99 protein-coding genes and 1 tRNA gene (1 of these 100 running past the window's edge) are annotated in these 115343 nt (G+C 59.7%); 63 read left to right on the top strand and 37 right to left on the bottom strand.

Translation table 11 applies throughout. The features are described 5' to 3' along the window. The 3 genes from Q4D83_RS04780 to Q4D83_RS04770 form a co-directional block, all read left to right on the top strand. On the top strand, positions 1 to 153 hold the final stretch of the coding sequence (locus tag Q4D83_RS04780; RefSeq protein ID WP_303173443.1) for a long-chain fatty-acid--CoA ligase. 1563 nt of this gene lie to the left of the window's left edge; only the last 153 of its 1716 coding nucleotides appear in the window; its start codon lies off the left edge, out of view; its stop codon occupies positions 151 to 153. An 80-nt stretch (positions 154 to 233) separates the two neighbouring features. Beyond that, positions 234 to 1286, top strand: a complete 1053-nt coding sequence (gene moaA, locus Q4D83_RS04775; RefSeq protein ID WP_303173600.1) for a GTP 3',8-cyclase MoaA — start codon at positions 234 to 236, stop codon at positions 1284 to 1286. Between the two features lie 5 nt (positions 1287 to 1291). Beyond that, positions 1292 to 1537, top strand: a complete 246-nt coding sequence (locus Q4D83_RS04770; protein ID WP_303173442.1) for a MoaD/ThiS family protein — start codon at positions 1292 to 1294, stop codon at positions 1535 to 1537. A gap of 13 nt (positions 1538 to 1550) precedes the next feature. Here the strand turns inward: Q4D83_RS04770 and Q4D83_RS04765 are convergent, their stop codons facing one another. Further along, positions 1551 to 1964 (bottom strand): molybdenum cofactor biosynthesis protein MoaE, encoded by a 414-nt coding sequence (locus Q4D83_RS04765; protein WP_303173441.1) that lies wholly within the window; start codon positions 1962 to 1964, stop codon positions 1551 to 1553. A gap of 46 nt (positions 1965 to 2010) precedes the next feature. Here Q4D83_RS04765 and glp point away from each other — a divergent pair, with 46 nt between their 5' ends. The 3 genes from glp to Q4D83_RS04750 are packed head-to-tail and all read left to right on the top strand — an operon-like array spanning position 2011 to position 4274. Beyond that, on the top strand, positions 2011 to 3207 hold the full coding sequence (gene glp / locus Q4D83_RS04760; RefSeq protein ID WP_303173440.1) for a gephyrin-like molybdotransferase Glp: 1197 nt from the start codon (positions 2011 to 2013) through the stop codon (positions 3205 to 3207). Positions 3208 to 3216: 9 nt separating this feature from the next. After that, positions 3217 to 3693, top strand: a complete 477-nt coding sequence (moaC, locus tag Q4D83_RS04755; RefSeq protein WP_303173438.1) for a cyclic pyranopterin monophosphate synthase MoaC — start codon at positions 3217 to 3219, stop codon at positions 3691 to 3693. Continuing rightward, on the top strand, positions 3690 to 4274 hold the full coding sequence (locus Q4D83_RS04750; RefSeq protein ID WP_303173437.1) for a molybdenum cofactor guanylyltransferase: 585 nt from the start codon (positions 3690 to 3692) through the stop codon (positions 4272 to 4274). The genes moaC and Q4D83_RS04750 overlap by 4 nt, the downstream gene beginning before the upstream one ends. Before the next feature lie 421 nt (positions 4275 to 4695). Here the strand turns inward: Q4D83_RS04750 and Q4D83_RS04745 are convergent, their stop codons facing one another. Beyond that, the gene (locus Q4D83_RS04745; protein ID WP_303173435.1) at positions 4696 to 5244 is read right to left on the bottom strand and encodes a MogA/MoaB family molybdenum cofactor biosynthesis protein; all 549 of its coding nucleotides are present in this window, start codon (positions 5242 to 5244) and stop codon (positions 4696 to 4698) included. Positions 5245 to 5442: 198 nt separating this feature from the next. On the opposite strand from Q4D83_RS04745, the gene Q4D83_RS04740 reads away from it, so the two are divergent. Genes Q4D83_RS04740 through Q4D83_RS04710 form a run of 7 tightly spaced genes read left to right on the top strand, consistent with a single transcriptional unit; the run spans position 5443 to position 16285 of the window. Next, entirely contained in the window at positions 5443 to 6774 is a 1332-nt protein-coding gene (locus Q4D83_RS04740) for a NarK/NasA family nitrate transporter (protein ID WP_303173432.1), read from the top strand. Between the two features lie 33 nt (positions 6775 to 6807). Continuing rightward, positions 6808 to 10539, top strand: coding sequence for a nitrate reductase subunit alpha (locus tag Q4D83_RS04735; RefSeq protein WP_303173430.1), 3732 nt, complete (start codon positions 6808 to 6810; stop codon positions 10537 to 10539). Further along, positions 10539 to 12137: a nitrate reductase subunit beta gene (gene narH, locus Q4D83_RS04730; protein WP_303173428.1), complete on the top strand. Its 1599-nt coding sequence runs from the start codon at positions 10539 to 10541 to the stop codon at positions 12135 to 12137. The genes Q4D83_RS04735 and narH overlap by 1 nt, the downstream gene beginning before the upstream one ends. Next, the gene (narJ, locus tag Q4D83_RS04725) at positions 12134 to 12799 is read left to right on the top strand and encodes a nitrate reductase molybdenum cofactor assembly chaperone (protein ID WP_303173426.1); all 666 of its coding nucleotides are present in this window, start codon (positions 12134 to 12136) and stop codon (positions 12797 to 12799) included. The genes narH and narJ overlap by 4 nt, the downstream gene beginning before the upstream one ends. A gap of 2 nt (positions 12800 to 12801) precedes the next feature. Next, on the top strand, positions 12802 to 13575 hold the full coding sequence (narI, locus tag Q4D83_RS04720; protein ID WP_303173424.1) for a respiratory nitrate reductase subunit gamma: 774 nt from the start codon (positions 12802 to 12804) through the stop codon (positions 13573 to 13575). Positions 13576 to 13594: 19 nt separating this feature from the next. Continuing rightward, entirely contained in the window at positions 13595 to 14356 is a 762-nt protein-coding gene (gene modA, locus Q4D83_RS04715) for a molybdate ABC transporter substrate-binding protein (RefSeq protein ID WP_303173422.1), read from the top strand. A gap of 45 nt (positions 14357 to 14401) precedes the next feature. After that, on the top strand, positions 14402 to 16285 hold the full coding sequence (locus Q4D83_RS04710) for an ATP-binding cassette domain-containing protein (protein WP_303173420.1): 1884 nt from the start codon (positions 14402 to 14404) through the stop codon (positions 16283 to 16285). Between the two features lie 8 nt (positions 16286 to 16293). Here Q4D83_RS04710 and Q4D83_RS04705 read toward each other — a convergent pair whose 3' ends face one another. Beyond that, on the bottom strand, positions 16294 to 16677 hold the full coding sequence (locus tag Q4D83_RS04705) for a helix-turn-helix domain-containing protein (protein WP_303173418.1): 384 nt from the start codon (positions 16675 to 16677) through the stop codon (positions 16294 to 16296). 92 nt (positions 16678 to 16769) lie between these two features. Here Q4D83_RS04705 and Q4D83_RS04700 point away from each other — a divergent pair, with 92 nt between their 5' ends. Next, entirely contained in the window at positions 16770 to 17363 is a 594-nt protein-coding gene (locus Q4D83_RS04700) for an NAD(P)-dependent oxidoreductase (RefSeq protein WP_303173416.1), read from the top strand. A 44-nt stretch (positions 17364 to 17407) separates the two neighbouring features. Then, positions 17408 to 18124, top strand: coding sequence for a metalloregulator ArsR/SmtB family transcription factor (locus tag Q4D83_RS04695; protein ID WP_303173414.1), 717 nt, complete (start codon positions 17408 to 17410; stop codon positions 18122 to 18124). Between the two features lie 11 nt (positions 18125 to 18135). Here Q4D83_RS04695 and thrB read toward each other — a convergent pair whose 3' ends face one another. Next, positions 18136 to 19062, bottom strand: coding sequence for a homoserine kinase (gene thrB / locus Q4D83_RS04690; RefSeq protein ID WP_303173412.1), 927 nt, complete (start codon positions 19060 to 19062; stop codon positions 18136 to 18138). A gap of 29 nt (positions 19063 to 19091) precedes the next feature. After that, entirely contained in the window at positions 19092 to 20420 is a 1329-nt protein-coding gene (locus Q4D83_RS04685) for a homoserine dehydrogenase (RefSeq protein ID WP_303173410.1), read from the bottom strand. A 248-nt stretch (positions 20421 to 20668) separates the two neighbouring features. Between Q4D83_RS04685 and Q4D83_RS04680 the strand changes: the two genes are divergently transcribed. Both Q4D83_RS04680 and Q4D83_RS04675 read left to right on the top strand, forming a co-directional pair. Beyond that, positions 20669 to 22960, top strand: coding sequence for an MMPL family transporter (locus tag Q4D83_RS04680; protein WP_303173408.1), 2292 nt, complete (start codon positions 20669 to 20671; stop codon positions 22958 to 22960). Further along, complete coding sequence (locus tag Q4D83_RS04675) at positions 22960 to 23535, top strand: TetR/AcrR family transcriptional regulator (protein ID WP_303173406.1); 576 nt, start codon at positions 22960 to 22962, stop codon at positions 23533 to 23535. The genes Q4D83_RS04680 and Q4D83_RS04675 overlap by 1 nt, the downstream gene beginning before the upstream one ends. Here Q4D83_RS04675 and Q4D83_RS04670 read toward each other — a convergent pair. Genes Q4D83_RS04670 through argS form a run of 3 tightly spaced genes read right to left on the bottom strand, consistent with a single transcriptional unit; the run spans position 23532 to position 27569 of the window. Beyond that, positions 23532 to 24494, bottom strand: a complete 963-nt coding sequence (locus Q4D83_RS04670; RefSeq protein WP_303173404.1) for an alpha/beta hydrolase — start codon at positions 24492 to 24494, stop codon at positions 23532 to 23534. The genes Q4D83_RS04675 and Q4D83_RS04670 overlap by 4 nt on opposite strands. A gap of 46 nt (positions 24495 to 24540) precedes the next feature. Beyond that, a complete protein-coding gene (gene lysA, locus Q4D83_RS04665) occupies positions 24541 to 25899 on the bottom strand; it encodes a diaminopimelate decarboxylase (protein WP_303173402.1) in 1359 nt (452 codons plus the stop codon). Positions 25900 to 25916: 17 nt separating this feature from the next. Continuing rightward, positions 25917 to 27569: an arginine--tRNA ligase gene (argS, locus tag Q4D83_RS04660; RefSeq protein WP_303173400.1), complete on the bottom strand. Its 1653-nt coding sequence runs from the start codon at positions 27567 to 27569 to the stop codon at positions 25917 to 25919. A gap of 430 nt (positions 27570 to 27999) precedes the next feature. Here argS and Q4D83_RS04655 point away from each other — a divergent pair, with 430 nt between their 5' ends. The 4 genes from Q4D83_RS04655 (at position 28000) to Q4D83_RS04640 (ending at position 31136) form a co-directional block, all read left to right on the top strand. Further along, positions 28000 to 28785 (top strand): (Fe-S)-binding protein, encoded by a 786-nt coding sequence (locus Q4D83_RS04655; RefSeq protein WP_303173398.1) that lies wholly within the window; start codon positions 28000 to 28002, stop codon positions 28783 to 28785. Beyond that, complete coding sequence (locus tag Q4D83_RS04650; protein WP_303173396.1) at positions 28782 to 30317, top strand: lactate utilization protein B; 1536 nt, start codon at positions 28782 to 28784, stop codon at positions 30315 to 30317. The genes Q4D83_RS04655 and Q4D83_RS04650 overlap by 4 nt, the downstream gene beginning before the upstream one ends. Continuing rightward, the gene (locus Q4D83_RS04645) at positions 30318 to 30983 is read left to right on the top strand and encodes an LUD domain-containing protein (protein ID WP_303173394.1); all 666 of its coding nucleotides are present in this window, start codon (positions 30318 to 30320) and stop codon (positions 30981 to 30983) included. A 77-nt stretch (positions 30984 to 31060) separates the two neighbouring features. After that, positions 31061 to 31136, top strand: a tRNA-Arg gene (locus tag Q4D83_RS04640). A 76-nt stretch (positions 31137 to 31212) separates the two neighbouring features. Here Q4D83_RS04640 and Q4D83_RS04635 read toward each other — a convergent pair. Beyond that, positions 31213 to 31428, bottom strand: coding sequence for a PspC domain-containing protein (locus Q4D83_RS04635; RefSeq protein ID WP_303173392.1), 216 nt, complete (start codon positions 31426 to 31428; stop codon positions 31213 to 31215). A gap of 81 nt (positions 31429 to 31509) precedes the next feature. Beyond that, positions 31510 to 31965, bottom strand: a complete 456-nt coding sequence (locus tag Q4D83_RS04630) for a MarR family winged helix-turn-helix transcriptional regulator (RefSeq protein ID WP_303173390.1) — start codon at positions 31963 to 31965, stop codon at positions 31510 to 31512. A 245-nt stretch (positions 31966 to 32210) separates the two neighbouring features. Here Q4D83_RS04630 and Q4D83_RS04625 point away from each other — a divergent pair, with 245 nt between their 5' ends. Beyond that, the gene (locus tag Q4D83_RS04625) at positions 32211 to 32969 is read left to right on the top strand and encodes a YceI family protein (RefSeq protein ID WP_303173388.1); all 759 of its coding nucleotides are present in this window, start codon (positions 32211 to 32213) and stop codon (positions 32967 to 32969) included. On the opposite strand, the gene Q4D83_RS04620 is transcribed toward Q4D83_RS04625, so the two are convergent. The 4 genes from Q4D83_RS04620 to Q4D83_RS04605 form a co-directional block, all read right to left on the bottom strand. Further along, positions 32966 to 35560, bottom strand: a complete 2595-nt coding sequence (locus Q4D83_RS04620) for an AAA family ATPase (RefSeq protein WP_303173386.1) — start codon at positions 35558 to 35560, stop codon at positions 32966 to 32968. The genes Q4D83_RS04625 and Q4D83_RS04620 overlap by 4 nt on opposite strands. Continuing rightward, complete coding sequence (locus tag Q4D83_RS04615) at positions 35557 to 36690, bottom strand: DNA repair exonuclease (RefSeq protein ID WP_303173383.1); 1134 nt, start codon at positions 36688 to 36690, stop codon at positions 35557 to 35559. Before Q4D83_RS04615 ends, Q4D83_RS04620 begins: the two co-directional genes overlap by 4 nt. A gap of 61 nt (positions 36691 to 36751) precedes the next feature. Continuing rightward, complete coding sequence (locus tag Q4D83_RS04610; RefSeq protein ID WP_303173381.1) at positions 36752 to 37555, bottom strand: hypothetical protein; 804 nt, start codon at positions 37553 to 37555, stop codon at positions 36752 to 36754. Continuing rightward, entirely contained in the window at positions 37552 to 40695 is a 3144-nt protein-coding gene (locus Q4D83_RS04605; RefSeq protein WP_303173378.1) for a DEAD/DEAH box helicase, read from the bottom strand. The genes Q4D83_RS04610 and Q4D83_RS04605 overlap by 4 nt, the downstream gene beginning before the upstream one ends. 142 nt (positions 40696 to 40837) lie before the next feature. Here Q4D83_RS04605 and putP point away from each other — a divergent pair, with 142 nt between their 5' ends. From putP to Q4D83_RS04590, 3 genes are read left to right on the top strand one after another with little or no spacing between them, the layout of a single operon-like run. Further along, positions 40838 to 42343 carry a sodium/proline symporter PutP gene (gene putP, locus Q4D83_RS04600; RefSeq protein ID WP_303173376.1) on the top strand — a complete coding sequence of 502 codons (1506 nt, stop codon included), beginning with the start codon at positions 40838 to 40840 and terminating at the stop codon, positions 42341 to 42343. Positions 42344 to 42399: 56 nt separating this feature from the next. Continuing rightward, positions 42400 to 43176 (top strand): HNH endonuclease family protein, encoded by a 777-nt coding sequence (locus tag Q4D83_RS04595; RefSeq protein ID WP_303173374.1) that lies wholly within the window; start codon positions 42400 to 42402, stop codon positions 43174 to 43176. Beyond that, positions 43079 to 43549 (top strand): DUF2269 domain-containing protein, encoded by a 471-nt coding sequence (locus tag Q4D83_RS04590; protein ID WP_303173371.1) that lies wholly within the window; start codon positions 43079 to 43081, stop codon positions 43547 to 43549. The genes Q4D83_RS04595 and Q4D83_RS04590 overlap by 98 nt, the downstream gene beginning before the upstream one ends. 15 nt (positions 43550 to 43564) lie before the next feature. Here the strand turns inward: Q4D83_RS04590 and Q4D83_RS04585 are convergent, their stop codons facing one another. Together Q4D83_RS04585 and Q4D83_RS04580 are read right to left on the bottom strand one after the other, a co-directional pair. Then, positions 43565 to 45202: a heparan-alpha-glucosaminide N-acetyltransferase domain-containing protein gene (locus tag Q4D83_RS04585; protein ID WP_303173369.1), complete on the bottom strand. Its 1638-nt coding sequence runs from the start codon at positions 45200 to 45202 to the stop codon at positions 43565 to 43567. 69 nt (positions 45203 to 45271) lie between these two features. Beyond that, positions 45272 to 49270, bottom strand: coding sequence for a Pls/PosA family non-ribosomal peptide synthetase (locus Q4D83_RS04580; RefSeq protein WP_303173368.1), 3999 nt, complete (start codon positions 49268 to 49270; stop codon positions 45272 to 45274). Positions 49271 to 49405: 135 nt separating this feature from the next. On the opposite strand from Q4D83_RS04580, the gene Q4D83_RS04575 reads away from it, so the two are divergent. After that, on the top strand, positions 49406 to 50500 hold the full coding sequence (locus Q4D83_RS04575) for a hypothetical protein (protein ID WP_303173367.1): 1095 nt from the start codon (positions 49406 to 49408) through the stop codon (positions 50498 to 50500). 284 nt (positions 50501 to 50784) lie between these two features. Beyond that, the gene (locus Q4D83_RS04570) at positions 50785 to 52080 is read left to right on the top strand and encodes a hypothetical protein (RefSeq protein WP_303173365.1); all 1296 of its coding nucleotides are present in this window, start codon (positions 50785 to 50787) and stop codon (positions 52078 to 52080) included. Positions 52081 to 52413: 333 nt separating this feature from the next. Here Q4D83_RS04570 and Q4D83_RS04565 read toward each other — a convergent pair whose 3' ends face one another. Next, a complete protein-coding gene (locus Q4D83_RS04565; RefSeq protein WP_303173363.1) occupies positions 52414 to 54468 on the bottom strand; it encodes a DEAD/DEAH box helicase in 2055 nt (684 codons plus the stop codon). A 291-nt stretch (positions 54469 to 54759) separates the two neighbouring features. On the opposite strand from Q4D83_RS04565, the gene Q4D83_RS04560 reads away from it, so the two are divergent. From Q4D83_RS04560 to Q4D83_RS04535, 6 genes are all read left to right on the top strand, one after another. Then, complete coding sequence (locus Q4D83_RS04560; RefSeq protein WP_303173362.1) at positions 54760 to 57522, top strand: Z1 domain-containing protein; 2763 nt, start codon at positions 54760 to 54762, stop codon at positions 57520 to 57522. Then, entirely contained in the window at positions 57509 to 58483 is a 975-nt protein-coding gene (locus Q4D83_RS04555; protein ID WP_303173360.1) for a PD-(D/E)XK motif protein, read from the top strand. Before Q4D83_RS04560 ends, Q4D83_RS04555 begins: the two co-directional genes overlap by 14 nt. Positions 58484 to 58489: 6 nt before the next feature. Further along, positions 58490 to 60496, top strand: a complete 2007-nt coding sequence (locus Q4D83_RS04550) for a hypothetical protein (RefSeq protein WP_303173359.1) — start codon at positions 58490 to 58492, stop codon at positions 60494 to 60496. After that, positions 60496 to 61425 carry a hypothetical protein gene (locus tag Q4D83_RS04545; RefSeq protein ID WP_303173357.1) on the top strand — a complete coding sequence of 310 codons (930 nt, stop codon included), beginning with the start codon at positions 60496 to 60498 and terminating at the stop codon, positions 61423 to 61425. The genes Q4D83_RS04550 and Q4D83_RS04545 overlap by 1 nt, the downstream gene beginning before the upstream one ends. Further along, positions 61422 to 62195 (top strand): hypothetical protein, encoded by a 774-nt coding sequence (locus Q4D83_RS04540; protein WP_303173355.1) that lies wholly within the window; start codon positions 61422 to 61424, stop codon positions 62193 to 62195. The genes Q4D83_RS04545 and Q4D83_RS04540 overlap by 4 nt, the downstream gene beginning before the upstream one ends. A 238-nt stretch (positions 62196 to 62433) precedes the next feature. Further along, positions 62434 to 63555, top strand: coding sequence for a ParA family protein (locus Q4D83_RS04535; protein WP_368502186.1), 1122 nt, complete (start codon positions 62434 to 62436; stop codon positions 63553 to 63555). 73 nt (positions 63556 to 63628) lie between these two features. Here the strand turns inward: Q4D83_RS04535 and Q4D83_RS04530 are convergent, their stop codons facing one another. Together Q4D83_RS04530 and Q4D83_RS04525 are read right to left on the bottom strand one after the other, a co-directional pair. Next, positions 63629 to 64033 carry a (deoxy)nucleoside triphosphate pyrophosphohydrolase gene (locus Q4D83_RS04530; RefSeq protein WP_303173352.1) on the bottom strand — a complete coding sequence of 135 codons (405 nt, stop codon included), beginning with the start codon at positions 64031 to 64033 and terminating at the stop codon, positions 63629 to 63631. Between the two features lie 109 nt (positions 64034 to 64142). Continuing rightward, on the bottom strand, positions 64143 to 65588 hold the full coding sequence (locus tag Q4D83_RS04525; protein WP_303173350.1) for a GntP family permease: 1446 nt from the start codon (positions 65586 to 65588) through the stop codon (positions 64143 to 64145). 42 nt (positions 65589 to 65630) lie between these two features. Here Q4D83_RS04525 and Q4D83_RS04520 point away from each other — a divergent pair, with 42 nt between their 5' ends. Next, positions 65631 to 66206: a TetR/AcrR family transcriptional regulator gene (locus Q4D83_RS04520; protein WP_303173349.1), complete on the top strand. Its 576-nt coding sequence runs from the start codon at positions 65631 to 65633 to the stop codon at positions 66204 to 66206. Here Q4D83_RS04520 and mmsB read toward each other — a convergent pair. The 4 genes from mmsB to Q4D83_RS04500 form a co-directional block, all read right to left on the bottom strand. Next, complete coding sequence (mmsB, locus tag Q4D83_RS04515; protein ID WP_303173348.1) at positions 66175 to 67071, bottom strand: 3-hydroxyisobutyrate dehydrogenase; 897 nt, start codon at positions 67069 to 67071, stop codon at positions 66175 to 66177. The two genes, Q4D83_RS04520 and mmsB, sit on opposite strands and share 32 nt — an antisense overlap. Before the next feature lie 17 nt (positions 67072 to 67088). Beyond that, the gene (locus Q4D83_RS04510) at positions 67089 to 68609 is read right to left on the bottom strand and encodes a CoA-acylating methylmalonate-semialdehyde dehydrogenase (protein ID WP_303173346.1); all 1521 of its coding nucleotides are present in this window, start codon (positions 68607 to 68609) and stop codon (positions 67089 to 67091) included. A gap of 244 nt (positions 68610 to 68853) precedes the next feature. Further along, positions 68854 to 69603, bottom strand: coding sequence for a hypothetical protein (locus tag Q4D83_RS04505; protein WP_303173344.1), 750 nt, complete (start codon positions 69601 to 69603; stop codon positions 68854 to 68856). A gap of 204 nt (positions 69604 to 69807) precedes the next feature. Further along, positions 69808 to 71013, bottom strand: coding sequence for an MFS transporter (locus tag Q4D83_RS04500; protein WP_303173342.1), 1206 nt, complete (start codon positions 71011 to 71013; stop codon positions 69808 to 69810). Between the two features lie 128 nt (positions 71014 to 71141). Between Q4D83_RS04500 and Q4D83_RS04495 the strand changes: the two genes are divergently transcribed. After that, positions 71142 to 71675, top strand: coding sequence for a hypothetical protein (locus tag Q4D83_RS04495; protein ID WP_303173340.1), 534 nt, complete (start codon positions 71142 to 71144; stop codon positions 71673 to 71675). Here Q4D83_RS04495 and Q4D83_RS04490 read toward each other — a convergent pair. Next, positions 71591 to 72406 (bottom strand): hypothetical protein, encoded by an 816-nt coding sequence (locus tag Q4D83_RS04490; protein ID WP_303173339.1) that lies wholly within the window; start codon positions 72404 to 72406, stop codon positions 71591 to 71593. The genes Q4D83_RS04495 and Q4D83_RS04490 overlap by 85 nt on opposite strands. A gap of 126 nt (positions 72407 to 72532) precedes the next feature. Beyond that, positions 72533 to 73345, bottom strand: coding sequence for a (2Fe-2S)-binding protein (locus tag Q4D83_RS04485; protein ID WP_303173338.1), 813 nt, complete (start codon positions 73343 to 73345; stop codon positions 72533 to 72535). Positions 73346 to 73453: 108 nt separating this feature from the next. On the opposite strand from Q4D83_RS04485, the gene Q4D83_RS04480 reads away from it, so the two are divergent. The 5 genes from Q4D83_RS04480 to Q4D83_RS04460 all read left to right on the top strand — a co-directional run bounded on the left by Q4D83_RS04480 (position 73454) and on the right by Q4D83_RS04460 (position 83621). Beyond that, positions 73454 to 74488, top strand: a complete 1035-nt coding sequence (locus tag Q4D83_RS04480) for an alpha/beta hydrolase fold domain-containing protein (RefSeq protein WP_303173336.1) — start codon at positions 73454 to 73456, stop codon at positions 74486 to 74488. 51 nt (positions 74489 to 74539) lie between these two features. Next, positions 74540 to 75349 carry a shikimate 5-dehydrogenase gene (locus tag Q4D83_RS04475; RefSeq protein ID WP_303173333.1) on the top strand — a complete coding sequence of 270 codons (810 nt, stop codon included), beginning with the start codon at positions 74540 to 74542 and terminating at the stop codon, positions 75347 to 75349. A 43-nt stretch (positions 75350 to 75392) separates the two neighbouring features. Beyond that, on the top strand, positions 75393 to 76202 hold the full coding sequence (locus Q4D83_RS04470; protein WP_303173331.1) for a hypothetical protein: 810 nt from the start codon (positions 75393 to 75395) through the stop codon (positions 76200 to 76202). Positions 76203 to 76221: 19 nt separating this feature from the next. Then, positions 76222 to 79761, top strand: a complete 3540-nt coding sequence (locus tag Q4D83_RS04465; protein WP_303173329.1) for an ABC transporter ATP-binding protein — start codon at positions 76222 to 76224, stop codon at positions 79759 to 79761. A gap of 134 nt (positions 79762 to 79895) precedes the next feature. Continuing rightward, complete coding sequence (locus tag Q4D83_RS04460; protein ID WP_303173599.1) at positions 79896 to 83621, top strand: multifunctional oxoglutarate decarboxylase/oxoglutarate dehydrogenase thiamine pyrophosphate-binding subunit/dihydrolipoyllysine-residue succinyltransferase subunit; 3726 nt, start codon at positions 79896 to 79898, stop codon at positions 83619 to 83621. A 121-nt stretch (positions 83622 to 83742) separates the two neighbouring features. On the opposite strand, the gene Q4D83_RS04455 is transcribed toward Q4D83_RS04460, so the two are convergent. Continuing rightward, a complete protein-coding gene (locus Q4D83_RS04455; RefSeq protein WP_303173328.1) occupies positions 83743 to 84420 on the bottom strand; it encodes a hypothetical protein in 678 nt (225 codons plus the stop codon). Positions 84421 to 84537: 117 nt separating this feature from the next. On the opposite strand from Q4D83_RS04455, the gene corA reads away from it, so the two are divergent. Then, complete coding sequence (gene corA / locus Q4D83_RS04450; RefSeq protein ID WP_303173326.1) at positions 84538 to 85608, top strand: magnesium/cobalt transporter CorA; 1071 nt, start codon at positions 84538 to 84540, stop codon at positions 85606 to 85608. Here the strand turns inward: corA and Q4D83_RS04445 are convergent. Then, complete coding sequence (locus tag Q4D83_RS04445; protein ID WP_303173324.1) at positions 85571 to 86074, bottom strand: general stress protein; 504 nt, start codon at positions 86072 to 86074, stop codon at positions 85571 to 85573. The two genes, corA and Q4D83_RS04445, sit on opposite strands and share 38 nt — an antisense overlap. 117 nt (positions 86075 to 86191) lie before the next feature. On the opposite strand from Q4D83_RS04445, the gene Q4D83_RS04440 reads away from it, so the two are divergent. The 8 genes from Q4D83_RS04440 to Q4D83_RS04405 all read left to right on the top strand — a co-directional run bounded on the left by Q4D83_RS04440 (position 86192) and on the right by Q4D83_RS04405 (position 92761). Beyond that, positions 86192 to 87484: a CBS domain-containing protein gene (locus tag Q4D83_RS04440; protein WP_303173323.1), complete on the top strand. Its 1293-nt coding sequence runs from the start codon at positions 86192 to 86194 to the stop codon at positions 87482 to 87484. 13 nt (positions 87485 to 87497) lie between these two features. Then, positions 87498 to 88079: a DUF1003 domain-containing protein gene (locus Q4D83_RS04435; RefSeq protein WP_303173321.1), complete on the top strand. Its 582-nt coding sequence runs from the start codon at positions 87498 to 87500 to the stop codon at positions 88077 to 88079. A gap of 12 nt (positions 88080 to 88091) precedes the next feature. After that, positions 88092 to 89216, top strand: a complete 1125-nt coding sequence (locus Q4D83_RS04430; RefSeq protein ID WP_303173319.1) for an Mrp/NBP35 family ATP-binding protein — start codon at positions 88092 to 88094, stop codon at positions 89214 to 89216. 117 nt (positions 89217 to 89333) lie between these two features. Beyond that, positions 89334 to 89948, top strand: coding sequence for a DUF4178 domain-containing protein (locus tag Q4D83_RS04425; protein ID WP_303173317.1), 615 nt, complete (start codon positions 89334 to 89336; stop codon positions 89946 to 89948). Next, positions 89945 to 90430: a DUF2617 family protein gene (locus tag Q4D83_RS04420; RefSeq protein ID WP_303173316.1), complete on the top strand. Its 486-nt coding sequence runs from the start codon at positions 89945 to 89947 to the stop codon at positions 90428 to 90430. The genes Q4D83_RS04425 and Q4D83_RS04420 overlap by 4 nt, the downstream gene beginning before the upstream one ends. Beyond that, on the top strand, positions 90427 to 90822 hold the full coding sequence (locus Q4D83_RS04415; RefSeq protein ID WP_303173315.1) for a DUF4247 domain-containing protein: 396 nt from the start codon (positions 90427 to 90429) through the stop codon (positions 90820 to 90822). The genes Q4D83_RS04420 and Q4D83_RS04415 overlap by 4 nt, the downstream gene beginning before the upstream one ends. A gap of 17 nt (positions 90823 to 90839) precedes the next feature. Further along, complete coding sequence (locus Q4D83_RS04410) at positions 90840 to 91253, top strand: DUF350 domain-containing protein (protein ID WP_303173314.1); 414 nt, start codon at positions 90840 to 90842, stop codon at positions 91251 to 91253. Continuing rightward, the gene (locus tag Q4D83_RS04405) at positions 91241 to 92761 is read left to right on the top strand and encodes a polyamine aminopropyltransferase (RefSeq protein WP_303173313.1); all 1521 of its coding nucleotides are present in this window, start codon (positions 91241 to 91243) and stop codon (positions 92759 to 92761) included. Before Q4D83_RS04410 ends, Q4D83_RS04405 begins: the two co-directional genes overlap by 13 nt. A gap of 8 nt (positions 92762 to 92769) precedes the next feature. Here Q4D83_RS04405 and tatB read toward each other — a convergent pair whose 3' ends face one another. From tatB to sigE, 3 genes are read right to left on the bottom strand one after another with little or no spacing between them, the layout of a single operon-like run. Further along, positions 92770 to 93204, bottom strand: coding sequence for a Sec-independent protein translocase protein TatB (gene tatB / locus Q4D83_RS04400; RefSeq protein ID WP_368502177.1), 435 nt, complete (start codon positions 93202 to 93204; stop codon positions 92770 to 92772). A gap of 9 nt (positions 93205 to 93213) precedes the next feature. Continuing rightward, positions 93214 to 93576 carry an anti-sigma factor gene (locus Q4D83_RS04395; protein WP_303173312.1) on the bottom strand — a complete coding sequence of 121 codons (363 nt, stop codon included), beginning with the start codon at positions 93574 to 93576 and terminating at the stop codon, positions 93214 to 93216. Positions 93577 to 93618: 42 nt separating this feature from the next. Further along, a complete protein-coding gene (gene sigE / locus Q4D83_RS04390; protein WP_303173598.1) occupies positions 93619 to 94227 on the bottom strand; it encodes an RNA polymerase sigma factor SigE in 609 nt (202 codons plus the stop codon). Positions 94228 to 94410: 183 nt separating this feature from the next. On the opposite strand from sigE, the gene Q4D83_RS04385 reads away from it, so the two are divergent. Further along, entirely contained in the window at positions 94411 to 95073 is a 663-nt protein-coding gene (locus Q4D83_RS04385) for an O-methyltransferase (RefSeq protein ID WP_303173310.1), read from the top strand. A gap of 68 nt (positions 95074 to 95141) precedes the next feature. Here the strand turns inward: Q4D83_RS04385 and glgC are convergent, their stop codons facing one another. After that, a complete protein-coding gene (glgC, locus tag Q4D83_RS04380; protein ID WP_303173308.1) occupies positions 95142 to 96359 on the bottom strand; it encodes a glucose-1-phosphate adenylyltransferase in 1218 nt (405 codons plus the stop codon). A gap of 253 nt (positions 96360 to 96612) precedes the next feature. Between glgC and glgA the strand changes: the two genes are divergently transcribed. The 4 genes from glgA to Q4D83_RS04360 all read left to right on the top strand — a co-directional run bounded on the left by glgA (position 96613) and on the right by Q4D83_RS04360 (position 101823). Next, positions 96613 to 97785 (top strand): glycogen synthase, encoded by a 1173-nt coding sequence (glgA, locus tag Q4D83_RS04375; RefSeq protein WP_303173307.1) that lies wholly within the window; start codon positions 96613 to 96615, stop codon positions 97783 to 97785. A gap of 258 nt (positions 97786 to 98043) precedes the next feature. Next, a complete protein-coding gene (locus Q4D83_RS04370; RefSeq protein WP_303173305.1) occupies positions 98044 to 99852 on the top strand; it encodes an efflux RND transporter periplasmic adaptor subunit in 1809 nt (602 codons plus the stop codon). A gap of 4 nt (positions 99853 to 99856) precedes the next feature. Further along, entirely contained in the window at positions 99857 to 100564 is a 708-nt protein-coding gene (locus Q4D83_RS04365; RefSeq protein WP_303173303.1) for an ABC transporter ATP-binding protein, read from the top strand. Continuing rightward, positions 100561 to 101823: an ABC transporter permease gene (locus Q4D83_RS04360; RefSeq protein ID WP_303173301.1), complete on the top strand. Its 1263-nt coding sequence runs from the start codon at positions 100561 to 100563 to the stop codon at positions 101821 to 101823. The genes Q4D83_RS04365 and Q4D83_RS04360 overlap by 4 nt, the downstream gene beginning before the upstream one ends. Before the next feature lie 5 nt (positions 101824 to 101828). Here Q4D83_RS04360 and Q4D83_RS04355 read toward each other — a convergent pair whose 3' ends face one another. After that, positions 101829 to 102257: a VOC family protein gene (locus Q4D83_RS04355; protein WP_303173299.1), complete on the bottom strand. Its 429-nt coding sequence runs from the start codon at positions 102255 to 102257 to the stop codon at positions 101829 to 101831. Positions 102258 to 102432: 175 nt separating this feature from the next. On the opposite strand from Q4D83_RS04355, the gene Q4D83_RS04350 reads away from it, so the two are divergent. The 4 genes from Q4D83_RS04350 (at position 102433) to Q4D83_RS04335 (ending at position 107465) form a co-directional block, all read left to right on the top strand. Next, positions 102433 to 103773 (top strand): glycoside hydrolase family 32 protein, encoded by a 1341-nt coding sequence (locus Q4D83_RS04350; RefSeq protein ID WP_303173297.1) that lies wholly within the window; start codon positions 102433 to 102435, stop codon positions 103771 to 103773. Positions 103774 to 103854: 81 nt separating this feature from the next. After that, positions 103855 to 105792 (top strand): sucrose-specific PTS transporter subunit IIBC, encoded by a 1938-nt coding sequence (locus Q4D83_RS04345; protein ID WP_303173296.1) that lies wholly within the window; start codon positions 103855 to 103857, stop codon positions 105790 to 105792. A 38-nt stretch (positions 105793 to 105830) separates the two neighbouring features. Next, entirely contained in the window at positions 105831 to 106082 is a 252-nt protein-coding gene (locus tag Q4D83_RS04340) for a hypothetical protein (RefSeq protein WP_303173294.1), read from the top strand. 3 nt (positions 106083 to 106085) lie between these two features. Continuing rightward, a complete protein-coding gene (locus Q4D83_RS04335) occupies positions 106086 to 107465 on the top strand; it encodes a GH32 C-terminal domain-containing protein (RefSeq protein ID WP_303173293.1) in 1380 nt (459 codons plus the stop codon). On the opposite strand, the gene Q4D83_RS04330 is transcribed toward Q4D83_RS04335, so the two are convergent. The 5 genes from Q4D83_RS04330 to dapE form a co-directional block, all read right to left on the bottom strand. Beyond that, entirely contained in the window at positions 107462 to 108328 is an 867-nt protein-coding gene (locus Q4D83_RS04330; protein WP_303173291.1) for a methyltransferase domain-containing protein, read from the bottom strand. The genes Q4D83_RS04335 and Q4D83_RS04330 overlap by 4 nt on opposite strands. 116 nt (positions 108329 to 108444) lie before the next feature. Beyond that, positions 108445 to 108612, bottom strand: coding sequence for a DUF3117 domain-containing protein (locus Q4D83_RS04325; protein ID WP_303173289.1), 168 nt, complete (start codon positions 108610 to 108612; stop codon positions 108445 to 108447). A 32-nt stretch (positions 108613 to 108644) separates the two neighbouring features. Next, complete coding sequence (locus tag Q4D83_RS04320) at positions 108645 to 108926, bottom strand: DivIVA domain-containing protein (protein ID WP_303173287.1); 282 nt, start codon at positions 108924 to 108926, stop codon at positions 108645 to 108647. 8 nt (positions 108927 to 108934) lie between these two features. Further along, positions 108935 to 109639: a TIGR00730 family Rossman fold protein gene (locus tag Q4D83_RS04315; protein WP_303173596.1), complete on the bottom strand. Its 705-nt coding sequence runs from the start codon at positions 109637 to 109639 to the stop codon at positions 108935 to 108937. 43 nt (positions 109640 to 109682) lie between these two features. Continuing rightward, positions 109683 to 110762, bottom strand: a complete 1080-nt coding sequence (dapE, locus tag Q4D83_RS04310; RefSeq protein WP_303173285.1) for a succinyl-diaminopimelate desuccinylase — start codon at positions 110760 to 110762, stop codon at positions 109683 to 109685. Positions 110763 to 110822: 60 nt separating this feature from the next. Between dapE and Q4D83_RS04305 the strand changes: the two genes are divergently transcribed. From Q4D83_RS04305 to Q4D83_RS04285, 5 genes are all read left to right on the top strand, one after another. Further along, on the top strand, positions 110823 to 111758 hold the full coding sequence (locus tag Q4D83_RS04305; RefSeq protein ID WP_303173283.1) for a DapH/DapD/GlmU-related protein: 936 nt from the start codon (positions 110823 to 110825) through the stop codon (positions 111756 to 111758). Between the two features lie 96 nt (positions 111759 to 111854). Continuing rightward, positions 111855 to 113252: an amino acid permease gene (locus Q4D83_RS04300; protein ID WP_303173281.1), complete on the top strand. Its 1398-nt coding sequence runs from the start codon at positions 111855 to 111857 to the stop codon at positions 113250 to 113252. An 11-nt stretch (positions 113253 to 113263) separates the two neighbouring features. Next, positions 113264 to 114241 (top strand): 2,3,4,5-tetrahydropyridine-2,6-dicarboxylate N-succinyltransferase, encoded by a 978-nt coding sequence (gene dapD / locus Q4D83_RS04295; protein WP_303173280.1) that lies wholly within the window; start codon positions 113264 to 113266, stop codon positions 114239 to 114241. 298 nt (positions 114242 to 114539) lie between these two features. Further along, on the top strand, positions 114540 to 114731 hold the full coding sequence (locus Q4D83_RS04290; protein WP_303173594.1) for a helix-turn-helix transcriptional regulator: 192 nt from the start codon (positions 114540 to 114542) through the stop codon (positions 114729 to 114731). Between the two features lie 4 nt (positions 114732 to 114735). Continuing rightward, positions 114736 to 115218 carry a hypothetical protein gene (locus tag Q4D83_RS04285; protein ID WP_303173279.1) on the top strand — a complete coding sequence of 161 codons (483 nt, stop codon included), beginning with the start codon at positions 114736 to 114738 and terminating at the stop codon, positions 115216 to 115218. Positions 115219 to 115343: the final 125 nt, after the last annotated feature.

Here is a 115343-nt window from a genome sequence, read left to right as displayed (position 1 = left end):
AAGCTGCCCGCCTGGATGCTTCCCGAATATTGGGCGTTTGTGGATTCCATCGATAAAACGTCCGTGGATAAGTTTGACAAAAAGGACCTGCGCAAACACCTTGCGAACGGCGACTTCCGCGTGATCAAACTCAAGGGGCCCGGGGAGAAGTAGGCCAACACCACTATTTTTCACGGGTTTATCTGGATTTAATCGGCGGTTTCGCGTAGCCTAAACGTGTGACTACCTCGTTTGTGCCCCAGCCCGGCGCGACCGAAACCGCTGTTGCGGGAGTCCTCCGAGATCGCCATGGTCGTGTCGCACGAGATTTGCGTGTGTCATTGACAGACCGGTGCAACCTTCGGTGCACGTACTGTATGCCCGCCGAAGGCCTCGAATGGATTCCAACCTCGCAGCACCTGACGGACGAGGAAGTAGTCCGACTAATCCGCATTGGGGTAACCATGCTCGGCATTCGCAAAGTACGCTTTACGGGTGGCGAACCGTTGTTGCGGAAAAACCTCGCAGACATTGTTGCGCGCACGGTAGCGCTACGCACCCCCGATGGCGGCGAGGTAGCTACGGCGATCACTACCAACGGCGTGAGTTTAGCCCGCCATGCCGCCTTGCTTGCCGCGGCCGGATTGCATCGGGTGAATGTTTCGCTGGATTCTCTAGATCCGCAACGCTACGAACGCATCACGCGACGAAACCGGCTCCACGATGTGCTCGCCGGCATTGAAGCGGCACTCACTTCTGGGTTGACACCAGTGAAGGTGAATGCGGTAGTTACCCCCGGTGTCAACGAGCAGGACATTGTGCCGTTGGCGGAGTTTTGCTTACGCCTAGGCTTACAGCTGCGATTTATTGAACATATGCCGCTGGGCCCGCGCAATACGTGGGACCCTGCGACGATGTACACCGCCGAGGATATTTTGCGCGTATTGTCGCGGCGCTTTCGGCTCACTCGCGCACAAGCACACGACAAGTCCGCCCCTGCAACGTTATGGCAGGCGACATCACTTGACGACGCCCTGCCTTCCGGGCTCATCGGCGTCATCCCCACGGTATCCACGCCATTCTGCGGGACGTGCGATCGGACGCGACTCACTTCAGATGGTGCGATCCGTTCGTGTTTGTTTAGCCACGCTGAGACGGATCTGCGGGGTTTGTTGCGCGCCGGCGCCTCCGACGCGGACATTGTGCAGGCTTGGACCGCAACCATGTTGGAAAAGCCTGCTGGTCATGGCATCAACGACCCAGACTTTCTGCAACCCTTACGCACCATGTCCGCTATTGGAGGCTGACACTCATGCACGTTGTGACGGTTCGTTTTTATGCGGCGGCTGCCGAGGCCGCCGGCACACACGAAACCACCATCGAAGTTCCGGACGACGCAACGGTTGATGATGCTCTCCAACTCGTGGATTCCCGCTACCCCAAAGTTGCCGCCATGCGCTCACAATGCAGCGTGTTTGTGGATGATGTGCAGGCACGCGCCCCACAGCTCGGCAATGCACGCACATTGGATATTTTACCGCCGTTTGCTGGTGGCTAAGCGTTGCAAGCAGTTAAGCGCAATTACTCCAAGTATATGTACCGTCAGTAAAATATTGCTTTTTCCATACAGGTAGTTTTTCTTTCACTTCGTCTACCAATGCAACGAGGGCTGCGAATGATTCTTGCCGGTGCGAGCTACTTACTGCCGCCGCGAGTGCGGTTTCCCCGATTTCCAAACGACCAACGCGGTGTGCGATTGCTACGTGATGAAGTTGATATTTTTGTTGCACCGACTCCGCAATTTCACGCACTATCCGCGCCGCTGCTGGGTGGGCACTGTATTCCAAACTCGATACCGCATTTCCATGATCGTGATTCCGCACGCGGCCATCAAACGTGGCTATTGCACCGGCACAATCATCGGCCACTAATTCAACTAATTCCGACAACACTATTTTCTGGTCTGTAATACGTCCCGAACCCATATTTTCCTCACCTCTGACCGCAACACTAGCCGAAAGTACACCAGCAATGTTCCGCAGCCTTTCCGAGCATTACGACGCGGTGCTCAACCTCGCCGATTCCACTCCCTCAACGTTCTCTACAGCCCCGCAAACAGCCTCGGGACTCACGCTGGCAAAAAATACGTATGCTCAGGCTCCGGTACCACCGTTTCACAACTCGGCAATGGATGGGTTCCTCGTGTTTGCGCAGGATTTCCGTGACGACGGCCCATGGACGTTTCCGATAGTGGGCGACGTCCCAGCGGGAGGCGAAGCAACCATGCCGGACCAAGCGTGCGCGGTGCGCATCATGACCGGTGCCCCCGTCCCCGAACACCCAGACCTCGCCGTGGTACCGGTCGAGAACACTGATATCCCGCGCGGCCCTTATCCGCTGCCAAGTTCGATTACCATATTTACCGCCCCCACACCTAGGGCACATATTCGAACTCGCGGCGAAGACATGCAACTCGGCGAACTTGTCCTCCCCAAAGGCAGCCGTATTGACGCCGCGGCAATCTCTGCCCTCATTGCCACGAACAACACCCAGGTGACTGTGTTCAAACCAGTCCGCGTCGCCATCATCGCCACTGGCGACGAAGTGGAAAATCAAATCCCCAACTCCAATAGTCCCCTACTCGCCGCACTTTGCGAAGAACAAGGCGCAGATACCAACCTGCTCCCCGTGGCCAAGGACTCCAGCTCAGAGTTTCGGGCAATGATCGATGCCATTGACCATGCGGACCTGATCCTCACCACCGGCGGCATTTCTGCTGGCGCGTTCGATGTCGTCAAAGAGGCCCTAGCCGATACCGTTTGGTTCGGCAACGTGGCACTGCAACCCGGCAAACCACAAGGCGCCGGCACTGTTAACGGCACACCAATCCTGTGCCTGCCAGGAAATCCGGTAAGCGTCTACGTTTCATTTCAAATCTTCGTCCGGCCTCTACTCCAAGCGTTGAGCGGTCAAACTCCTGTGCCATTGCAACACCGCCCAAACGTCATGGCAATCGCCGAATCCGAGTTCCCCGCCCACCGAACTCGTGATCGCTTTGTCCCCGTGGTGCTGCGTTACACACCAGAGCCTCATGCCAGTAGCACGCACTGCCGCGGCCTAGGAAGCCATTTCGTTGCTTCGCTCGCACGCGTTCAGGGCTTAGCTGTTATTCCACAGGGCGCCCACACCATCCAGGTGGGCGAACCTGTTCGGGTAATCCTCGGATAGGATGCCGGCATGAAATTCACGCACCTTACTCATCGTGGCGAAGCCCACATGGTCGACGTCACACACAAGACCCCAACCGTCCGCAGCGCATCCGCGCGCGCCGAGGTTGTTTGCTCGGCAGAAGTGTTACAGGCACTACGCGATGGCGACATCCCAAAAGGTGATGTGTTTGCCGTGGCCCGCGTAGCCGGCATTCAGGCAGCAAAACAGGTGCCTACGCTGCTCCCGCTTGCGCACACAATCGGAGTACACGGCTGCGAAATCGCAATCGACCTGTCACCCACATGCGTCACACTGAGCAGCACGGTCCACACCGCAGACCGCACGGGCGTAGAGATGGAAGCACTCACTGCAGTCACGGTCGCGGCGCTTACAATCATCGATATGGTCAAAGGCACAGACCGCCTCGCCTATATTCGCAACTGCCGCATTACCCACAAATCCGGCGGCCGTAGTGGAACGTGGATTCGAGACGAAGGGCCATGACCGCGGCACATGTGGATGCCATCATCCTCGCCGGTGGCCGCAACACCCGGATGGCAGGCAGCGATAAGGCGCAGCTTCTGTACGGCGCCGCACGTTTTGTGGATCATTTGATTAACGATCTGCGTGCCTACGACAACCTCGACCGGATTGTGGTGGTGACACCACACGCCTATCCGCTTCCCAACGACGTCACACGCACATGCGAAAATCCGCCGTTCGGGGGCCCCGTCGCGGGCATTACTGCTGGCACTCAACATTTGCGAGATACGCCGGCAAATTTGGTGCTGATTGTACCGGTCGATGCCCCCGACGCGGCACAACTATTGCCACGACTTATGCAAAAGTTAGCCAGTTCGGACGTAGCTGTGATCCGTAACCGCGACGGCTTTATCGAACCATTATGCGCTCTCTGGTCGAAACCCGCACTCTGTGATGCGTTGGACGCACTCCCGGCGATTGCCAACACTCCGGCCAAGGATCTTATTCGTGCTACGCGCACCGTCCACGAGGTGAAAGGTACCGGCGCAGAACGCGACTATGACACTCCCGAATCCTTAGCCGAATTGCCAACGATCAATTAGGGGGCGATGATGAGCCACTCTGCCGAGCTTCCGCGGCGTCGAAAATCAGCTCACGGCCCACAGCACCTCGGTTGGGTGGATCAATGACAAATGCCCCAGCCATCCCGTTGGTTGGATACACGCTCATGGACATCGCCGCACAATAATCCATCGCTCAACGCCCCGCTATTGTGCACAACCATGTGTACATCACGCTCCATATTCGAGTGGTTATTCGGCACGTTATTCAACCTGGCCCCAACCGATATAGTCAGTGCGTTCGGAACCTTTAAACACCGGTAAATATCAAGCGTTATTTCCTGAACATTAGATCCTGCAGCTGATCTGTTTTCGGGATCAATTGACGGGTACTGCACACGTGGGGCACGCAACAATCGCACGAGAGTCCGCCGACTTGGCGCATCCAGTTCACACGGACTGCTTAACGCTGATGCGCTTCCCCGTCATAGCCGCCAAGCTGTTCGAGAATGTGTGGCACGAGGGGCCCGATCACACCCACCGTGTCCCGAACCCCTCCCGCCGATCCTGGGGCGTTCACAATGAATGCCGCATCCTCACCCCGGCCCGTCACGCCGACCAAACCGCGAGACAACCCTGCTAGTGGGGTTTTCTCCAGACCTTTCATCACAATTTGCGCGCTGATCCCCGGCAATTCGGCTACTAGAAACTCCCGAGTCGCTTCGGGCGTCAGGTCACGCGGGGTCACCCCTGTGCCACCAACGGTGACAATCACCCGCGCTCCGGCATCCAGCGCACCGCGCAACGCAGCCTGCACCGGCTCGATGCCGTCTGGGACGAGCTCAACTTCCGCCACGTCAACCCCATGATCGGCAAGCAAACGCAGAGCTAACGGCCCCGAGTAATCCTCACGTTCTCCGCTGGTGCAACGATCCGAGACGGTGATGACCGCCCCCACTACCCGGCCCTCCATCGGCGTAAGGCGCTTTTCCGACATCAACTGGTCTGACATTTCCCGTTTCCTCTCCTGAATTACCCCTGTTATTGGGTACGCCACAATGTTCCTGCTGTCGATTTGTTTCAAAATCGTCTCAACACTTATTTTAACCCGGTTTTTCCGTTTTAATAGATTTAAGTGGCGCCGCGGCCAACAGCAAAACCCAAATCTTCAAACCCGTCTTCGTGGAAACGTACGAAAGGTAACACGTTCATGACCCCGCTGAACACCGAAGGTAGGGTGCTGCAAGGCTGGGATCCGGAGCACTCCCAACACTGGGATTCCCGAATCGCTTGGCGCACTCTGATCATCTCCACTATTTCGTTGACCATTGGCTTTTGCGTGTGGTACTTGGTCTCCGCGATCGCACCAAAACTCAACGCCATCGGTTTTTCACTCACCAAGGAAGAGTTGTACTGGCTGGCGGCAGCCCCAGGCCTATCCGGCGGCCTGTTTCGATTGCTTTACATGTTTTTGCCGCCAATCCTAGGCACCCGCAAATTGGTGGGATTTTCATCCCTACTGTTTGTGGTCCCAATGCTTGGCTGGTTTTTCGCGGTTCAAAACCCTGAAACCCCTTATTGGTGGTTGATTTGCTTAGCCCTCATGACGGGTATTGGCGGCGGCTCGTTCGCGGGATATATGCCCTCAACCGGCTATTTCTTCCCTAAGTCCAAGGCGGGTTCCGCGTTGGGGCTGCAAGCTGGCATCGGCAATTTCGGTGTCTCTCTGATCCAACTGCTCGGTCCATGGATCATGGGTTTCGGACTGTTTGGGCTGACCATGTTTGCACCACAGCACACTGATAAGGGTGATATTTGGGTGCACAACGTTGCAGCAGTACTAGTGCCATGGACCCTCGTGATGGCTGTTGTGGCGTTCATTTGGCTGAAAGACGTGCCCATTAAGGCAAACATTCGCCAGCAGATGGACATCTTCGGCAACAAAAACACTTGGATTCTCACCATTATTTACATCATGACGTTCGGTGCGTTTGCGGGGTTCGCTGCACAGTTCGGCCTACTTGTCAACAACGTGTTTGGAGCCGAGTCCGAGCTCGCTTCGCGTTTCGACGCCGCGACTCTACCAGCCGGCGCCACCTTCGCGTTCCTCGGACCACTCATCGGTTCCGGCGTCCGCGCCGCATTCGGCGGATTGTGTGACCGGTTCGGCGGCGCAATTTTTACGTTTATTGGTGGTGTCGGCATGACCATTGCCACCATCGTTGCCGCACTGTATCTCAACCCGGAAACACCGGCGGAATTCTGGCCATTTTTGGTAGCCATGCTGGTGCTGTTCTTTTTCACCGGGTTGGGCAACGCGGGCACATTTAAGCAAATGCCCATGATTTTGCCGAAACGCCAGGCCGGCGGTGTCATTGGCTGGACTTCCGCAATTGCTTCATTTGGCCCGTTTATCGTCGGCGTCCTGCTGTCACTTATGGAACCCACCACATTCTTCTGGGGTTGTGTCGTGTATTTCATGTTTGCCACCGCGCTGACCTGGATTTTTTATACGCGCCCGAACGCCCCGTTCCCCGGATAACCCTGCCTGATTCTTTCTTGAAAGGCTCACACTATGACTCACCAGCAACGTGATGCCTCCGCTGCGAACCCGCTGCTCCAGCTCGGTACGTTCCTGCGACGAGGCACCTCTGGCCAAGGGTTGCAGCAAATCCACCTACGCGGTGGACGCGACGCCGACGTGTTTTATCGAGACCGCTGGTCCTTCGACAAGGTTGTACGTTCTACGCACGGTGTTAATTGCACCGGCTCATGTTCGTGGAAGGTGTACGTCAAAGACGGCGTCATCACGTGGGAGTCGCAGCAAACTGACTACCCCACCACTGGCCCCGACATGCCAGAATACGAACCCCGCGGTTGCCCGCGCGGCGCCGCGTTTTCCTGGTACACCTACTCCCCGACCCGCATCAGATACCCATATGCCCGCGGCGTATTGATTGACATGTACCGCGAAGCCAAGCGGCGCCTCAAAGATCCCGTCCTCGCCTACCGAGACATCGTGGAAGACGAGCTTAAGGCCAAAGCGTATAAGTCTGCTCGTGGCAAGGGCGGTCTGATACGTATCTCGTACGAGGAGGCATTAGAAATCGCGGCGGCCGCGCACGTCTACACGGTGCGCCAATATGGTCCGGATCGAATCGCGGGCTTTACGGTCATTCCGGCAATGTCCATGATCAGCTATGGCGCTGGCTCACGGTTCCTACAGCTCATTGGCGGGGTAAACCTCTCCTTCTACGATTGGTACGCGGACTTACCTCCAGCTTCGCCGCAGGTATTCGGTGATCAAACCGACGTCCCCGAAGCTGGAGACTGGTTCAATTCTGCCTATCTCATCATGTGGGGGTCCAATCTTCCGCAGACCCGCACACCGGACGCGCATTTTATGGCGGAAGCACGGTACCACGGGCAGAAAGTGGTGGTTGTTTCCCCTGACTTTGCGGACAACACCAAGTTCGCGGACGAGTGGTTGCGCATTCACCCCGGCACCGATGGTGCGTTAGCACTGGCCATGGGGCACGTGATTCTCACAGAATTCCACGTGGGTAAACACACGCCATATTTTTTGGAATACATGCGCAAGTACACGGACTCTCCATTTTTGGTCACACTTGATGAGCACCCTGATGGCACTGTCACCGGTGGAAAGTTCCTCACTGCGGCGGACATGGCTGGGCTGGATGATACCCTTGCCAACTCGGAGAATGCCACGCATCGCCTGCTTGCTATGGAGGCGTCCGGCAGCATCATTGATCCCGGCGGCACTGTCGCAGATCGCTGGGGCGATGAGGGAATTGGCAAATGGAACCTATCGCTCGAAAATGCGAATCCCGTGATGTCGGTAGCCGAAACTGGTACCTTCGACACCGCCGAAATATTGTTACCGCGTTTCGATTTACCCGGCAAGGCGAACACGACTGGCCCGGTAGGGGCGGGCGTCGTCAAGCGCGGTGTACCAGTGGTCAGAGTCGGCAACAAACTTGTTACCACCGTATATGACCTGCTACTTGCCTCCTACGCCGTGGAACGTAAAGAGTTAAACCTGCCTGGGCAATGGCCCACATCCTACGAAGATGCAAGCTGCCCCGGCACCCCCGCTTGGCAGGAGGAACTCACGGGAGTTCCCATGCAGGGCGCAGTTCGGATTGGACGGGAGTTTGCTCAAAACGCCATCGATTCGAAGGGGCGATCGATGATCGTGATGGGTGCGGGCGTGAACCACTTCTTTAACGCCGACACCATCTATCGCGCGTTCCTCGCGTTGACCTCGATGTGTGGAACGCAAGGCGTAAACGGCGGGGGTTGGGCGCACTACGTCGGGCAAGAAAAACTCCGCCCACAAACAGGATGGGCGCAATACACCTTTGCGTTGGACTGGAACCGCCCACCCCGGCAGATGATCTCCACCGGTTTTTGGTACATCACCACCGACCAGTGGCGTTACGATCACACGCGCGCCGACCGATTTGCGTCACCGCTACGCCGCGGCGCTCTGGACGATCGCATGGTGGCAGATACGCTTGTGGAATCCGCCAAACGCGGGTGGATGCCCTCATACCCGCAGTTTAATCGCAATAACCTCGTATTAAGCGAGGAAGCGGAGCAACTCGGCATTCCCGTCCAAGAGCACATCGTGCAGCAATTGCAAAGTGGTCAGCTGCAATTCGCGTGCGAGGACCCCGACAACGTAGTCAACCACCCGAAAATCTTGTTAAATTGGCGCACAAACTTGATGGGTTCCTCAGCAAAAGGAACGGAGTTTTTCCTGCGCCACATGCTCGGTGTAGATTCGGACGCCACTGCAGCAGAAGTCGGCCCAGAAATGCGACCAAAATCCATCACGTGGCGCGATGCCGCCCACGGCAAGCTGGATTTGATGCTCACCTCAGATTTCCGTTCAACGTCAACTACGTTGGTCAGCGACATTATCTTTCCTGCCGCCACCTGGTACGAAAAACACGACCTGTCGTCGACGGATATGCACCCGTTTATCCACTCGTTTAACGCGGCGATTGATCCACCGTGGGAGGCACGCACCGATTTCGAATTGTTCCAAGATCTCGCGGCCCGGTTCAGTGTGCTCGCCGAAACCTGGCTTGGCACACAAACGGACGTCGTTGCGGTACCGCTGGCTCACGATACCCCTGACGAGCTCAAAAGCCCGCACGGGATGGTGGCAGACATTCACACAGTGGGGTTAATTCCCGGTGTTACCATGCCGAAACTTGTGCCCGTGGTACGCGAATACCATAAGACGGCAGAGAAGTTCAATACTATCGGCCCGCTCACTGCGAAACTCGGTATGGCAACGAAAGGTATTACATACCATCCGGATCGGGAGCTCGCAGAACTCGCGAAGTCGAACGGGCAGGCGGAAACCTCATCGGGTTTACGCACGTTAGTGGACACAGACCTTAAGGCCTGCGACATGGTGCTGCGCCTTTCCGGAACATCCAACGGACGTTTGTCGCTCCAGGGGTTCCGGCAATTGGATACTCGCACCGGTGGCGCCCGCCCCACAGCGCATCTCGTTGAGGGCGATGAGGAGCGCCGCATCACCTGGAAAGATGTTTCCGAACGCCCCGTCGGCGTCATAACTTCTCCGGAGTGGTCGGGCTCTGAGCACGGTGGGCGCCGATACACAGCGTTTTCGATTAACGTCGAGCACGACAAACCCTGGCACACGCTATCCGGCCGTATGCACTACTACCTTGACCACGATTGGATGCAGGAATACGGCGAATCCTTACCAATCTTCCGTCCCCCGGTGGATTTGCAACACTTGTACGGCGAGGCAGCCCCAGGCGATGTATCGGAGTCAGACGGCACCATCGAAGTAGCGGTGCGGTATCTCACGGTCCACAACAAATGGGCGATCCACTCCCAGTACTTTGACAACCTCCACATGCTCTCACTCTCGCGTGGCGGGCAAGTGATCTGGATGTCGCACAAAGACGCCGAGAAAATTGGCGTGAAGGATAACGAGTGGGTGGAGGCCTATAACCGCAATGGTGTGGTCTCGGCGCGGGCAGTAGTGTCACACCGCATGCCAGAAGGCACCGCGTTTATGCACCATGCATCCGAACGTACGGTCGGCACGCCGTTAAATGAACACACCGGGCGCCGCGGTGGCACCCACAATTCCTTGACCCGCATCATGATCAAGCCGACGCACTTGGTTGGCGGCTACGGGCAGTTCACCTACGCATTCAACTACATCGGCCCCACCGGCAATAACCGCGATGAGGTTACCAAGATTCGCCGTCGCTCCCAGGAGGTGCAGTACTGATGAAAGTCATGGCGCAAATCGCAATGGTGATGAACCTCGACAAATGTATCGGTTGTCACACCTGCTCTGTCACGTGCAAGCAGGCGTGGACGAACCGGGAAGGCGTCGAGTACGTCTGGTTCAACAACGTTGAAACTCGACCGGGCGTGGGGTATCCGCGCGCCTGGGAGAACCAAGATAAATGGGAAGGCGGCTGGCAGCTTGCCCGCAGCGGGAAACTCAAACCCCGTTCCGGTGGCCGGTTACGCAAACTTGCCACGATCTTTCACAATCCCAACCTGCCGGATATTTCGGATTACTATGAGCCGTGGACGTACGAGTATGACAAACTACTCAGCGCGCCGAAGGGGCAGCAAACGCAACCGAGCGCGCGACCACTGAACCAGCTCACTGGACAACCCATTGATAAGGTTTCATGGTCTTCAGCGTGGGACGATGACCTGGGTGGCTCACTGGAAACTCTTGCGGGAGACCCCGTGCTGCGTGAGATGAACCTCAAGGTGAAAACCGAAATTGAAGACGCCTTTATGTTTTATCTCCCGCGCATTTGTGAGCATTGCCTCAACCCCACCTGCGTGGCCAGTTGTCCATCTGGCGCGATGTATAAACGCACCGAGGACGGCATCGTCTTGGTGGACCAAGACCGGTGCCGCGGTTGGCGCATGTGTGTGTCCGGATGCCCGTACAAGAAGGTGTTTTTCAATCACAAGTCGGGCAAAGCGGAGAAATGTACGCTGTGCTATCCCCGCCTCGAAGCTGGACAACCAACTGTGTGTTCGGAAACATGCGTGGGTCGTCTCCGGTATCTTGGCGTGCTGTTATACGACGCCGACCGCGTAGCAGAAGCCGCCAGGACCGCGGACCCCACGGCGCTTTATGAGGCGCAGCGATCCATCCTGCTGGATCCTTTCGATGCGGAAGTTGTCGCGGCGGCAGAGCGGGAAGGCGTGCCGCGGGGCTGGATTAAGGCGGCCCAGGAATCGCCGGTGTGGGATTTAATTTCCACGTTTGAGGTGGCCTTGCCGCTCCATCCGGAATATCGCACGCTGCCGATGGTGTGGTACATTCCCCCGCTGTCGCCGGTAGTGGATCAAGTAACCGCAACTGGAAACGACGGCGAGGATCATCGCATCCTTTACACCGCGATTTCCACGATGCGAATCCCGTTGGAATACTTAGCCGGGCTATTTACCGCTGGGGATCCACGGCCAGTGGAGCGTGTCTTGCGCAGGCTTGCGGCGATGCGCTGCTACATGCGCGATGTGAATTTGGGCAATCCTCCGCAGGAGGAGATTGCGGCAGCGGTGGGGATGACGGGTGCACAGATGCGCAGCATGCACCGGTTGCTAGCGATAGCGAAGTATGACGACCGTTATGTCATTCCTACGACCCATACGGAAACACCGCGAGGTATTGCGGGGTTGGATGCGGCGATCGCGGATTTTCCATCGCAGCATAACCTCGATGTGGCTGCGTTCCACGGGCTTGGGCGGGGCGCCCCGGCCGCGTGCCAAGCTGGTGCTCCGGTGAGTTTGGCGGAGTGGCCTACGGGTACACGGCCAGCCGGAATGTTTCCGAATTCGAAGGGGCAACCATGACCACGACGTTTGTCTCCCCTGTCTGCATGTCCACTCATCAGCGGCAATGCGTGCACATGGCGTGTTCATTGCTGTTGGATTACCCGAGTACATCGTTCGTGGAAACGCTGAGCGCCGTGGAGGGTTCCCTCGTGAGCCTGCCCACCCCCATCACCACACAACTCTCCACGTTTTGCTCACACGTTCGAATCAGTGGGATCCGCTCACTCGCAGAGCATTACGTAAGTACGTTCGATCAGCGGCGCCGTTGTTCGTTATACCTGTCCTACTACGCGGTGGGCGACACCCGACAACGGGGCACGGCGATTGTGGCATTCCAAGATGCGCTTCACAGCTTAGGTTTCGAGCTCGTGCGCAAGGAACTTCCGGATCACCTGTGCGTGGTGTTGGAGGCGTCGGCGCGTGCCGACGCCGCGGCCCACGAAGCGGCGGTCACCATGCTAGCCGCACACCGTGACGGGATCGAGGTACTTCGTACCGCCCTGCTGGGCTTGGATTCCCCGTACGCGCACGTGGTTTCCGCGCTGTGCATGTCATTGCCGGAAATCGATGCTGAAACCAAAGCTTATTATCACGATCTTATCCATCAGGGACCGCCCGCCGAGCTAGTTGGTATTGGCACCCCACTTCCCTTCCCCACCTCCGCTTCTTCAAGGACTTAACCATGTCAGCTATAGATACGTTTTTGTGGGTGGCTTTTCCGTGGTTATCGTTAGCGGTTTTTATCATCGGCACCCTGTGGCGGTGGCGCTACGACCAATTCGGTTGGACCACGAAATCCTCTCAAATCTATGAATCCAAATTGCTCCGATTATCCTCGCCAGTATTTCACTACGGCATGCTCGGCGTGATCGGCGGCCACGTCATTGGCTTAGCAATTCCAAAGTCGTGGACGCTTGCCGTCGGGGTGAGCGAATCCGTTTATCATTTCGTGGCCGCCTATATCGGTACTTTGTTTGGTGCCGCAGCGGTTGTCGGCCTGCTTGGTTTGTTGTATCGCCGCTTTGTCACTCGCACCGTACACTTGGCCACCAGCGTCGGCGACAAGATCATGTATCTGCTGCTCACAACCGCAATCATGCTAGGGGTATACGCCACGGTGAGCACGCAAATTTTGGGCGATGCGCACGGCTACGACTATCGAGAAACTATTTCCCCTTGGCTGCGCAGTGTGTTTTCGTTCCAACCGCAACCGGAGTTGATGTCTGACGTACCACTTGCATTCAAGTTGCATATTATCGCGGGACTCATTTTGTGTATTGCATGGCCGTTTACACGCCTCGTCCACGTATTTTCCGCGCCGGTAGGCTACGCCACCCGCCCGTATGTGGTGTACCGGTCACGGGAGGCCACCATGGAAGATCACCATCGCGCTGGTTGGGAATCCATCCACACGCGTCCGTCAGAAGCTCAACAAGCCCGCTCCTACGGTGCTTAGCGTCAAGGAATTCAACGTCATGAAACGTATTCAAGGTGTCACGGCGGCGGCCTTGGTACTTGGGCTCGCCACGGCCTGCAGTGGTGGCGGCGAGCAGGCCACCACCGCGCAAACTTCGGGAAACGAGCAACCAATCATTGTGCTCGCGGCGGCGTCAACGCGGGTGCTCAGTGATGATTTCAATGCCTTGAGCAAGCAGGAGTTATCCTTTGTCAATGCGGGATCCTCGACACTGGTGCAACAACTTATAGATGGCAGCCCGGGCGATGTGCTCATCACCGCCGATAAACCTACTATGGATCGGGCGGTCGAAGCGGGTGTGGTCGCCGACCCAAAGGTGGTAGCCACCAACCATATTGTGTTGGCGGTACCGCGGGACAATCCTGCGGGTATCACTGGGGTGGACGAGTCCCTACGCAACGCGCAGGTCGTTGCTTGCGATTCCCAAGTGCCGTGTGGTCGCACCACCGAGAGATTTGTGGAACAGTTGCTGCCTGGGCTGGAGTTTGTCTCGCGCGAGCATTCCGTGACCGACGTGTTGGGCAAAGTAACCTCTGGGGAGGCAGATGCCGGCTGGGTATACTCCAGCGACGCCATCGCCGCCGGTGACAACGTAAAGGTGTTCGACGTGCCAGGCGCTTCGGAAGACCCGAACGATTATGTGGCGGCGGTTGTCGTTACCTCGCAAAATCCTGACGCCGCACGGACGTTTGTGGATCTCATTGACTCCAGTGACGCCGATGCGCTGTGGAGTGATCGCGGCTTCACCCCGAGCCCGTAAATGCGCGCTCGTACACTGCCCCCGCTACGTCCCAGCCGGCTGGTTTTGCCGCCTGTAGTACTACTGGGCGGGGTGTTGGCCGCGGGAGTAATTGTAAGCCCAATTTTGGCGTTGCTCCTGCGGGTTCCGTGGAGCCGGCTGGCCGAGGTTGCCGCTGCGTCAGATACGCACGCGTTACTGCAAGTAACTCTTACTTCCGCGGTGTTATCCATGGTGATTACTACGCTGCTTGGGGTGCCGCTTGCCTTGTGGTTGGGGGTACTGCGGCGAGGTGCGGGCGCAGTGCGGTTGCTGGTGATGTTGCCGTTGGCCATGCCGCCGGTAGTCAGCGGCTTAGCGTTGTCGGCAGCTGTTGGGCGCCGCGGTGTGGCCGCGCCCATGTTGAATCTCCTGGGATGGCAGTTGAGTTTCGCGTTTCCTGGCGTGGTTGCTTCGCACGTGTTTGTGTCGCTGCCGTTTGTGGTGGTTGCTGTCGATCAAGCGTTGCGCCACCTAGACTCAGAAATTATTGCGAGCGCCGCAGGGTTGGGGTTGCGGCCCTCATTAGTGATTACCCGCATTGTACTGCCTGCGGTCGCGCCCGCGATTGCCACTGGCGCTGGGTTGGCGCTGTGCCGTTCGTTGGGTGAATTCGGCACGACGTTGACGTTTGCGGGGTCGTTGCCGGGGGTAACTCGCACTATGCCGTTGGGTATTTACTTGGAGCGAGAGATTGACCCAGACCGCGCGCTGGTGCTCGCGTTTTTCCTGATCGTGTTGGCTACCTCGGTGTTGGCGTGCACTGGCGGCGCCGCGCTGTTGCTGCGCCCACGACACCGCTTGTTGGAGGCCATTGATGTTGGCGCTGGTTTTGATGTTCCGGCACTGCGAAAATGGAGTACCCCGGAGTCGGGCGGTGCGGATATCAAGATCCATCGGGGGCAATTGCGAGCGGAGTTTCCAGCGAATTCCACCACCGCCATTATCGGTCCGAATGGGGCTGGGAAAACTACGCTGGCCCACCTGGTTTCGGGACGGCTCCGAGGTGCTGACGTGCGTATCGACGGCCGCGCCGTAGATGCAGGCAGTTTTCTACCGCCGCACCAACGTGGCATCGTGTTGCTGTCCCAGCGCCATGGACTGCCGCCCCACACTACGGTGCTCAAAGCCGTGGCACTGGTGGCGGAATCATCAGCTGCGGCGCGGGAGATTCTGCAGGCAGCTGGGCTACAAGAACTGGAGAGGACAAAGGTCTCCGCGCTGTCCGGTGGCCAAGCTGCACAAGTGGCATTGGCCCGCGCTTTAGCTGTCCGACCTCGAACGCTCGTTCTAGATGAGCCGTTCGCTGCGCTCGACGTGGCTGCGGCGCAACGATGGCGGGAATTCCTCCGCGCCAGTGCTGGGGATCGAACCACCGTAATGGTCTCCCACAATCCGCTGGAAATCGCTAGCCTGGCTGGTGCCGCAGTGGTGTTAGAGCGAGGCCGCACGGTCACGGCAGGACCCGTCGCCGAAATTTTCGCCATCCCACCAAATGAGTTCGTAGCCCAATTGGCGGGAGTGAATCGAATTTGTGGAACCGTGACGGCCACAAACAAGTACACAACGACCATGCAAGCAGGCTCGCAAATCATCCGTGGGATTACGCATTCCGCTGAGGTCACGGTGGGTGCGAAGGCGCTTGCCGTGTTCGACCCGCAAGCAACAAGCATCCGATTACCGGATAGCGCAACAGTGCAAGAATCTACTCAAAACCTCTGGGAGGGCAACATTCGCGCGATTGAGTCTTCCGGTGGAGTCACTGAAGTGCTGGTAGATACGTGCGGGACGCTCGTTCGCATCCCCATCACCTCGGCCTCGGCTACGCGGCTAGGGTTAGCTGCTGCAGATACTATCGCCCTTGCCACAAAAGCCACTGCGATCACGATATATCCAGCCGCAACCTCGTAGGACTGGCGTTAGTGCGCGGCGTCGAAACGCGCCCGATTGGCTTCCACGGCGTCTACGTGCGCTTCGGCCCATTGTCGGATGGCGTCGATGGGTGCCACGAGACTCGTGCCGAGTGGGGTGAGGCTGTAGTCCACACGCGGCGGAATTGAGGGTGTGACCTCGCGCAATACCAACCCGTCACGTTCCATGGAGCGCAAGGTTTCGGTGAGTACTTTTCCGGAGATGCCGCCGACGCGGGTGCGGATGTCGCTGAAGCGCACTTTGGTTTCCCGATGCAGCACGGTGACGATCATGGGTGTCCAGCGGTCGGTGACGTGGCGTAATACGGTACGCGAAGGGCAATTTGCGTCGAGAATATCCGCCGCAGGCTTGGAATGGGTGACTAACGTCACAGCGCAACGCTCCTTTAGTTACCTTGAGGTAATCGGTTACAAATAGTTACCTTAGTGATCGTACTCGATATTTCCAACCAAAGGAGCAGATCATGCGTATTGCAGTCATCGGCGCAGCAGGCCTCGTCGGCACCGAAGTAGTAGCGGAAGCCACCAGGCGCGGCCACGACGTCACCGCCTACACCCGCAACGGCGCGGCAGGCACCACCGCCCTCGACGTAGCGAACACCGCCGGCGTCGTTGATGCCATCAATGACCACGACGTCACCGTGATCAGCGTTGCCAGCCGCGACAACTACCCCGCCGTCGTGGACGCCCACAAGGCACTTATCAACGCCGCCCCAACCGGCCGCTTCATCGTTGTCGGCGGCGCCGGTGCCCTGGAGGTCAACGGCACCCGCCTCTACGAACTCCCCGACTTCCCTGCCGAATACCTCACCGAAGCGAAAACCTTCGGCGCGGTGCTGGACGCCTACCGCGATCACGCCGCCGCATTGCAGTGGTCCATCGCGGCGCCCTCCCCGGAGCTGGCTCCTGGCGTGCGTACCGGGCACTACGTCACTGAGCTCAATTCCCCCGCCGGTGATTACGTATCCACCCAAGATTTCGCGGTGGCCATCGTTGACGAGGCGGAAACCAATGCTCACCCCGGGCAGCGCTTCACCGTGGCGAGCGAGCGCGCCTAACCACGCCGCAAACTGCGTCACGGTGGATAGGTACACTGAGGAACGTGTCCACCGTGAATCCCGCGCCGTTGCCGGCCGCCCGACTGGCAACGGATACGCTACCGCTGTCGCGCATGCAACGCCTCGTGCTGGAGGCCGTGCGCAGTTTTGAACGAGGGGCAAAAGCCGCAGAAATCGCCGAACAGCTGGGCATGCACATTAATACCGTGCGGGGGCATCTGGACGAGCTGATTGAACTGCAAGCGGTAGTCACGGAACGGGCGCGGAGTCGGGGGCGGGGCCGACCGTCCGTACTGTTCCATGCCCGCATCCCTTCCGGCAGCGCGGTGCTCACCGAACACGCTGCGTTGATCCAAGCGCTGGTGGAGCACCTTGGGGATCCGCGCGACCCCCACACCCAACAAACCGCCCGGGACATTGGGCGCGATTGGGCGCAGCGCATTCAGCGTGCTGGTACGTCGTGGTCCTCGCCGGAGGACGCGGTACGGGTACTCACGCGGGCGTTGCGCAGGCTGGGTTTTGATCCGGGAATGCGCGTTACCGAGGACGACTACGCCGTCATTGACGTCCATGCGTGCCCGTTTGCCTCCGATGAAGGCGCCGCACCAAACCCACTAGTGTGTGCGATACACGAAGGGTTCCTAGGTGAGGCGCTTGGCCCCTTCCAACAGGGTGAAGCGCACATCCAGCTCCTGCCCATGGCCAAGCCGAATTGCTGCCAAGTTGTGTTACAAGCACACTGCGCCGAAGACGAGCGGTAGCGCACGCACCACTAGGACACTACGGTGACTTCCACCGGCCCGGCAATCGGCAACTCCTCCACCTTCAAACCGGCGGCACGCGCCTCGTCCAAAATGGTTTCGGGCACCGGTTCGGTGGACAACACCATGGCGGTCGGACCAGCACCGGACAGGTATGCCGCGAAACCACGGTTACGCAGGCGATTCACCCACTCGGCAGTCACCGGGAGCACGTCGGCGCGGTACGGCTGGTGCAGCCTGTCTCGCGTGCCCTCCCACAATAATTCCGGGTGGTGCTGAAGCGCAACGGTCATCACCGCGCAACGGGAAACATTGAACCGAGCATCCAGGTGGGTCACGTCGGACGGTAGCACCCGCCGCACCGCCTCCGTGGCCGCATGAAAATCAGGCACCAGTGCTAACGCTCGAATACTTGGGTGCACAGCAATGCGCACCGCACGGTACTGGGGTTGGGTGCGGCCGTCCACCGGAATTTCAGTCCAAGACACCACCGCACTGCCCAACACGGACGCCGCCGCATTGTCTGGGTGCCCCTCAAAGGCGGAGGAAAGCTGGACCAGCTGGGCGTCGTCAAGCGGGAACCCGGCGAGCCCATTGCCTGCGGCGACGCCTGCAACGGCGGCGGCGGCGGACGAACCCAAGCCACGGGACTGCGGAATGGTGTTGTGGCACACCACCCGCAACCCGGGAGCATCCACATCGGCTGCTTTCAACGCGGACCGCAGCGCTTTGACCACCAAATGAGAGCCGTCAAGCGGCAATTCACCGGCGCCTTCGCCGAACACCTCCACCTCAAGGCCGGATTCCGTCACCTCTACCTCGACGGTGTCGTACAGGCCGAGGGCAAGGCCGAGGGTGTCAAACCCCGGCCCGAGGTTCGCAGACGAGGCCGGAACTTTCACGCTGACTTTTTGGCCAACGCGCAATGCAGTGGGCAACGTAACACTCCTTGTCAGGGTTCTTGTGATTATTCGCCTTCGAGGCGGATGACGCTGGTGACTTCCTTCACGGCAGCGAGTTCTTTCAACTTGATCACGGTGTGCGCAAGGTCGGCTTCGCGGGCGGCGTGGGTGACCACGACCAGCCGCGCGGTGTCCCCTTGATCCTCCTGACGCACGGTCCGCAGGGAGATGCCGTGGGCGGCGAACAACGCGGAAACTTCCGCAAGAACACCGATTCGATCTTCCACACGCATGTCCACATGGTATCGGGTGAGCACGTCGCCAAACTCGGCAATGGGCAGGTTCGCGTAGGTGGATTCACCGGGGGCGCGGCCGCCGTGCACCTTATTGCGTGCGGCGCCGACGAGATCGCCAAGCACGGCAGAGGTGGTGGGCGCGCCGCCGGCACCGTTGCCGTAGAACATGAGGCGGCCCGCGGCTTCCGCCTCGACGAAGATTGCGTTAAAGGACTTGTTGACGCTTGCCAATGGATGATCCTTCGAAATCAAGGCGGGGTGCACGCGGGCGGCGATCACTTCTTGGCCGTGGGAATCCGTAAAGCGTTCGCAAATGGCCAGCAATTTGATTGCGTAGCCAGCTTCGCGCGCGGTTTTAATGTCTTCGCTGGTGATATTGGAAATGCCTTCGCAGTACACGTCGTCTTTGGTCACCCGCGTGTGGAACGCCAGCGACGCCAAAATTGCGGCTTTCGACGCCGCGTCGTGCCCGTCAACGTCCGCGCTCGGGTCGGCCTCCGCGTATCCCAATTCGATGGCCTTGTTGACCATTTCTTCATAAGACGCGCCGGAGGTTTCCATCGCGTCCAGGATGAAGTTGGTGGTGCCGTTGACAATGCCGGCCACGGACACGATCTGGTCTCCCGCCAACGAGCGGCGCAGCGGACCGACCACCGGGATGGCTGCGGCGACGGCGGCTTCAAAATACAGGTCCACTCCCGCCTCATCCGCCGCTTGGGCGAGCTCCGCGGAGTGCGCCGCGACGAGCGCCTTATTGGCGGTGACCACGGATTTCCCCGCGCGTAACGCGGCCAACACAACTTCCCGCGGGTACTCGATCCCACCGATAAGTTCGACGACGATATCCACGTCATCTCGGTTGACTAGTTCCATAGCGTCATCGGTAAGCAGTTCTGGGTCAACCCCTGGGCGCGGCTTGGACATGTCCCCAACGGCAACGCCCCGCACCTCTAGCTTCCCGCCGACGCGGTGCTCTAGGGAATCCTTATTGGCGAGGAGGATGCGCAACACCTCACGGCCGACTGTTCCCTGCCCCAAAATGGCCACACCTACCGGCGAATCGGAGCCTTTGCCAAGGTTGACGGTGGTCTTTGTCATGCTGTTTCTCCCCGTGATCTTCAGATCGTTTTTGGACAATGTATTTCAGGGTTGTTTCGCATTCTAGACCAAGCAGTCTGGAACTGTCTCAACGGGATCGTATTTGGGGGTAGCTTTACACGGTAACGGCAAACTTTCACGCATGGTGTTGTTTTGCGCAGCTTGCGCAGCTTTGCATCAGAGATGTAAGTTTTTAGTGTCGCTCACCCCACCAATCCCACGTTGTCAAAGAATTCGAGGTATTTTCGATGGCGCAATTGTTGTATCGCATCGGCAGGGCCGCGTACCTGCACCGATGGGCCACGGTCCTGGTGTGGTTCTTGATCATTGGCGGCATGGCCACGGCCGCAATCAATTTCTCCCAACCGCCCACCAACAAATTCACTATCCCCGGCTTGGAATCCGTAGTCGCGCAGGACACCATCAAAGAGCGCTTCAACACGGAGGACGACGCTGTGACCTCCCCCACTGCCACCGTCGTGGTGCAGGCGCCGCACGGCAAAACGCTTGCCGATCCCGAGATAAGCACCCAGGTTGATGCGTTGCTCAAGGAACTTTCCGGGACTGCCCCGCTCACCGAATCGGAGCGAATGGTGAATCCGGCACTGGCGGCGGCGGGCATGCAGCAGCAGGTCACGCAGCAAAAGGCAGCGCAGGGCATTCCGCCGGAGCAGATTGCGGCGGACCTCAAGGCAATTTCCCCGCTCAGCGAAGATCAGCGCACTGGCACATTTGAGGTCCGTTTCGACCGAGCCACCGCTGCGGACATTACCTCCGCGGATAGGGCAAGCTTCCGGGAGGCAATCGAGAACAGTAGCGGCGATCTTACGGTCGCGTATAACGGTAATGCGTTCCAAGGCGAGCCGCCCGGCATGCAGAGCGAGATCATCGGGGCCATTGTCGCCGCGCTAGTGCTTATTATCACCTTCGCTTCGCTGGTGGCCGCCGGATTGCCGCTGATCACCGCCGTGGTTGGCGTAGCTCTCGGCTTGTTGGGCATTTCTGCCGCGACGGGATTTGTAGATTCCATAAATCCGATGACCACGACGCTGTCTTCCATGATTGGCCTCGCCGTGGGTATCGATTACGCCCTGTTTATCCTTTCCCGTTTTCGCAGCGAACTCATCGAACACGTCGACGGACATGACCTTGCGCCCCGCGAGCTGGCCACGCGACTACGCCACACCCCGAGGGACGTACGCGCGCACATCGCAGGCCTCGCGATAGGCAAAGCCGGATCCGCTGTAGTGTTCGCGGGCCTCACCGTAGTCATCGCGTTGGCCGCGCTGACCATCGTTAATATTCCGTTCCTCTCTGCTATGGCCTTGGCCGCCGCCGCTACGGTGGCCGTTGCCGTGCTCGTCGCCGTGACGTTGTTGCCCGCGTTGCTTGGCCTGATTGGCACCTTTGCATTTTCCATCCCCGCACCATTGGTCAAGGCCCCGGACCCAGAGCAGGAAAAACCAACCCTTGGCCTGCGTTGGATTAGGCGAGTGCGTTCGCATCCGTGGTTGTTCCTCACCAGCGGCGTGGTGGCCTTGGCGCTGCTGGCCGTTCCCGCGATGAACCTGCAACTTGCTATGCCGACTGACGCCACCACCAAACTTGGTTCCCCCACCCGTACGGCGTATGAAATGATCGATGACGCGTTCGGCCCCGGCCGGACCAGCCCCATGATTGCGGTAATCGACGCCGCGGACATTCCCGCCGAGCAGCGCATGCAAACCTTCGCGGAAACCACCGCCCAAATTCAAAACATAGCGGGCGTCACCAACGCGCAGGTAATCAACATCAATGATGCGAACGATACCGCCCAGGTGTTGATCACCCCCGAATACCGTGCAACCGACGAACGCACAGGCGAACTTTTGGAGCGCTTGCGTGCGGAAGCTGACAATTACGCCGTCACCGGTGCCGGACCTATATTCGAAGATATTTCGGAGCGGCTAGCGGATACGATGCTTCCCTATATCGGCATCGTGCTCGGGCTCGCGTTCCTGCTGTTGATGGTGGTATTCCGCTCGTTCTGGGTGCCGCTGATTGCCACCGTAGGGTTTGCCTTATCCATAGCAGCCACCTTCGGGTTGACTGTGGCAATCTGGCAGGAAGGCTTCGGGGGTATTGTTTCTGACCCGCAACCATTGACTAGTTTCCTGCCCATCATGTTGATCGGGATTGTGTTTGGGCTGGCGATGGATTATCAGGTGTTTCTCGTCAGCCGCATGCGAGAAGGCTATATCCGGGGTAAAACGGCGGGCGATGCGGTATCCAACGGGTTTAAGCACGGCGCCCGCGTGGTCACAGCCGCAGCCTTAATTATGATCAGCGTGTTCGCAGCGTTCATGCTGGTAGACGAGCGCTTTATCGTGGTCGTGGGGTATGCCCTCGCCGTGGCGGTATTATTCGATGCTGTGCTCGTGCGCATGACCATTATCCCCGCAACGATGTTTCTCCTTGGGGATCGTGCGTGGGCGTTACCGAAGTGGTTGGACCGTATAATTCCACGTATAGACGTAGAAGGAGAGGCGCTGCACGCATAATGACTGGCTTGCGAGAAAAGAAGAAGGAACAAACGAGGCGTCGTATCGCGCAATCGGCGGTGGAGCTGCTCACCACCTTACGCAACGATCAGGTGACCATTGCCGCGATCGCGGAGCATGCCGAGGTGTCTGCCCGGACGTTTCACAATTACTTCCCTACCCGGGAAGCCGCCTTATTCTATTTCTTGCAAATCGTGGTCGACCGTTGGGTTGAGAACATCCGCAATTCCCCTGCGGGTCTCGGCCCAATCGACATCATGTACCGGCTCATCGACGATTCCACGTCGAAGGAGCCCGGTGATCCCTTTTCCTTTGCCAGCCTGACCCGCGTGATTGACCACATCAACTATGTCACCGCTTGCGAGGATCAAACCGAGGCCTACGACGTTGTGAAACGAATCAGCGACGCGATTTGCGAGCGCTGCCCCGAACACGTGTCCACCATTGACATTCACGCCATGGTGAATTTGGCTATCGCGGGCGGCGCCATCGCCCTCAAGATGACGTCCCTAGGCCCCCGCGAGGCAGTCCTTGCGGCCTGCTTCGGCATCATCCGCGACGGCTTTAGCCACTAGAGCGCGCTCCGGAAGAAATCCTCGATCGCATCGAACGGGATCAGTTCCACTCGATCGTAGAGGTCAATGTGGCGGGCGTCTGGAACCACGATCAAGTCCTTCGGCCCGTCATAGTCGCGGGCGAGGTCTTCGCTGAAGTACTTCGAATGTGCGTGTTCCCCGGTAATCAGCAGCAGCGGCCGTGGCCGCAAATCCCCAAGATATCGCAGGCTGCCATAGGAAATATGGGACGGCGCACTGGTCACGGTAAACGCACCGGTGGCGTGCGGGTGGCGCCCCCGGTCACTGACGTAGTATTCGAAGAACTCGTCGGTGATAGGGTCGAACCCTTCCTCTGGGACTTCGTCCGGGTAGCTCGGGGTGAGTGCTGGCCGGTTCGAATCCACATCCTCCCACCGCTGCTCCGCGATATCGGCGAGCAATTGCGCACGTTCGGATTCGCTCATGCTGTCGCGCCACCCGCGGCGACTCACCCGGCTGATGTCGTACATTGCGGAGGTGACCACGGCGCGGATGCGTACGTCCCCACGCGCGGCGTTGAGCACGAACCCGCCGCTACCGCACAGCCCAAGCGCGCCAATCCGATCGCGGTCCACAAACTCAAGGGTTCCCAAATAATCGACGCCGGCACTGAAGTCTTCGGCGAAGATCTCCGGCGAGGTAAGGTGCCGGGGCGCACCGCCGCTTTCGCCGTTGTAGGAGTGGTCGAACACAAGCGTGACCAGCCCGCGGGCGGCGAGTTGCTGACCATAAATCCCGGCACCTTGTTCTTTCACACCCCCGTGCGGCGGCCCAATGACCACCCCGGCATGCGAGGTTGCAGCATCCAAGTCACGGTGCCGATACAGGTCGGCCGCGAGTTCGATGCCGTAGCGATTCCGGTATTTCACGGGCGTCCGCTGGACTTCGGCGGCGAGTTCAAAGGTGTACCCATCGGCATGTAGTGGCATCGGTCTCATCTCCCAACCTCGATGCCCCCAAGCCTAGCGGCAAGCCCCGCTCATTTCAGAAATTTTCTAGGGCAAGCATATCCTCGATGGTCTCCCGCCGCACCATGAGCGTGGCGCGGCCATTGCGCACGCTGACCACCGGCGGGCGGCAAAACATGTTATACCGGCTCGACATGGGATAGCAGTAGGCACCGGTGGCGGCCAACGCCAGCAGGTCGCCGGTGGCGATATCGGCAGGTAGTTGCGCGTCGTCGATAAGAATGTCGCCGGCCTCGCAATGGCTGCCCACTACCCGGGTGGCAATGCGCGGCGCGGGTTCGTCCTCCTCGCCGGAGAACCGGTTGACTAGGCGTGCGTCGTATTCCGCCTGGTAGAGCGCGGTACGGATATTGTCGCTCATGCCGCCGTCGACGGCCACGTAGCGGCGCGTGGTGTCATCGGTGACGTGAACGTCCTTCACCGTTCCCACCTCATACACCGTCACCATTGACGACGCCGCGATAGCCCGCCCCGGCTCCACCAACAATGTAGGCACCGCCAATCCCAACTTGGTGGCGCGATCCGCCACCTTGGCACGCAAATCAGCAGCCACCGCCCGCACATCCAACGGCGCCTGGTCTTCCGTGTAAGCCACGCCGTAGCCACCCCCCAAATCCAGGATGGTGAGATCGGCCGCGTGTTCCGCCGGCAAATCCATATGCAATTGAGCCCACAGCCCCAACACGCGTTCCGCCGCGAGCGAGAACCCCTCGGCGTCAAACACCTGGGAGCCGACGTGGCAGTGCAAACCCACCAAGCGCAGGTTTTGGGCACGCACGGCGGCAAGCGCCGCCTCGTACGCCGAGCCGGAGGCCAAGGAAAAACCGAACTTTTGATCCTCGTGCGCGGTGGCGATGAACTCGTGCGTGTGCGCCTCAATGCCGGGCTTGACCCGGACAAGCACGTCTTGGACGCGGCCCTGTTGCGCCGCCACCAAATCCAACAATTCGAGTTCCTGCGCGGAATCAATCACCACATGACCGACGGCATTACGCACGCAGGCGCGCAAAAACTCCACGCCCTTGTTGTTGCCGTGGGCGGTGATGCGCTCGGGAGGGAATCCGGCGGCGAGCGCCACCTGGAATTCCCCGTGGGAGGCGACGTCGAGAAACAGGCCTTCCTCATCAATCCACCGCGCGACGGTCTGGGTAAGAAACGCCTTACCGGCGTAATGCACGTGATCGCCGCCGCCGAAGGCTGCTGCCATGTCGCGGCAACGGGAACGGAAATCGTCCTCGTCGATTACGAACACGGGAGTGCCGAACTCCTCGACAATATCTGGCAGCGGTACACCCGCGATGGTGACCACGCCATCCTCTTCACGGCGGGCATTATGCGGCCACACATGGGCGGGCAAGTGATTAAAATCGCTCATAGTGTCGTACTACTGTATTACATTCGTTCCGGCGCGGTCACGCCGACCAAGCCAAGCGCATTAGCCAGCGTCTGCCGCGTCGCCTGCGCCAAGCTCAATCGCGCCGCATGCAGCGGCGTCGCCTGCTCGTCACGCTTCGGCAAAATGTTGCAGGAATCGTAGAAGCGGTGGAACGTACCGGCCAGCTCCTCCGCATAGCGGGCAATCCGGTGCGGCTCGCGCAGCTCAGCGGCCGCCTGCACCACCGCAGGAAATTCCCCAAGCGTGCGGATCAAATCACCCTCGCGGGGGTGCGTAAGCAACGACAAATCCGCGCCCGCGGTGGTGACGCCAAGTTCGTCTGCCTTGCGCGCCAGCGAGCACAGCCGCGCGTGCCCATACTGCACGTAATAGATGGGGTTATCGTTGGACTGCTTCGCCCACAGCTCCAAATCAATATCCAGGGACGAATCTACCGACGAGCGGATCAGCGCATAGCGGGCGGCATCCACCCCCAGCGCTTCCACCAAATCTTCCAGCGTGATGACGGTGCCAGCACGCTTGGACATCTTCTTTACTTCCCCACCCGCAACCAGATTCACCATCTGGCCGATCATGACCTCAACCTGCGCGGGGTCGTAGCCAAGCGCGGCTGCGGCGGCCCGCAAGCGGGCAATATAGCCGTGGTGGTCGGCGCCCAACATGTAAATGCACAAATTGTGGCCGCGCTGGATCTTATCCTCCACGTACGCTATGTCCCCAGCGATGTAGGCGGCGTTGCCGTCGGATTTGATCACCACGCGGTCTTTATCGTCGCCGAACTCGGTGGAACGCAACCACCACGCCCCCTGATCGAAATACAGGTTGCCGTTCTCCTTCAACCGCTGCACCGCGCGCTCCACCGCGCCGGACGTAAACAAGCTGTTCTCGTGGAAGAACACATCGAAATCGGTATGGAACTCATGCAACGAACGCTTAATCTGTTCGAACATCATAGCGACGCCGAGTTCGCGGAACGTCTCTTGCATGAGCTCCGCCGGCTGCTCCAAAACATCCGGCCGCTGCGCCACCACGGCCGCCGCAATATCCTGAATATAGGCGCCACCATAACCATCCTCCGGGGTTGGTTTCCCCTGCGCAGCAGCCACCAGCGAATTGGAAAAGCGATCAATCTGGGCGCCATGATCGTTGAAATAGTATTCGCGGGTGACCTCCGCCCCCGTCGCAGCCAAGACACGGCCTAGCGCGTCGCCTACCGCCGCCCACCGCGTGCCACCCAGGTGGATCGGCCCCGTGGGGTTCGCGGACACGAACTCGAGGTTGACCTTCAGGCCCGCCGAAGCATCCGAATGGCCGTAGCGTTCGCCCTGCTCCAAAATCTTGGCCACCACGGCCCCCTGGGCAGCGGCAGCAAGCCGGATATTCAAAAACCCGGGGCCCGCCACCTCGGCGCTATCAATTGCGGGGTCATTGGCAAGCGCCTCGGCCAACCAGCCGGCCAGCTCCCGCGGATTCGAGCCCACATGCTTAGCCACGCGCAGCGCAACGTTCGTAGCGTAATCACCGTGTTCGGGATTGCGGGGACGCTCCACCACAACCTGCTCAGGCAACTGCGCTGCGTCAAGCCCACGGTCTACCAACACGCGGTGCGCAACGGAATGAATGAGTGTAGCTAATTCTGCGGGAGTCACGGGGGAAGATTCTAGCGGACACAGCCCTCAACACAGGAAACGGGCCGAACATCCTGTGGGGTTCTCAGGGTAGGCGGTAGCTCTTGGGCGTCGGCTTGGGAAGGATCGAAAACAAACCCGATAACGCTAAGGAATGTAATTTTGATCACATTTAGATATTCGTTGACCTGCGTGTTTGCTGAAAATTCGCACCTATACCCCATTTAGGCAAATTCCGGCAATGTCAATAACCTGCAATAACTCCTTTACCCCACTGGTGATAACAAATTAGGAAAGGCTTTTGTTGCGGAATAGTCGCTGGTTAGGCGGCCCTCACATGGGTTCGTCGGGTGTGGCTGAATCGGTAATATCGGGGCTATCGAGCGTGAAATTGGTATCACCAGCATTCATGCTTGCACCCATAATGCCCCAACAACCGTGAGGAGCAACCGTGCGTGTAGCGCTGTTTTCCACTTGCATCGGTGACGCAATGTTTCCGGACGTGGTCAAGGCCACCGCTGTCATCATCTCCCGCCTCGGCCACGAAGTCGTGTTCCCGCCCGAACAAACTTGCTGCGGCCAGATGCACGTCAATACTGGTTATCAGCGGCAGGCGATTCCGCAGATCCGCAATTACGTGGACGCGTTTTCGGATGATTCCATCGACTGCGTGGTCGCGCCTTCAGGTTCCTGCGCGGGCGCCGTCCGCGAACAGCACGAGCACGTTGCCTCCCGCTACGGCAATTCCGCGCTTGTCGATGGCGCGCGCCGCACCGCCGCAAAAACCTACGACCTATCCGAATTCCTGATCGACGTAGCCGGTGTTGACAACGTGGGGGCATTTTTCCCGCACCGCGTCACCTACCACTCCACCTGCCACTCTCTTCGATTCCTGAAAGTTGGCGACCGTCCACTGCGCCTACTGCGCAACGTCGAGGGCCTCGACCTGGTGGAGCTGCCGCACGCCGAAGAGTGCTGCGGTTTCGGCGGCACCTTCTCCGTAAAGAACGCGGAAACGTCCGCTGCCATGGTGCACGACAAGGTGCGCAACATCCGTGACACCCAAGCGGAATACGTCACCGCCGGAGACGCTTCCTGCCTGATGAACATCGGTGGTTCGTTGTCACGCCAGCACGCAGGTGTGCGGGCAATTCACCTCGCCGAAATCCTGGCTTCCACCAAGAGCCACCCCTGGTCCCCTGACTCCGCTATCTACTCCAAGGAGGTCATGCTGTGAGCACGCTTCTGGGCACCCCAGCAATGCCGCCGCGCGCGTCAAAGGAAGTGGGCAACCTCCGCGGTACCCGCTCCTTCCAGGCTGCCGCGCACGAAGACCTATACAAGGCAACGCAGCGCCGCAACCTGCATAAAGCCACCCACACCATTCGTGGTAAGCGCGCCGCCGTGATCGAGGAAATCGACGATTGGCAGGCGCTACGCGAAGCCGGATCCGGCATCAAACGCGACGTAATGGCGCGCATGCCGGAACTGCTGGAGCAATTGGAAGCCTCCGTCACCGCCCGCGGCGGCGTCGTCCACTGGGCGCGCGACGCCAAGGAAGCCGGCGAAATTGTCACCCAGCTGGTGCAAGACACCGGCGAAACCAACGTGGTGAAAATCAAGTCCATGGCCACCATGGAAATCGGTTTGAACGAACAGCTCCGCGCCGCTGGGATCTCCGCCCGCGAAACGGACCTTGCGGAACTCATCGTGCAACTCGGGCACGACCGCCCCTCCCACATCCTGGTGCCCGCGATCCACCGCAACCGCGCGGAAATCCGCGACATCTTCATCAAGGAAATGCCGCACACGGATGAAACCCTGTCCACCGAACCCGCCGAACTCGCAGAATCGGCGCGCATCTTCCTGCGCGAACAATTCATGCGCGCCAAGGTTGCCATTTCCGGCGCAAACTTCGGCGTTGCGGAGACCGGCACCATCGCCATTGTGGAATCCGAGGGCAATGGCCGCATGTGCCTGACCCTGCCGGAAACCCTGATCTCCGTGATGGGCATCGAAAAAATGCTGCCCACCTTCCAGGATTTCGAAGTGTTCCTGCAGCTGCTGCCACGCTCCTCCACCGGCGAACGTATGAACCCCTACACCTCCCTGTGGTCCGGTGTCACCGAAGGCGACGGCCCGAAGCATTTCCACCTCGTGTTGGTGGATAACGGCCGCACCGCTGCCCTCGCAGACGAGATTGGCCGCGAGGCACTCAAGTGCATTCGTTGCTCCGCATGTCTCAACGTCTGCCCGGTCTACGAGCGCGCCGGCGGCCACGCCTACGGCTCCACCTACCCCGGCCCCATTGGCGCAATTTTGACCCCGCAGCTCACCGGCATTGATTCCGCACACGACCCGAACGCTTCCCTGCCGTACGCGTCCTCCCTGTGCGGTGCCTGCTACGAAGTATGCCCAGTCAAGATTGACATCCCGTCCGCCTTGCTCGAATTGCGCCACCAAAAGATCGAATCCCACAAACCCAAGATCGAAGGCGTGCTCATGGGGGCTATGGGTTTGGCGTTCGGCTACCGCAAACTGTGGAACATTGCCACAAAGCTCGTGCCATTCGGTCGCATCCTTGGGGGCCGGAAGAAGAAGATCACCCACCTGCCGAGTTTCCTCGCTGGCTGGACCGATGTACGCGACACATCCGTGCCGCCAAAGAAGTCCTTCCGCGTTTGGTTCAACTCCGACGAAGCCCAACAGCTGCTGGCCCAGGCTCGCGCAGAAGGCATCCCCGGCAAGTCCACTACGGAGGAAAAATAAATGACCACCAAGCATGCTGAACGGGACGCCCGCAACGCCGCCGCGAAGAAGGAGATCTTGCAGCGCATCGCCAACGCGCACCGCTTGGCAAACACCCCCTCAGGCGGCTACGAAGTCACCCGTGAGTACAACCTCACCCACGACTACTCCGCCGCAGAAATCAAGGAAACCCTGATCGACCGCCTGCTCGACTACAAGGCGATTGTGAAGGAAGCCACCGAAGACAGTCTGGCCGCAACCATCGTGGCGCTGCTCGAAGAGCGCAACGCCAAGGACGTGCGCTTCGCCGAGGGCTTAGATCCCAAACTTTTTGACGGGTTCACCGGCTCCGCCACCCCCGACGATCGCACCACCGACCCGCGCCTACTCGACGACGTGGATGTGGTGGTGACCGACTCCCATGTCACCAGCGCCCAAACCGGCACGATTTGCTTGGAATCCAATCCAACGAACGGCCGCCGCGCCCTCACCCTCGTCCCCGACTGCCACATCTGCATCGTGCGCATGGATTCAGTGGTCTACGGCGTGCCAGAAATGGTTGAACGCCTGGATCGTAGCCTACCCATCACCATGATTTCTGGCCCTTCCGCAACCTCCGACATCGAGCTCAATCGCGTCGAAGGTGTCCACGGGCCCCGCACCCTGATCGTGGTCATCGTCGACTAGCCGCCTCGAGGCCCCGCCACCATGCGGGGCCTCGATTCGCGTTGCCGCGCTGCGGGTGCTAATGTTTTCTTCTGCCCGCCTCCGTAGCTCAGGGGATAGAGCACTGGTTTCCGGTACCAGCGGTCGCACGTTCGAATCGTGTCGGGGGCACCAGAAAACACCTCGCCACATTCCATGGCGGGGTGTTTTGCGTTACCCAGCAACAACTCACGCTGCGAGGCAGGATTGGCTAGAACGTGGTGTCCTTGGGTATCACGATGCAGCCGATGACGTACAGCACCACAAGGAATAACTGGGATCCGGGCAACAGGAACGAAGCCACGAAGCCGAGACGCAGCAGGGACGCATCCCAACCATATGCTTGAGCGACACCCCCAAGAACGCCGCCGACGAAACTGTCGGTGGTGCTGCGGTAGAGCTGGCGATCGGAAAATGGGGCGTTCATGGCAAGGCTCCTAACCTTGAAGGGAAAAATTTGGTGTACAACTTTGAGTATCGTCGCCCTGTCGCCACCGCGCATCAGGGATTACCCTTGTTTTTCCCTTAAGATTCGATCCAGAATGGGTTTCAGGGCCCGCATTTCGTCTTCCGTGATGTTGTCAAAAAACAGTTTTCGCACGCTATTTACGTGTTCGGGGGCGGCGGACTCGAGCCGACGGCGACCTTCAGCCGTTAACTCGACGATGACGCCGCGGCCGTCGTCAGAACATTTTTGTTTCACCACCAATCCACGCCGTTCCATGCGTGTGATCTGATGCGAGGTGCGGCTACGGTCCCATTCGAGGGAGGCACACAAATCACGTAACCGCGTTTCCATCGCGTTGCTTTCGGAAAGATGCACGAGAACCGCGAACTCCGGAACCGAAATCCCATGCCCTTCCTGAAGGGTTACATCCATGCCGCGATCAACATAGCGGACGGCGGCGAGGAGATCCCTCCACAGTTCCTGCTCTTCGTCGTTCAGCCATCTTGGGGTCGTCATACTTACCTAGAATAAACCTATTTTGGCTGCTCATGAAACTTAACCAGCGCATTCAATTGTGGACAAACTTGCTTGCATTGCATAATCCCACCGACCTGCAATTCTAAGAATTGATGTTGGAATTTCTTATATTTCAACTAGCTATATCTCGTGGTCATTGATATCCACACAACCGATTACTAAGCTTGCAATGCAGTGATCAACCACCCCCCTAGTCAGCATTCTCACCTTAAGGAGAAGAGACGATGACTTTATTTGACGGCACATATATCCTTGATCCAACGCACTCCCGGGTGGGGTTTTGGGTGCGTCACGCAATGGTAACGAAAATGCGTGGTGAATTTACGGATTATGAAAGCTATATTGTGCTTGGCGAATCCTGCAAAATTGACGCCATTATTCAAACCCCGAGTATTTCCACGAGCAATCCCGACCGGGACTATCACCTCCTCAACGATGATTTTTTCGAGACGGACAAGTACCCCACGATTACATTTTTCTCCACCAAGGTGGAGTGGGTGCACAACTACCGCGCCTCGGTCACTGGCGATCTCACCATCAAGGGCGAAACCCACCCGGTCACCCTCGACGTCCATGTCATCGGCGTGGCGGATGACCCCATGGGCAACACCCGGATGGGCTTTGAGGGCTACCTGAAGATCAACCGCACCCATTTCAACATGTCGTTTAACACGCCGATGGAGTCTGGCGGGTTGATTTTGGGCGAAGACGTCACCATTGAGATCGAAGGTTCTGCGATCCTGCAACCTCCTGGCACGCCCGTCCCCAACCTCAAAAAGAAGTTTGAGGAAACCTACGGCAACGCCACCGTTAAGGATTCCCACGAGGACGCCCCAACGCCTGCCAGCGCCCCAGATAAGGCCGAACAGGCTGTCGAAGCTGAGGAGCCTGTCGACGTCGCTGGCGAAGCCGCCAGTGACGCAACGGACGGCAATCCGACTGCCGAGCACAAACAAGGCGAGAGCCGCAAGGAATCGGACTAGGCCCGCAACTCGTCCATTCGAAACCGCCGCGCATTTGCTACCCGGATATAGCGATTCTGGTCACACGTCAAAATAAACACTTGGCGAGTTCGACCAAGATCGCTCAATAGCGTGGACATGACACTCAAACGCTCGGAGTCGGTATTACCCAATGCGTCATCAATGATGATGGGAACACCGTCGTCAGACACGAGCTGAGCTATTGCTAAACGTGTCAAAATGGCAAGTTGCTCCTGAGCGCCACCTGATAATGCTGCAATATTTAGCGGAATATTTTTTACCTCCCTGCCCTCAATCTGCAGCGTATCGGTCAACGTAAATCCAACATCATTACCAAAAATTGGTTTAGCAAAATGAGTCAAAGCATCAACAAAAGGCTGCGCATATTTTTGTCGGGCAACCTCTTGATGCCGCCGCAGCGTTGCTCGTAGCAGCCGAACTGCATCGGCGCGGCGTCGAGAAGCGGCGAAGCGCACTTCCGCCCGTTTCGCCGCAGCGGATGCTTGTTCGAAGCGTTCGGCGACGCCCGCAGCTTGGTTAATGCGACCCGTCAACTCCGCCAGCGTCTTCTGCGCCGCCAATTCATCGTCCGCAAGGTTTTTCAGCTGGGTGCGCGCGCCGAGCAGGAAAGCCTGCGCCCGCTCCAAATCCGCGCCGGCCTGCCGCAACTGCGCAACCTTGGCAACGGCCTCCGCGTGGCGATGTTCGGCAGCCTGCACCCGCCCCAACAGGCTCGACTTCGGCTCGAGCTGCTCCGCGCTAGCAAACTCCTGTTCGGCGCGGCGCTTCGCCCGCTGCGCGTCCTCCACCCGTGCATGGTGCACCTGCAATTGCAGCCGGGCCCCAGACTCCGACCACGCATCCAATTCCGCACGAATTTTCGCCAACGTTGCGGTGGCTGCTTCGTATGCATCGCGCGCCGGACCCAAGGCTTCCTCGGCGTCTGCAAGCGCCGGCAATCCATGGAGGTCCTGCGCATTCAACCGTTCGATGCGAGCCTGGAGTTGGGTGAGGGTTTCGTCGGCTGGTTGCGCAGCTCGCAACTCCCGCTCGGCCTCCCGCAACCGCAAACTACGCGCCTCGTGGTCCCGGCACGCGTCCCGCACCGCCTGCGCATTCGGAAAATCGCCAAGGCTTGCGAGCAGCGCTTGAAGCTGTTCGCGTGCTCGCTCAACCTCGCGATTCGCCGCCTGCCCCGCACGCCCCGCGCGGATGACGGCGCGCACCGGACCGATCTGTACCACGGTCTTTCCAGCAAGCGCGAATTCCGTGCCCGCGGCGGCAAGCGTAACCGGTTGGCCGTCGACCGTGACGTCAGTGGCCTCCAACGCCGACAAGGTCAGGGTGGCGGCCGCAGCGTCGCGCTCAATTTCCTTGGTACGCAGCTGCAATTCCGCCTGCTCAACACACTGCACATCGCGCTGTTCGATAGGCCGCTGCGGCACCTCAGCTCGGCATTTTGCCACCGACTTTTCAGCAGCCTCGAGGGTGGCCGCCAGCTTCCGCGCGGCCTGCAACGCGGCATTATCCCTGCAGCGTTGCACCATCTCCTGCGCCGCGCGCAATGCCTCAGCAGCGGCGCGTTCCTGATCTCGGGCAGTAGCTAACCTCTCGGTGAGTTTTGCCTTTTCCTGCCGCTCTTGCGCTGCATTACATTCCAGCTCGTCGGTGCGGGACTGCAACGCCGTCACACTATCGCACGCTTGCTGCAAAGTTTGTTCGATACGAGCGCGAGCTGTTACAGCGACCTGCGCGAGGTCGACTTCGGCCTGCGCGGCAGCCACACGCTCCTGCGCCCGGTCGATGCGCTCTTGCGCAGCGGTAGCCTCCGCGTGGCGCCGCTTGGCTGTACGCAATTCTTCTTCCGCCGCGGGCCGACGCAATTGAGCATCCTCCAGCTGGGCAGTGGCCTGCTCATGGCGCCGAACGTATTGAGCCAACTCGTCCAGCTCTCGCTTGGCCTGCCGCATCTGCTCCGCATGGCGTTCAGCATCAGCCTCCGCGGCTTTGAGTTCGCCGGTAGTTGCCCCGGTTTTCTCGGTGAAATAGCGCCGGTACTCGGCGTTGATGCGCTCCATGAGCGCGGAATCGTCGACGACTTCCTCGCGCTGGCCTTGATCCAAGGCAGCCACCAGGGATGGAATACCCACGGCTTCCACTTGCGCATCGGCCTGACCTTGGCGCATCAACATCGCCTCGAACAAGTCATTGTCAAGGTATTCGTTCAGGATGGCTTCCAAGCGCTGCTCCGCGTCCGCGCCAGCGAGCCGCTCCACGTTCGGCTCAAACACCTGCAACTCCGCGGATTTTTTCCGCAAATATGTTTTATCAATACGGAATCGGTAGGGGCCAACGCTCGCCTCTAGCTGGATGCGCGGGCCCACGTCTCGGCCGACGGGCTGCAAGCCTTTCACCCGACGAGCCGTACTACTGTGCCGGATGTGCAGTACGGTGTGCAGCGCGTCCAAAATCGTGGATTTTCCGGCCTCGTTTTCACCCGAAACCACCAGCACCCCGGTAGCAGGAATATCCGTGATTTCCAGGTGCTCGATGGCGCGAACGTTATCGATCGTAATGCTGTGCAGGATCATGCGGTCCGCTCCTTTGCAAGCCGAAACAGCAGGCGCAGCGCATCTGCGGCCGTCTCGTCCTCGTCGTTGGCTAACAGTTCATGCAGGGCGTTGTTGGCGTAGCCGGAGAGCTCCAACTCCAGCAACTCCTCCTCATTTGGCGCCACCATCAGCGATGTCAATCGCGAGCGTTCATAAAGCCCCGCAAAGATAGGTTCGCGTTGTTCGAGGCCGCGTTCGAGGTACCGCATGTCCCCGACACCGAGAGTGCCGCGCAGTGCGTACTTCACCACGGTGCGGGACTTCGCCGGGTACGCGTCAAGCGCGGCAAAGAACTGATCCACATCGGCTGTTGCATTGACGTCAAAACTCACAGCCTCGAAGGTCCACTGCCCTACTGGCACTTCTTCCACGTCGATGCCGCCGTCACTGTCAAGGCTCACCACAAGCGCGTTGCCGGAATTGGTTTCGCCCCCGCCGACGGTAGCGTGATCGAAGAAGTCGGTGGTTTCCGGGGAACCTGAAAACCACACCTTGTGAGTGCTCCCCACCGGCTCGCTGGAGTGCGTATCGCCTAAGGCGACGTAATCTACCACACGGCGGGCGAGGGCATCTTCAAGGCAGCGCAGATCGATGGTGGCTCCACCGCCGCGGGATTCGGCCTGGCCATGGCCTACGGCGATGCGGATCGTTCCCGGTGGATGCGGGGACAGTGGGGCCAACGCTGCCGCCAGGAGATCGGTGGTGGGGTGTTTGGATCGCAATGGCGCGCCGATAAGCTCCACGCCGGGACGCACCGGCACCGGATCATCCGTATCCAGCAGGTGAACATTGGGCAGGTCTGCCACGCGGCGCAGCACGCTGTCCGCGGTGAGTGGGTCGTGGTTGCCGGGCAGTAAATACGTATCGACGCCCAGGCTCGCGAGGACGTCCCTGGCGCGGCCCAACGTACGGGGACTCACGCTGTTTTGCTCAAAGACATCCCCTGCGACAACGATGAACTCGCACTGAGTGTCACGGGCAATCTCGCCGAGCCGCCGGATCGCGGCAAGCCGGTCCTCCTCGAACCGAGCCTGCGCTTCTGAAGTGAGGAACCAGCGGGTCATGCCGAGCTGCCAGTCAGAGGTGTGCAGAAATTTGATCGTGTTCATATATCCCCTTTGTACTACGGGTACGCAACACGCCACAGGCGGAAATCGAACAATAGTTCAGTTATTTTTGCGTTAGATAGTCGTACATATCCTCGATATCGGCAACACCTCGAAGCTGCTCTACCGTGGACGAGGAGATGGCCTCCACCGCCCGATAGAGCACTTGAGCATGCTCCGCGGTAAACCCCAAGGCCGCATCGGGTTCAGGGAGCTCCGGAAGCTGCCACCCCTGCCAAAAGTGCTCCGCGTCATACGAAACCTCACTCGCCTCCCATGGCGCGCTTGTTTCCAACGGCGCAAGCAAGCGGCGGACATCCACGCCACGCAGCCAAAACACCTGTTCAGGCTTTTCGTGGATCCGTTCCGCCACGACCTCCCCCAGCGCAATGGCGTGCTTGCACACCAGCGCACGGTCGGGGCACGAACACCGAACATCAATCTGGTCGGCGCCGTGCGCAATGAGCGTACGAATCCACGCGGAAGGTACTTGCCCCGCCAACACATCCTGCAAGCCATTCGGGAGGGCGCGGAGACGTTCCATCACGTCGGTCACGGACGCGGCGTCGCACGGCGGCAACCGCAATTGCACGAAAAAAGGTTCGGATTGAGAGCCGCGCACGTACCCAGTGATGATGCCGCTACCGAGCTCGACGCGCGTGACGTGCCCATCGCGGGCATACGTGCGCCCGCGCGAGATACGCCGTTCATCGATCAACTGTGCGAGCAAATCAGGAATGAGTTGGGCGGCGAACACGCGACCAGCCACCGCAGAAGACATGGTGCGTTTCTGCCGCGAAGGTTGTTTCGGACGACTGCCAAAATTCGCGTAGATCACATTGTCCACTACCGTGCGTTTCCGGCTCATGAGTCCACTCCTCGTCCGCGGTAGCTAAGCAATTGCGTCAAATCCTCGGGGCTTAGTTCAGTGATCCAACCCTCGCCGGGCCGAATCACAGACTCCGCCAACTGCAGTTTTCCGTCGAGCACATCTTGGATCGCCTCCTCCAGCGTTCCCAGCGCCATCATCTTATACACGCGCACGTCCCGCCGCTGACCGATGCGAAACGCACGATCCGTGGCCTGGTTTTCTACGGCTGGGTTCCACCATCGATCCATATGCACAACTACGTTCGCCTTGGTGAGGTTCAACCCAGTACCGCCTGCTTTCAGCGAAAGCACCATCACGGAGGGGCCACCCGCACCCTGAAATGACTCGATCATACGGTCGCGCTGGGCGCGCGACACTCCGCCATGCAAAAATGGCACCGGCGTGCCGAGCCGCCCCTCAAGGAAATCTTGCAGCATCCCGCCGAACACCCGGTACTGGGTAAACACCAACACACGTTCGTCCGCTTCGTGGGCCCGGGCAATAATATCGGCCAAGGCTCGCACTTTGCCTGAGCGATGCTTGCCACCCACCAACATTGGGGACCCATCGCCCAGATAATGCGCCGGATGATTGCAAATCTGTTTGATTCGCGTAATGGTGGCCAAAACTAACCCTTTTCGATTGATGCCTTCCGCGCCAGAAATCTCCTGCGCCATGCGCTCCACCAAGGCCTGATACAGCGAAACCTGCTCCTTGGTAAGGTGCACGCGCACAATCTCCTCGTTTTTCTCGGGCAGGTCGGCAATCATGGCGCGGTCCGTTTTCAGCCTCCGCAAGATAAACGGCGCGGTGAGTCGCCGAAGCTGCTCCGCCCGCAGCTCGTCGCCGTACCGTTCAATCGCCTTGACAAAGTGGTTTCTAAAGAACGACGCCGTCCCCAAAATCCCCGGGTTGCAAAAGTCCAAAATCGAACGCAACTCCGACAGCCGGTTTTCCATTGGGGTGCCGGTAAGCGCAATCCGATGCCGGGCAGGCAACCCGCGCGAAGCTTTCGCAACCTTCGTGGTGGAATTTTTGATCTGCTGGGCCTCATCCAAAATCACGTGCCCCCACTGCACGCCCGCCAACACGTCAAACTCGCGGGTAAGCAGGCCATAGGACGTGACCACAAGATCCACCTGCTGCACCGCGAGGGCAAAAGCTTCCGCGTCTGGCCGATCCGATCCGTGGAACACCATCACCCGGCAATCCGGGGTGAAGCGATTGGCTTCCGCCGCCCAATTGCTCACCACTGAGGTCGGGGCTATCACCAGTGAAGGCGCACTGATATCAAACTCCTGCTCTATCGAACTACCGCGCTCGCGCTCGACCGCCAGCATGGTGAGCACCTGCAGGGTTTTGCCCAAACCCATATCGTCGGCGAGTACCGCACCCACCTGCTGTTCACTCATCCACAACAACCAATCGACGCCGCGCCGTTGATACTCACGCAGCTCAGCACGCACGCTCTTGGGGATCGCCACCCGTGTGGGCGCGGGCAGGACGGTGTTGTCGTCCGCACCACCAGCCAGCGCGACATGCCACGGATTGCCGATGTAGCTCGGGCCGTCTTCCTCGGTGATAGCGGCAAAACTCCGAAGCGCCGCTAAGGACGTTTCCCCATCGAACTGACGATTGTATTGCTGCCAAGCTTCCTGCGCGGCATCCAGCTCACCACGCAGCTGCGCAAGGCGCCCCTGCAACTCCACCACGTTATCGCTATTGCATTCGACATCCCGCTGAAGCTCGGCCTCCAAACGGGCGCACTCCGCCGCCTTCCAACTTTGCGTCTGCGACGCCAGCCGGTCCATGTATTGCGCAACCCGGCGCACGGTGTCCGTATCCGCCAGCACCCATCTGTCACGCAGTTTCACCAACCCGGCTTTGCTGGCCACCAACTGCCGCATTTCTTCTGGGCCGACGTCCTTATCATCAAGGCTGATCCGCCACCGAAATCCGAGTATTTGCTCTACGCCAGTTTTTACCAACGCCGTGGCCACGGTCGGATCGGAACTGGACGCCAGCTCTAGGCTGGCACGCAGCTCAGCTTTCGTCCAACTTTTCGGCAACAACACCACGACCCCGGCGGCGCGTAACCGCGGAACCCCCACACTCAAAAACTCCTGCAATTCCTCCAACGTGAGGTAGCAATCCCAATCGCCGACGTCGCCTCCCGCTTCGCCCTCAACATCCACACCGAACATACGGTATTCCGCACAGCGTTGCGGCAACCCGCCGAGCATCATGATTCGGTCACGATTCGCGGACGCATAGTGCACGGCCGAACCTACCAACTCGGCTGCGCGCAGCGGCCGTGACGCATTGCCGTCGTAAGAAATCCGCAGCCGTACCGGCCACAGCAGCTCATCGGCGTCTTCGCCCACCGGCTCCTCAGCGACCACAACGACAATTTCACACACAGATTCGCTTGTAGACTCCCGCCATTCTTTGATCGCGGACACGAACTGTTCGCTACCAGCCGGCACCGGCAGGTTGTACAACAAACTGCGCGAAAATGGATGCCACGCACCAGCAGGGCGGGCCTCGGCAAGCCCGCGCAGCTTCGACAACGTGATCCAATGTGCGGCTGCTAGCGCAAACGTTTCAGCGAAATGCTCACCGCCGTTGACCACCAACACCCCGGGCGCGCTTTCGACCATGGCCCGCACCCAATACTGCTGCCTTCCCTCCGCCGCCAGACCCCAGCGCGGCCACCATTTCCCCTGGTCAGGGCGAAGGCTCAAGGTTACCTGCCCGGCGGAGACGAATCTTTTCACGCCGAGATAAAACCGCAGCAGCCACCGCAAATCCGAGGCGATACTACCGCGCCGTAACGGGCGCACCGCATCATCCTCACGATCCAACACCGCCAACTGATCAAACACCTGAACCAATTGTTCCCCGGCTATCGACGCCGCGGGCAGCCGCACTTTTTCCAAACTTCCGGCGGGCGAACGTAACGCAACTTCCAGCCAGGTGCGAAAATCCATGTGCTGCAACACCTGCTCGACGCACGGCGGAAATGTACCTTCACTCAGCTGATCGGGGGTAACTCCACGGTTGGTTTTTCGCTGTTCAATCCAAAGGTGCAGGCCAGATTCGCCCGACCACAATCCGTGCAGTGCGAATGAAGCCATATTTCTTTTGTACCAGCACACCCATACAACCCCCCTTTTTCAACAAGATATTGAGATTTTCTAGCCAATGAAGTGTGAGACACGATACATTTAGGCGGCTAACCTATTGGATTCACACTAACCCCCATGCGAGGAGGACGGCTTGTCTCAGCATACGTGGTTCATCGTAGCCATTGTGATCTACATGTTGACGATGCTTGCCATCGGATACTGGAGCTACCGCCAAACGGACGAATACGACGACTACATGCTGGCAGGCCGCGGGTTGAACCCGTTTGTTGCTGCGCTGTCAGCAGGTGCGTCCGACATGTCCGGCTGGTTGCTAATGGGGCTGCCCGGCGCCCTATTCGTCACTGGCTTTTCAGAATTATGGATCGCCGTCGGCCTGCTCATCGGGTGTTGGGCCAACTGGAAATGGGTGGCCCCGAGGCTTCGTTCCTACACCGAAATCGCCAGCAATTCGCTGACCGTGCCATCGTTTATGGAAAACCGCCTGCACGACAAATCGCGCCTCTTGCGCGTAGTTTCCTCGCTGGTCATCCTGGTGTTCTTCACGTTCTACGTATCCTCCGGCATGGTTTCCGGCGGCAAGTACTTCGAATCCACATTCAATGGCAACTATTTGGATGGCATGCTCATCGTGGCCGCCGTGACGGTCGCCTACACCTTTATCGGCGGCTTCCTCGCCGTGTCGTACACCGACGCGGTGCAAGGCATGATCATGTTCCTTTCGCTCATCATCGTCCCGCTGATGGCCTTGTTCGCACTCGACGATGCTAGTTCTATCTGGACTTGGGCAGCCTCCAACCCGTACGGTCCACACCCCGAAGGCAACCCAACGTACTTCTCCATGATTGAGGGCGTTTCCCTCGTGCTGATCATCAGCAACATGGCGTGGGGCTTAGGGTATTTCGGCCAACCGCACATCATCGTACGATTCATGGCGTTGCGTAGCCCACAGGAGGCACGCCACGGCCGCCGCATTGGTGTGGCTTGGATGTTCTTCTGCATTGCCGGCGCGGCGGCAGTCGCGCTCATCGGTACCGCATTCTTCGGTCAGAACGCCGATTACAGCGTCACGGACCAAAAGTCCTTCGAAACCGTGTTCTTGGACATGGGCCGCATCCTGTTCCACCCATTGTTCGCTGGCCTCGTGCTGACCGCTGTGCTCGCCGCGATCATGTCCACGATTTCCTCCCAGCTGCTGGTGGTATCCTCCGCACTGGTGGAAGACTTGTACACCATCGTGATTAAAAAGAAGCCGTCTAGCCAGCTGCTGATTAACCTGTCCCGCACCGCTGTGGTGATGGTGGCGATCATCGCCGCGATGCTAGCGATCAACCCGAACGATTCCATCTTGGGCCTGGTGGCCTTCGCGTGGGCCGGCTTCGGTTCCGCATTCGGTCCACTGGTGATTGCAGCGTTGTACTGGCGTCGCCTAAACGCCCCAGGCGCTATCGCCGGCATGGTGACCGGCGCGGTGGTTTCCTTTGTGTGGGGACAGTCCGCACTTGGCGATATCCTCTACGAGATCGTCCCTGGCTTTATCAGCGCCACGATCGTGATGGTCACGGTGTCCCTGCTGACCAAGCCGCCATCTGAGGAAGTTATCGACGAGTTCGAGGAGGCCGCGGCCCTAGCCCGGTAAAAACTATTTTCTTCCTTATGGGAACCTCAAGGGTGCCTCATGCCGTCTAAGCGGGTATGAGGCACTTTTCGTTTGGTCTTTTCCTTATCGCCCTGACCATCATTGCCGTGGTGGCGTCGTTCGGCAGCGCCCCCGGCCCGAGTATTCCCCTAGCTCAATCATTGCCGCAGATTCGTGTGGTCGCACAACGCGCCAGCGTGCTCGGCTACCAGCGCACACAATTCGGCCCGGGGTGGGCACACCACCAAGACGGCTGCACCACCCGTGACCTCGCGCTTATTGACGCCCTGGCTGGCGCCCAAGGATGCCCCGTTACAGCAGGCACCGGCCTAGACCCGTATTCCGGCGAGCGCATCGGAGTAACCAGCGGCGCCGACATCGAATTAGATCATGTGTACCCGCTGCGGGCAGCGTGGGACATGGGCGCCTACCAGTGGAGCGCCGCGCAACGCGTCGCGTTTGCGAACGACCCCAATAACCTCATCGTGGCCAGTAAAACCCAAAACCAAGCAAAGTCCGATGCACTTCCGTCAGAATGGATGCCTCCGGACCCGCACGCGAAGTGTTGGTATGCCCGCCGAGTGGCCCAAGTAGCGGCGAGTTGGGGGTTACCGCTGGTTACCGACGATATCTCCACTATGCGCCGCGCCTGCTTATTTCGCGAAGTTGTACCAAGCCAACTAAGGTTGCGCGGGAAGTCTCCCCCACCTCTTTCCAGAAAGGTACCAGCTCACAGTGGACCAACTCATGCTTATCCTGCACGTTCTCGCGGCGATCCTGTTTTTAGGGCCCGTCACGGTAGCCACCTCAACGTTTCAGGTCCGTGCCCTTGAGGTACACAACGGCAATGATGCCGCCAAAGGCGCGGCAAGCGTGTTGCATAAAATCAGCAACACCTATGGCCTGCTGTCCTTGCTGGTTCCATTGCTCGGGTTCGGCGTGCTGTTTTCAGACATGACCTTCCTCAAAGAAGGCCGCATGCACACCTCAATCCTGCTAAGTTTCATCGCCTGGGCGTTGTTGTTTTTCCTGATCCTGCCCCGCCAAAAGAAAATGATGGCTGCGTTGAATTTGCTCGAGGAGGACGATATGCCCGCTGAACCGGTGCACATCGCCGACTGGAACAAGGCCAAAGGCCAACTCGCCATGTTCAGCGGAATCTTTGCCGCACTGTGGCTGGTGGTAGCAGTGCTGATGGTGCTTTAATCCAGCACCATCACGCTACCTGGCGTGCCGCGATGAGTGCGGCATGCTTCCCGGCTGCGCGTTCCGCGGGCCCGGCACCGACCATTGTTGTTCCCGCGGCGGCAGGCTGGAGGTTTGATGCCTGGAACGTACATGCTGAAAGCGAGACGGGTACTTGATGTTCGGGTCGAACGCGTCTTGGGGCAGCGGCATTTCGGTTGCCATGACACCAGGGTCGAACATTGGCGTGGGCTCATGCGCGACCGGCTCCGACTGCTGTTGCGGCTGCGGGCGTTGCGGCGGCGCAACAGGCTGAGGTTCGACTGCGTCCCACGGGAGTGGCGCCGGTTGTTCCGCTGCGGAAGCTTTGGATTGTTTCACTGGGATGATGGTGCGCGCTAGGAATTTTGCCAATGCTGATTGGCTACGCTCTAACGGCCCTTGACCCACCGCTTCCCGCCAGAAGAAGCCCAACGCCATGGCCACGAAAATCTGGGCAAGGCACCACACGATGGAATAGTAGGAAACATCCTTCACCGCGAGGAACATCAAGTGAAGCACGTACAAGGTCAGAGTCATCGACCCCGCCCGCTCGAAGGGGATGAGGAGTAAGGCAACTACACGTTCCGCTAACAGGAAAAAGGACAGCGCAAAGGTAGCCAACGCGCCGGAAAGCACCACGGAAAAAACGGTGTTAAGGTGCGGGCCCGCTGCGATCTGCCACCACAGGGTGGTTGATGGGACTTCCCCGCCGAGGCGTAGCGAATCCATCACTTGATCCGGGGTGAGGCCGGAGGTTGCGGCGACGATTCGATCAAAACCGTGGCCGGCCTTCAGCAGAAAGTCCGAGGTAACCGCCACCACGATGGCCACCAGGGCGCTGAACACACCGAGCTTGATCTGCACCTCAATGTTGCGGAGGTCAAGTCGGCCGATACCCATGCCCAACAGGATGAACGCAATCCAGGTGATGGCCGGGTACACACCGGTAAACACCATGGTCATCAGGAAGGTGACGGGGTCTTGAATTGCGGCGACCACATCGGCGGTGCTTTGCACTTCCAGCATGCTTTCGGTGCGCTCTGGGTAACTGCCGGAGGCGAGCACGATGTAGCGCAGCAGCGAGCCGCCAATCGCCATGCCCGCCGCCCAGATGAACAACGATCGCGCCTTGAACCCTAAAAATGGAATAGCAAACAGGAAGAAGAATGCGTAGTACGGCAGGATGTTGTACACCGTTAAGGGCAGGAAGTTGATGGTGGTGCCAATGAGCAGCACGATCAACGCTCGGAAGAACACGTTCAGCCGGTCGCGGTGTAAGTCTCGGCCGGTGTGAATGTTATTCATCCCCGTGATGATGGCCAGGGAGACACCGGCGAGTGTGGCAAACAATGCGGCAGCATGCCCGGCGAGCAATTGGTATGACAGGGTCACGGTTTGGGTGCTGTTGTCCCACACCGGCAGGGTGTGCACGCTGATCATGCCGAACAGGGCGAAGCCGCGAGCGGCGTCGATACCCCGGATGCGAATCCGGCTGGCGCGACGGCGCGGCTTTTTAGCGGGCTGGCCGCCGGTCCACGCTTCGCGTGGTTGACGCGGTCCCGGCTGGGGGCGGGCCCCCACCGGAATGTCGCCTTCCGGCACGAGCGGGGTGTTGTCTGGAGTAAAAGGCATGGTAGGTAACGTCTCACTACGGTTGCGTGTGGAATGGTTCTCGCTGGTTGACTTCAATAACGAGGCACATCAGGTTCGGGCTTTCGTCGGCGGCGCCACCCCGAAAGGTGGTTCCAGGCTGGTAAACCACGCCGAGGAATCAACTGGGTGGACGGGGTTTCCCTCCCACACGCTGTCTGGCGGGATCTGATCTTGCCGCAGGATGAGCGACGCCGGCCCGATCGTTGTGCGATCTCCAATGGTGGAGCCAGGCAACACAAAGCTTGACGGCCCCAAGGTGGCGCCCTCGCCGAGTATCACAGGCTCTAGCGACATCACCCTATCGTGAAATAGGTGCGTTTGGATAACCGAACCGCTATTCACCGTAGACCTATTTTTTAATTCAATCAGGTCAAACTCAGGCAACCACCACGTATCGCACCAAACATCTTTTCCAACCTTTGCTCCCATAAGGCGCACCCACATATTGAAAAACGGTGTGCCCAAGCTCAGGAACACAAGGGTTGGCACGGCGAGGTACTCGTTGAAGTTATCCGAAAGCTCGTTCCGCCATACGAAGGAAGAATGCAGCTCCTTGTTGCCTGGCCGGAACTTGCCCACAATGAGCCATTTCACAATCACGGGGATCAAACAGGACACGGTGTAACCAATCGCCACAATCGGCCCGGACACCAGCACCGCCAAACCCAAACTGGTCAGGTTCATGCCCAACTCGACATAAATAGTGGTCATGGCGTACACGATGCCTAGGTCGATCCAGAAGGAAATAAACAGCGGTACCAACCGGAACATTTCCACAAAGGCGCGTGCAAACCGCAAGCGCAGCGGCGGGCGAAACGTGAGCTCACTGTCCGCGCCGACCTTTTGCCGCGGGATGGCGTTGGCGGTGCGCCCCAACCAGGAGGAGCCGCTGTCCGGGTGGTACGGCGCGGTGGACAACACCGCCAGCAAGGATTCACTGGGCATGTCCCGGTCAATGCCAACGATGGCGGAGTTACCCACAAAACTCTTGGTACCCACCGTGGAGGATCCGATATGCACCCAACCGTTGCCGTAGCGGGGCGGGCAGGCCATGGCGTCGTCGGCAAGGAAGGAGCCGTCTTCGATGGTGGTCAAGTGCGGAATCACCACCACGGTGGAGATTTCCACGTCTTTGCCCACCTTGGCGCCGCACATGCGCATCCACGCAGGTGTGAGCCAGGAGGCGTAGATAAAGTAGAACGATTCCAACGATTGCGCCATCAGCGCACCGGTGAGCCACAACGCCCAAGCGGTAAACGAGCCCTGCGGGTAGAAGCCCGGCTTGATTACTACTGCGAGCAAGCGCACCGTTGCCGCAATGAGGCACAGCCAAATCGCCTGCTGCAACGCCACCAACGGCACCGTCCACACCGCGAGTTGCAGGAACACGTTGTGGTAGAACGGCGTGTTCAAAATTCCGGAAACCCCCGCAATCCACACCGCGCCGGGGATAAAGGCAATCGCCGGCATCAGCGTGATCAGCAGCGAACCGACCGCGTACAGCACGGTGGATTCGAAGCGGTACATCAATCCGAGTTCGTGCTGAGTGTCGGGGTCTTCAGTGGGCCAGTTTTGGTTCGCCGGCCCGAGGTTGCGCATCGGCGCGCCTTCGTACATGGTATCGGGTTCCGCATAGCCGCGGACGTGAGAGCCAGGCAAGATTTCCGCCCGCGCACCAATGACCGCACCGGGAGAGACAGTGGTGCGCATTCCCACGCGCGCGCCATCGCCGATATCGATAGCCCCGACATAAACATGGTTGCCGTCAATCCAGTAGCCGGACATTTCCACTTCGTTTTCAATGGAAACGTTATCGCCGATGGTGGTGAGGCCCGTGACGGACAGCCCGGAATTCAAGGCTGTGTGTTTGCCCACCTTGTTGCCCAGCATGCGGTACAACATTGGGGCGAACGGAGTGCCGTCAATGCTGGCGTGGTTTTGATAGTTGAAAAAGCGCTCGGCGGCCCAAATGCGTAAATGCTCGCTGCCGCCGCGCTGATACACCCCAGGGGTGAGATTGTAATTCAGCACACGGGTCACCGCGGCGGTGACCAGCATTTTCCCGAAGGGGGCATAGGTGAAAAACCAAGCCACCAACAACGGCACGAGGGGTGGGTGCGGCACCCAGGCGGCGTCGCCAAACACTGCGAGCGCCCACACCACGAGCAGTGCGCTCACCGTGTAGCGGAACCCAGTGTAAGCATTAATGCCCAAGATCCACACACCCTGGAAAATCTTGCCGGCAAGCGGCAACGCATCCGGCATCTCCCGGGCGGAAATTTCGCTGCCCAAGGAAGCGAGGTAGTTTCCCATAGCAGTCAGCGTTGGGTTCTTATACAGCTCCGCAATATCCGCAGTGGGATAGGTTTTCCGCAGTTCGGCGGCTAATTTCGCCACCGCCACGGACGAGCCACCAAGGTCAAAGAAGTTCGAATCCGGCTCCAGCCCGATGGGGCCCAGCTGGTCGGTCCACGCCTTGGCCAACTGCTGCAGGTGCGCGGGAAGATCCGCGGACTCCTCCCCCGCACCGGCGGGCAGCGGCCACGGCAACGCCTTACGGTCCACCTTGCCGGAAGTTTTCGTGGGCATCTCGTCAAGCACGCACAACACCGGCACAATCCCGCCCGGCATGGTGGCGGCCAGCTCGGTGCGGCACAGCTTCGTGTCAATCTCGGCGCCTTCCTCGGCCACAAGGTAGCCGACCAGCACGTCCGACCCCGCGGGGGTTTTATGCTTCTGCGCCGCGCCGATGCGCACATTTGTGCAAGCGGTGAGCTTATCGTCAATCTCGCCAAGTTCGAGGCGACGGCCGGCGAACTTAATCTGATCGTCCGCCCGGCCCATAAACACCAACCCCTCGCGGGAGGCGGTGACAAGGTCGCCGGTGCGGTACGCGCGATCCCAGTTCATCGCCGGTAACGGGGCGTACACCTGGCGGTCTTTTTCCTCATCCAGGTAGCGGCCGAGACCAACGCCGCCGATGATCAGCTGGCCGGTCTCGCCCCATTCGACAAGTTCTTCCTGTTCGTTCACCACCACCAACTGCCACCCCGGAACGGGGCGGCCGATGCGCACCGGCGGCTGCGTGTCCACCAAATGCCCAGACGCGATCACCGTAGCCTCGGTCGGCCCGTAGGTGTTCCAAATTTCCCTGCCGGGGGTGTGCAAGCGTTCGATAAGGTCGAAGGGCAGGGCCTCGCCGCCGAAAATCAGCAACCGGATCCGCTGCAAATCTTCGTTCGACCAGAACGCGGCTAGCGTCGGCACCGTAGAAATCGCCGTGATCTTCTTTTCCACCAGCCACCGGCCCAGCACGTCACCCGAGCGGACCGTGTCGCGGTGCGCGGCAACCAAGGTGGCGCCCGTACGCCACGCCAGCCACATTTCCTCGCAGGACGCGTCGAACGCCACTGATAGCCCGGCCATCACGCGGTCCTGGGGACCCAACGGATCATCCAGCAGGTACATGCGCTGCTCCGCATCCACCAGCGCGGCGGCGGAACGGTGGGTAATGGCTACCCCCTTCGGCTTGCCAGTGGAACCGGAGGTGAAGATGATCCACGCATCATCATCGAGGGTGGGCAGCCCCGTGTCCACCGTCGATGGGTCTTTAGCCGAATCCATCACGGTCAGCTCGAGCGCTTTGCCAAATACGGCGGCGACGCTAGCTTCCTCCCACACGGTGTTGGCGCGGGAGTCGGGGTCGTCCCAGTCGACGGGGACATACGCCGCTCCGGCGAAGATGGTGGCCAGAATTGCCACGTACAGGTCCACGGTGCCCGAAGGCACGCGAATGCCAACCCGATCTCCCCTGCCAATACCTAAACCATGCAGGCGTTCCACTTGCTCGAGGATGCGGTGTTCAAACTCCTGGAACGTAAGCGCCTCAGTATCGGATTCCATGCCGATCGCATCGGGGTATGCGCGAAACGTCGCCAACGCAATGTCCACGAGCGTGCGTTGCTCCGGTTCCGACTCCACCCCGAACACGGCAAGGCGTTCATGATCAGAGGTCGAGAAATAGGACGGTGCACCTGAATACGTCAATAGAAAACTCCTAATGTTTGTGCACAACCTAAGTGTAAGAAAAGGATGAGGAAAGTGGCCGAAGTTAGAATTAGGCTTATTGTACGGCTATAGTATAGCTAAATTACAGCAAGGCTAGTCAGAACGAAGGGACCAGTGGAGAATAGTCGTCTCGCGGTGTATCGCGCCCTGGGTTTAGTGGTAGGCCTCATCCTTATCCTCACTGCTGGGGCCTATCTTTTTTCCGGAAACACCAACGCACCGAATTTTGATGTGGGGGCCCCGTGCGCGCAATGGGGGCTAGACCCAGAAGACCCCCGCGCCAAGCCCGGCAACATCTCGCCCGAGGAACACCGCGCGTTTACCTCGAAAAACGATAACGTTGACCTGAATCAAACGTTCGAATTTGAGGGCATCGAAGGGCGTTACCACTTGTTCGCTCGTAATATCGATTATTCAAAACCTGTTGGGTTCATTGTCCGGCTACACGGGGATGGTGGGTTCGAATTCTCTTACCCGAATAACCTGCCCAATTGCCTCGCCGCGGTTGCTGAATCGTACAACATGGTCATTCTTGCCCCAGAGAGCCCAATTACTTCGGAGAGCAATAACGAATTAACTTGGTGGCAAGATATTCCCACGAAGCGGAAATGGGTGCTCGCCCTCGTGCGGGAAAAAATCGAGCAAACGAACAACGTTGACCGAAATAACATTTGGTGGATGGGTTATTCCGGCGGCGCGGAATTTATCTCATACGGGCTGCTCAACCACCGCACGGATTTGGTGACTGGCGGCACAATCATGGTCGGCGGCGGGGGCGCGCCGAAGGAGCAACAGCTGCGCGACCTTGATGACACCAAACGAAAAGAGGTGCCGCACTATTGGGTTGTAGGCACCGAGGATGACGGAACCGATCCGAAGACGCCGTTTAATGCGCGCCGCGCCGCCACGGAGGGTGAGGAGTTTTACCGCCAGCACGGGTTTACTGCCACCTCGCGCACGGAACTGCAGCATATTAATCACTTGAACCTGCCGCAAGCTGCGATTTTGGACCGTTCCCTGGACGGGACGCTGCCGCACGATACCCGCCCATACGCCAGCAATGACGGCCCCCAGCGCCCGCGGCCGGCGCCGAAGGTGGACGATAATCAGCAGGGCGAGGAACCGGAGGCCGACGGCGAGCTCAGCATTCAGGGCGGCAACAATGAGCACCGCCGGAACCGTTTGCGCCCGCACCATCACGACGAGTAACCGCACGAGGTTTTCGTTGCGAACTTCCTAGCGATACGAAAAGCTTTTCGACGTCGCGGTAGCGCACCGTCCATGCTTTACCGCGGCGACGGGGGCAGCTTTCGGGGGCAATGGTGCTGAGACGGGCATCTATCTGACCTGTTCAAAACTTAGCCCCGCATCAAAACAAAGGGTCGGCTAACCTTAACGCAAGCAAAGAGGGTACCTTGCCGTTAGGTTAGCGTCGGCTAAGTTGACGCTCACTGTTGGACACCTACCCCTCGACAACTTTGGAGCACACCCCCTTGAGCAAGATCCTTCGTTTGCCCGCAGCCGCAATCGCAGCTTCTGTCGCATTGCACACCGGCGTAGCCGTCTCTCCAGACATTCCCTCACTGGTGGACCGTCCCCTGATTGCGCAAGCCGGTGCGAATAACTCCGACACGATTCCGGACCTCTACCACATCCAGAAAGCACCCGACGCGGAAACCTACGCCGCCGAGCTTAACGCCTACCTGCGCATTTCCAGGGCCCGCCACTTGCTGCACACTGCTGCCAGCGCACAAAAATACGAAAACTATTTCAGTGCGCCGCAGTCAGTGCGTGACGCCGCCGACTATTCCGAACAGGCCTGCTACGCCGCAAAGGGACGGTTAGCGCTCGCAATCCTCAAAGCAGAAGGTAACGAAACCGCGCGCGCCATCAACATTTCCGCCGTCGGTTTCGACGCGAACGCTACCGCTACCGCCGCCGCCCTCCTAACGGCAGCGACCGCAGAGGCCGCCAAACATGCATTCGGGGACGGGCCAGATTCGAACGAATGGAGCACCCGCCACAAGTTCTTCAGCGAAGGCGCTGACCGCACGAAAGAACTCGATGCGGCGTTGCGCAACGGCACGCCCGACCCCCGGGAAGCCGACGCCTACTCTGTGATCAATTGGGGTGTTGCGCAAACCTATATCGCCGGCGCGGAAACCACCGTCGGCTACACCATGAACTCCCTCGCGGGAGTAAGTGTCTACAACCTCGTGGCACCCTCCGCGTTCGACGCCAGCGCCGCCAAAGCCGTGGCCCGCCAGACCGAGCAGGCACTGACTGCCGAGTTCGGCGCACCCGCTAAACCCGCCACCCCAACGCCACCGGTTCCCGAACAGCCTGGCGGGGAGCACGGGGACGTCGATACGCATGCGAACGCGGCAAAAGCCGCTGCCGAAGAAGCAAAAACCGCCGCGGAGCAGGCTAAAGCGGCCGCCGAGGAAGCGAAGAAGGATGCAGCACAAGCGGCCGTAATCCGCGCGGCAATCGAACAAGCCGAGCAAGCAGCCAAGCGCGCCGAAGAAGCCGCTAAGCAAGCCGAAGAAGCCGCGAAACAGGCCGAGCAAACAGGTGCAGCGGCGGCCCAAGCGCTCGCCGACGCGCAACGGGCGCGCGAACACGCAGAAGCTGCAAAGAAAGCGGCAGAAGAGGCCGCAAAGCAGTCGAAGCCGGAACCGAAGCAACAGCGTGGTGGGTTCTTCCGGTTCTTTGATGGCCTGCTCAGCGCTTCCGTATTGGGCGTACTGTTGGTCAGCGCGATGACAAGCCTTGGGCTGATTGGCTAATGCGCTTCTAACTCTCCCCCAAGCACACACGCCCTGATACAAGGGTGTGAACATCCTCCGCAACAATCGTCGCCGACCGCTGCGGAGGATCCCGCTTTTCTAGGCCCAATTCCCAAATACGCGGTAACCACAGAGTAACCCAACAAATCCCCAATAACAACACAAGTAACATTTGAAACTAGCTTCACTTGCTTATCGCTGGTACACAGGTTTTTCATTCCCCCTGGTAGGCACCCCCGGCGCGACCCGCGGCACGAAAAACCGCCGCCCGAGACGCACACATGTGCATCCCCGGACGGCGGCCACGAACCGTACGCCGAAGCTTAACGCCGGTTAATCGTCCTGGTACCCACCACGGTCGGGACGGCGATTGCCACGCTCGCCACGATCCCGCTTGCGGAACCCACGGTCGTCACGGCCCCGGAAGCCTCGATCATCCCGGCCGCGGAACCCGCGATCGTCACGGCCCCGGCCACCACGGAAACCATCACGGTCACCGCGGTCAAAACGGCCGCCGCCTTTTCGGAACGATCCTGGGCGACCCTTCGGCGCCCCCGGGTCCGGCTCAATATGAATCAACTGGCCGGAAATGCGGGTGTCCTCCAGCGCGTCGAACACTTCCTTCGGCAAGTCCTTCGGCAGCTCCACCAACGTATGGTCCACAGCAATGCTGATGCGACCAAAATCGCGGGAGTTCAAGCCACCCTCGTTCGCCAACGCACCGACAATGGCGCCCGGCCGAACATGCTGACGCTTGCCCACCGCAAGACGATAGACGGCCATTTCCTTACCGGAACGGTCAAACCTCGGCCCGGAATCACGTTCGAAACGGTCCCCGCGATCGCCACGGTCCCCGCGGTCACGGCGACGATCACCACGGTCGCCCCGATCCCACCGGTCCCCGCGATCGCCACGGTCACGGCGACGCTCCGGCGGCGGCTCCTTCATCAGGAACTCGTCGCCAACCTGCGCCTGCGTAGCCAACGCGGCGGCAATATCCTCCAGGGGAACGTCATGCTCCTCCGAATACGTTTTCACCAAACTACGGAACACCGCGATCTGGTTATCCTCCAACGAAGCGGTAATCGCGTCGGCGAACTTCGCCTTCCTGGACTCGTTGACCTCATCGACCGTCGGCAAGTCCATTTCCACGAGCTTCGCGTTCGTCGCGCGTTCGATGGAACGCAGCATGCGGCGCTCCCGCGGCGTGACAAACAGAATCGCCTCGCCGGAACGCCCCGCGCGGCCGGTACGACCAATGCGGTGCACATACGACTCGGTGTCGTGAGGGATGTCGTAATTGAGCACGTGGCTGATGCGCTCCACATCCAGCCCGCGTGCCGCCACGTCCGTGGCCACGAGGATGTCCAACCGGCCATCCTTCAACTGATCGACAGTACGTTCGCGCTGCGCCTGGGCGATGTCGCCGTTAATAGCGGCAGCTGAGAAGCCACGCGCGCGCAGCTTTTCGGCCAACTCTTCGGTTTCATGCTTGGTGCGCACGAACATAATCATTGCCTCAAACTCGGTGACCTCAAGAATGCGGGTCAACGCATCGAGCTTGTTGCGGTGCGCCACCGAAAGGTAACGCTGCGTGATATTCGTATTGGTACGCGTCTCACTCTTCACAGTAATCTCGGCCGGGTCGGTGAGATACTGCTTGGACAGCCTGCGGATAGCGTTCGGCATGGTTGCCGAAAACAGCGCTACCTGCTTCACGTCCGGAGTGTCGGCGAGGATGCGTTCCACATCCTCTTGGAAACCCATGTTCAACATCTCATCGGCCTCGTCCAACACGAGGAACCGCAGGCCGGAGATATCCAGCGAGCCCTTTTCAAGGTGGTCGATCACACGACCAGGTGTGCCAACAACGATGTGGGCGCCGCGACGCAAGCCGGACAGCTGAATGCCATACGCCTGACCACCGTAAATGGGCAGCACGTGCATGCGGCCAAGATGATCGGCGAAGGACTGGAACGAATCCGCAACCTGGAGCGCCAACTCACGTGTTGGGGCAAGCACCAGCGCCTGCGGGGCCCGCACAGAGGGATCGATGCGCGCGAGGATCGGCAACGCGAACGCGGCGGTTTTACCAGTACCGGTTTGCGCGAGGCCAACCACGTCGCGGCCCTCCATCAGGACCGGAATAGTTTGCGATTGGATAGGGGACGGAGTTTCGAAGCCCACCTTCTGGATAGCGGAAAGAACTTCCGAGGGAAGACCGAGGTTTTCGAAACCTTGCGTGGAGCCGGTGTCCTCAGAAGTATTCGCATCCCTGATGTCTTCGGCAGCAGCGGCTGCCCCATCCTGCGAAGTTTCCTGAGATTCCGACGAAATGACGTTGTCCGGCTCTTCTACGCCGCCGGTGACGTTATCGGTAATGCTCATTGCGCATCCACGTTACGCTATTGCACAACTAATCGTAAAACTGGTGTGACCAGCATCCTAACCGCACCTCAATAAGGCAAACGCCACTCACCCGCTTTTCGACGCCCCGCACACAAAGCTTGCGCACAACCCCACCGCGCGGGGGGTATCAACGTGGGTAGTCTAAGCAGGGCATTTCCCCGGAAGCGCCCGATACATCCCCCGCAAATCCACTCCTAAAGATAATCTAAGTTGATCTTAAAAGGGGCCACGTGCCCAAAGCAGTCCTGGGGATAAAAAGGGAGCTCGCGGATGACGGATGGTATCGACGTGCTTGATGAGTCGGAAGTTCTTTTAGCCTGCGAGGATATAGAAATCTTCATCAGAGGCGGGCTATCCATCGATGCTGCGGTCGCGCGGCTCACCCGCACGCATGGTGAATCACCCGAAGTTTCGGCCGCTGAGAAAATCATTCGCCGCAAGCTGAGCGATTCCGGGCTTTCCGGAACCCTGAGCGAATACATCACCGCAATCTACGATCCGGCGGAAACGAAGTCGTGGTATGGCGGGCCAAACCTTGCCTTAGATACCTATTGGCCCCCGGTGCGCGCCAAGATCGAAACCGCGATTGGCAAAGCGGTGGATTCCATCGATGTCACCTCCACCGCCATTATCCAATCGCTACGGCAAGCCAACGGCTCGGATTTCTTTAACCTCAAAGGCCTGGTGGTGGGCTATGTGCAAAGCGGTAAAACCACGAACTATATGTCCGTGATCGCTAAAGCTGCCGATGTTGGATACCGCCTGATCATCGTGCTCACCGGGATGACCGAGAACTTGCGTGTACAAACCCAGGCTCGCCTGGAACAACAGCTGATTCTCCACGATCACGGCAAGTGGCACCGGCTTACCACGGTCGATCACGATTTCTGGGGAGATGACAATCCACAGCGGTTAAAAGACCCGGAAACTCGCTTTATCGCAGTGGTGAAGAAAAACTCCACGCGTTTACAAGCGTTAAATGCATGGATTAATAGCGCAGGCTTGCTGGGTGATTCCTGTCCGATTTTAGTCATCGATGACGAGGCGGACCAGGCCAGCATCGATGTCTCCCCCCGCGCCAAAGGCCGACGTTCCGCCATTAACCAGCAGATTAGTGACCTGTTGGACCGCAAGAAGACCGTTTATATTGGTTACACCGCCACCCCGTTTGCCAACGTCCTGATCAACCCGAACAAAACGGACGACCTCTACCCCTCCAATTTCATTCACGTGTTGCCGAAACCGGAAGGCTACTTCGGTGCGGAAGCCTTATTCGGGCGCGACCCGCTCGACGGTGAAGAAAAATCGGATCTACATGGCGACGGCTACGATATGATCCGCATCATCGGGGAATCGGAAGTGGAAAAGATCAAGCCACCTTCATCCCGCAAAGATTCCGCAAATTGGACACCCGAAATTGATTTCGGCCTACAGGATGCGATCCGCTGGTTTATCATGACCACGGCCGCCCGATGGGTGCGCGGCGATAAGCGCGAACACTCATCCATGCTGATCCACACTTCGATGCTGACTGATCATCATCTCAGTCTCGCGATGCTGGTACGCACAGAGCTCAACAAGCTACGTCGAACGATCCAAGCTGACACGATTCCTTACTCCTGGGTGGAACAATGGGAAACCGAAACCGCCACCGTTCCCGCCAGCGAGTTTGATTTGCCCGAGGTTAGTTTCGAGCAAATCCGGCCGCTGATCCCCGCAGTGCTGGAAAAAATCCGCGTCATCATAGACAATGCGGAATCGGATGACCGACTGATCTACACCGACAAGCACCCGGAAACAGTAATCACCATTGGCGGTAACACCCTTTCCCGCGGCCTTACATTAGAAGGACTGATTGCTTCATACTTCGTCCGCCAAGCGAGCGCCTTCGATACCTTGCTACAGATGGGCCGATGGTTCGGTTTCCGTAACGGCTACCAAGATCTCCCCCGCATTTGGATGCCCGCAGAACTCGCTCTTTGGTTCCGCGACCTCGCACTGATCGAGGCTGACCTCCGCCAAGAGCTTGCCTGCTATGCCCGCGAACGCTACACGCCAATCGAAGTGCAAGCGAAGATCCGCAAACACCCGGCCATGATGATTACTGCACGTGCAAAGATGCAGGATTCCATGAAAATGACCGCCAGTTACTCCGGCCAGCAGGTGCGGACGGTACGGTTTAAAGCTGGCGACAAAGAATGGTTGCAAAACAACCTGGATGCCACGTGGGATTTTGTGGCCGCACTCCAGGAAGAAGGAATCACCTCCGAAAAGTTGGATAACGGTACCACCGTGTTCCGCAACGCCTCGACCGATCTTGTAATGGAATTCCTCACCAACTACTTGTTCGATGAGGGATCTCGCTTTGAAAATCGGCGGAAAACTCTTGTCCAGCAATACATCCAAGAAGAATCTGAGGCTAAAACGCTTCGCCGTTGGAATATTTCCTTCTTCGGTTTGGCCAACGAAGCGCAAGGTACTCGAGAAATCGGACCCGGCCTGCACGTACACAAAGTACGCCGTTCGAAACTGGAGGATCACACCACCACAAACGCGCAAATCAGGGCGCTCGCCGCGCCGCTGCACCGCCTCAACGATCTCCCGGTTGACAATGAAACTAGGCACCAAATCATCGCCGATGCGATTGCGGAGATAAAGAAAAACGAAACGAATAAAGACGCAGTAATCCGCGCGGCGCACGATAAACACGCTGGCAACAGTACGGCTCACCTCGCCATTTATGTTATCGACAAAGATTCGAAGGCTCCGGCGCAAGCGAAGCGACCAACGCCATCCTCGCGCTACGCGAGCACGAAGCCGCCACGGGTGGATCTCAATGCTGTCGATGACATTATCGGCATCGCGATCTTCTTCCCCACCTCTGCGAACCCCGGGTCCGGTGTGGAATATGTGACCGCCTTGGAAGCTGACGCGGAAACCCGCGCAGCCTACGAGGCCATGGACGATGAATTCGATAGCGCGGAATCAGTTGATGGCGAGAAGCTGAAGGATGAATCCAGTGACCGAACCTAGGCCGCTACCATCTGCGGAACTGTTTCAGGCGCTCTTTACTCGGGCCGCTTCCGGCGAGAAATCACCGTTTACCCGGTTGATTCTCCCCACTGGGGTGCTGAGCGCCATCGGTCGTATCTCAGCGTTTGTTGATGATGAACGTGGAATTGGGCTACAAATCCCAATGACCGAAGAAGTCGCACAAAAGTTCAGCACGGATACGAGGAGCCCTAGTTTGGCCCTCACTCGCGACACATATCGCGACCAACCCTGCGCACTTATCACACTCAAGGAGCCCGCGCTACGCTCGGTATTCGAAGTCTTTTGCGATGATTTCCTGATGAAATCCATGGCACAACCTGAGCAAGCAGCACTTACGGCATCGGCACTTTTAAAGCGTTGGCGGAATCTTTTTTCAGGTAACAATGCTAAAGTGCTAACCCCAGAAGAAGAAACCGGCCTGATTGCGGAACTGGAAGTGTTGGAACAACTATTGCAGGAACGGGGAGAAATCGCCTTTCTCCGCTGGACAGGGCCGGATAACGCTCGTCATGATTTCAGCTTTGATGACGTCAGCATAGAATGCAAAGCCACCCTGCAAAACAACGGGCTTTTTATTACTATTCACGGGAATTCCCAGCTGGAACCTACCCATGACATCCCACTTCGGCTTATTGTGCGAAAATACGAAGCAACGCCGACTGGTGAAGTCACGCTGCGTGGACTTGTGGAACGCATTCTGAAGCACCCACAGGTTTCGGGGCCAGAACTTCTAAACCAGCTGGCTGAAACTGGCTACGCGCATATCGAGGAAGGACGAGAGGAGCCTAAGCGATACAGATTCTGTGAGCAGCATACATTCGATGTGACGGATGAGTTTCCCCGATTACTTCAGGTAGGCCCATCCGACCGAATCCAACATATTAAATACACCATTGACCTCTCCTCCCCCTCCGAAATCCCCGGATATAGGAACGACTAGGAAAACATGCTTAACGTCTTTCACCACAAGGAACCTTTCGGTGATTCCGGAAGCACATACGGCACATCAACGAAAAAGGCACTTGGGCGTCCGAACCTACATCGCTGGGAAATGTTCACCCGAGAAACTTTGCAAAATAGCTGGGATGCGCGTGACACCGGCAACCACACCGACGGCGTGACATTTGCCATTGATTTTAAAACCCTCGATGAGGCGGCCGTGGAGCAGCTTCGCAACTTCTTCGGCGATGACCTCACTGGTGTTGAGGATTCCCTCGGGGAATACCTGAAGCGCGATAACTTGCCCCTCATTGTGGTCTCCGACTCTGGCACGTGCGGATTGCAGGGCCCCACATCCGCAGCCACCCACGTGGATTGCAAAGACGATTTCGTTTCGTTTATCCGCAACATCGGCCGTAGTTCGGATAAGGCAATCGGCGGCGGAACCTACGGTTTTGGTAAGGGTGTGTTTTTTGACGCCAGCAAGATCAACACCGTGTTGGTGTACACCCGTACCCGTAATGAGCAGGGTGAGCGCGTCAATCGTTTCATCGCGATGGCAATCAGCGAGGCGTTTCACATTGATGAGCTGAACTTCACGGGCCGGCACTGGTGGGGTTTGCAAGCTGACGGTGTCACCGGCGGTGATTTCGCCGAGCCGATCGTTGGTGAAGACGCAGACAAGTTGGCGGCCGCGTTTGGCATGGACGAGTATTTCAGCGAACACCGGCAAACCGGAACTTCCGTAGCCGTACTGGACCCGGCATTTGAGGCGCCGTCCGATGCGGAGATGGACGACGACGCGCTCACGAAGTTTTGCATGGAAAGCATCGCCAAGTCGCTCACCAAGTGGGCGTGGCCCCACATGGTGGTACAGCACAAGAACATGGATCCGATCAGCTTCGTGGTCAAGGATCGCGGCAACGATGTGGTGATTCCGAACCCAATGGATGATCCCGGCCTCTTGCACATCGTGCGGGCGTATAAGGAGCTGGTCAAACATCCTGAGCCGCACTACCATGAGATCACTGATGAATGGACCGGTTCCTCCCGTTACCGATTGCGTGACATCATTTCCAAGCGGCCAGCGGAGTATTTGGGCAAGCTGTGTTTGTACCGGTTGTCGCGCATCCCGGAGAAAAGTACAACTGCGGATCAGACCTACGATCACCACATCGCACTGATGCGCAGCCCACGCATGGTGGTGGACTATTGGACTGGCCCGAAGGCGGCGGTGGGTTCGGGTTACGGCGGCGTGTTCGTGGCGTCGTCACGCTTGGACGGGTTGTTTGCCGCGAGTGAGCCCCCAGCGCATGACGAGTGGAACCCGAAGACGGTGGACTTGTCCGATCCGCGGTTCTTCCAGGAAGGCAAAACGTCGCCGCGCCGCACCAACCCGGTGAAGGTGGCATTCGATCGCCTACGCGGGTTTATTAAAGAGCTCACGCCGAGCACAATCAAGGTAGTCAAATCCGTATCCAGTCCGGCGATCGTGGAGCTTTCGCAAGACCTGGGTAAAATTTTGTCGGACGGCACCAGCGGCCGCACGCCGAAGGTGAAGGCACCGCAAGCACGCAACCGGGCGGTGAAAAAGACGCCGCGCGCGGGTATTACAACCTCCACAAATATTGAGACGATGGAGGTGACCAGTCGCGGTACGGTCGTGGTGTTCCAGGTGACGGCAAAGTTGAGCAAAGCGGCCGCACAACACGGCGCCACGCTGCAGATTCACCCGGTTTCCGTCGTTGATGGAAAGCGGTACTCCAAGCGCGGGGAAGGCGTGAGCCTGGCCATTCCGCTGGGCTGGGTGGACCCGTACGACCCGACGTTGGATTGGGAGACGCTGGCCGCCGGCGGGGAAAACCCGGAGCTGCCCGTCGTTTCCATCAGTGAAGACAGCTGGGAAGGCTACATTGCCTTGCTGCAACCAGAAAACACGGCGATCATGCTGAATGTGAGCACCGAAGCTAACCCCGCCCCCGTGTTGCGCGGTGAAGAACAGGAGGAAAACTAATGGCTAACCGTATTTGCCTTGGTTTCCGGCAACCCTCGGCTGAGGCGATCCGCCTCGTGGATTACGAAATCCTCGTTGATGGTGAACCCGTCGCCTACACTGACGACGGCGCGGAAAGCACCTGGACGTACGAAACCCCGGTGGAGGCGTCCCTGACCATTAACGTGGATCTACCACGCGTGTTGAAGGAAACAGGCCTGCCTGACGAGGACCCGCTGACCGACAGCCCTGCCTCCCGCGTCGGCGCTGCCATCGTATGGAAATCTTCAAAAACTGGCCGCCACGGCGCCACCGAAACTCAAGAAGTGGTGGATGGCAAACAAACCCTCAAGGTGAACCTTCCGGGGACGGAGATCGGCGGCACCGTCAGTTTCCGAGTCTCTGTGGTGCTCTTGGAAAATCCACACGCTCATGAGCCGACGCTGGCACCGAAATACCCCGGTTCGCGGCTGTGGGAAAGCACCGTGTCCGTCAACTTGGAAAGCCCGGAAACACAATTCCCGTTGAGCGCCATCAACTTTAAGGAGGCGCGCATCGAACCAACCTCCGCGATGTGGAAGTTGGAGGTAGACCGCCATCCGCACCGCCACGCCAGCGCCGCGATCCGTTTGCAGCTCAACACAATGCACAAGCGGGTGGAAGACTACCTCGCGGATCCGAAATCGTTGGACAGTAAAGACTTCCGCGCGTTTTTGAATTCTGATGTAGTCAGCCAGTTGATCATGCACACCTTGCTCTTCGACCCCGACGAGCTCGACCCGGAGATCACCGAGCTTGGTACCCTCGCGGACAAGTTGGTGTCCATCCATACCGCTATCTTCGGTGAGCAATCGCTCCAGGAAACGAAGAACATCTACGAGCAAAACCCAGGCGAAATTCACGCCCGAATCCAGTCGCACTTCTTCAATTCTCAAAAGAGCAAGAAATGAACAATCCCGCCGAATCGTATTTCTACTACAAGCTCCTTGACCGCGCCCACGCCATCGAACTCGCTCGGCAGACGATTTCCAAGTCCATTGCGCGGCTGCAGGAAAACAATGACGTAGCGCACCCGTTGGCGCACTTCGATGGAATCTGCTCCAACCCGGTGCAGGACGAGTATTTGTTGAAGCTCCGCGACGGGGTGCGGCAAATCGCGCACAAGCACGGCTACCCCAAGGGTGGCGACAAGCAATCCGTGACCGTGTTCGACTACGAGGTGGGCAACTACCTGTACGAACACATGCACATGCTGCCCACCCAGGCCGCCGACGAGTTGGTATGGAACTACTTCACGCTCGTCCTGCTTCCCGACGTCGCGAAATGGCGCTACCCGAACCGTGAACGCAACCCGGAGTACTACGCTTGGCTTGGGCAATCCCGCCGCAACGTATTCCGCCGCGCCTGGTGGCGCAGCTTCACCTTCGGCTCGGACATCAATGCGGTGTTGAGCGATAACGAATGCTCCGCCATTTTGGACCGCACCACCTTCGGCGGCAACCCGCGCATTGCGCAGGCAATTGCTAAAGAGCACATCTCGCGCTTTTCCGAATACGCCAACAATCCGCTGTCCCGCCAAGACAACTTACGTGGCGTAATGGTGCATTTTGGCCGTTGGGCCGAAATCATCGACTTTGACACGTTAAACGACGAGCAATTGGAACAACGGGTTAAAGAAATCTTCGACAGCTTCCTGGCTTCGGTGGCAACTGCAAGTTAACACCGACCTCAGCCAACACCGCCGTTCCCCTCGCAACATGCGGGGCGGGCGGCGGTGTTCGTTTCCTTCGGGGCAATACACGGATGAACAACCAGTTTGAGCGGTCCAGAACTACGACCAAGTTCCCTTCCGCTGAGTTGAAGATGACACTACACAAACGGTGGTCTAATCTTACTCTGAGCAAATACTTAAATATCCTGTGGTGAGCGTAAGGGAAACCCAGACAATGGCATCAGGCATCCGGACCATAAGCTTCTTTAACAACAAGGGTGGCGTGGGCAAAACCACGATTTCCACCAACGTTGCCCACTACTTCTCGCAGCGAGGGCAACGAGTGCTGTACGTCGACTGTGACCCACAATGCAATGCCACCCAATTGATGCTCACCACCAAACAGTGTGAAGAAATCTACGGCAGCACCGGAAATGTTGAAGAAGCACTGCGCTCCTCGCTTCACAAGACCGTGTACTCGCTGTTCGTACCGCTGCGAGAAGGCGAGCCCACGATTAATGCGGACATTCACCCGATCCGATCCGCACGCTTCAAAGTCGACGTTTTAGCTGGCCACCCCATGCTTTCCCAAATCGAAGACGTCATGAGTGAGGCGTGGTTCAATGCGCTGAGCCGCAAAACGGGTGACTTCCGCCGTGTCCACTGGGCAGGCCAACTCGCCACGGCTCTCGACGACGCGGACAGCTACGACGTCATCTTTTTCGACGTCGGGCCCAGCCTCGGCCCATTTAACCGCACTGTTTTACTTGGTTGCGACGCCTTTGTAACACCAACTTCCACCGACTTATTCAGCTACCACGCCTTTGGCAACCTCTCCCGCTGGTTTACCGAATGGACCGTTGAATATAGCGAAATGGTCGAAGCCAATAAAAACAGTTGGGGGCGATACAACACTAATATCGAGGAGAAACTCCGCGCCCTGCGACTGCACGGCGAATCCGGACGCAATCTCACCTACCTGGGCTACACCACGCAGGAATACAAAAAGAAGAAAAAGGACGGCAACGAAGTCCTCGTCGGCGCCTACGAATTATTTCGCGACAAATTCGGCGTTGCCGCAAACACGATTGCGGATAGTCTGGGGGCCAAGCACGATAATTACCTCCTCGGCCACATTCCAGAAATGGCTTCCATGCCCGCGCGGGCGCAAGACGCACACGCCCCCATCGCAGAATTGCTCGCAAAAGATGGCGTCACTGGATCCCAGCACACTCAACGCGATAGCTATGTGGCTGATATTCACAAGGTCGCGGCGGAAATCTATGATCGGATCGTTGAACCGGTGGCCGTTCCCAGCGAAGAGTCGCGGCATCGGCTATCGCCGGCTGCGGCCAAAGCCACGACCTAGTGCGACGTCAGGTACTTGGATAGTCCGGTATTCACCATCCGCTCACTGCCCGCATTTGTCTAGGAAACCGAACTCAGTATCGCGCCGAAAAACGCTCAACTACACGATGAACTGCGGGAATATCGGCGGGCGCCCATTCAAGTGACGCCAACTCTTGTGCGGGAACCCATCGGATCTCCGCATGCTCGGTGAGCTTGGGATCACCATTGAGCAGGGTGCAGTAGAAGGTTGTTAGGATGACGATGCCAAAGTCGTATTCGTGTTCAGTCGTTTCAATCTGTTCACCAACGTCGGCGAGGCAAAGGAGTTCTTCTTCGAGTTCGCGGCGCAGGGCATCGCGGGGTTGCTCATTCGACTCAATTTTGCCGCCGGGAAATTCCCACAATCCCGCTAAAGACATCCCATTGCCGCGTCGAGCTGCTAAAACGTTGCCGTCTCGGACTAGCACGGCTCCCACGACGTCGATACGCTTTTTCACAACGAACTCCGTGACTCGGCAACTTTGACTACGCTTAACAACCTTCCACAGTAGTTGACCAGGTTTTTGGATTACACACCGCGTTCAAACAACCAGGCACACCCCTCCCCTACATCACCGCTAGGCCTGCGAGCAGGGTGAGCACCACGAGCAGTGGGATTGCTACGGTGACTACGGCGATGTCTTTGTAGGATTGGCGGTGGGTCATGCCGCAGACGATGAGCATGGTGAGGATGGCGCCGTTGTGCGGGAGGGAGTCGAAGCTCACGGATGCCATGGCGGTGATGCGGTGTAGTTCTTGGAGGCTGGTGTTTTGTTCCACGGCCATTTGTTTGAGCTGTTCGCCGAAGGCCTGGAGGGTGATGGAGAGGCCGCCGGAGGAGGAGCCGGTGATGCCGGAGATGACGCCGGCGGAGAGGGTGGATACGACGAGGACGTTGTCGGTGAGTGAGAAGATGCCTTCGCGGACTGCGGCGAAGGCGGCGAGGGAGGCAACGACCGCGCCGTAGCCCACTTCGGAGGCGGTGGTGAATACGGGGAGTACGGCGTTTTTGGCGCCGTCGGAGAGGTCGGTGAAGAGTTCGCCGGCCATGCGGTATTTCATGGCGAAGATGACCAGGATGGCGGTGGTGAGGCCGACGACTACGGACCATACGCCGATGACTTGGTCGAGGGTGACGCCGCCGAATTTTTCTTCGGCGAGGTAGCTGAAGTCGAGTTGTTTGGAAAAGACGTAGAGGAACAGGAAGTTCATGATGATCACTACGGCGATGGGCAGCAGGCCCAGCACACCGCGTACTGCGATGTTGCCGCCGGTAGCGGGATGATGAATTTCCGTTTCTACTGTGCCGTCGAGGTCTACGCCGTCTTTGTGGAAGGTGGTGGCACCTGGGGTGTCGGTTTGTCCTTCGGGGAGGAAGCTTTCACCGGCGGCGTGCAGGCGGCGAATACGGTACTGCAGCCATGCCATGCCGAGGATGAACATTGCGGCGGCGCCGATGAGGCCGAGCACGGGGGCGGCGTAGCTGTTGGTGCCGAAGTATTTGGTGGGGATGACGTTGTGCACTTGGGGGCTGCCGGGCAGTGCGGCGAGTGCGAAGGTGATGGTGCCTAGGCCTAGGGCTGCGGGCATGAGGCGTTTGGGTATGCCGGCCTCGCGGAAAAGTTCGATAGCAATGGGGACGATGGTAAATGCGACAACCCAGGCACTCACGCCGCCGTAGGTGAGCAGCGCCGTAGCCAACACGGTGGACAGCATGGCGCGTTTCGGGCCGAAGAGTTTGGAGATGCCTTGGGCGAGGTCGGTAGCCAACCCGGAGGAGGTCATGAGTTTGCCAAAGATTGCGCCGGTGAGGAAGAGCGGGAAAAAGCTCACTATGAATTTCCCCAGCGCGGGCATAAAGATCTGCGTGTATGAGGCGAGCAGGGGCGCACCGGAGAAGATGGTGGCGATCAGGGCCGCGATGGGCGCGACGATGACTACGGAGTGTCCTCGGTAGGCGAGCGCCATGAGGACGAATAGGGAGAGGATGATGCCCAAGAGTGGGAGTATCACGGTGACTCCTTGGGGGTGGGGTTTTTCAGTAGGATTTCGGTCATGGAGCCTGAGAAAGACGCTAAAACTAGGATTCTTGAGTGTTCTCGTGACCTTTTCAGCACGCATACGTTTGCTGGCGTTTCGCTGAAGGATATTGCTCAGGCTGCTGGGGTGAGTCCGCCGCTGATTATCAAGCATTTTATAAACAAGGAGCAGTTGTTTGAGCAGACGTTGGATTTCGCGCCTTCTGCAGCCGCCTTGTTTTCTGGACCGTTTCAGTTTTTGGGGGAAACGTCTATCCGGGAGACACTCACTGCCCCGGTGACAGCTTCGTATTCGATGATCCGCACGCTTTCAATTACGGACGGCTCGGAGGGTTCGTTGAGCGCAATTGGAAAGCGTATTAAGCAGGATATTTTGCAGGTGCTTTCCACGCGGATTCGGCAGGAGGCGCCGTTCCCGTACCCTTCGCCGGAGTTGCGCGCCCAGGCGGCGGTTTCGTTGCTGACTGGGGTTTCGCTCATGCGAAGGGTTGGGGACGTTGATTTTCAGCGCTTCCCTTCCGAACAATTGGTGGCGTACTATTCGGAACTTTTGCAGTCAATTATTGATGGTTCTGCCGAACCTGCTCAATAATCACGCCGAAGTCTTTCGCGCCGTAACCTGCCTCGGAGAGTGCTTGGTAACGCCGCGCCGCTTGCTCGCCGAGCCCCACCTGCGTGCCGGTGGACTCCGCAGCTTGCATCGCCAACCCTAGGTCTTTGACGATGAGGTCGGTGGCGAACCCCGGCTTGAAGTCGTTGTCTGCGGGGGATCCGGATACGACACCTGGCACGGGGCAGTTGACGGTGAGCGCCCAGCACGCGCCGGTGGAGTTGGACACGACGTCGTAAAACGCTTGCGGGGTGAGCCCGAGGCGTTCGCCGAGCACCATGCCTTCCGCGATGGCGATTTGTTGAATGCCCAGGATCATGTTGTTGCACAGTTTCGCCGCCGCGCCCGCGCCGACGTCTCCGCAGTGGGTGACGGCGCGCCCGAGAACCTCGAACAGTTTGGCGCCCTTTTCGACGTCCTGTGCGGCGCCGCCGACCATAAACGCCAGGGTTCCGGCTGCCGCACCAACCACCCCGCCGGACACGGGGGCGTCGATGTAGCGGTGCCCGTGGTGCGCCACGGTGCGGGCGTTGGCTTGGGCTTCCTCGACGGCGATTGTGGAGGAATCAATAAACAATGCTGGGCTGGTCAGCGCGCCGAGGGCTTCCTCGATCACCTTGGCCACGAGTGCCCCGTTGGGCAGCATGGTGAACACGATGTCCGCGCCTGTGGCCGCCTCCGCAACGCTGTGCTTGACTGCTACGCCCGCGGCTTGGGCGGCCTCCTGGGCTGCCGCCACCACGTCGAATCCTTGCACGGTGTAGCCCGCGGCCACGAGGTTGGCGGCCATGGGGCCGCCCATGTTCCCAAGCCCGATAAAAGCAATGGTTTGGTGTTGGGTTGTCACGTGATGCTCCTTCTCCCCTATCCGATTACCGGCATGGTGAACTCGGCGCCGGTGGTTTTCCCCACGGGCCAGCGGCTGGTCACAGTTTTGGTCTTGGTGTAGAACCGGAAGGAATCCGGGCCGTGCTGGTTCAAGTCACCGAAGCCGGAGGCCTTCCAACCGCCGAAGGTGTGGTAGGCGATCGGCACTGGGATGGGCACGTTGATGCCCACCATTCCCACCTGCACGCGGTTGGCAAACTCTCGTGCGGCCGCGCCATTGTTGGTAAAGATGGACACGCCGTTGCCGTATTCGTGTTCGTTAGGCAAGGCGAGCGCTTCTTCGAAGGTGTCCGCCCGCACAATGGTGAGCACGGGGCCGAAAATCTCGTCGGTGTAGATGCTCATGTCCGTGGTGACGTGATCGAACAGGGTGGGGCCGATGAAATAGCCCCCGGAGAGGTCTTCCCCGTCGAATCCTTCGTCGGTTGCGCCGTGCTCGCGGCCGTCGATAACCAGTTCGGCGCCGGCGGCGACGCCTTGGCCGATGTAGTCGCGGACCCGCTCCAGTGCGGACTGCGCCACCAGTGGGCCATAATCAGCGTCCGGGTCGAGCGAGTGCCCTACCTTCAACGTGCCGATGCGTTCGATCATCTTTTCGCGCAGCTTGTCGGCGGTGGCCTGCCCCACCGGCACCGCCACCGAAATGGCCATGCAGCGCTCGCCGGCCGAACCGTAGGCCGCACCGAGCAGCGCGTCCGCCGCTTGATCCAAATCCGCATCCGGGAGGATCAGCATGTGGTTTTTCGCCCCACCGAAGCACTGCGCACGCTTGCCGGTTTCCGCGCACCGCTGATAAATGTACTGGGCGATCGGCGTGGAACCAACAAAGCCAATTGCCTGCACAACGTCAGAATCCAACAGTGCGTCCACGGCGACCTTGTCCCCATGCACCACATTGAACACGCCCGCCGGGCCGCCCGCCTGCATAAACAACTCCGCCAACCGGACCGGCACCGAGGGATCCCGCTCGGAGGGCTTCAAAATGAACGCATTACCGGCGGCCAGGGCGGGGCCAGCCTTCCACAGCGGGATCATCGCCGGGAAGTTAAACGGCGTGATTCCCGCGACCACACCCAACGGCTGGCGCATCGAAAAGACGTCCACGCCGGTGGCTACCGAATCCGAGTACTCCCCCTTCAGCGCGTGCGGGGCACCGAGGGCGAACTCCAAAACGTCGAGCCCGCGGATGACGTCGCCCTTCGCGTCCTCGAAGGTTTTACCGTGTTCGAGGGACAAGGTACGGGCGATTTCGTCCAGGTGTTCGTTGATGAGCTGGATCCATTTCATGAGCACGCGGATGCGCTTCTGGGGGCTGGTGGCCGCCCAGCCAGGTTGCGCCTGCGCGGCGTCCGCAATGACCTCGTTGACCTCCTCGGCGGTGGCGAGATCGACGAGCGCCTGGACTGCACCGGTTGAAGGGTTCATTACCTCCGCGGTGGTACCACTGCACCCTTGATGTGACTGGCCGTGGACGAAATGATGAATAGTGCGGGTCATAACACGCTCCCTTGCAATGTGATCGGCAACACTTTTTGTCTTGCCGAATACCATATGCGAAGCACCCCTTGTAGGACGAGAATTCCCGCGACAGTGAACACTATTTACCCCAAGGGAAGCACGCCACTCAGGGCTTTTGCCACCACAATGGGGTAGTTTCGGGAGTGCAACAACACCGAAATGTGGGTTGTGAGGGGTGCCGCGCCGTGGCAACACGCGTTCGGCACCCTAGAGACACCCGCCCCTAACGCAGGCCCGGCCAGGGCTGCACGAGTTCCGGCAGTGGGATGACATTGCCAAATTCGTCGAGGCGAGGCGGCCCCAACCAGGCAACCACATCCGCCTGCCGGTTCATTCGAATGGTGGCAAGTATTGCTGGGTCTTCATAGACGAGACGTTGCACGCGGGCAAGAAATTCCGGGGTGTCCACCCCGAGCCCGCGCCAGGCGGGGTCGTCGGCGGCCCAATAATCGGTATGTACTGGTTCCCGCAATTCCAGGTTGAAATCCACCGCTTCCTGCAACAGTTCGGCACGTTGTTCGACCGTAAAGAGCATGTAGCCGGTCATCCAGTCTTTGTATTTCCTGAACCGTTCCTCTAGTTCCTTGCGGGTGAATTCTTCGCCCCACGCTATGCGGAGCATATCGTCGCCGCCTTCCGCGCAAGTGTGGCCGTCACCGACAAGATCCACCAGCGCACGTTTGCGCGCCTCCCCACTGCCGGGCGGCACCGCAATCCAAGCCACCCATCCGGGGGTGAGCTGCTCAATTTCGACGACTTGCAGCAACCCTTCGGTATTGAGTTGCGCGCGGACCACGTCCTCGAAAGCGAAGGGAATGGCAAAACCGGTGTTTCTGATGATGTACGTTCCGCCCCCGTCGTCGGCGTTGCGGGGTTCCGCCCAGCAATGCTCGGAGGGGACGAAAAAACCGGCTGCGTCGGGTTCCTGGAGTAAGGATTTGAAGTAAACCTTGACTCGCTGATCGGTGCTCATGTGTGCTCCTCGGACTTCGAAGCGCGGCTTGCGCTTCGCCACAACAAACTTCGCCAAAATTCAAAAACAACAGGACAATGAACTCGCAACCACCTACGTGGCTCACCTGGCGGATTGTGCAGGGTTCGCTCACCCCTCCGATACCTGCGCGTCACATCAGGTTCGGTGTTTTACGCTACCAAGTTTCCTGGGAAAGCACACTGCCTATCCGCCAGCAGCAGCACGCTCGGATGTTTCGCGGCCAAACACTACCCAGGCGAGGATGGCCATCAGACCGATTAAGCCGCAGCTTAGGAAAGCAATGCGGTAGCCATAGACGTCAACCAACATACCCACCACCAGCGGGCCGACGATCGCACCGAAATCTTGTGCCATTTGGTAAGCGGCGAGGACTTTTCCGCCGGCACGTTCGTTGCCGATAATGTCCGCCAGGGTGGCCTGTTGCGCGGGGTTGACAAGGCCCGCGCCGACGCCTGCGACAACGGAGACGATGATCAGCGCGGTGACATTTTCGCCGAATCCGATGCAAGCGGTGAACAGCGTATTGATGATTAATCCCCAAATAATGCACGGCCGCCGCCCAATATTATCCGCCCACGTACCGGAGAATTGGAGGGTAATTGCGTTGCCAACGGCGTAGGCAGCAAGCGCTATTCCGGCCACCGCCCCGCCGTAGTGGAATATGTGGGCGGCAAACAACGGCAGGATCGCTATGCGCACACCGAAATTTGACCACCCGAACGCAAAGCCGCTCATCAGGGCCGCGCAATAGGTGCGGTCGCGCAACGCTTCTCGACGTCGCATCGGCGGCTGCCCGTTGCCAGCCTCCACGTCTCTGATAGCCTCCGGGTTGAGGCGAAGCGCCACCACAGCCGTGGCCAAGAGCAACATGGCCGCGTAGATAAGAAACGGTGTTCGCATGCCTAATCCGGAAAGTGCCGCACCAAGTACCGGCCCGATGACACTGCCTACAAGAAAAGCGCTGGCGTATGTTGAGGACGCCCTCCCGCGAATATTGGGTGGCGCGATGCGCACAATAAGACTCATGGCGGACACGGTGAACATTGTGGAGCCTACGCCGCTAATTGCACGCAATGCGACAATATGCCAGTACTCTTGGGCGGCCGCGATCGCCCCGGTTCCGATGGCCACGGCGATCAGCCCGGTGAGGTACACCAGGCGGGAGCCGAGGGCGTCGATAAGCCGACCGGATAGTGGGGCAAACAAGAGGCGGGTCGCGGCAAACACGGAGATTACGGCACTGGCCGCACTTACCGTGACGTCAAAACTCTGGGCGAATTGCGGGATGATCGGCGACACAAGGCCAAAGCCGAGGGCGATGATAAACGCCGCCGCAACCAACACGCGAATCTCTTGAGGAATTGGTGTTCGTGGGGCGCGGGGTAACACAACTTTGAGGCTACCGAATGTGCCGCATCGGGCCCGACACTGGGCACCTCATGCACGCCCAAACTTGTTCGAACAATGTTTCGAACACGGCGGCGGCGTCGTCAGTTCGGGCCCGTAAGGTTCGAAGCATGATCACACCCCGCCACATCCTCCGCCACGAACCGAACACCGACGTCGACCGTATCCGCAATCAACATCCGCAGGCGCTGCGGGAGGCTGCCGCCATGATTGCGAATCCGCGTTCGCTGCACACCCGGCAACCGCACACCGACCCACCGTCCGTGCGCCTCGGCGACGACACCGCCCCGCTCCGCATGGAAATCAGCCGCCATCGGGTGAGCCCAAAGCTACGTGCACAAGCCCGCGCGTGGGATCCGCAAGGCACGCTCCTCCACCCGCCCACGTTTGTGCTCACGCTGCGGGTGGCTGGACCGGCGTGCACACCCGCCACCGCGAAGGCCTGGGTGCGCGCATTACTGCCGGATATGCTCGCCGACACCCTCCACGAACGCGACGACGCATTCACGCCTACGTTCGAAGTGATTTTAGACGGCCGGTTCCACCCAATACGTTCGCCTTATTCATCTTCGTCTTCGACGACGTCGAGGTCTTCATCCTCATCGTCATACACCTCATCGAACACTTCCTCGAGTTCGGGGTAGTCGTCGTCGAAGTCATCATCGTCATACTCGCCACTGTCCGCGACGGGAACGAGTTGCGCCTCCCAGTCCTCGGCCTGCTCCGCGGCAAGCGCCAGGACGTCGAAAAGCCGGTCGAAGTCCGTGAACGAGCCCAACTCGAGGACCTCCTCGGAGGCCAACTCCGCGTCCCGCACCGCAGCCGCGATCAACAAATTGCGTTCCTCGTCGGTCAAGTCCTCGTCTTCGCCGCTCTCCCAAACCTCCGAAATCGCCTGGTCAACCAAGTCTTCATAGGCTTCGCCGGATGCCGCGAAGGTCACCACCGCCACGGGAGTATCCCCGTCGGCCTCCACCAACACCTGAATCTCGGAATGCTGGCCCACCTCCGCCACCACGAGGCTGGGATCTTCCCAATCCTGCACAAAGGCGAGGTCGGCGATGCGTTCGTCGGTGCCGTCAAGCAGGTCCCGCAGCACGGTGACCACTTGGTCGGTGGCCACGTGCCGAGCCACCGCAGACACCGCATCCGCCACGGAAAAGGCCACCGACACGAGCACAGCTTCGAAGTCTTCGTCGTCCTCGTCCACATCGGCAGCGGCGATATACACGTTCGCCGCGGGCAGGTCGGGGTCGATTTCCACGAACTGGATTTCCACGTCCCGGGTAATGGGAACGAACATGGTGTCGCCCTTGACGCGGGACTCAATGCCGTCAGCGTCCAACGCCGAAGCAATATCCTCGAAAAAGCTCATGCCCTGATACCTTTCACACTGGTTGATGCCACCGCGCGTACACACACGCCGTGGCCTGCGCAACACGACCTACCATGCGGCGACTTAGCTCCAGCCTAGCCCGCAATGAGAAAACTCATGAGAAAACTATTGCACGTACGCAATGGTACCGGCACGCCGCTCAGCCGGATCTTGTTTTGGGCAGGACACACACATCTCCGCGACCGGCGACCGGTAAATCATGCAGCACGACGCCCGCCGCGCGACCGTGTGCACCTCACCGTCCGGCTCTTCGCCTGCCCGCGCCGCCGCCACATCCGTTGGCACCATCACGCCATCGCGGACGTCCTCAAACCGGGGCTTCGGAATGGTGGGCGCCTTCGCCCCCGAACTCGCTGCGGCGGAAGCCCCCGCTGCGAAGCCCTCGGAAAGCTCGCACGCAATATGCACGCCGCGATACGGATCGAACGCTTCATTGCCCGCCGCCACGGCGGCCCCCACCAACGCGTCGGCCGCAACCGCCCACAGCGGCGCGGGTTTCACCCCGGCTGCGGTAGTCAAGGCGTCGATCAGCGGGGTAATGCTGGCGGCGTACTCAGCGCCGGCTTCGCGCCAGGCCCCGTCAGCTGCAACGATATCGGTGGAAAAGCTGTACCAATAGTCCCCCGGCTGGACGTGCAGCGCCCCGGCGGAAAGGTCGAGGCTGGGCACCCGGTAGCAATCCACCATCGCAGTCACCGCAGGCGCAACCATGGAGTTATTGAAGGAAAACCACCACAACTGCCCCGCCCAACGCGCATCACCTAGAGCAAACAAACGTTCACACGCAGCGATGGCGGCGGCGAGGCGCTCTGGCGTGGCGAGCTCCGAAACCGTCACCGCAACGGCCCCGGGTTCGGGGGTGACGGCCGTGCGAAACCGCGGGTACTCCGCCAGCACTTGCGCAAACACGGAATGCATATCTACCTTTCAACAATCAGCGCGCTGGGACCACTGTAGTGGATTACAGCAAAACGTCGACGCGCACGCTGGGTGTTTTCTACAATCAGCTGTGGAGAAGCGTAAGCCATGCCACGGGAGGTACCGCTGTTGAAACCCACCACGTGTTTCCTCGCATCCTTATGCGGTCTGCTTGGCGCTGGCAGCGCCGCCCACCTGGGGTGGCAATGGTATCGCACACGGAAAATCGCCCCCGAGCTCCGGCACCCCAGGCTGCTGGTGCACCCATTGTGGCGCGCACCCAGCGTATGGCAGCGCAGCTTCCCGTTCTACGCCGCCGAACACATTGAACCGCGCACCAGCCGCGGGGACGTCACCGGCATCCGCGTAAGCAGCCGCAACATCCCCGGCTATCAGGGCGGCCCGGACGTTGCGGTGCGGGAATACCGAGCTGGGCACCGGACCGCCAACTTCAGCGTATTGTGGCTGCATAATGGCGGTTTTGTGGGGGGCACTCCGGAGGCAGAGGATGGCGTGTGTGCGCTCATCGCCCGGACCCTAGGCTGCACGGTGATCAGCGTAGAGTATCGGCTGGCCGGTACCGCCCCCTTCCCCGCCCCGCTGCACGACGCCCGCGCGGCTTACGCTTGGATGTGCGACACCTTCGACGCGGGACGCATTGTCGTGGGCGGCGCCGGCGCCGGTGGCGGGTTGGCGGCGTGCTTGACGCAATGGCTCACCGATGCCGGCACCCCACCCGCATTCCAGCTCCTTATCGAACCAATGCTTGATGACAGGACGCGGGTGACCCGCAATCCCGGGCGCGGGGAGTTTGTTTGGGGGCATACCGCCAACACCCTCGCCTGGAATTGCTACCTTTCCTACCTCACCCCGCATGACGACGCCCCGGAGTACGCGGCCGCGAACCGTCGGCTTGACCTCGGCGGGCTGCCACCGACTTTTGTAGCCGTGGGCGATTTAGACCTGTTGTATGAGGAGGCGTTGACCTATGCGCGCCGTCTCAAAGAACACGGGGTGGAAGTGTCCTCGATGATCCTGCCGGGGGCGTACCATGGGGCGCTTACCGAACGATTGGACGCCCCGCTGGTGCAGGACGCGTGGGCCAAGGCGTTCGAGGCGATCCGCAAACACGTGCGGGGATAGCGCCCGCGCAATTGCCTTGGTGGCGGCACGAACTCATCTAAGCTGGGGCGCATGGTCAACATTGTGAACCGTGAGACCACCCTGTGCATTTCGTTGGCGGCGCGGCCGTCGAACCACGGGGTGCGCTTTCATAACTGGCTGTACGCGAAACTCGGACTGAATTTTCTCTACTACGCGGTGGCGCCCACCTCCATTGATCAGGCGGTGGCGGGCATCCGGGGGCTAGGCATTCGGGGTGCGGGCGTGTCCATGCCGTACAAGGCACAGGTGATCCCGCTAATTGACGAGTTGCATCCGTCGGCTGAGCGGCTGCACTCCGTCAACACGATTGTGAATACGGATGGGTTTTTGAAAGGCTACAACACGGACTACCTTGCGGTGGCTGCCTTGCTGGACAAACACGGCGTGGATAAGCAGCTGCATGTAGCGGTGCGCGGTTCCGGCGGCATGGCGTCCGCAGTGGTGGCGGCGCTGGCAGATTACGGCATGTCCGGCACCATCGTTGCGCGCAATCACGTCACTGGGCCCGAGCTGGCGCGGCGGCACGGGTGGCGCCACAGCGACGACGTACCTGAGGAAGCAACTATGCTGGTCAACGTCACCCCACTGGGCATGACCGGGCCGGACGAACATGCACAAGCGTTTTCGGATGCACAGATCCGCAACGCAACCTGCGTGTTTGATGTGGTAGCCTACCCCGTGCGCACACCCCTGATTCAGGCCGCCGAGCGGCTCGGGGTGGCTACAATGACCGGTGGCGAGGTGATCGCGCTGCAGGCGGCAGAACAATTTGCCCTCTACACCGGGGTTCGACCCAGCGACGAACTCATCATCGCCGCGGAAGAATACGCCCAGCAATAGCCGCCAGCAACACAACCGTTTGCGTGTACTACAAGGAGCTTGAGTGACCCACCCGAACAATTCGCAGCACCTACCTGTTACAGACGCCGTGCATTCGAACCCGCAAGCGCTTGAAGAACGCGCCGGGGTGACCGGCCGCATGCTGCTCAAGGCAATTGATAAGGCCGTCAACCTGCAATCCGGAGCGATTGAAAATTATGTGCACTGGCTACGCAACCGCAACCCAGACGCCTCACCTGCGGAAATTCAGAAGATGCTGGACAAGCATTTCAAGTACGTGGCTACTGGCACTGGGGCGAGCGTGGGTGCCGCTTCCGCAATCCCCGGCATCGGTTTCGTCGCAGGCGCCGCTGCAATTGGCGTGGAATCGCTCGTGTTTACGGACGCCGCCGCCGTGTACACCATGGCTTCCGCCTACCTGCGAGGCATCGACATTAGAAACCCCGAGCGACGTCGGACGCTGATTTTGGTGGTGGCTACCGGCGCGACCGGCACCATGCTTGTTGACGCCGCGATCGGCGACCTCTCCCACAAGAGCGGCGCATCCGTGGCCTCCATGCTCACCCGGTATGGCACCCCACAGCTGAAAGACGTGAACAATCGGTTGCTCAGTGTTGCCCTCAAACAGGTGAGTAAGAAATTCCGCGGCATGTGGATTGGCAAGATCATGCCCTTTGGCATTGGCGCCGCCTTGGGCACGTGGGCCAATCGCAAGATCGCCTCGAAAGTGATTACGAATACGGCGGAGTCCTTGGGGCCGCTGCCCGCGCGCTTCGACAGCCCCGCACCGAAGGCTGTGACCACCCCGGAGCTCGCCGAGCTACAGGCCGCTGAGCAGCAAGCACCACGCTAGCTCAGTTCGCTTCCCACGCATGCGTCAATTTTGGGCAATCCTCGCGCCACACTGGCGCATGGGCGTGTGGGCGATGGTGGCTACCGTCGGCGTCACCATTGCCGAACTCTTCATACCGTTGCTCACCGGCAGCATTGTCGACGTCGCCGTTGGCCGCCACGCCCCGCAACTCTTCCCGCAACTTGGGCCGGTGGGCAGCGCCACGGCCATCCTCGTAGTGGTGGCGCTGGCACGCTGGGGATTCCAATTTTTGCGCCGGTACACCGCCGGAAGATTATCGTTCGACGTTCACTACGCCTTGCGGGTGCGGCTCCTCTCCACGCTGCTCGGTGTAGATGGCCCCACCCAAGACCGCATCCGCACCGGCGAAGTGGTGAGCCGATCCATTTCGGACGCGCAATCCATCCAGGGACTTATCGCCATGTTACCGCTCATGGTGGGAAACCTGCTGCAGTTGGTGGTCATGGTTGGCATGATGCTCGCGCTGTCCTGGCCGCTGGCGTTGGCCAGTTTGGTGTGGCTGCCACTCATCGCGTGGTTGGCGCGGCGTTCCAAACGTCCCGTGATGCAGGCGACGAATGCGGCTCAGCAGGAAGCCGCGAACCTCACCACCCATATCGAACAAACTGTCGTAGGCATTCCGGTCGTACAAGGATTCGCCCAAGAGCCGCAGGAAGCGGAAACCGTAGAGCGCGGCGCAATACGCCTGTACCACGCACGTCTCCTCGCCGCGCGCGTCACCGCCCGCTTCCAACCACTGCTGGAGCAACTCCCACAGGCAGCACTCGTATGCACCATCGTTGCTGGCGGGTGGATGGCCGCCCACGGCTTGGTTTCCATCGGCACATTCGTGGCGTTTTCCATGTACGTCTCCCGGCTCACCGGTGTGGTGCGCATGCTGGGCAATATCACGGTGCGATTCCACAGCGGCATGGCTTCGGTGCACCGCGTGGCGGAAATCACCGAGCTCACGCACGATTTGCCGGAAGGCTCCCGCAATGTGCCGGACGGCCCCCTGAGTATCAGCTTCCACGGCGTGGAGTTTTCCTCCGCCTTAGCCGGGCTGGACCTCACCGTTGCGCCCGGCGACACGGTCGTGGCGGTGGGACCGCCGGCCGGCGGGAAAACCATGGCGGTGCACATGGCCGCGCGCTGTTACGATCCCGACGCCGGCGAGGTGCGTATCAATGGCATCCCGCTGCCGGAACTGGATCGCACCCAAGTACGGAACGCGCTGGCCGTGGTCTTCGACGAAGTGTTTTTGTTTGAAGGGTCTGTGCGAGAAAACCTTGGCTTTGGCCAGGACTTCACCGATGAGGAAATGTGGCGGGTGCTGCGCGTCGCCCAAGTCGCCGATGTTGTCGCCTCCCTACCCGGCGGTTTGGACGCCAAAGTTGGGCAGCGCGGCGTTACCTTATCCGGCGGGCAGCGACAACGCTTGGCCTTGGCGCGGGCGTTGCTGCGTGCGCCCCGCATCCTGATTCTGGACGACGCCACCTCCGCCATCGACGCCAGCACCGAGGCGCGAATCTTCGATGAGCTCAAAAGTGAGTTCGCCAACATGACCATGTTTGCGATTACCCACAAGCCGTCGATGGTGCGCCTGGCGGACCAGGTCGTGGTCATCGACACCGGGCGGGTCACCGCCATGGCGGACCAAGCGGATGCGTGGGAGTTGCCCGAATTTCGGGCGGCGATGGGTTTGGATACGGCCCGCGCTAAGGTTGCTATCGCCACCGCGGAACTTGACGCATCCCTGCCGCCGGCCCCCGCGCCAGCTGGTCCGCCTCCGCCACCTGTGCAAATTCCCACCCCCTTCGCTGTGGGGCCGATGCTACGCCAGGTCAAGGTGGGCATCGTCGGCATGGTTGCACTGCTGCTCGCCGGTGTGGGCGCGGACCTCACGTTTCCCACCCTGGTGCGCTACGCCGTGGACCAGGGAATCCGTGCGGGCGACGCCCAAGCCTTGCAGCTGGTGGCCGTCGGCGGGGCCGCACTTGTGTGCGCCACTTGGCTCATCGGGGTGGTGCGCATCCAATATGCCGCCCGAGTGGGCGAACGCTTGTTGTATGCCCTGCGCGTCACGTCCTACCGGCACATGCTGGGGCTTGATCTCGCCTTTTTCGAGCGCTCCCGCACTGGGAGCATTCTCACCCGGATGACCACCGACATTGATACCCTCAGCCATTTTCTACAAACGGCGTTAGCGCAGGCCATTGTTGCCAGTGCGACGCTCGCCGGAGTGGCCATCATGCTGTTGGTCACCTCGCCGACCCTGGCGGCTGTGGCGCTATCCGCCATCCCGGTGGTAGTAGTTGCCACGTGGGTGTTTCGGCGCTACACCACGCCGTTGTATACCCAGGCGCGGGAGGAGCTCAGCACCGTCAACGCAGAGTTCCATGAGGCGATCTCCGGGCTGCGCACCATCCAAATGCATAGCGCAGAACTCACGATCTTGGAGCAATTCAAACAAAGTTGCGCGCGATATCGGGAGACGCGGAACCGCTCCCAAACCGCGGTGGCGATCTACTTCCCCGGCGCCCAGGCGATCGGCCAGCTCAGCCGTGCCGCCGTCATTGGCGTGGGCGCTTCACTAGTACTCGGTGGAGAGCTCTCCCCCGGCGTGCTCATCGCCTTCGTGTTGTATTTGAGCCTGCTGTTTGAGCCAATCCAGGAGCTTTCCCAGATCTTTGATTCCTACCAGCAGGCGAAGGTTGGGCTGCGGCGCATCGGCGACCTCCTCTCCGAACAACCGCAAGTCCGTTCGACACATGCCGGAAGTGACAACGAGCTCGGCACGACCGCCGAAACCGCCATGGCCGCCCACGTGCGCGGGCCGATTGAGCTCGACCACGTCGCCTTCAACTACGGCGCGGCGGACGCTGATTCCGTGCTGCACGACTTGGACCTCACCATTGCGCCGGGTTCGACGGTGGCGCTGGTGGGCCATACGGGAGCCGGAAAAACGACCGTGCTGAAACTTTTGGCTCGCTTCTATGACCCCACGCGCGGGCACGTGCGCGTGTCCGGGGCGGATTTGCGGGAGCTGCCGCTACCCCTGTGGCGTAGTGGCTTGGGCATTGTGCCTCAGGAACCACACCTTTTTGCGGGTACCATCGCCGAAAATATTGCGTACGGCCGCCCGGACGCGGATCCGGGTGCGATTATCGACGCCGCGCGCCGCGTCGGCGCCCTCGAAACCATCGCCGCAATCGAAGAAAATTTCCAACATCGAATCGGTGAACATGGGCGCGGATTGTCCGCCGGCCAGCGACAACTTGTCGCCTTGGCGCGGGCAGAATTGGTGCAACCGCACTTGTTACTGCTGGACGAGGCAACCGCCACGTTGGACCCCGCGACGGAGCGCACGGTGTTGGCGGCGGCGCGGAGGGTCACCACCCCGCGAACGGCGGTTGTGGTGGCGCATAGATTGGCTACCGCGGCGCAAGCGGACCGCATTTTAGTCCTGCAACGTGGGTATATTATCGAAGATGGTACCCATGCGGAATTGCTTGCGAACGAGGGTTCGTATGCAGCCATGTGGCGCGCCCATGAGTAGCCAGAAAAAATTCCCACGACTTTGTGAGCCAACAATGCGACAAGCGGGGTAACAACACGTTAGCCTGTAGTGAATACTTACAGTGAGAACACTGACGTAAGCGATAACACAAGGAAATGAGGCGAGCACCTGCCGTGAGCAGCGCTAGTAATTTCGGCCAGAATCAGTGGCTGGTTGACGAAATGTTCCAGCAATTCCAAAAGGACCCGAATTCGGTGGACAAGGAATGGCGTGAACTTTTTGAGTCCCAGGGCGCACCCTCCGCCACCCCCGCGGCTACCCCCCAAAAGGATACGGCGAAGACTTCCGAGAAGGCTCCCACCAAGCCTGTTGTAAAGACCACTGTGCCGACGTCGCCCCCGAACCCGGCGGCGAAAAATCTCCCCGAGATGCATCAGCCGGACGAGATTCGCGCGGCGCAGGAGGCGAAGAAGATCGCAGCGTCGCCGCTTAGCAAGATCAGTTCCCTGCCCAACGCCAGCGAAACCCCGTTGAAGGGCATGGGCAAGGCGATTGCTAAAAACATGGAGATTTCGCTGGAGGTGCCTACCGCTACTTCCGTGCGTGATATGCCAGCCCGCTTGATGTTCGAAAACCGCGCCATGATTAATGATCAGTTGGCGCGCGGCCGCGGCGGCAAGATTTCCTTTACCCACATCCTGGGCTATGCGCTGGTCAAGGCCGTGATGGCGCACCCTGCGATGAATAATTCCTACGCTGTGATCGATGGCAAGCCCACGTTGGTGGTTCCGGAGCACATTAACCTGGGTTTGGCCATTGATATGACCCAGAAGGATGGCTCCCGCGCCCTCGTGGTCGCTGCTATCCGCGAGTGCGAAACCTTGTCCTTCCCGGCTTTTGTGGATGCTTACGAGGATGTGGTCAAGCGCGGCCGCAACGGCAAGCTCACCGGCAAAGATTTCACCGGGGTAACCATTTCCCTGACCAACCCGGGTGGCATCGGGACCCGCCACTCCGTGCCGCGACTGACCAAGGGCCAGGGTGCGATTATCGGCGTGGGTTCGATGGATTATCCGGCTGAGTTCGCCGGTGCGTCGGAGGACCGCATGGCGGAGCTGGGCGTCGGCAAGCTGGTCACAATTACCTCCACCTATGATCACCGCATTATCCAGGGCGCGGAGTCGGGCGAGTTCCTGCGCACGATGAGCCAACTGCTGGTGGATGACGCGTTCTGGGACGATATTTTCGATTCGATGAACGTGCCGTACACCCCGATGCGGTGGGCGCAAGATCTACCCAACACGGGCGTCGATAAGAACACTCGTGTGATGCAGTTGATTGAGGCGTACCGCTCCCGCGGCCACCTTATCGCGGACATCAACCCGCTGCACTGGCACCAGCCGGGGATGCCGGTGCCGGACCACCGCGACCTGGACATCACCACGCACGGCCTCACCCTGTGGGACCTCGACCGTACGTTCCACGTCGGTGGCTTCGCTGGGCGGGAAACCATGACGCTGCGCGAAGTGCTGTCCACGCTGCGCCGCGCCTACACCCTCAAGGTCGGCTCCGAATACACCCACATCCTGGACCGCGACGAACGCACCTGGCTGCAGGACCGCCTCGAGGCGGGCATGGCCAAGCCCACCCCCGCCGAGCAGAAGTACATCCTGCAAAAGCTCAACGCCGCCGAAGCGTTTGAGAACTTCCTACAAACGAAGTACGTCGGTCAAAAGCGGTTCTCCCTGGAAGGCGCGGAGTCGCTGATTCCGCTCATGGACGCCACCATCGACACTGCCGCTGGCCAGGGGCTCGATGAGGTTGTTATCGGCATGCCGCACCGCGGCCGTTTGAATGTGCTTGCGAATATCGTTGGGAAGCCGCTGCACACCATCTTCAACGAGTTTGAAGGCAACATGGACCCCGCGCAGGCCGGCGGCTCCGGCGACGTGAAGTACCACCTCGGCGCGGAGGGTCGCCACATCCAAATGTTCGGCGACGGCGAAATTAAGGTCACCCTGACCGCCAACCCGTCGCACCTCGAGGCCGTCAACCCCGTCATGGAGGGCATCGCCCGCGCCAAGCAGGACATTCTGGACAAGGGACCCGACGGCTACACCGTCGTGCCGCTGCTGCTGCACGGTGACGCCGCATTCGCTGGCTTGGGCATCGTGCCCGAAACCATCAACTTGGCGCAGCTGCGGGGCTACGCCGTGGGCGGCACCATCCACATCGTGGTGAACAACCAGATCGGTTTCACCACCACGCCGGATTCGGGGCGCTCCAGCCACTACGCAACTGACCTAGCAAAGGCGTTTGGTTGCCCGGTGTTCCATGTCAACGGTGATGACCCCGAGGCTGTCGTCTGGGTCGGCCAGTTGGCCACCGAGTATCGCCGCCGCTTCGGCAAGGACGTCTTCATCGACCTTGTGTGCTATCGCCGCCGCGGCCACAACGAAGCTGACGACCCCTCCATGACCCAGCCGAAGATGTACCACATCATCGAACAAAAAGCCGGTGTGCGTGCGCAATACACGGATGATTTGCTGGGCCGCGGGGACCTGTCCAAGGCTGACGCCGAGGCCGTCGCCCGCGACTTCCACGACCAGATGGAGTCCGTGTTCAACGAAGTTCGCCTCGCGGAAAAGCAGGTTGCCGAGGCGCAGGTGGGCATCACCATGTCGCAGAAGCTCCCGCATGGCTTGGACACGTCCGTGACCAAGGAGGAGCTGCTGGAGATTGGCAAGGCGTACGTATCCCTGCCCGATGGCTTCGAGATGCACCCGCGTGTCGCCCCGGTGGCCAACAAGCGCGCCGAATCCGTGGTTGAGGGCGGCATTGACTGGGGTTGGGGCGAGCTGCTCGCCTTCGGCACCTTGGCAAACGCTGGCAAACTCGTCCGCCTCGCCGGTGAGGATTCCCGCCGTGGTACCTTCACCCAGCGCCACGCCGTCATGTACGACCCGCACACCGCAGCGGAGTACAACCCGATCGACGAGTTGGCCCGCTCCAAGGGCGCTGGCAAGTTCCTGGTGTACAACTCCGCGTTGACGGAATACGCCGGCATGGGCTTCGAGTACGGCTACTCCGTGGGGAACCCCGACGCTGTCGTCGCCTGGGAGGCACAGTTCGGTGACTTCGCCAACGGCGCGCAAACCATTATCGACGAATACGTCTCCTCCGGTGAGGCCAAGTGGGGCCAAAAGTCCAGCGTGATCCTGCTGCTGCCGCACGGCTATGAGGGCATGGGTCCGGACCACTCTTCCGCCCGCATCGAACGCTACTTGCAGCTGTGCGCCGAGGGGTCCATGACGGTGGCCCAACCGTCCACCCCCGCCAACCATTTCCACCTCTTGCGCCGCCACGCCCTGTCCGAGCTGAAGCGCCCGCTGGTGATTTTCACCCCGAAGTCCATGCTGCGCCTCAAGGCTGCGGCGTCCCCGGTGGAGGACTTCACCGAGGTGAAGAAGTTCCGTTCGGTGATCAACGACCCACGCTTGGTGGATCGCGATGGCAACATCATCGGCGACGTCAACAAGGTGAAGAAGATTCTGTTGGTCTCCGGCAAGCTCTACTACGAGCTGGAGAAGCGCCGCGCCAAGGACAAGCGCGACGACGTTGCCATCGTGCGCATTGAAATGCTGCACCCGATCCCCTTCAACCGGCTCAAGGATGCGTTCGACTGCTACCCCAACGCCGAAGAGATTCGCTTCTGCCAAGATGAGCCCGCCAACCAGGGTCCGTGGCCGTTCCTTGGCCTGCACCTGCCGGAGTTGATCCCCGGCATGCTGCCCATGAAGCGCGTTTCCCGCCGCGCCCAGTCCTCCACCTCCACGGGTATGGTCAAGGTGCACCACTTTGAGCAGGAGCAGCTGATCAACGCCGCGTTCGCCGACTAACGACGTCGCGCGCGCGGCCGGCGGCCCTGCCCCAGCGCCACGTCCGCTCCGCCTGAAGGTTCACACACCTTCAATCGCGAGCGGCGTGGCGCTTTGTTGTGCCGGTGGAAGGCTTGGGGCGCTACAGTCCAGCTTGATCGAGGTATGGGTCGACGACAGCGGAAACGGAGTTTTCTTCCTCCGCCTTTTTGGCGAGTTCACGCATGTCACCGGTGGTGATGGTGCCGCTGATGTAGTTGAGTACCAGCCGATCGTCCCGGTTGAGCACTTGTTTGCGGAACACCGGCACGATGTTTTGCGGCAGTTCCGGCCCGTCGTAGTTGGCGCACCCAGTGGCGTTGGACGGGTCGGATGCGGTGAGTTTTCCGGGCAGCGAGCCGACCATGGCCGTGTACACCTTGTCGCGCCATTCGCCGTTGTTGGCGTCAACTTTTCCGTCGGCGCGGTCCTTTTCGTATTCTTTGGACAGGCTTTCCGCCAACTTCGGATTCAGTTCATACAAAAGTTCGCCGGTGCACCCGATCACAAGGTCCGCGTTGCGGTTGCGCACCCGTTCGATTTTGCGGATGTCCGTTTCGCTGGCAGAAAGCCGGAGGAAGGCGTCTCGCTTTTCTCGTTTAAAAGCCCGCTGGTACAACTCCCCAAGGATAAGTTGTTCGGAAGAGTGGTCCACTACGGCGATTTCGATGGGCTTGTAGTCGGATTCGCGCTGGGTGTGTTGTGGTTCTTCCGCGCATGCGGAAACTCCGACGCTGAGACCAACGATGGCCACGGCGGCCGGAACGAAACGACGGTGCATGGAACAACCCCGGTGGTGAGTTTGTGAATCGGATTTCGGGCAGATAGCACATACCACTCTACGCGGGGCACGTAGACTGTATCTGGTTTTGTCCCCCTTTGGGAAAGGTTTTCGCACATGGCGACTCCTCGGCGCGCATCGCGCAACGGTTCGGCCCGGGTTGCTGCTGCCGGCAGCACCTCGATTGACAACGTGATTGAGCGGTGCCGCGTGTATGTGCAAGGGCAGCGCTTGGAGCAGGAGTTTGCTACGTATGGGGAAGCATTAGCCGAGGTCCGCCGCCGCGGGGAGGGGTTTGTGTGGCTAGGAATGTTGGAGCCGACCAAGGACCACATGCAGGATGTGGCTGCGGCGTTCGGGTTGCACGAGTTGATTGTGGAGGACGCGGTTGCCGCGCATCAGCGCCCCAAGGTGGAGCGTTACGACGACCAGGTGTTCTTCGTCGTGCGTTCCGTGCGGTACCAGGAACACGATCATGTTTCAGACGCCAATGAGATTATTTCCACCGGTGAGGTGCAGATGATCTTTGCCAAAGAGTTTATTATTACGATCCGCCATGGGCAGCACACGCGTATTGCGGGGTTGCGGCGGCGCATTGAGCAGGATCCGGAGCAGTGCGCCCTCGGCCCGAGCGCGGTGGCGTGGCGAATTGCGGATATTTTGGTGGATGAATATTTGAGCATTGCCAGCGAACTCAACGCGGATGTAGACGAACTGGAAAACGAGGTTTTCACCCCGAATTCTCGGTTCGATATTGAGCAGATTTACATGCTCAAGCGGGAGATCCTAGAGATGCGGCATTCCATCGACCCGTTAGCGGGCGCCCTGCAAGCATTGATCCAGAATCACAAGGATTTGCTACCAAAGCCCATTCGATCGTACTTCCGAGACGTGTTGGATCATGAGATTATCGCCGCGGACCGCGTTGCTGGCTACGATGAACGGCTCTCGGCGCTGATTGACGCGGGCGTCGCGAAGATTACGTTGCAGCAGAACAGCGACATGCGCAAAATTTCGGCGTTGGTGGGCATGGCTGCCGTCCCCACCATGATCGCCGGCATCTACGGCATGAACTTCGCATATATGCCCGAATTGCAGATGCGCTACGGCTATTTTGTGGTGCTGGGCGTGATGGTGGTGTCCGTGCTTGCTATGTGGTGGGCGCTCCGAAAGAACCATTGGCTGTAGCGATTGCGTCGCGGGCACGGCGGGCGTGCTGGGGGCTGCACAGCACGTCGTAGCGGCCGGCCACAATGTGCGTGGTGGTGGCGAAATCGCGCTTGCCTTGCGAGGCCGCGTACGGCACAGCGTTCGATACAACACCGAACACTATGCCCATCGCCACACCGAGGACGAGTGGGGCCAGCCAGTTACTACTGAAAATGCCCATGAGCAGCCCGAAGAACAAGCCAAGCCAGGCGCCGGATGCGGCCCCGTTGAGCAGCACCCTCCCCCACGTCAACCTGCCGACCACCTGTTCTACCTCCATGAGGTCTACGCCGACTATGGTGAGTTCGTTGACGGGAAAGTCGCCGGTATCGCTCAGCATATCCACCGCCGCTTGCGCTTGGTCGTAGGTGGCGAAACTGCCCACCGGCCAGCCTTCCGGAAGCGGCCGCGACGAACGTTGGACGCCCCTGCCCGGGGTAGTCATGGTGCGTGACTCTCCTTCAAATATAGAAACGATAGTTCACTGTATTCAACGATTCTGAGCTGCGGATAGTTCCCAAAATACAGGGCAAATGTCCACAGGTGATTAGACTTAGCAATCATGAGCCCAGTGACACGAGTGTATGCAGGACGCCTGGCCGGCATGGTGGTACGCGGGCCGGACACGGAATCGATCGGCCGTGTGCGCGACGTCGTTGTTATTATCCGCCCGTCCGGGCAGCCGTCTCGTGCGATCGGCATCGTCGTGGAAATGGTAAACAAGCGCCGAATATTCGTGCCAATGCTGCGCGTATCAGCGATCGAACCGCAGGAAATCACGCTCTCGTCCGGGCAGGTAAATATCCGCCCCTTCCAGCGGCGCGTCGGTGAGCTCACCATCATGAGCGACCTGATCGGCGCGCGCGTGCACACTGATGACCCTCACGCGGATCATCTGCATGGTCGAGCCGTAGAAATCGCGGACGTGGAGCTTGAGCGCACCCGCACCCGGGATTGGGTAATCACCCGCGTGGCCGTCTTCGGGGAGAAACATACGTTTGGCAGGCGCGGCGATTTGCACGTAGTGCCGTGGTCTCACGTGCACGGCATCACCGCCGCCGGTGTGGGCCAAAGCAACGCCACCGCGGAGCTCATCGCCCAATTTGAGGACATGCGCCCCGCGGACATCGCCAGTTTGATGCACAACCTGTCTTCCAAGCAGCGCCGCGAGGTGGCCGAAGAGCTCGATGATGAGCGCCTCGCCGACATCCTCCAAGAGCTACCGGAGGACCATCAGACCGAAGTGATCGAAGCGCTGAATATCGAACGCGCAGCCGATGTGCTCGAGGAAATGGACCCGGACGACGCCGCCGACCTGCTGGGCGAACTGCCAGACGAGAAGGCCGACGTGCTGCTGGAGCTCATGGACCCAGAAGAATCTGCTCCCGTGCGCCGCCTCATGGTGTTCTCCCCGGATACGGTGGGCGCGTTGATGACGCCGGAGCCGCTCATTCTCACGCCGCAAACGACGGTAGCGGAAGCGTTGGCCATGGCGCGGAATCCCGAGTTGCCAACGTCGCTTTCATCGCTGGTGTTCATTGTGCGCCCGCCCACGGCCACCCCGACCGGCACCTACCTGGGCTGCGTGCACCTGCAAAAACTCTTGCGGGAGCCGCCGAGTTCGCTCATCGGTGGGATTTTGGATCCGGATTTGCCGCCGTTGTACGCGGACGATAGTCAGGAAACCGCCGCGCGGTACTTTGCCACCTATAACTTGGTGTGCGGCCCAGTATTGGACGATGATAATCATTTGCTGGGCGCCGTCGCAGTGGATGATTTGCTGGACCATATGCTGCCTGAAAACTGGCGGGAGACGGGCCTGCGCCCGGATCAATCGCACGTCGAAGCACGGTAAGGAGGATTACGCAGTGGCTGAATATTCGCGTAGTGATTTGGACACCCCGCTGATTGGGCCACGGCGGGGATTCTTCCGGTTGGACGGCGATACCGTCGGTGCCTTCGCCGAAAAGGTAGCCCGGTTTTTCGGCACCGGTGAGTATTTGTTCTGGCAGACGGTGTTTGTGCTCATCTGGGTGGCGCTGAACATTGGTGGGTTTTGGTGGAATTGGGACCCGTACCCATTTATCCTGCTCAATCTGGCGTTTTCCACACAAGCGGCGTACGCGGCTCCGCTGATCCTGCTGGCGCAAAACCGGCAAGAGGATCGGGACCGCGTGATGCTCAACGAGGATCGCCGCCGCGCGGAACAAACCAAGGCCGATACGGAGTTTTTGGCCCGCGAGCTGGCGGGCGTGCGCATCGCGGTGGGAGAAACTGTCACCCGGGATTATTTGCGCCACGAGCTGGAGGATTTACGCACCCTGCTGGACCGTATCGAGGCGAAGTTGGATGATGAATCCGCCGCCCGTATCGCCCGCGAGCACCGCGAGTCGGATCAAACGACCGAGCTGACGGAACCCACCCAAGGCGATATCGCACAGGAGCGCTAGACTCGGATGGTGATGTCTACTCTCACCGAATCCGCTGTCCGCGGCGCGCTGTCCCGCGTAGAGGACCCCGAAATTGGCCGTCCGATCACCGAGCTGGGGATGGTGAAATCCATCGCCATCGACGGCGCAAACGTAGCCGTTGAAATTTACCTCACCATTGCGGCGTGCCCAATGAAGAACACCCTGGTTTCCAACACGCAGGCGGCCGTCGCGGAGCTTGAGGGCGTGGGGGAAGTCACCGTCACCACCGACGTGATGAGCGACGAGCAGCGCCGCGAGCTGCGCGATTCTTTGCGTGGCTACGCCGACCCGGTCATTCCGTTTGCGCAACCGGAGTCCACCACGCGCGTGTTTGCGGTGGCCAGCGGCAAAGGGGGCGTCGGCAAGTCCTCGATGACGGTGAACCTTGCCGCGGCGCTCGCGGCCCGCGGGTTGAAGGTGGGCATCGTAGACGCCGACATTTACGGCCACTCCATCCCCCACATGATGGGTTCCGACGCCCGCCCCTCCCGCGTCGAGGACATGATCATGCCGCCCGCCGCCCACGGCGTGAAAATGATTTCGATCGCACAGTTTACGGAAGGCAACGCCCCCGTAGTGTGGCGCGGGCCGATGCTGCACCGTGCAATCCAACAATTCCTTTCCGAAGTGTTTTGGGGCGATCTGGACGTGCTGTTTATGGACCTCCCCCCTGGCACCGGCGATATCGCTATTTCCGTCGCGCAACTCGTGCCCGGCGCGGAGCTGCTGATCGTTACCACCCCGCAGGCCGCCGCGGCGGAGGTTGCCGAACGTGCCGGTTCGATCAGCTTGCAAACCCACCAACGCATCGCCGGGGTCATCGAAAATATGTCCGCGATGGTGCTTCCCGACGGTTCGCTGATGGACGTGTTCGGCTCCGGCGGCGGCGACATTGTGGCCAACCGACTCAGCACCATCACAGGCACCAAGGTGCCGCTGCTCGGCCACGTCCCGCTCGACCCGAAACTGCGCGAAGCCGGAGATGACGGCACCCCCATCGCCATCGCTGCACCGGACTCCCCGACCGGCCAAGCACTCAACGCAATCGCGGATGCGCTGGCAATTCGCACCGAATCACTAGTGGGCAAATCACTCAACTTGGGTGTGCAGCGCTAGCGTGCACGGGCCCGCCTGCCCGACGCGGCGCATCGGCTGCTCTTGTGCTGCTTGAGCTCAACTCCGACGAGCTTCCATAAGGTAAAATTGCGGTCGGCCGTTAAGGAGTAATTCACTGTGAGTTCATTGTTTATCATCGCTGCCACAATCGCGCTGGTCTTCGCCGTGTTTGGTGTGTTCGCCGCAATCAAGGCGATCAAGGCGCCGCGGTCAAGCCAAGCGTCCGGTTTCGCCATGCCAAATCGTGAAGATCCGCTCGCAACTACCTCAGGTGCGGGGAACTTCGGGCCCCAAATTCTGGGGCCAGGCGCGGTAATCACCCGCAACGGGATGGACTACATTGTGCGCGGTTCCATTACCTACCGGCAGGGGCCATACGTGTGGTGGTCGCATTTGTTCGATAACGGCGAGTGGCTGGGCGTCGAGGTCGATGAGGGTTTGCTGATCCTCACTTGGTGGCGCAGCCGTAAGGACCTCTACGGTTTGTCCGCCGGCGATAGTGTGACCGTGGAAGACACCACTTACCGGCATAAGGAATCCGGCGATGCGGTCTACCATTCGGAAGGCACGACAGGTGTTGCGCCTTCCGGCAGCGTACAGTTCCGGGATTTCGAATCCGGCTCGCTGCTGCTGTCCATGGAAAACTACGACAATGCTGGGTGGGAAGTGTCCACCGGCGAAACTATTGGGCAGCACGAGTTGACCGTGTACCCGGCGCCAACGAATTCATGATTGTTCAGCTTGACTGTCAGCCGGCGGACGTCTCCGCGCACGCCCTCGGGCTGCGTATCGACGGCCCGCTGCCCGACGTTCTCGCCCACACCACCCTGCGCGGCCCTCGGGGGGCGCTGCACCTTGGCATTATCGGCGCCTCCCATGTGGCCAGCGTGTACCCGGCAGGCGCATTGGACACGCCGGTGTTTCGTGAAGAAATGTCTTGTAATGTCCCCGGCCCACTCCCCTCGGCGCTACACCACGAACGCTATGCTTTCGCCCACCAGGTCGTGCGCTGCACGCCGGATGAGCTCGCTCAACGCGTCGAGGTGTTGGACCAGTCTTGGTTAGTGGCGCGGTTTCCGGGGTTGGGCCCGCACCACCTCACGGGCGTGACCGGCTGGTGGGATGACGGAAACGCCGCGTGGGAGTGGCATACGTTGCATTGTTACCCAGAGGAACACACAATCGTCACAACACAGAGTAGGTACGCGTTATGAACCGCCGAATCTGGGGAAGTATCTCCGTAGTCTGTTTTCTCATAGCCTTGGTGCTTTTCGTTTTCGCAGCCGCTGCGCTCGATTCGCGCCCATTGATTGACGATAAAGCCAAACGCTGCGAGGGCGGCCCCGCCGCCACCGTGCAACGCTTAGTAAACCGCTCCACCCCGCAATCGCAGGCGACCGATCCAGCCACCAACGTGGTGTATCTGCGCTATCCCCGCGAAATCATCACGGTGACGCCGAAAGGCAACAACGATTGCACCGTGCAGCGGGAGGATCTAAGCAGGTATAACACTGGGCACTATGTGTTCCTCGGTCCTGGGTTCTCCCCCTCAGCACCCTCGAATTCTTCGAACGGATCGTCGGGTTCTTCCGGCGGTGTGAAATAACGAAAGTTGATCCAGAAATGCTGTACGAAATCTTCGGAACGCTCGCGTATTTCGCCCTTTCCTCACTGATGCTGGTGATCGGGTTCGTGGTGTTGGACCTGATTACCCCCGGCAAGCTACGGCGCCTCGTATTTATCGAACATAGCCCCAATGCCGCCCTGATCGCAGGGGCGCAGCAGATCGCCCTCGCCATTGTGATCGTCTCGGCGGTGCTGCATTCCCAAGCGGATTTGCTCTACGGGCTTGTGGATGTAGCCGTCTTCGCCGGCATCGGCTTGCTGTTGCAAACGCTCGCGCTGGCCCTCGTGGAGGTTCTCGTGCCCGGCCGGTTCCGCGACGTTATTGGGGATCCGAAGCTCCGTTCCGGAGTTGTGGTTGCCGCCACCACCATTATTGTCATAGGCGCGATTAATGCCGCATGCCTGACGTAACCGCCTCCCGCCGGTGGCGCGCACTGTTACTCATTTCCGTTGCGGTGTGCGCCGCCTCGGGGCTGGTGTACGAGCTGGCATTGCTCACGCTGGCCACCAGCCTCAACGGCGGCGGCGTAGTGGAAACCTCCCTCATTGTGGCCGGCTATGTGGCGGCCCTCGGCTTGGGCGCGTTTTGCGTGCAACCGCTGTTGCGTTGGCCCGCGCAAACCTTCCTTGCGGTGGAAACCATCTTGGGCCTCGTCGGCGGCACTTCTGCACTCCTGCTGTATATTTTCTTCGCGCAAATTGGCCAGTCCGTGGCGGTGTTGGTGCTGGCTACCGCACTCAGTGGCATCCTCGTGGGCGCCGAGGTTCCCCTCCTCATGACGCTCATCCAACAGGGCCGCACCGCCACCGCGCGGGATGCTGGCGAGCAGGTGGCCACCCTGAACGCTGCGGATTATTTCGGGGCCCTTGTCGGCGGCTTGGCGTGGCCGTTTCTGCTCCTGCCGACCTTGGGATTAGTGCGGGGAACGCTGGCGGCGGGGCTGCTCAATATTGCGGCAGCGTTGTTTATTGCGGTGGTGCTGCTGCGCAGCTTGATGAGCGTACGTGCGTTCTGGACCCAAAGCTTAGCACTGGTGTTCGCAGCGGTGGCGTTGATTACGCTGCTGGTCCGCAGCGAAGGCATCATAGTCACCGCCCGCCAGGCGCTGTACAGCGACCCGGTTATCTACGCGCAACAGTCCGATTACCAAGATATTGTGATTACCAAACAGGGCGACGATCGCCGTCTGTTCCTCAACGGTGGGTTGCAGTATTCCAGCCGGGACGAGCACCGCTACACGGAATCCTTGGTGCACCCCGCCGTGCCCGCCGGTGCTACACGTGCACTCATTATCGGCGGCGGCGACGGTTTGGCCGCCCGCGACCTGTTGCGCTACCCGGGACTCTCGATTACCCAAGTGGAGCTCGACCCCGCCGTGATTGAAATCGCCCGCCATCAGTTGCGCGCAGACAACCAAGGCGCCCTCGACGATCCCCGCGTCACCGTCCTTATCGACGACGCGTTTACCTGGCTGCGCGCCGGTGGGCACCGCGGCTACGACACCGTGATCATCGATCTACCGGATCCGGATTCCGCCACGCTTGCCCGCCTGTATTCCACCGAGTTTTACGGTATGGCATTGCGCACCTTAAACCCAGGTGGCCGGATGGTGGTCCAAGCGTCTAGTGCGTACTCCACCCCGGAAGTGTTCTGGCGCGTCAACGCCACCGTCACCGACGCTGGATGCGAACACACAATCCCCTACCACACGCACGTACCCACGTTCGGCGATTGGGGTTTCGTCCTGTGCGCTGACCAAGCCACCCTGCGCCCAGACGCCCCCGCGCTACGCTATCTCGACCAACAAGTACTTGATGCCGCGACGGTCTTCGGCAAAGACAACCGCCCCCGCGTCATGGAACCATCCACTCTAGAACACCCCCGCATCGTCGACGATCTCCGCAAAGGCTACCGTTAAACCGTCCGCTACGTCACATCCGCCCAAGAGAAACCGCCGCCGGCTTGACCATCGGGCCGCTTCGGCAAGTCCGGCGAAGCCGCAGGCTTTGAGGGAGGCTTTGAAGGCGCGGCGTCGATACGCACGTCGTCTGGGTTAACCATGTTCTTCGGATCAAACGCCTCCAACACGCTGGAATCCCCATCCAACAGTGTTTTTGTCAGCGCTGCCTTCGGGCCCATGCGTTGAAGCGCCGCCAACTCCGAAATCGGTTTGCTTAACTCATCAAACTCCGGCCCCAGCTCGTTGCTCAAATCCCGTTTCGCGTTTTCGATTGCGTTGCGGGCAGCAAACAACGCCGCGCGCACATCCTGAATCACGCGCGGCAAACGCTCCGGACCGATAACAATCAAACCGATAACAACGAGGAAAAAAATCTCTCCCCAGCCAACGTTGCTAAACACTCCCCCAGCCTACCGCAACCTACCCCGGCGAACCGCAGCACGATAGATCAAATCCACGCGATCCATCAACGTCTCTGGGCTGGCGCTCACCTTGTCCTCCGCCCCCGGGCCCTGCGGACACGAGGACGCTAAATCCGCAAGGCGCGCCATCAAATCCCGCGGCGCACGAATTTCCTCGCTGTCAGCGCAGGTACGCAAACGCTCCGAAGCCCGCCGCTGCTGCGCAACCTCCGCGCGGCACTCCGCGCAATGCACCAAATGCACGCGCGCCCGATGCATCGCACCCGGACTCAACTCGTGGTCAACAAACGCTGCGACAGCCTCGGCGCTGAGGTGCTCAACAGAAGCAAATTGCTTGGGTTGTTTACGCATCGTCACGCCTCCTTTAACCACGAGGATACGCTTCAAACCGAACTACCGTGCTGCTACAAACTGCTCAGCATCCGGGTTGGCTTCCAAGCTCGCCCGAAGTTGGCTTCTACCTCGGTGAATGCGACTACGCACCGTGCCCATCTTCACGCCAAGCGTCTCCGCGATCTCGTCGTACGTCATACCAACAACGTCACACAACACCACAGCCACACGGAAATCCGGGCTCAAATCATCCAACGCCCGCTGCAACGCTGGGTCAAGGTGCGTGAAATGGTACGCCTGCTCCGGGGTCATATCATTGCCCGGCACACGATCATAATCCTCGGGCAACGCCTCCATATGGATCTTGCTGCGGTGACGCACCATATCCAAAAACAGATTCGTGGTAATGCGATGCAACCAGCCCTCAAAGGTGCCGGGCTTGTAATTCTTCAAGGAGCGGAACACACGCATGAACGTCTCCTGCGTCAAATCCTCCGCGTCGTGCTGGTTACCGGTGAGGCGGAATGCCAGCCGATACACGCTGTCCGCGTGCTCCTGGACAAGTTCGGACCACGACGGCATACCTCCCTGACCTGCATCAAAGGCGGCGGTTCCTGTCAGCGATTCGGGATCGTCTGCGGGAAGGGATTCTTGAGCGCGCGTGACCATGTCTCGATTTTGCATTGTCGTTATAGTGTACCGCCTAAACCGAGCTAAGACCACCCTAAAATGTTGGAGTCATTTGTATAACGTGCATGAGACACAACTGTGCGCCAATCACGCCAGCCCCAGCGCCACCATCTGTAACATTTCTGGCGAGACGGATGCAGGACCGTAAGCGCACGACATAAAATGTTCGTTGTGACTGACACCGCTCTCGATACCCTCAACGCCTACATCAACTCAACCATCGAAGTATCCCCAGCACTTGCCGCCGCCCGCCGCGACGCGGAAGAGTTCGGTGTCACCGTGCCGGACCTCATGACCGGATCTCTGCTCAGCACGCTCGCCTCCGGCGCCGCCACCCCGGACAACGCTTCCGCCATCGTAGTCACTCCGGCAGCCGGGGTCGTCGGTCTCCACATCCTCGCGGGCCTCGGCGAGGAAGGCCACCTGACCTGCATCGACCCAGAAACGGAATTGCAGGCCCAGGCGCGCACCACGTTCCGTCACGCCGGCTACCGCCCCAGCGCGGTGCGATTCCTTCCCTCCCGCCCGCTGGAAGTGATGAACCGCCTTGCCGCCGACTCCTACAACTTCATCTACGGCGAGGTGCACCCCACGGAATTACGCACCTTTTTCACCATTGCGTGGCCGCTACTGGAGGAAGGCGGCGTCGTGGTTCTCGCCGACGCGCTCCTTGACGGCACCCTCGGCGACGAAAGCCGCCGCGACCGCGAAACCCTCGCCGCGAAGGAAGCCGACGAGCATTTCCGCGAGGTGGAAGGTGCGGTAGTCACCCGGCTCCCCTTGGGCGCCGGCATGACCATCATTTCCAAGCGGCGCACACAATAACAATCAGCGGGAACACTGCACATGTTCCCGCTGTACTTGGTGGCGGCTTCGTGGCTAAAAGGGGCGTGTTACACCACTTCGTTTTTGCCCACGCAGACCACGCCACCGGGGCTGATCTTGAATCGGGCCGCGTCGCGTTCCCGATCCACGCCAATGAATTCGCCTTCGCTGACCACCACGTTCTTATCAAGAATGGCGTGGCGAACCACGGCGCGTTTACCTACGCGCACGCCTGGCATGAGCACGGATCCTTCAACCGTGGCACCTTCCTCGACGATGACGTTGTTGGACAACACCGAGTTACGCACCGTCCCGGCGGAAATAATGGAACCTGAGGCCACCATTGAAGACTGCGCGATGCCACCTTGCACGAACTTCGCGGGCGGCAAGTTACCGTCGTCCGTGTTGTGGATCGGCCACCTGCGGTTATACAAGTTGAACACTGGGTGCACTGAGATCAGGTCCATGTGCGCCTCGTAGAATGCGTCGATGGTACCCACGTCACGCCAATAGCCTTTATCGCGTTCCGTTTCGCCCGGCACGGCATTCTTGGAGAAATCGTACACGTGGGCTTCGTTCTTGGACACGAAGTATGGGATGATGTCGCCGCCCATGTCGTGTTCGGTATCTTCCCGCTCCGCGTCCTGCTTGAGCGCTTCAATCAGTGCCGAAGTGGTGAACACATAGTTGCCCATGGAGGCGTAGGTAACATCTGGGTCGTCGGGCGTGCCAGGCGGATCGGCTGGCTTTTCCAAAAACTCGGTGATGTTGCCATCCTCGTCAGACTGAATGCAACCGAACGCGGTGGCCTCAGCGCGTGGCACTCGGATACCCGCCACGGAGACGGACTTGCCGGAGGCGATGTGTTCCTCAACCATTTGGCTGGGGTCCATGCGGTACACGTGGTCGGCACCGAACACAATGACGTATTCGGGGTCTTCGTCATAAATAAGGTTCATCGACTGCAAGATTGCGTCAGCCGATCCGGTGAACCATCGCTTCCCCAAACGCTGTTGCGCAGGCACCGGCGTAATGTACTGGCCGGCGAGGCCGGAAAGCTGCCAAGACTGCGAAATATGGCGGTCAAGTGAATGGGATTTGTACTGCGTAAGCACACAAATTTGCATGTAACCTGCGTTCACCAGGTTTGACAGTACAAAATCAATGAGCCGGTAGGTGCCGCCAAAAGGTACGGCGGGTTTTGCGCGGTCCGCGGTGAGCGGGAACAAACGCTTACCCTCACCACCGGCAAGGACAATTGCTAATACATGTGGTTGGCTCCTCACATCCTCCAAACTATAACCTTTGGCATATTCTTGCCGCGAAAGTGAGTGAGGCAACCCCGAAATCGAACAAAACCGCAGGTCACTACCAGCCCTTGTGATATATACCGCGCTGGCGCTGGTCTTGTCCGCGCCGTACCAGTGACGCCACTGTCAGCGAAACTCCCCCGCCAGACTCGCGCCGAACCTTCTGCACCACAGCCCCCGGGAATAGTTTTCCTGCAGAACCCACGTTCGCAGGGCTACGCTCGAGGTTATGCGAGTAGGAATGATGACCAAAGAGTACCCGCCGGAGATTTACGGCGGTGCGGGCGTCCACGTCACTGAGCTGACGCGCTATATGCGGGAGCTTGTTGAGGTTGATGTCCACTGCATGGGCGGCCCACGCGACGAGGCAAACGTGTTTGTGCACGGCGTGGATCCGGACTTGCGGGAAGCGAATGGTGCGATTCAGACATTGTCTACGGGTCTGCGCATGGCTAACGCTGCGAATAATGTTGATGTGGTGCATTCCCACACCTGGTATTCGGGACTTGGTGGGCATTTGGCCGGCCGATTGTACGGGATTCCGCATGTGGTGACGGCGCATTCCCTGGAACCGCACCGCCCGTGGAAGCGCGAACAGCTTGGCGGTGGTTATGAGGTTTCCAGCTGGTCGGAGCGCAACGCTATGGAGTATGCGGACGCGGTGATCGCGGTGTCGGCACGCATGCGGGATGCGGTGTTAGAGGCGTACCCCGGCGTGTCCCCCGATAGGGTGCACGTCGTGCTCAACGGTATTGATACACAAGTGTGGCAGCCGCGCCCGACTTTCGACGCCGCGCCAGATTCCATCCTGCAAACCCTCGGCGTGGACCCGGATCGCCCGATCGTGGCCTTTGTTGGCCGTATCACGCGCCAAAAGGGTGTGGGCCATTTAGTCAAGGCTGCGAAGCTGTTCCACCCTGAGGTGCAATTGGTGTTGTGCGCGGGCGCCCCGGATACCCCGGAGATCGCGGCGGAGACGAAGGCGCTGGTGGAGGATTTGCAGGCCCACCACGATGGCGTGCATTGGGTGCAAGAGATGCTGCCCAAGGAGAAGGTGCAGGAGATTCTGACTGCGGCCGACGTGTTCGCGTGCCCGTCGATTTATGAGCCGCTAGGCATTGTGAACCTGGAGGCAATGGCGTGTGGCACTGCGGTGGTGGCTTCGGATGTGGGTGGCATTCCGGAGGTTGTTGTTGACGGCCGCACGGGCACCCTGGTGCACTACGATGAGTCCGATCCGCGAGCCTTCGAACAGGGCATTGCCGACGCCGTGAATGGCCTCACCGCCGACCGTCAACGCGCCGCGGCATTCGGTGAGGCCGGCCGGAAGCGTGCAATTGATGATTTCTCGTGGGCGACTATTGCGCAGCAAACTGTAGATATTTACCGGTCGTTAATGTAGCGCTCGCGGTGCACTGTCGCCGGACATTGTTCCTGAGAGTGCTTTCCCCTGGGTTGCGTTTGCACCCAGGGGTTTCGTATGGGCCCCTGACATCGAATTTCGGGGTTTATCTCAGGGAAAACCCTGATTGTTTTCAGCAGCTACCGGGCTAGGCTGGAAGTCAAACTATAACGGCTACCTATGGGCAATATTGCCGCACAATGTGCGCTTGCTAAACTCCAAACAAATGTTCGCCGAAATGCCGTGGAAGGATCACCAATGACTTCGGACGCTACAGCCGCCCCCACCCAGCCTCGACACCGCCTGGGAGGCATGGTAAGCAAACGAAGTCGCGTAATAGTGATCGTAGTTGTCGTCGCGTTAGCGCTGGCCTTGGTCCTGTTTCTCACCCGGCAGTTCAGCAGCCCCACGATCGTCGCGGCCAACGATTACAAGGTTCTCGCTGCCGAGAAATACTCCAACAAGGTGTCGGTACAGGGTTCCGTGGCCGCCGGCAAAACCGCCACGTTAGTCACGCAACTGACTGGCCCCGTCAAGGCGATGAATGTGGCTGTCGGCGACCGCGTGAATGAGCAACAATTGATCGCCCAAATTGATGTTTCTGCGCTTGAACGAGATTTAGAGCGTCAAACCGCGGAGCAAGCGAGCACCGAGGCTGGAAACCTCAGTCAGATTGAACAAGCTCAAACGCAGTACAACCAATACAAAGATGCGCTTGATAAAGGCCTCAACCCGGAAATTAATAGTGCTGCGGCGGCTGCCCGTACCGCCAACGATCAATACATCGAAGCGGTAAAAACCTTTGAGAATAAACAGGCAGATAAGGATGCCGGTCGCGACCCATTGATCCGGGACCAAGGCAATGCCGTAGAGAACGCGCGTTCGCAAGTCCTTACCGCCGCCCTCAACACCGTGCGCTCCGGCCTGAGCCTCGGCCAAACACTGAGCGGCAGCCCCAGCACCACCACCGGCGGTGCGAGCCCAGTGGCGGATACCGCGGGCACGGCCCAAACCCCCGGCGGCGGTACTGGCGGCGCTGGTGATACTGGTGGCGCAGGCGGCAGCGGGGACGCACAGGTGGGTTCGGCTGCGCTCAACGGTGTGGTCAACGGGGCGGACGCATTGAACCAGCTCAATGCCGCGAACCAGAACTTGCAGCACGCGGAGCAAACGTACATTGATAATTTGGCCAAAATCGACCAGGATTTGGCTACCGCGCAACGCACGGTGTCCAGCGCGTTTGCCGGGAAGAAGGAAGCGGAGACGGCACTGGAGTCGGCGCGGCTTTCGTCCAACAATCAACTGTTTAGCTACGAGCAGGCGGTACAGCAGGCGGTGCGCGCCGCGGAGGCAGGCCACCGAGTGACGGAGATCAACGAACACCAGCTGCGCCTTGATATCGCATCCGGGGAGGTACGCGCCCCGTTCGGCGGGGTGATCACCAAGGTGGTGGCCCAAGAAGGCCAGCCCGCGAGCGGCGCCCTGCTTACCGTTGGCGACGATTCCACGCTGCTGGTGGAATCGGAAATCAAGGAAGTAGACATCCCGAAGATCAAGGTGGGCACCCCGGTGAAGTTCACCACCGTGGCTACTGGGTCGAAGCAATTCCAGGGCAAGGTAACTCGCGTCTCGCCTGTTGGCACCACGGAGGCGGATAAGCAGGGTGCGGAAGGCGGGGCGTCGGCAGGCGCGAGTAAGAAAGTGTCGTTCCCGGTACAGATCGAAGTCACAGGTGAGCGGGAAGGATTGCTCATCGGAGGATCGGCGAAAGTGCAGATCATTACGGACGAGCTCCCCAACGTTATTACCGTGCCCCGCGACGCGATCTTCACCAACGATCAGAACAAGAAGGCGGTACTGGTGGCGGCGGACAGCGGCGGCGGGCACGTAATCACCGAGCGGGAAGTAAAAATCAAAACCTCCAACGACGTGGAAGCCGTAATTGACAACGGCAGCCTCAAAGCCAAGGACGTGGTGATCACCCAGCCGGACACGTACCGCAGCATGGTCGGCCAGCCGGTGGACTTGGAGCAAGCGGCAACCAAAAACTCTGGCAACAGCGAGTAAGCCCATGACGCGCGACACCAGCACCCCGTTGATTGAGCTGCGCGGCGTGGTCAAACGATTCAACGTTGGCACCCCCTCGGAGCTCACCGTCATCCCCGGCCTCGATTTCCAAGTAGACCACGGTGAGTTCGTTGCGGTGGTCGGCGCCTCCGGGTCCGGCAAATCCACCCTGATGAACATCATCGGCCTACTCGACCGCCCTACGGAAGGCACCTACCTTTTCGACGGCGTGGACATGCTGGCCACCAACGACGACCAGCTCGCCCACTACCGCAGCCAAAACATCGGTTTTGTTTTTCAAAACTTCAACCTCATCGGCCGGGTCAGCGCGCAACGCAACGTGGAGGTGCCCATGCTGTACGCGGGGATGTCCGCGCGCGCCCGCGCCGAACGCGCCGCCGAACTCCTCGAGCTGGTCGGCATGGGAGACCGGATGCAGCACCAACCAAACGAATTGTCCGGTGGGCAGAAACAACGCGTGGCTATCGCGCGGGCCTTGGCCAACAACCCTGGTTTGTTGCTCGCGGACGAGCCGACCGGTGCCCTGGATTCCACGACTGGGCGGCTGGTAATGGACATCTTCCACAAGCTGAACCAAGAGCAGCAGAAAACCATCGTGTTTATCACCCACAACCCGGAACTCGCGGCGGAGACTTCCCGCACCGTCATCATGACTGACGGCCAGCTCGCCGACGCGGAGGTTGCATCATGAGTTTCGCGGAAGCCGTTCATCTCGCACTAACCGGGTTGCGCGCCAACAAGCTGCGATCCCTGCTGACATTATTGGGCGTGATCATCGGCATCGCCGCGGTGATTACCATCCTGACGTTGGGCAAAGCGTTGCAGGAGCAGACGTCCCAAGACCTCGCCCGTGTGGGTATCAACGACTTCACCGTGAGCGTGAAATCCCGCTCCACCGAGGACGAGGAATCCAGCGGCGGCTACCTGGAAACCGTCGACGACGATTCAAAAATCACCGCCGACATGGTGGAAGACCTCCGGGGGCGGTTCGGCGACCAAATCGAAGGCATATCCATCGGCGAATCCTCCGCCCACAAAGGCAACGTCACATTCGCTGGGGAGAAAGCAACCACCACGCTGTCAGCCGTGAACGAAGACTACTTTGAGCTCAGAGGCGTAGAACTGCAGGCTGGCCGGACGTTTACCGCGGAAGACATCGCCGGAGATCGGCAACTTGCCGTGATCTCCCCGGAAACGCTCGATAAATTGTTTGCCGGCAACACTGCTGACGCGTTGGGCGCGGAAATTGACTTCGCGGCCAGCAATGGCAACACCGCCTCCTTCACCGTGGTGGGGGTGTACAAGGAAAGCCAAAACGGTTTCCTCGTGGGCAGCGACCCCACCCCCTACCTGTACGTCCCGTGGCCTTCCGAACAGCGGATCGACGATGTGATCGACGCATGGGACTCCATTGGCGTGCGGCCCGCAGCAGACCTCAACACCGACCAGATCAAAAACAGCCTGCAAAAATACCTCGACCAGGAGTACGAGGACAATCCTGATTACAAGACCACCGTCACGGACTTTAGTAAACAACTCGGCGAGCTCACCAGCGTGCTGGACACCATCAGTTTGGTGGTCTCCGCCATCGGCGGCATCTCGTTGTTCGTCGGCGGCATCGGGGTGATGAACATTATGCTCGTGACCGTTACGGAGCGCACCCGGGAGATTGGCATCCGCAAAGCGCTCGGCGCCACGCGGCGGGACATCCGCATCCAATTTGTGGTGGAATCCATGATCGTGGGCCTGATCGGCGGCGTCATCGGCGTGATACTGGGCACCATTTTTGGAGTTCTTGGGTCGATGCTCTTAAACACACCGGTGTACCCACCGCTCGGCTGGATCGTGGTCTCGCTGGTATTTTCCCTGGCCATTGGCCTGTTCTTTGGGTATCATCCCGCGAACAAGGCCGCCAAACTCGACCCCATCGAGGCGCTACGCTACGAATAACGTTGTTACTCGGCTGCGCTTGAACCGACGGAGATGTTGACCATCCATGTCACGCCAAAGCGGTCGCGCACCTGGCCGAACATATCGCCCCACGGCGCCTCCGCCAGCGGAAGAACCACGGCGCCACCGTCGCTCAATGCGTCGAACCATGCGGCGACACGTTCGCGCTCCACTGCCTGCCCGCCAATGGCAAGCTGGATGCTGGTGTCTGGGTGGAAGTCTATGCCCACGTCGGCCGCCATAAACGTCCAACCATCGGCGGTTTCCAGGTGGGCGTGCATGATCAGTTCGGCCTGCTCCGGGGAGCTGGCTTGGCCCGCTTCCCCGAACGTCATCATGTCCAGTTTGCCGCCAAAAATACTGTGGTAGAAACTCATCACCTCGCGGGTGGAATCACGGAAATGCAAATACGGGTTTACCCAAGTTTTTGCCATAAAAATCTGCCCTCACCTTTCACAATGGTCGGCACGTTCAATCCTGAGGCGCCCAGTGTAGCGCACGCCACGGCGCAATGCAGGTCAAAGCGGAGTAGTTTGGGCAGTACCAGCGCGCACGCACTCACGCGCGCAACCCCCGTAAATTGCTCGCACCTTGCTAGGAGCTCACCACATGCCGAATGCCGAACAACACGCTCAGGTTTCGCCCACGCATTATCGCCCGAAGTTTCATCTAGCGCCGCCAATTGGGCGATTAAATGACCCCAATGGATTGTATTTTGAACACGGCGTGTTACACGCTTATTTCCAGCACGATCCGCAATGGCCCATCGCAGGAAAACGCACCGGCTGGGGGCATGCGATTGCGCAAATTTCGCCGGGTGAACCGGAGCGGTGGCAGCATTTGCCTGACGCGTTGTACCCAGCAGTTGATTACGATACGCACGGCTGTTATTCGGGGTCTGCGGTGCTGGTGGACGGCGAGCTGGAGCTGTTTTACACAGGCAACGCCAAGCCTGGTGGCCAGCGACGCGCCACCCAGAATTTAGTACATGTGGTTGATCGGCACGCGGCCCATGGGGGTGCGCACATTCGCGACGCCGCCAACCCGCTGATCGAGGGCCCAGCCGAGGGCTACACGGCGCATTACCGGGACCCACAGGTACTCTTCCGCGATGGCCAGTGGTTGATGCTTTTGGGCGCGCAACGCACGGACGAAACAGGCGCGGTGGTGCTGTATACGTCTGCGGATCGCCGCACATGGTCCTTCGCCGGTGAAATCACGTTCGATTGCTCGAATGCTCGTTTGGGGGACGCGCCGGATTTGATTCCCGGCGGCTACATGTGGGAATGCCCAAATTTGATTCGGTTGCGCGATGAGGTTTCCAACACAGACAAAGATGTTTTGATTATCCTTCCCCAAGGCTTGGACCCAGTCGATCATCATTACGCAAACAACCATCAATGCGGGTACCTTGTGGGCCAGCTGGAGGGGACGCGATTTGTGGTAGAGCGCGGGTTTTCGGAGTTGGATTACGGCACCGAGTTTTACGCCCCGCAGGTGGTCCACAATGCGCCGGAGCCGTGGCTGGTCGGCTGGATGGGGCTGCCGGATCAGGACGATCAGCCCACCGCCGCCGAGGGCTGGGTGCACACGCTAACCATGGTTCGCCGCCTACGACTCGCCGATGGCGTGTTATTGCAACAGCCCCGCGCCGAAACCACCGCATTCGAGGTTGCGCGGGGGGCAAGACTAACGCTTGTCGACACCGCGGGCGCTGAGCTCATGCACTTTAGCGTCGGCGATTCGTGGGTTGAGCTCGACCGTTCGGCACAGTTGTATCACGCTGGCGGGGATCGGCGTCGAGGCCCGCTGAGCAGCGGAGATCACCCTATCGACGCGCGCATCGTGGTAGACGGGTCGTGCGTGGAGGCATTTTTCGAAGATGGTCGGACAAGCATGTCCGTTCGGGTGTTTGGAAACCAACCATTCGGAAAAATTAAAGTGACGTAAGTCATATTTCCTTCGGTATACAATGCAAGCCACTTCCGATAATGTTGTTTTTACCAACATAAATCAACATTGGAGGACGTAATGAACCACGCAGACGTCGCTCGGAGGATGCTTGAAGCCCTCGGCGGCGAATCAAACATTAAGGCGGCGGCGCATTGCGCCACCCGCATGCGACTGGTCATTGACGACGAAGAGCTCATCAATCAGGCCGCCCTGGACGACGACCCTGATTTGAAAGGCACGTTTTCGGCTGGGGGGATGTACCAAATCATCGTCGGCCCGGGCGATGTCGACTTGGTCTACGACGAGTTCATCAAACTCACCGGCAACAAAACCGTAAGCACCGAAGAACTCAAAGATGTTGCCGCCCAGACCGGCAACCCGGTGAGCCGCGCAATCAAAGTGCTTGCCGATATCTTCGTGCCGCTGATCCCAATCCTGGTCGGCGGCGGTTTGCTCATGGCGTTGAACAACATCCTCACCGCCGAAAACCTGTTCGGCGCGGATCCCTTGATCACGCAATTCCCCGCGATCGAAGACTTCGCGTCCATGATCAACCTGCTGGCCGCCGCGCCGTTCGCGTTCCTTCCAGTACTGGTCGGTTTCACCGCAACCAAACGCTTCGGCGGCAACGAGTTCCTCGGCGCCGGTATCGCCATGGCCATGGTGTTCCCCAGCCTGGTCAATGGCTACGAGGTAGCCGAGACCATCGCTGAAGGCAAGATGGAGTACTGGAACCTCTTCGGCCTCGACGTCGCACAAGCTGGCTACCAGGGCACCGTGCTGCCCGTGCTGCTGGTGTCGTGGCTGCTGGCCCAGGTGGAAAAATTCCTCCACAAGCGACTGTCCGGTACCGTGGACTTCCTTGTCACGCCTGTGCTCACCCTGCTGATCACCGGTTTTGCCACATTTATCGCCGTCGGCCCGGCCATGCGCTGGTTGGGCGACACCCTCGCTCACGGCCTGCAAGGCCTCTATGAGTTCGCCGGCCCCGTTGGCGGCTTCCTGTTCGGCTTGGTGTACTCCCTCATCGTGATCACCGGCCTGCACCAATCCTTCCCGCCGGTGGAGCTGCAATTGTTCGCTGTGGGCGGTTCGTTTATCTTCGCCACCGCGTCCGTGGCCAACGTTGCCCAGGGTGCCGCCACCTTGGCGGTGGGGTTGACCACCCGGGACGAAAAGCTCCGTGGCTTGTCCATGGCGTCCGGCCTCTCCGCGTGCTTCGGCATCACCGAGCCCGCCATCTTTGGTGTGAACCTGCGCCTGCGCTGGCCGTTCTACATTGGCATGGGCGTCGCCGCTATCACGGGCGCCATGATCGCTATTTTCAAGGTGAAGGCCGTGGCACTTGGTGCCGCCGGGTTCATCGGCTTCGTGTCCATCAAGGCGAGCGATATCCCAATGTTCCTGGTCTGTGTGGCTACCTCCTTTGTGTTGTCCTTCGCCGCGGCCTACAGCTACGCGATGTACCTGCGCCGCAAGCAGCCGGTCACCCACGCGGCAGAACCGGAGCCGTTTATTCCGGAGCCGGAGCACCAGGACGCGGAACGATTGGCCAGCCCGTTAACCGGTGAACTCATCCCACTGGCAAACGTTTCCGACGCCGCGTTCGCCGCCGGCCAGATTGGCCCTGGCTTTGCGGTCATCCCCAGCGAGGGGGTATTGCGCGCCCCCGCTTCGGGCAAAGTGAAGGTGGCGTTCCCCACGGGTCACGCGGTGGCGATCGGCACCGATGAGGGCGTGGATGTGCTTATGCATATCGGCTTCGATACCGTCAAACTCGAGGGTAAGGGTTTCGAACTCAAGGTGGCGAAGGGAGACATCGTTCAGCAGGGCGATGTCCTGGTGGAATTCGATCTTGAGGCGATCCGCGCTGCTGGCCTCGACACCGCCACCCCGGTAGTTATTTCGAACCATCGCAAGCGTGGTCGAGTGGATGTGGATGCCGCGCCCGGCCCGATCACTGCCGGCGACCACGTGGCCACAGTACACCCGAAAGAACTTGTGGGTACGAACTAATCGTGCACGACTCCCCGAGGATGTCTATCCTCGGGGACATGAACGATGTGCACAGCTTTCCCGTGGAATGGCACACAATCTTTCAGAATTCTTTGATGCCCGCCCGCTTGGAAGACGGCGACGTGTTGGATTCCACGGTGCCCCATTTCACGGTGCATCAGGGAAGCGCCAAAGCGTGCCCGGGTACGGACTTGCAGTCGCGCCTGCCGCTGGCGATGGATGTTTCTGCCGCGAGTTTGAATCCTGACGTTCTTGACCAGCAACTCCACGCCGCGGAAGTAAAGGATTAAACCATGTCGCACGCATCGCACCATCCGGAACTTCACGCCACAGCTGAGCAAGGTATTTTAAACGCCCCGGCCGGGGTATTGCGGAGCACGGATTCCTGGCATATTTTCCACCAATACCAACCGACTATCGACGCCGCGGCTCGCTGGGCGCACCAAGTCTCCCCCGCCGCCCCATACGATTGGGTGATTTGCGACGACGTGCTGGCCCCCGTCGGCGCGGAAACCAAACTGCGCGCCGGCTCGGTGGCCAACGATGGGGATACGGTGGATTTGTTTTTCACTTCGGTAACGGATACCGGTTGCAGCATCCACGTCGCCACGATCGAAAACATCACCGAAACCCTTGCGGAGATTTCGGACGATGCGCTGCACCTAGACGAGCACGTCGTCCGCTGCGGGGAGGTCTTGAGCGACCAAGACGGCTACACGGATTTCCGTTCTCCGTGTGTGGTACCCAAAAACGATGGGTGGCTCATGCTGGCGGTGACCGGCGAAAGCGAATCCCCCACACTGGTCATTGCGGAATCGGACGATCGCCGCAACTGGAAGGTGTGCGGCCCGTTGACCTTTGCGGGTACGACGAATGTGGAGCAGGAGCGGCGCTTGGTGGCTCCGCGCATCATTCAGCTGCGGGACGAACTCGCCACAGACTCCGAAGAAGTGTTTGACATCCTCATTGTGACCTTAGAGCGGGACGGGGTGGATCATTCCGGTTACCTCGTGGGTACCCTTGATGGCACGGTGTTCCATGTGCGCACCCCCTTCCAGCGCTTGGACTTTGGCCACGATTTCACCCGCCCCCGCAACACGAACACCTTAGATCACGCGACGTACGGCCGCGCCGCGCTCTTTGGGTTGATGAACGGAATTGGCCGCTACGACGATCCCACCACGCATTTAAGTTTGCGATCCGAGCAGTGGGCGAATTGCCTGTCGGTGCCGCGGCTGACCACGCTGGAGGGAGGGTTGCTGTTCCAAACGCCAGCGTTTGGTTTGCCGGCGGCTGTGGAGCAAACCAATTGGGCGCGCCTGTGGACGGGCCTGTTCGACGCCAGCGAAGGCGCCGTCACCGTCACCTTATACAACCCGGATGATTCGATCGCGGGTGTGGTGCGCCACTCTGGGGACCGGCTACAATTCGACCGCTCCATGAACCCGCACCACCTCGGCTCCCCCATCGCTGAGGCCGAGTTGATTGCCGCGGACACGGACGCCCTGACCATCCTCGTCGATGGGTCCACCGTTGAGATCTTCGCCGACGGCGGGGTGGCCACCATGGCCAGCCGCGTCTACTTTGACACCCACTGCGCCCGCCTCGAGGTGGAAACCTCGGGCGATGCAACCATCTTGCAGTGCTACGAGGTCACCGGCGCAGAGCTCTAAGCCCCAGCGCGGGCCAGCCGGGTAATCACCGCGCGGGCGGTGACTTCCATCTGTTTCGGCAGCGCGGCGATACGTTCGGCAAGCACATCGGGGTGGATGTGCCGCGCCGACGGGCTCATGCCGATCTGGTGGGCGATGGAATCCTGGTCCAGCGTCATGCGGAATTCCACCGGCTCCGGCTCCCCAACCGGCACCAAATGGCCGGCGGCCTGCTCGATCATGCGATCAACTTTTCCGCGTTCCACATCAATAATGCCTAACGGTTCGCGCAGTTCGGCGAGGTGGCCCGCGTCGTCGGTAAGCACTACCACCTGGCCGCCGGGTTTCAGCACGCGGGCAAACTCGGCGGCGTTGCGGGGGGCGAAAATCACGGTAATCGCGTCGATGGAAGCATCCTGCAACGGCAGGCGCGCCCACGCGTCCGCAACCACAGCCCCAGCACGCGGATGGCACCGGGCCAAATGCTTCGCCGCAGGCACGGACACATCAATGCCGACGCCGCGAGCACCAGCGACGTCATCCAGCGTGTGGGAAAGATAATACCCAGTGCCAGCGCCAATTTCGCAGATCACCGGTGCGGTATCCTCACCCAAGTGCGCATCGTCGAGGGCGCAATGCACCTGGTTGGACACTGCCTCCACAAACGGGCCGTAATGCCCACGGGACAAAAACAGCTCGCGGGAGTGAATCATGTCCGCGTCATCCCCCGTGTAACGCAAACCGGCGCCACCGGCGAGCGTCACAAACCCCTCCGCCGCAATTGGATACACGTTGCCCGAAGCGGATTTCAACGCGCCAGCATCCATGGCCAAGGCCGTGCCGTCCACCGGATCGGCGAGGACATCGATGACATCGGTCAACATACGGTACGTCTCCTTTGAAAGGTATGCGTTTCGGCTATTGTAACGGCAGCAGGCACGAAAAAATGCCCCGCCCCTCACGCTCGGTGGATGTGCAACAATCGGAGACTGCGAATGAACTATTCAGCAGCGGCGACCAATAGCGCGCCAAGTTCTGCGGCTTCTTGCTTATTCAGCTCCACCACCAAACGGCCGCCGCCGTCGGTGGGAATCCTCATGACGATCTTCCGGCCTTCTTCCGCCGCTTCCATCGGGCCGTTTCCGGTCCTAGGCTTCATCGCTGCCATCGGTGACCCAACTCCAAACATTGCTCAGGTTTTTACTTGGTATCTTCCAAGTCTAACCTGTTTTTCTGCTGTTGTTTAAGCAAGTAAGCAAGAGCATCGTCGACTTGTTGTTGGTTATAACCCCGCAAGGCGGTGTCGAAACGCAAGGCGGTGATATCACCCCGATCGATACTCGCACGGTTGTGCGAAATAATGTCGGACGTTGCAGGCAGCGGCGGAAGTTCCTCCCCACGACCAAACAATGCGCCGAACACAAACGTGAGGATCACAATCACAATGATTACGGCCACCGTGTAAGCCAACCAAAGCAGCATACAACACCCTAACGCGTGTGAGCTGCGACAATCGTGTCCACAGCCTCTTCAACGGAATCTGTCAGCACAAAAAGATCCATGTCCTGCGGGGAAATCATCCCCTCGGCGACCAAGTGTTCGCGAATCCAATCCACCAGCGGACCCCAGAACGAAACCCCCATTAATACGATGGGGAAATTCGTAATTTTCCCTGTTTGCACCATACACAGCACCTCGAACAATTCATCGAGAGTGCCGAAGCCGCCGGGCAGACACACAAACGCCTGAGAATACTTCAGGAACATCGTTTTCCGCACGAAAAAATAGCGGAAGTTTAAACCCAGGTCGATCCAATCATTCAAACTCTGCTCATGCGGCAACTCAATACCCAGGCCCACCGACATGCCGTCAGCCTCCACGGCACCCCGATTCGGCGCCTCCATCAAGCCCGGACCGCCGCCAGTAATCACCGCATAGCCAGCCTCCGTGAGACGCTTCCCCAACTCCACACCCTTGACATAGTACGGATGGTTGCCGTTGATACGGGCGGACCCGAACACCGTCACGGCGGTGGGAATCTCCGCCAACGCGCCGAACCCATTGACAAATTCGCTTTGGATCCGCAGCACCCGCCACGGATCCTTGTGCAGCCAGTCGGAGTCGGGGCGGCCGTCGAGAAGACGCTGATCGGTGGTGGTCTCCACAGGTTGCGTGGACAGCACAGGTCCGCGCATCTGTGGTGGGCGGCGCTTTTTGTTCATGTCGGTTCCAATCGAACTACGTAGTGAGGTACTTGTGCAGCGTCTCGGACACGGACGTAATCATGCCCACTGGGCACTGCTCGTCGCGGGTGTGACAATACGCCGGATCACCCGGGCCGAAATTCACGGCTGGGATACCGAGCGCGGAAAACCGAGACACATCAGTCCAACCGTACTTGGCGCGGAACTTCCCGCCGGTAGCGGACACGAGCTCTGCAGCAGCCGGCTGCGAAAGGCCAGGTAGCGCGCCCGAGACAGCATCATCAACGTGATACTCCACCCCGGCGGGCAACGCCAGCACCTCCAACATATGCGACAACGCATCGTCAACGCTGCGATCCGGGGCGAAGCGGAAATTCACAAACATCCACGCCTCATCCGGAATCGTATTGGTGGCCACGCCGCTTTCACAGTGGACGATGTTGAGCCCCTCCCGGTAGGAGCAGCCGTCGATATCCACCTGCCGTGCCTCGTACGACGCAACCCGCGAAATCACCGGAGCCAACACGTGCATGGCGTTCACCCCCATCCACCCACGCGCCGAATGCGCGCGCTTCCCCGTCGCCGTAATGCGCAGACGAATCGAACCCTGGCAACCCGCCTCAATCATCGCACCCGACGGCTCCCCCAAAATCGCCACATCCCCGCGCAACCACTCCGGGTGCTCGGCGGCAATATGACCTAGGCCATTGAACTCGTCCGAAACTTCCTCACCCTCGTAACAAATCAAGGTAATGTCGCGGCGCAAATGTTCCGAACCCGCAAGCGTAGCAAGGGCATGAAGGAACACGGCGTCGCCACTCTTCATATCCACCGTGCCACAACCGAACAAAATATCGCCTTCGCGGTGGGATGGAACATTGTCGGCGGGCGGCACGGTATCCAAATGCCCGGCGAGGATTACGCGAGTAGCAAACCCCCGATTCGTCCGGGCAAGAACATTGTTGCGAAAACGCAGCACCTCGACGCCGTCGATGGCGCGCACCGCCGCCTCAACCGCATCGGCGATGGGGCCCTCATGGTGGGAAGGGCTAGGAATATCCACAAGTTCGGCGGTGAGGCGAACCGGATCCGCTGTCAGATTAAGTGAATTCACGCACCCAACTCTAGCCACCTAATCGCGGGTGACCTACACACGGCACAGTACGATAAACATATGACGATTCAGGGTTTGCATGGCGTGGGTGCGCACGCCGTTGGCATCGCTAATATCGCAATGGATGGAACAGTACTGGACACTTGGTTCCCCCATCCCGAGTTGTCCACGGGCCTCACCCGCACCGGCTCCGAACGCCTCGGCGCCCAAGACCTTTCGCCCAAAATGCTCTCACTAGTCAAACTTGATGAAGACCGCATGGTAGAGCAAGTGGCTATCAAAACTTCAATCAAATCCCTCGCCCAACCCGCAGTAGACGCGCACGACGCCTACCTGCGCCTCCACCTCCTTTCGCACCGCATGGTGCGCCCGCACGAAATCAACGTCGAGGGCATCATGGAGCGGTTAGCCACCGTCGTGTGGACCAACAAGGGCCCCTGCCTGCCGGACAATTTCGAGTTTGTCCGCACCTCACTGCGCTCGCGGGGATTAATCCACGTCTACGGCATCGACCGGCTACCCCGCATGGTTGACTACGTGGTGCCCACCGGCGTGCACATCGCCGAGGCGGAACGGGTGCGGCTAGGCGCCTACCTCTCGCCCGGCACATCCGTCATGCGGGAAGGGTTCGTGTCCTTTAACTCCGGCACACTCGGGCCGGCGAAAGTTGAAGGGCGGTTGTCCTCCGGTGTGGTTATCGGGGAAGGCACCAAGGTGGGGCTTTCCGCCACCATTATGTGCCAGCGCACCGAAGACGGCGGGCGCATCCCGCTCGTGATCGGCGAGAATTGTCGGTTCGGGGTGAGCTCCGGAATCATCGGCATTTCTCTCGGCGACAACTGCCACGTGGGCAACAATGTCATCGTCGAGCCAGATACACTGCTGTATTTCGCAGACCACGACGAACTCGCCCCCGCCGCGCGAATCGCCGAGCAACACAATTGGCAGCTGCGCGTAGAGCCTGGTTATCGGGAAATCGTCGCCCGGCGAGTCTAGGATCGCCTACCCCGCGAAGCTGCACAAATGGGGGTAAAGTTCGTTTTCTTGGGGGCAAGCGGGACACTCGTAACGTTGCAATATAGGGTAAACCCCATGACGAACGTGGATACCGCAGAAGCCGGACTCGGTTCCGGCCTGAAAACACGCCACCTCACGATGATGGGCCTCGGGTCCGCGATCGGCGCCGGGCTGTTCCTCGGCACCGGCGTGGGCATCCGTGCCGCCGGCCCTTCGGTGTTGCTGGCGTACATGCTCGCGGGTGCGGTGATTGTGTGCATCATGCAAATGCTGGGCGAAATGGCCTCGGCGCGCCCCGCTTCCGGCTCCTTTTCCACCTACGCCGAAATGGCGTTCGGACGGTGGGCCGGTTTCTCGCTTGGCTGGCTGTACTGGTTCATGCTCACCATGGTGCTGGGTGCGGAAATGACCGGTGCGGCGGCATTCATGGGCCAATGGTTCGGCGTCGACCCATGGATTCCCGCACTGGTGTGCGTAGCATTTTTTGCCGCCGTAAACCTCGCCCAAGTCGGCGGCTTCGGTGAGTTCGAATTCTGGTTCGCTTTTATCAAGGTCGCCGTGATCATTGCGTTCCTGGCCATTGGTACGTTGCTGATCTTCGGCCTGTTGCCCGGTTCGGAATACGTGGGCACCAGTAACTTCCTCGGCGAGGCTGGCTTCATGCCCAATGGCATCTCCGGGTGGGCCACCGGTTTGCTGGCTGTTGCGTTCGCGTTCGGCGGCATCGAAATCATCACCATCGCCGCCGCGGAATCGGACAACCCTTCGAGTGCGATTGCCACCGCGGTGCGGTCCGTGATTTGGCGCATTTCCGTGTTCTACTTGGGCTCGGTGCTGGTCATTACCTTCCTGCTCCCCTACGCGCAGATCGACGGCGCGAAGTCCGCCGCCGAGTCTCCGTTTACCGTGATCCTGGCTAGGGCGAACATTCCGGGCATCGTGGGCATCATGGAAGCCGTGATTGTGCTGGCGTTGCTTTCGGCATTCAACGCCCAGATTTACGCCACCTCACGCCTCTGCTTCTCCCTCGCACAGCGTGGCGACGCCCCCGCCCTGTTCGCCTCCACCAACAAACAAGGCGTGCCAATTAACGCCGTGCTGCTGTCCATGGTGTTCGCATTCGCATCGGTCGGCTTGCAGTACTGGAACCCGGAAGGCCTGCTGGACTTCCTACTCAACGCCGTGGGCGGCTGCCTGGTGGTCCTCTGGGTTGTCATCGGCCTCAGCTACATCAAACTCCGCCCAGAACTGGCCAAGCAGGAAAATGTGTCTGTTCGAATGTGGGGTTGGCCGTGGCTACCGTGGCTGACTGTGGCCTGCCTCGTTGGCCTCACCCTACTCATGCTTGCCGACCCCCAGTCCCGCAGCCAAATCACCTCCGTCACCGTCATCTGCGTGGTGCTGGTGCTCCTGTCCGCGATTCCGCGGCGCCGACCGGCGGACGCCGCCACCGATGAAAAGGCCGTGCGGTAACCTTAGATCCCATGACTGCAGCACAAGCTTACGGATTAGCAACCTACGCCCACGACGGCACCGTCCTCGACTGTTGGTTCCCCCAACCCGAACTCAGTGACGATTCCCTTCCTGCGGGAACCGAGCGCGTTACCGGCGACGATCAACACCCACAACTCGTCGCCTTGGCTGGGCGGGATGACCTCCGCAACACCGAACGCGTACTCATCCACACCACCATCGCGGACCTCGACGCAGCGCCCATCGACGCGCACGATGCCTATCTGCGGCTGCACCTGCTGTCCCACCGGCTCGTCCGCCCGCACGGCGCAAACCTCGACGGCGTGTTCGGTCTGCTTGCGAACGTCGTATGGACCAACCACGGCCCGTGTGCCGTACAAGGTTTCGAACTCACGCGGGCGGCGCTGCAAACCCGGGGCCCGGTAACCGTCTACTCCGTGGACAAATTCCCGCGCATGGTTGACTACGTCATGCCCACCGGCGTACGCATAGGTGACGCCGACCGCGTCCGCCTCGGCGCACACCTCGCCGAAGGCACCACTGTCATGCACGAAGGCTTTGTCAACTTCAACGCCGGCACCCTCGGCTCCTCCATGGTGGAAGGCCGCATTTCCGGTGGCGTCGTTGTCGGCGACGGCTCCGACGTAGGCGGCGGCGCATCCATCATGGGCACCCTGTCCGGCGGCGGCAAAGAAGTTATTTCCGTGGGGCAACGTTGCCTACTCGGCGCGAACTCCGGCTTAGGCATTTCGCTTGGCGACGACTGCGTGGTCGAGGCCGGCCTCTACGTCACCGCTGGATCCAAAGTCACCGTATTTGGTGACGTTGCCAAAGCCTTCGGCAAATCCAACGGCTACGCAGTAAAGGCAGTGGAACTTTCCGGCGCAAACAACGTGCTTTTCCGCCGCAACTCCATCACCGGCGCCATCGAAGCTACCCCGTGGAAATCTGCCGCCGTGGAGCTCAACGCCGACCTGCACGCGAACTAGATTTCTACATTTCGGGGGGCTGGGGCGCCGGCCTATGTGGCCGCCCAGATTGGGATTGGGCTCGCCCTTTGAATGCTGAGCCACGCCACGGCTAGCATCCAGCTTTACACTCCCACGGCGATGGTCCTTGTGCTGACCATCGCCGATTCCCGCCTGCCCAAAACACAAGGCACAAATCCCACTGCCTGGTCGCTCGCACCCCGGTTATCGAGTTTTATTCACATTCCGACCGGTTTCCTTGCCGCTTTGTAAAGTATCTTTTACACTTTGTCATGTGAACACGTCACAGTCGGCGAACATGGTGCGAAAGTACCGACGCTGGGCCGAGCTCTCCCAAGCGGAGCTCGCCCAGCAGGTCGGAGTTTCACGCCAGACCATCGCCAATATTGAGAAAGGAAACTATTCGCCTTCCGTGCATCTTGCCCTTGCGATCTGCCGGATTCTCGGCAAAACAGTCGAGCAAGTATTCGGAGAAGAACAGGAAGGATAAGGCAATGAACTTTGCAAACTCAGTCATCGAAACAATCAACCAAAAAACCGAGGACGAATACCAAGCCGCGATCGTCCACCAGGCAAACTCAATCACCCAAGCCGCCACAACTTTAATCTCCTTCTGGGTTGCAGCAATCGTTGCTTGGGTATTACCCAGTCGATACAGCTATATTTCGCTCCTCATGATCGTGCCGATCCTATTAGGCTCCATCATTGGCACTCGGTGGTTACGCAACCATATCCCCGTCCCGGTAAATCTCCGGTTGAGCAAACTCGAAATGCTAAGCGTCGGCGCCAGCGGCATCTTATGGGTGGCCGGCATGTGGTACAGCGTCAGCGTCGCCGAACCCGCAAGCAGCCACTGGGGAATCATCGGCGGAGCAATCGTAGGATTCGTCTTCGCACTCATTGCAGTTCCCATTTCGATGCGCAACCAACGCCGGCGCGATATCAAACGCCTCGACGCCCAACTCGGCGACGACTAACCCAGCAGTAAACATCCCCTGGATTGCACAGTTTCAGGACGCCAGCGCCCTGAAAAATAATCGGCCTTCATTGTTGTAGTCATATTGCAACGAACGCGGCCCCACGAAACCCCCTCAGTCAGGCA

The sequence above is a fragment of the Corynebacterium sp. genome (genome assembly GCF_030532715.1).
GTDB lineage: Bacteria > Actinomycetota > Actinomycetes > Mycobacteriales > Mycobacteriaceae > Corynebacterium.
The sequence above is the reverse complement of the archived record's forward strand: the minus strand, read 5'-3'. Positions and strand labels throughout refer to the sequence as shown.

Bases quoted from the DNA above. Each gene is read 5' to 3' on its own strand.
- Q4D83_RS04770 (WP_303173442.1), top strand. From the start codon at position 1,292: ATGCACGTTGTGACGGTTCGTTTTTATGCGGCGGCTGCCGAGGCCGCC.
- Q4D83_RS04765 (WP_303173441.1), bottom strand. From the start codon at position 1,964: ATGGGTTCGGGACGTATTACAGACCAGAAAATAGTGTTGTCGGAATTA.
- glp (WP_303173440.1), top strand. From the start codon at position 2,011: ATGTTCCGCAGCCTTTCCGAGCATTACGACGCGGTGCTCAACCTCGCC.
- moaC (WP_303173438.1), top strand. From the start codon at position 3,217: ATGAAATTCACGCACCTTACTCATCGTGGCGAAGCCCACATGGTCGAC.
- Q4D83_RS04750 (WP_303173437.1), top strand. From the start codon at position 3,690: ATGACCGCGGCACATGTGGATGCCATCATCCTCGCCGGTGGCCGCAAC.
- Q4D83_RS04745 (WP_303173435.1), bottom strand. From the start codon at position 5,244: ATGTCAGACCAGTTGATGTCGGAAAAGCGCCTTACGCCGATGGAGGGC.
- Q4D83_RS04740 (WP_303173432.1), top strand. From the start codon at position 5,443: ATGACCCCGCTGAACACCGAAGGTAGGGTGCTGCAAGGCTGGGATCCG.
- Q4D83_RS04735 (WP_303173430.1), top strand. From the start codon at position 6,808: ATGACTCACCAGCAACGTGATGCCTCCGCTGCGAACCCGCTGCTCCAG.
- narH (WP_303173428.1), top strand. From the start codon at position 10,539: ATGAAAGTCATGGCGCAAATCGCAATGGTGATGAACCTCGACAAATGT.
- narJ (WP_303173426.1), top strand. From the start codon at position 12,134: ATGACCACGACGTTTGTCTCCCCTGTCTGCATGTCCACTCATCAGCGG.
- narI (WP_303173424.1), top strand. From the start codon at position 12,802: ATGTCAGCTATAGATACGTTTTTGTGGGTGGCTTTTCCGTGGTTATCG.
- modA (WP_303173422.1), top strand. From the start codon at position 13,595: ATGAAACGTATTCAAGGTGTCACGGCGGCGGCCTTGGTACTTGGGCTC.
- Q4D83_RS04700 (WP_303173416.1), top strand. From the start codon at position 16,770: ATGCGTATTGCAGTCATCGGCGCAGCAGGCCTCGTCGGCACCGAAGTA.
- Q4D83_RS04685 (WP_303173410.1), bottom strand. From the start codon at position 20,420: ATGACAAAGACCACCGTCAACCTTGGCAAAGGCTCCGATTCGCCGGTA.
- Q4D83_RS04680 (WP_303173408.1), top strand. From the start codon at position 20,669: ATGGCGCAATTGTTGTATCGCATCGGCAGGGCCGCGTACCTGCACCGA.
- Q4D83_RS04675 (WP_303173406.1), top strand. From the start codon at position 22,960: ATGACTGGCTTGCGAGAAAAGAAGAAGGAACAAACGAGGCGTCGTATC.
- Q4D83_RS04670 (WP_303173404.1), bottom strand. From the start codon at position 24,494: ATGAGACCGATGCCACTACATGCCGATGGGTACACCTTTGAACTCGCC.
- lysA (WP_303173402.1), bottom strand. From the start codon at position 25,899: ATGAGCGATTTTAATCACTTGCCCGCCCATGTGTGGCCGCATAATGCC.
- Q4D83_RS04645 (WP_303173394.1), top strand. From the start codon at position 30,318: ATGACCACCAAGCATGCTGAACGGGACGCCCGCAACGCCGCCGCGAAG.
- Q4D83_RS04635 (WP_303173392.1), bottom strand. From the start codon at position 31,428: ATGAACGCCCCATTTTCCGATCGCCAGCTCTACCGCAGCACCACCGAC.
- Q4D83_RS04630 (WP_303173390.1), bottom strand. From the start codon at position 31,965: ATGACGACCCCAAGATGGCTGAACGACGAAGAGCAGGAACTGTGGAGG.
- Q4D83_RS04625 (WP_303173388.1), top strand. From the start codon at position 32,211: ATGACTTTATTTGACGGCACATATATCCTTGATCCAACGCACTCCCGG.
- Q4D83_RS04620 (WP_303173386.1), bottom strand. From the start codon at position 35,560: ATGATCCTGCACAGCATTACGATCGATAACGTTCGCGCCATCGAGCAC.
- Q4D83_RS04615 (WP_303173383.1), bottom strand. From the start codon at position 36,690: ATGAACACGATCAAATTTCTGCACACCTCTGACTGGCAGCTCGGCATG.
- Q4D83_RS04610 (WP_303173381.1), bottom strand. From the start codon at position 37,555: ATGAGCCGGAAACGCACGGTAGTGGACAATGTGATCTACGCGAATTTT.
- Q4D83_RS04605 (WP_303173378.1), bottom strand. From the start codon at position 40,695: ATGGCTTCATTCGCACTGCACGGATTGTGGTCGGGCGAATCTGGCCTG.
- Q4D83_RS04595 (WP_303173374.1), top strand. From the start codon at position 42,400: ATGAGGCACTTTTCGTTTGGTCTTTTCCTTATCGCCCTGACCATCATT.
- Q4D83_RS04585 (WP_303173369.1), bottom strand. From the start codon at position 45,202: ATGCCTTTTACTCCAGACAACACCCCGCTCGTGCCGGAAGGCGACATT.
- Q4D83_RS04565 (WP_303173363.1), bottom strand. From the start codon at position 54,468: ATGAGCATTACCGATAACGTCACCGGCGGCGTAGAAGAGCCGGACAAC.
- Q4D83_RS04560 (WP_303173362.1), top strand. From the start codon at position 54,760: ATGACGGATGGTATCGACGTGCTTGATGAGTCGGAAGTTCTTTTAGCC.
- Q4D83_RS04550 (WP_303173359.1), top strand. From the start codon at position 58,490: ATGCTTAACGTCTTTCACCACAAGGAACCTTTCGGTGATTCCGGAAGC.
- Q4D83_RS04545 (WP_303173357.1), top strand. From the start codon at position 60,496: ATGGCTAACCGTATTTGCCTTGGTTTCCGGCAACCCTCGGCTGAGGCG.
- Q4D83_RS04540 (WP_303173355.1), top strand. From the start codon at position 61,422: ATGAACAATCCCGCCGAATCGTATTTCTACTACAAGCTCCTTGACCGC.
- Q4D83_RS04520 (WP_303173349.1), top strand. From the start codon at position 65,631: ATGGAGCCTGAGAAAGACGCTAAAACTAGGATTCTTGAGTGTTCTCGT.
- Q4D83_RS04510 (WP_303173346.1), bottom strand. From the start codon at position 68,609: ATGACCCGCACTATTCATCATTTCGTCCACGGCCAGTCACATCAAGGG.
- Q4D83_RS04505 (WP_303173344.1), bottom strand. From the start codon at position 69,603: ATGAGCACCGATCAGCGAGTCAAGGTTTACTTCAAATCCTTACTCCAG.
- Q4D83_RS04495 (WP_303173340.1), top strand. From the start codon at position 71,142: ATGATCACACCCCGCCACATCCTCCGCCACGAACCGAACACCGACGTC.
- Q4D83_RS04490 (WP_303173339.1), bottom strand. From the start codon at position 72,406: ATGAGCTTTTTCGAGGATATTGCTTCGGCGTTGGACGCTGACGGCATT.
- Q4D83_RS04485 (WP_303173338.1), bottom strand. From the start codon at position 73,345: ATGCATTCCGTGTTTGCGCAAGTGCTGGCGGAGTACCCGCGGTTTCGC.
- Q4D83_RS04480 (WP_303173336.1), top strand. From the start codon at position 73,454: ATGCCACGGGAGGTACCGCTGTTGAAACCCACCACGTGTTTCCTCGCA.
- Q4D83_RS04475 (WP_303173333.1), top strand. From the start codon at position 74,540: ATGGTCAACATTGTGAACCGTGAGACCACCCTGTGCATTTCGTTGGCG.
- Q4D83_RS04465 (WP_303173329.1), top strand. From the start codon at position 76,222: ATGCGTCAATTTTGGGCAATCCTCGCGCCACACTGGCGCATGGGCGTG.
- Q4D83_RS04455 (WP_303173328.1), bottom strand. From the start codon at position 84,420: ATGCACCGTCGTTTCGTTCCGGCCGCCGTGGCCATCGTTGGTCTCAGC.
- corA (WP_303173326.1), top strand. From the start codon at position 84,538: ATGGCGACTCCTCGGCGCGCATCGCGCAACGGTTCGGCCCGGGTTGCT.
- Q4D83_RS04445 (WP_303173324.1), bottom strand. From the start codon at position 86,074: ATGACTACCCCGGGCAGGGGCGTCCAACGTTCGTCGCGGCCGCTTCCG.
- Q4D83_RS04440 (WP_303173323.1), top strand. From the start codon at position 86,192: ATGAGCCCAGTGACACGAGTGTATGCAGGACGCCTGGCCGGCATGGTG.
- Q4D83_RS04430 (WP_303173319.1), top strand. From the start codon at position 88,092: ATGTCTACTCTCACCGAATCCGCTGTCCGCGGCGCGCTGTCCCGCGTA.
- Q4D83_RS04420 (WP_303173316.1), top strand. From the start codon at position 89,945: ATGATTGTTCAGCTTGACTGTCAGCCGGCGGACGTCTCCGCGCACGCC.
- Q4D83_RS04415 (WP_303173315.1), top strand. From the start codon at position 90,427: ATGAACCGCCGAATCTGGGGAAGTATCTCCGTAGTCTGTTTTCTCATA.
- Q4D83_RS04410 (WP_303173314.1), top strand. From the start codon at position 90,840: ATGCTGTACGAAATCTTCGGAACGCTCGCGTATTTCGCCCTTTCCTCA.
- Q4D83_RS04405 (WP_303173313.1), top strand. From the start codon at position 91,241: ATGCCTGACGTAACCGCCTCCCGCCGGTGGCGCGCACTGTTACTCATT.
- Q4D83_RS04395 (WP_303173312.1), bottom strand. From the start codon at position 93,576: ATGCGTAAACAACCCAAGCAATTTGCTTCTGTTGAGCACCTCAGCGCC.
- sigE (WP_303173598.1), bottom strand. From the start codon at position 94,227: ATGGTCACGCGCGCTCAAGAATCCCTTCCCGCAGACGATCCCGAATCG.
- Q4D83_RS04385 (WP_303173310.1), top strand. From the start codon at position 94,411: ATGTTCGTTGTGACTGACACCGCTCTCGATACCCTCAACGCCTACATC.
- glgA (WP_303173307.1), top strand. From the start codon at position 96,613: ATGCGAGTAGGAATGATGACCAAAGAGTACCCGCCGGAGATTTACGGC.
- Q4D83_RS04370 (WP_303173305.1), top strand. From the start codon at position 98,044: ATGACTTCGGACGCTACAGCCGCCCCCACCCAGCCTCGACACCGCCTG.
- Q4D83_RS04365 (WP_303173303.1), top strand. From the start codon at position 99,857: ATGACGCGCGACACCAGCACCCCGTTGATTGAGCTGCGCGGCGTGGTC.
- Q4D83_RS04360 (WP_303173301.1), top strand. From the start codon at position 100,561: ATGAGTTTCGCGGAAGCCGTTCATCTCGCACTAACCGGGTTGCGCGCC.
- Q4D83_RS04355 (WP_303173299.1), bottom strand. From the start codon at position 102,257: ATGGCAAAAACTTGGGTAAACCCGTATTTGCATTTCCGTGATTCCACC.
- Q4D83_RS04350 (WP_303173297.1), top strand. From the start codon at position 102,433: ATGCCGAATGCCGAACAACACGCTCAGGTTTCGCCCACGCATTATCGC.
- Q4D83_RS04345 (WP_303173296.1), top strand. From the start codon at position 103,855: ATGAACCACGCAGACGTCGCTCGGAGGATGCTTGAAGCCCTCGGCGGC.
- Q4D83_RS04340 (WP_303173294.1), top strand. From the start codon at position 105,831: ATGAACGATGTGCACAGCTTTCCCGTGGAATGGCACACAATCTTTCAG.
- Q4D83_RS04335 (WP_303173293.1), top strand. From the start codon at position 106,086: ATGTCGCACGCATCGCACCATCCGGAACTTCACGCCACAGCTGAGCAA.
- Q4D83_RS04330 (WP_303173291.1), bottom strand. From the start codon at position 108,328: ATGTTGACCGATGTCATCGATGTCCTCGCCGATCCGGTGGACGGCACG.
- Q4D83_RS04325 (WP_303173289.1), bottom strand. From the start codon at position 108,612: ATGGCAGCGATGAAGCCTAGGACCGGAAACGGCCCGATGGAAGCGGCG.
- Q4D83_RS04320 (WP_303173287.1), bottom strand. From the start codon at position 108,926: ATGCTGCTTTGGTTGGCTTACACGGTGGCCGTAATCATTGTGATTGTG.
- Q4D83_RS04315 (WP_303173596.1), bottom strand. From the start codon at position 109,639: ATGCGCGGACCTGTGCTGTCCACGCAACCTGTGGAGACCACCACCGAT.
- Q4D83_RS04305 (WP_303173283.1), top strand. From the start codon at position 110,823: ATGACGATTCAGGGTTTGCATGGCGTGGGTGCGCACGCCGTTGGCATC.
- Q4D83_RS04300 (WP_303173281.1), top strand. From the start codon at position 111,855: ATGACGAACGTGGATACCGCAGAAGCCGGACTCGGTTCCGGCCTGAAA.
- dapD (WP_303173280.1), top strand. From the start codon at position 113,264: ATGACTGCAGCACAAGCTTACGGATTAGCAACCTACGCCCACGACGGC.
- Q4D83_RS04290 (WP_303173594.1), top strand. From the start codon at position 114,540: ATGGTGCGAAAGTACCGACGCTGGGCCGAGCTCTCCCAAGCGGAGCTC.
- Q4D83_RS04285 (WP_303173279.1), top strand. From the start codon at position 114,736: ATGAACTTTGCAAACTCAGTCATCGAAACAATCAACCAAAAAACCGAG.